The 112,916-nt window shown below is 68.9% G+C and carries 120 protein-coding genes, 1 tRNA gene and 1 pseudogene (1 of these 122 running past the window's edge); 91 read left to right on the top strand and 31 right to left on the bottom strand.

The features are described from left to right. The 27 genes from AB0K03_RS26305 to AB0K03_RS26175 form a co-directional block, all read left to right on the top strand. A protein-coding gene (locus AB0K03_RS26305) for a helicase HerA domain-containing protein (RefSeq protein WP_364689655.1) crosses the window boundary here: on the top strand, positions 1 to 504 show its end. 1,182 nt of this gene lie to the left of the window's left edge; 504 of the gene's 1,686 nt are visible here — the last part of the coding sequence; the start codon falls outside the window, past its left edge; the stop codon is at positions 502 to 504. 104 nt (positions 505 to 608) lie between these two features. Next, positions 609 to 3,164 (top strand): helicase HerA domain-containing protein, encoded by a 2,556-nt coding sequence (locus AB0K03_RS26300; protein ID WP_364689557.1) that lies wholly within the window; start codon positions 609 to 611, stop codon positions 3,162 to 3,164. A gap of 54 nt (positions 3,165 to 3,218) precedes the next feature. Then, complete coding sequence (locus tag AB0K03_RS26295; RefSeq protein ID WP_364689554.1) at positions 3,219 to 3,695, top strand: hypothetical protein; 477 nt, start codon at positions 3,219 to 3,221, stop codon at positions 3,693 to 3,695. Positions 3,696 to 3,783: 88 nt separating this feature from the next. Then, complete coding sequence (locus tag AB0K03_RS26290; protein ID WP_364689551.1) at positions 3,784 to 4,575, top strand: GP88 family protein; 792 nt, start codon at positions 3,784 to 3,786, stop codon at positions 4,573 to 4,575. 238 nt (positions 4,576 to 4,813) lie between these two features. After that, positions 4,814 to 5,719, top strand: a complete 906-nt coding sequence (locus AB0K03_RS26285; RefSeq protein WP_364689549.1) for a replication-relaxation family protein — start codon at positions 4,814 to 4,816, stop codon at positions 5,717 to 5,719. 509 nt (positions 5,720 to 6,228) lie between these two features. After that, the gene (locus AB0K03_RS26280) at positions 6,229 to 6,891 is read left to right on the top strand and encodes a hypothetical protein (protein ID WP_364689546.1); all 663 of its coding nucleotides are present in this window, start codon (positions 6,229 to 6,231) and stop codon (positions 6,889 to 6,891) included. 92 nt (positions 6,892 to 6,983) lie between these two features. Beyond that, positions 6,984 to 7,922 (top strand): GGDEF domain-containing protein, encoded by a 939-nt coding sequence (locus tag AB0K03_RS26275; protein ID WP_364689543.1) that lies wholly within the window; start codon positions 6,984 to 6,986, stop codon positions 7,920 to 7,922. Beyond that, on the top strand, positions 7,919 to 8,386 hold the full coding sequence (locus AB0K03_RS26270; RefSeq protein WP_364689540.1) for a recombinase family protein: 468 nt from the start codon (positions 7,919 to 7,921) through the stop codon (positions 8,384 to 8,386). Before AB0K03_RS26275 ends, AB0K03_RS26270 begins: the two co-directional genes overlap by 4 nt. Then, positions 8,386 to 9,186: a hypothetical protein gene (locus AB0K03_RS26265; protein ID WP_364689537.1), complete on the top strand. Its 801-nt coding sequence runs from the start codon at positions 8,386 to 8,388 to the stop codon at positions 9,184 to 9,186. Before AB0K03_RS26270 ends, AB0K03_RS26265 begins: the two co-directional genes overlap by 1 nt. Further along, positions 9,176 to 9,724 (top strand): hypothetical protein, encoded by a 549-nt coding sequence (locus AB0K03_RS26260; protein ID WP_203706113.1) that lies wholly within the window; start codon positions 9,176 to 9,178, stop codon positions 9,722 to 9,724. The genes AB0K03_RS26265 and AB0K03_RS26260 overlap by 11 nt, the downstream gene beginning before the upstream one ends. A gap of 129 nt (positions 9,725 to 9,853) precedes the next feature. Beyond that, the gene (locus AB0K03_RS26255) at positions 9,854 to 10,246 is read left to right on the top strand and encodes a hypothetical protein (protein ID WP_203706114.1); all 393 of its coding nucleotides are present in this window, start codon (positions 9,854 to 9,856) and stop codon (positions 10,244 to 10,246) included. A gap of 87 nt (positions 10,247 to 10,333) precedes the next feature. Then, on the top strand, positions 10,334 to 10,981 hold the full coding sequence (locus tag AB0K03_RS26250; protein WP_364689533.1) for a hypothetical protein: 648 nt from the start codon (positions 10,334 to 10,336) through the stop codon (positions 10,979 to 10,981). Further along, positions 10,981 to 11,421 (top strand): DUF3085 domain-containing protein, encoded by a 441-nt coding sequence (locus AB0K03_RS26245; protein ID WP_364689530.1) that lies wholly within the window; start codon positions 10,981 to 10,983, stop codon positions 11,419 to 11,421. Before AB0K03_RS26250 ends, AB0K03_RS26245 begins: the two co-directional genes overlap by 1 nt. An 11-nt stretch (positions 11,422 to 11,432) precedes the next feature. Beyond that, positions 11,433 to 12,206: a hypothetical protein gene (locus AB0K03_RS26240; protein ID WP_364689527.1), complete on the top strand. Its 774-nt coding sequence runs from the start codon at positions 11,433 to 11,435 to the stop codon at positions 12,204 to 12,206. Positions 12,207 to 12,355: 149 nt separating this feature from the next. Further along, on the top strand, positions 12,356 to 12,793 hold the full coding sequence (locus AB0K03_RS26235; protein ID WP_203706118.1) for a hypothetical protein: 438 nt from the start codon (positions 12,356 to 12,358) through the stop codon (positions 12,791 to 12,793). Continuing rightward, positions 12,786 to 13,316 (top strand): hypothetical protein, encoded by a 531-nt coding sequence (locus AB0K03_RS26230; RefSeq protein ID WP_364689524.1) that lies wholly within the window; start codon positions 12,786 to 12,788, stop codon positions 13,314 to 13,316. Before AB0K03_RS26235 ends, AB0K03_RS26230 begins: the two co-directional genes overlap by 8 nt. Positions 13,317 to 13,397: 81 nt before the next feature. After that, the gene (locus tag AB0K03_RS26225; RefSeq protein WP_364689522.1) at positions 13,398 to 14,126 is read left to right on the top strand and encodes a hypothetical protein; all 729 of its coding nucleotides are present in this window, start codon (positions 13,398 to 13,400) and stop codon (positions 14,124 to 14,126) included. Positions 14,127 to 14,265: 139 nt separating this feature from the next. Continuing rightward, entirely contained in the window at positions 14,266 to 15,198 is a 933-nt protein-coding gene (locus AB0K03_RS26220) for a hypothetical protein (protein WP_364689519.1), read from the top strand. Between the two features lie 141 nt (positions 15,199 to 15,339). Beyond that, on the top strand, positions 15,340 to 16,041 hold the full coding sequence (locus tag AB0K03_RS26215; protein WP_364689516.1) for a GGDEF domain-containing protein: 702 nt from the start codon (positions 15,340 to 15,342) through the stop codon (positions 16,039 to 16,041). Continuing rightward, positions 16,038 to 16,328, top strand: a complete 291-nt coding sequence (locus AB0K03_RS26210; RefSeq protein ID WP_364689514.1) for a hypothetical protein — start codon at positions 16,038 to 16,040, stop codon at positions 16,326 to 16,328. The genes AB0K03_RS26215 and AB0K03_RS26210 overlap by 4 nt, the downstream gene beginning before the upstream one ends. Then, entirely contained in the window at positions 16,325 to 16,783 is a 459-nt protein-coding gene (locus AB0K03_RS26205; protein ID WP_203708516.1) for a hypothetical protein, read from the top strand. The genes AB0K03_RS26210 and AB0K03_RS26205 overlap by 4 nt, the downstream gene beginning before the upstream one ends. Next, positions 16,780 to 17,631 carry a hypothetical protein gene (locus AB0K03_RS26200; protein WP_364689511.1) on the top strand — a complete coding sequence of 284 codons (852 nt, stop codon included), beginning with the start codon at positions 16,780 to 16,782 and terminating at the stop codon, positions 17,629 to 17,631. The genes AB0K03_RS26205 and AB0K03_RS26200 overlap by 4 nt, the downstream gene beginning before the upstream one ends. Before the next feature lie 34 nt (positions 17,632 to 17,665). Further along, positions 17,666 to 18,424 (top strand): hypothetical protein, encoded by a 759-nt coding sequence (locus AB0K03_RS26195; RefSeq protein WP_364689508.1) that lies wholly within the window; start codon positions 17,666 to 17,668, stop codon positions 18,422 to 18,424. A 122-nt stretch (positions 18,425 to 18,546) separates the two neighbouring features. Next, positions 18,547 to 19,146 (top strand): hypothetical protein, encoded by a 600-nt coding sequence (locus tag AB0K03_RS26190; RefSeq protein WP_364689505.1) that lies wholly within the window; start codon positions 18,547 to 18,549, stop codon positions 19,144 to 19,146. Between the two features lie 185 nt (positions 19,147 to 19,331). Further along, positions 19,332 to 19,550, top strand: a complete 219-nt coding sequence (locus AB0K03_RS26185; protein WP_364689503.1) for a hypothetical protein — start codon at positions 19,332 to 19,334, stop codon at positions 19,548 to 19,550. 140 nt (positions 19,551 to 19,690) lie between these two features. Further along, complete coding sequence (locus AB0K03_RS26180; protein ID WP_364689501.1) at positions 19,691 to 20,809, top strand: hypothetical protein; 1,119 nt, start codon at positions 19,691 to 19,693, stop codon at positions 20,807 to 20,809. 141 nt (positions 20,810 to 20,950) lie between these two features. Further along, positions 20,951 to 21,994, top strand: coding sequence for a M23 family metallopeptidase (locus tag AB0K03_RS26175; protein ID WP_364689498.1), 1,044 nt, complete (start codon positions 20,951 to 20,953; stop codon positions 21,992 to 21,994). A 37-nt stretch (positions 21,995 to 22,031) separates the two neighbouring features. Here the strand turns inward: AB0K03_RS26175 and AB0K03_RS26170 are convergent, their stop codons facing one another. Then, positions 22,032 to 22,379: a hypothetical protein gene (locus AB0K03_RS26170; RefSeq protein ID WP_364689495.1), complete on the bottom strand. Its 348-nt coding sequence runs from the start codon at positions 22,377 to 22,379 to the stop codon at positions 22,032 to 22,034. A gap of 219 nt (positions 22,380 to 22,598) precedes the next feature. On the opposite strand from AB0K03_RS26170, the gene AB0K03_RS26165 reads away from it, so the two are divergent. From AB0K03_RS26165 to AB0K03_RS26130, 8 genes are all read left to right on the top strand, one after another. Further along, positions 22,599 to 23,654, top strand: a complete 1,056-nt coding sequence (locus tag AB0K03_RS26165; RefSeq protein ID WP_364689492.1) for an ArdC-like ssDNA-binding domain-containing protein — start codon at positions 22,599 to 22,601, stop codon at positions 23,652 to 23,654. 96 nt (positions 23,655 to 23,750) lie between these two features. Then, positions 23,751 to 24,224, top strand: a complete 474-nt coding sequence (locus tag AB0K03_RS26160) for a hypothetical protein (RefSeq protein ID WP_364689489.1) — start codon at positions 23,751 to 23,753, stop codon at positions 24,222 to 24,224. A gap of 94 nt (positions 24,225 to 24,318) precedes the next feature. Beyond that, the gene (locus AB0K03_RS26155) at positions 24,319 to 25,404 is read left to right on the top strand and encodes a hypothetical protein (protein WP_364689486.1); all 1,086 of its coding nucleotides are present in this window, start codon (positions 24,319 to 24,321) and stop codon (positions 25,402 to 25,404) included. 53 nt (positions 25,405 to 25,457) lie between these two features. Then, positions 25,458 to 25,958 carry a hypothetical protein gene (locus tag AB0K03_RS26150; RefSeq protein WP_364689483.1) on the top strand — a complete coding sequence of 167 codons (501 nt, stop codon included), beginning with the start codon at positions 25,458 to 25,460 and terminating at the stop codon, positions 25,956 to 25,958. Then, positions 25,955 to 26,428, top strand: a complete 474-nt coding sequence (locus tag AB0K03_RS26145; protein ID WP_364689480.1) for a hypothetical protein — start codon at positions 25,955 to 25,957, stop codon at positions 26,426 to 26,428. The genes AB0K03_RS26150 and AB0K03_RS26145 overlap by 4 nt, the downstream gene beginning before the upstream one ends. Next, entirely contained in the window at positions 26,425 to 26,787 is a 363-nt protein-coding gene (locus tag AB0K03_RS26140) for a hypothetical protein (protein WP_364689477.1), read from the top strand. Before AB0K03_RS26145 ends, AB0K03_RS26140 begins: the two co-directional genes overlap by 4 nt. 16 nt (positions 26,788 to 26,803) lie before the next feature. Continuing rightward, positions 26,804 to 27,316: a hypothetical protein gene (locus tag AB0K03_RS26135; protein WP_364689474.1), complete on the top strand. Its 513-nt coding sequence runs from the start codon at positions 26,804 to 26,806 to the stop codon at positions 27,314 to 27,316. Positions 27,317 to 27,394: 78 nt separating this feature from the next. Beyond that, positions 27,395 to 28,336, top strand: coding sequence for a hypothetical protein (locus AB0K03_RS26130; RefSeq protein WP_364689472.1), 942 nt, complete (start codon positions 27,395 to 27,397; stop codon positions 28,334 to 28,336). A gap of 146 nt (positions 28,337 to 28,482) precedes the next feature. Here AB0K03_RS26130 and AB0K03_RS26125 read toward each other — a convergent pair whose 3' ends face one another. The 14 genes from AB0K03_RS26125 to AB0K03_RS26060 all read right to left on the bottom strand — a co-directional run bounded on the left by AB0K03_RS26125 (position 28,483) and on the right by AB0K03_RS26060 (position 41,428). After that, a complete protein-coding gene (locus tag AB0K03_RS26125; protein WP_364689469.1) occupies positions 28,483 to 29,247 on the bottom strand; it encodes a prepilin peptidase in 765 nt (254 codons plus the stop codon). A gap of 58 nt (positions 29,248 to 29,305) precedes the next feature. Continuing rightward, positions 29,306 to 32,233 (bottom strand): LysM peptidoglycan-binding domain-containing protein, encoded by a 2,928-nt coding sequence (locus AB0K03_RS26120; RefSeq protein WP_364689467.1) that lies wholly within the window; start codon positions 32,231 to 32,233, stop codon positions 29,306 to 29,308. Positions 32,234 to 32,250: 17 nt separating this feature from the next. Then, positions 32,251 to 32,682: a pilus assembly protein TadG-related protein gene (locus tag AB0K03_RS26115; protein ID WP_364689465.1), complete on the bottom strand. Its 432-nt coding sequence runs from the start codon at positions 32,680 to 32,682 to the stop codon at positions 32,251 to 32,253. Then, the gene (locus AB0K03_RS26110; protein WP_364689463.1) at positions 32,679 to 34,472 is read right to left on the bottom strand and encodes a hypothetical protein; all 1,794 of its coding nucleotides are present in this window, start codon (positions 34,470 to 34,472) and stop codon (positions 32,679 to 32,681) included. Before AB0K03_RS26110 ends, AB0K03_RS26115 begins: the two co-directional genes overlap by 4 nt. Further along, a complete protein-coding gene (locus AB0K03_RS26105) occupies positions 34,469 to 34,972 on the bottom strand; it encodes a hypothetical protein (protein WP_364689460.1) in 504 nt (167 codons plus the stop codon). Before AB0K03_RS26105 ends, AB0K03_RS26110 begins: the two co-directional genes overlap by 4 nt. A gap of 2 nt (positions 34,973 to 34,974) precedes the next feature. Then, on the bottom strand, positions 34,975 to 35,376 hold the full coding sequence (locus AB0K03_RS26100) for a TadE family protein (RefSeq protein ID WP_364689457.1): 402 nt from the start codon (positions 35,374 to 35,376) through the stop codon (positions 34,975 to 34,977). After that, complete coding sequence (locus AB0K03_RS26095; RefSeq protein ID WP_364689454.1) at positions 35,373 to 35,576, bottom strand: hypothetical protein; 204 nt, start codon at positions 35,574 to 35,576, stop codon at positions 35,373 to 35,375. Before AB0K03_RS26095 ends, AB0K03_RS26100 begins: the two co-directional genes overlap by 4 nt. Positions 35,577 to 35,590: 14 nt before the next feature. Next, positions 35,591 to 36,463 (bottom strand): type II secretion protein F, encoded by an 873-nt coding sequence (locus AB0K03_RS26090; protein ID WP_364689451.1) that lies wholly within the window; start codon positions 36,461 to 36,463, stop codon positions 35,591 to 35,593. Positions 36,464 to 36,471: 8 nt separating this feature from the next. Further along, a complete protein-coding gene (locus tag AB0K03_RS26085) occupies positions 36,472 to 37,329 on the bottom strand; it encodes a type II secretion system F family protein (RefSeq protein WP_364689448.1) in 858 nt (285 codons plus the stop codon). A gap of 3 nt (positions 37,330 to 37,332) precedes the next feature. After that, positions 37,333 to 38,625 carry an ATPase, T2SS/T4P/T4SS family gene (locus tag AB0K03_RS26080; protein WP_364689445.1) on the bottom strand — a complete coding sequence of 431 codons (1,293 nt, stop codon included), beginning with the start codon at positions 38,623 to 38,625 and terminating at the stop codon, positions 37,333 to 37,335. Continuing rightward, a complete protein-coding gene (locus tag AB0K03_RS26075; RefSeq protein ID WP_364689443.1) occupies positions 38,622 to 39,458 on the bottom strand; it encodes a hypothetical protein in 837 nt (278 codons plus the stop codon). Before AB0K03_RS26075 ends, AB0K03_RS26080 begins: the two co-directional genes overlap by 4 nt. Further along, positions 39,455 to 40,015, bottom strand: coding sequence for an SAF domain-containing protein (locus AB0K03_RS26070; protein WP_364689440.1), 561 nt, complete (start codon positions 40,013 to 40,015; stop codon positions 39,455 to 39,457). The genes AB0K03_RS26075 and AB0K03_RS26070 overlap by 4 nt, the downstream gene beginning before the upstream one ends. Positions 40,016 to 40,124: 109 nt before the next feature. After that, on the bottom strand, positions 40,125 to 41,003 hold the full coding sequence (locus tag AB0K03_RS26065) for a hypothetical protein (protein WP_364689437.1): 879 nt from the start codon (positions 41,001 to 41,003) through the stop codon (positions 40,125 to 40,127). 35 nt (positions 41,004 to 41,038) lie between these two features. Continuing rightward, positions 41,039 to 41,428: a hypothetical protein gene (locus AB0K03_RS26060; protein ID WP_364689434.1), complete on the bottom strand. Its 390-nt coding sequence runs from the start codon at positions 41,426 to 41,428 to the stop codon at positions 41,039 to 41,041. A 410-nt stretch (positions 41,429 to 41,838) separates the two neighbouring features. On the opposite strand from AB0K03_RS26060, the gene AB0K03_RS26055 reads away from it, so the two are divergent. The 3 genes from AB0K03_RS26055 to AB0K03_RS26045 all read left to right on the top strand — a co-directional run bounded on the left by AB0K03_RS26055 (position 41,839) and on the right by AB0K03_RS26045 (position 43,925). Continuing rightward, on the top strand, positions 41,839 to 42,168 hold the full coding sequence (locus AB0K03_RS26055) for a hypothetical protein (RefSeq protein ID WP_364689432.1): 330 nt from the start codon (positions 41,839 to 41,841) through the stop codon (positions 42,166 to 42,168). 219 nt (positions 42,169 to 42,387) lie between these two features. Continuing rightward, on the top strand, positions 42,388 to 42,777 hold the full coding sequence (locus AB0K03_RS26050; protein WP_364689429.1) for a winged helix-turn-helix transcriptional regulator: 390 nt from the start codon (positions 42,388 to 42,390) through the stop codon (positions 42,775 to 42,777). Positions 42,778 to 43,208: 431 nt separating this feature from the next. Next, on the top strand, positions 43,209 to 43,925 hold the full coding sequence (locus tag AB0K03_RS26045; RefSeq protein ID WP_364689426.1) for an HAD family hydrolase: 717 nt from the start codon (positions 43,209 to 43,211) through the stop codon (positions 43,923 to 43,925). 24 nt (positions 43,926 to 43,949) lie between these two features. Here the strand turns inward: AB0K03_RS26045 and AB0K03_RS26040 are convergent, their stop codons facing one another. From AB0K03_RS26040 to AB0K03_RS26030, 3 genes are all read right to left on the bottom strand, one after another. Next, positions 43,950 to 45,161, bottom strand: coding sequence for an XRE family transcriptional regulator (locus tag AB0K03_RS26040; protein WP_364689423.1), 1,212 nt, complete (start codon positions 45,159 to 45,161; stop codon positions 43,950 to 43,952). Positions 45,162 to 45,535: 374 nt separating this feature from the next. Next, positions 45,536 to 46,453 (bottom strand): aminoglycoside phosphotransferase family protein, encoded by a 918-nt coding sequence (locus AB0K03_RS26035; RefSeq protein WP_364689421.1) that lies wholly within the window; start codon positions 46,451 to 46,453, stop codon positions 45,536 to 45,538. After that, complete coding sequence (locus AB0K03_RS26030) at positions 46,450 to 47,238, bottom strand: hypothetical protein (RefSeq protein ID WP_364689418.1); 789 nt, start codon at positions 47,236 to 47,238, stop codon at positions 46,450 to 46,452. The genes AB0K03_RS26035 and AB0K03_RS26030 overlap by 4 nt, the downstream gene beginning before the upstream one ends. A gap of 297 nt (positions 47,239 to 47,535) precedes the next feature. Between AB0K03_RS26030 and AB0K03_RS26025 the strand changes: the two genes are divergently transcribed. Next, positions 47,536 to 47,799, top strand: a complete 264-nt coding sequence (locus AB0K03_RS26025) for a hypothetical protein (RefSeq protein ID WP_364689415.1) — start codon at positions 47,536 to 47,538, stop codon at positions 47,797 to 47,799. A 104-nt stretch (positions 47,800 to 47,903) separates the two neighbouring features. Here AB0K03_RS26025 and AB0K03_RS26020 read toward each other — a convergent pair whose 3' ends face one another. From AB0K03_RS26020 to AB0K03_RS26005, 4 genes are all read right to left on the bottom strand, one after another. Continuing rightward, positions 47,904 to 48,827, bottom strand: a complete 924-nt coding sequence (locus tag AB0K03_RS26020; RefSeq protein WP_364689412.1) for a bifunctional diaminohydroxyphosphoribosylaminopyrimidine deaminase/5-amino-6-(5-phosphoribosylamino)uracil reductase RibD — start codon at positions 48,825 to 48,827, stop codon at positions 47,904 to 47,906. Continuing rightward, entirely contained in the window at positions 48,827 to 50,104 is a 1,278-nt protein-coding gene (locus AB0K03_RS26015) for a hypothetical protein (RefSeq protein WP_364689409.1), read from the bottom strand. The genes AB0K03_RS26020 and AB0K03_RS26015 overlap by 1 nt, the downstream gene beginning before the upstream one ends. Before the next feature lie 183 nt (positions 50,105 to 50,287). Next, entirely contained in the window at positions 50,288 to 50,488 is a 201-nt protein-coding gene (locus AB0K03_RS26010; RefSeq protein WP_364689407.1) for a DUF397 domain-containing protein, read from the bottom strand. Further along, on the bottom strand, positions 50,485 to 51,366 hold the full coding sequence (locus AB0K03_RS26005) for a helix-turn-helix transcriptional regulator (RefSeq protein WP_364689404.1): 882 nt from the start codon (positions 51,364 to 51,366) through the stop codon (positions 50,485 to 50,487). Before AB0K03_RS26005 ends, AB0K03_RS26010 begins: the two co-directional genes overlap by 4 nt. Positions 51,367 to 52,192: 826 nt before the next feature. On the opposite strand from AB0K03_RS26005, the gene AB0K03_RS26000 reads away from it, so the two are divergent. The 35 genes from AB0K03_RS26000 to AB0K03_RS25830 all read left to right on the top strand — a co-directional run bounded on the left by AB0K03_RS26000 (position 52,193) and on the right by AB0K03_RS25830 (position 83,376). Beyond that, the gene (locus AB0K03_RS26000; RefSeq protein WP_364689402.1) at positions 52,193 to 52,483 is read left to right on the top strand and encodes a hypothetical protein; all 291 of its coding nucleotides are present in this window, start codon (positions 52,193 to 52,195) and stop codon (positions 52,481 to 52,483) included. A gap of 168 nt (positions 52,484 to 52,651) precedes the next feature. Further along, the gene (locus tag AB0K03_RS25995; RefSeq protein WP_364689399.1) at positions 52,652 to 54,064 is read left to right on the top strand and encodes an APC family permease; all 1,413 of its coding nucleotides are present in this window, start codon (positions 52,652 to 52,654) and stop codon (positions 54,062 to 54,064) included. A gap of 4 nt (positions 54,065 to 54,068) precedes the next feature. After that, positions 54,069 to 55,079 (top strand): acetamidase/formamidase family protein, encoded by a 1,011-nt coding sequence (locus AB0K03_RS25990; protein WP_364689396.1) that lies wholly within the window; start codon positions 54,069 to 54,071, stop codon positions 55,077 to 55,079. After that, positions 55,076 to 55,858: a GPP34 family phosphoprotein gene (locus tag AB0K03_RS25985; RefSeq protein ID WP_364689393.1), complete on the top strand. Its 783-nt coding sequence runs from the start codon at positions 55,076 to 55,078 to the stop codon at positions 55,856 to 55,858. Before AB0K03_RS25990 ends, AB0K03_RS25985 begins: the two co-directional genes overlap by 4 nt. Then, positions 55,858 to 56,862 (top strand): hypothetical protein, encoded by a 1,005-nt coding sequence (locus tag AB0K03_RS25980; RefSeq protein WP_364689390.1) that lies wholly within the window; start codon positions 55,858 to 55,860, stop codon positions 56,860 to 56,862. The genes AB0K03_RS25985 and AB0K03_RS25980 overlap by 1 nt, the downstream gene beginning before the upstream one ends. 208 nt (positions 56,863 to 57,070) lie before the next feature. Beyond that, a complete protein-coding gene (locus AB0K03_RS25975) occupies positions 57,071 to 58,066 on the top strand; it encodes an SAM-dependent methyltransferase (protein WP_364689387.1) in 996 nt (331 codons plus the stop codon). A 13-nt stretch (positions 58,067 to 58,079) separates the two neighbouring features. Further along, positions 58,080 to 58,943, top strand: coding sequence for an SAM-dependent methyltransferase (locus AB0K03_RS25970; RefSeq protein ID WP_364689385.1), 864 nt, complete (start codon positions 58,080 to 58,082; stop codon positions 58,941 to 58,943). 111 nt (positions 58,944 to 59,054) lie between these two features. After that, on the top strand, positions 59,055 to 59,966 hold the full coding sequence (locus AB0K03_RS25965; protein WP_364689382.1) for a trypsin-like serine protease: 912 nt from the start codon (positions 59,055 to 59,057) through the stop codon (positions 59,964 to 59,966). A gap of 137 nt (positions 59,967 to 60,103) precedes the next feature. Further along, the gene (locus AB0K03_RS25960; protein ID WP_364689379.1) at positions 60,104 to 61,060 is read left to right on the top strand and encodes a hypothetical protein; all 957 of its coding nucleotides are present in this window, start codon (positions 60,104 to 60,106) and stop codon (positions 61,058 to 61,060) included. 428 nt (positions 61,061 to 61,488) lie between these two features. After that, on the top strand, positions 61,489 to 62,346 hold the full coding sequence (locus AB0K03_RS25955) for a hypothetical protein (protein WP_364689377.1): 858 nt from the start codon (positions 61,489 to 61,491) through the stop codon (positions 62,344 to 62,346). A gap of 130 nt (positions 62,347 to 62,476) precedes the next feature. Next, on the top strand, positions 62,477 to 62,941 hold the full coding sequence (locus AB0K03_RS25950; protein ID WP_364689375.1) for a hypothetical protein: 465 nt from the start codon (positions 62,477 to 62,479) through the stop codon (positions 62,939 to 62,941). Continuing rightward, complete coding sequence (locus tag AB0K03_RS25945; protein ID WP_364689373.1) at positions 62,938 to 63,273, top strand: hypothetical protein; 336 nt, start codon at positions 62,938 to 62,940, stop codon at positions 63,271 to 63,273. Before AB0K03_RS25950 ends, AB0K03_RS25945 begins: the two co-directional genes overlap by 4 nt. Before the next feature lie 423 nt (positions 63,274 to 63,696). After that, a complete protein-coding gene (folE, locus tag AB0K03_RS25940; RefSeq protein ID WP_364689371.1) occupies positions 63,697 to 64,320 on the top strand; it encodes a GTP cyclohydrolase I in 624 nt (207 codons plus the stop codon). Next, on the top strand, positions 64,317 to 64,754 hold the full coding sequence (gene queD / locus AB0K03_RS25935) for a 6-carboxytetrahydropterin synthase QueD (protein ID WP_364689368.1): 438 nt from the start codon (positions 64,317 to 64,319) through the stop codon (positions 64,752 to 64,754). The genes folE and queD overlap by 4 nt, the downstream gene beginning before the upstream one ends. After that, positions 64,751 to 65,557: a 7-carboxy-7-deazaguanine synthase QueE gene (locus tag AB0K03_RS25930; RefSeq protein ID WP_364689366.1), complete on the top strand. Its 807-nt coding sequence runs from the start codon at positions 64,751 to 64,753 to the stop codon at positions 65,555 to 65,557. The genes queD and AB0K03_RS25930 overlap by 4 nt, the downstream gene beginning before the upstream one ends. Beyond that, positions 65,547 to 66,041 carry a phosphoribosyltransferase family protein gene (locus AB0K03_RS25925; protein WP_364689363.1) on the top strand — a complete coding sequence of 165 codons (495 nt, stop codon included), beginning with the start codon at positions 65,547 to 65,549 and terminating at the stop codon, positions 66,039 to 66,041. Before AB0K03_RS25930 ends, AB0K03_RS25925 begins: the two co-directional genes overlap by 11 nt. Beyond that, complete coding sequence (locus AB0K03_RS25920) at positions 66,038 to 67,072, top strand: radical SAM protein (RefSeq protein ID WP_364689360.1); 1,035 nt, start codon at positions 66,038 to 66,040, stop codon at positions 67,070 to 67,072. Before AB0K03_RS25925 ends, AB0K03_RS25920 begins: the two co-directional genes overlap by 4 nt. Beyond that, on the top strand, positions 67,021 to 68,169 hold the full coding sequence (locus AB0K03_RS25915) for an aminotransferase class I/II-fold pyridoxal phosphate-dependent enzyme (RefSeq protein ID WP_364689357.1): 1,149 nt from the start codon (positions 67,021 to 67,023) through the stop codon (positions 68,167 to 68,169). Before AB0K03_RS25920 ends, AB0K03_RS25915 begins: the two co-directional genes overlap by 52 nt. Continuing rightward, entirely contained in the window at positions 68,154 to 69,095 is a 942-nt protein-coding gene (locus tag AB0K03_RS25910; protein ID WP_364689354.1) for a hypothetical protein, read from the top strand. Before AB0K03_RS25915 ends, AB0K03_RS25910 begins: the two co-directional genes overlap by 16 nt. After that, entirely contained in the window at positions 69,088 to 69,849 is a 762-nt protein-coding gene (locus tag AB0K03_RS25905; RefSeq protein ID WP_364689351.1) for a 7-cyano-7-deazaguanine synthase, read from the top strand. Before AB0K03_RS25910 ends, AB0K03_RS25905 begins: the two co-directional genes overlap by 8 nt. After that, positions 69,846 to 70,673, top strand: a complete 828-nt coding sequence (locus AB0K03_RS25900) for a TIM barrel protein (RefSeq protein WP_364689349.1) — start codon at positions 69,846 to 69,848, stop codon at positions 70,671 to 70,673. Before AB0K03_RS25905 ends, AB0K03_RS25900 begins: the two co-directional genes overlap by 4 nt. A 22-nt stretch (positions 70,674 to 70,695) precedes the next feature. Further along, positions 70,696 to 71,529, top strand: coding sequence for a hypothetical protein (locus AB0K03_RS25895; RefSeq protein WP_364689346.1), 834 nt, complete (start codon positions 70,696 to 70,698; stop codon positions 71,527 to 71,529). A gap of 6 nt (positions 71,530 to 71,535) precedes the next feature. Beyond that, positions 71,536 to 72,231: a copper homeostasis protein CutC gene (locus AB0K03_RS25890; RefSeq protein ID WP_364689343.1), complete on the top strand. Its 696-nt coding sequence runs from the start codon at positions 71,536 to 71,538 to the stop codon at positions 72,229 to 72,231. Further along, positions 72,228 to 72,995 (top strand): HAD family hydrolase, encoded by a 768-nt coding sequence (locus AB0K03_RS25885; RefSeq protein WP_364689340.1) that lies wholly within the window; start codon positions 72,228 to 72,230, stop codon positions 72,993 to 72,995. The genes AB0K03_RS25890 and AB0K03_RS25885 overlap by 4 nt, the downstream gene beginning before the upstream one ends. Next, a complete protein-coding gene (locus AB0K03_RS25880) occupies positions 72,992 to 73,810 on the top strand; it encodes a hypothetical protein (RefSeq protein WP_364689338.1) in 819 nt (272 codons plus the stop codon). Before AB0K03_RS25885 ends, AB0K03_RS25880 begins: the two co-directional genes overlap by 4 nt. After that, positions 73,807 to 74,913 (top strand): hypothetical protein, encoded by a 1,107-nt coding sequence (locus tag AB0K03_RS25875; protein ID WP_364689335.1) that lies wholly within the window; start codon positions 73,807 to 73,809, stop codon positions 74,911 to 74,913. The genes AB0K03_RS25880 and AB0K03_RS25875 overlap by 4 nt, the downstream gene beginning before the upstream one ends. After that, positions 74,910 to 75,791, top strand: coding sequence for a nucleotidyltransferase family protein (locus AB0K03_RS25870; RefSeq protein WP_364689332.1), 882 nt, complete (start codon positions 74,910 to 74,912; stop codon positions 75,789 to 75,791). The genes AB0K03_RS25875 and AB0K03_RS25870 overlap by 4 nt, the downstream gene beginning before the upstream one ends. Beyond that, on the top strand, positions 75,788 to 76,345 hold the full coding sequence (locus tag AB0K03_RS25865; protein ID WP_364689329.1) for an AAA family ATPase: 558 nt from the start codon (positions 75,788 to 75,790) through the stop codon (positions 76,343 to 76,345). The genes AB0K03_RS25870 and AB0K03_RS25865 overlap by 4 nt, the downstream gene beginning before the upstream one ends. Beyond that, the gene (locus AB0K03_RS25860) at positions 76,342 to 77,151 is read left to right on the top strand and encodes an inositol monophosphatase family protein (RefSeq protein ID WP_364689326.1); all 810 of its coding nucleotides are present in this window, start codon (positions 76,342 to 76,344) and stop codon (positions 77,149 to 77,151) included. Before AB0K03_RS25865 ends, AB0K03_RS25860 begins: the two co-directional genes overlap by 4 nt. A gap of 14 nt (positions 77,152 to 77,165) precedes the next feature. Next, the gene (locus tag AB0K03_RS25855; RefSeq protein WP_364689323.1) at positions 77,166 to 77,834 is read left to right on the top strand and encodes a thymidylate kinase; all 669 of its coding nucleotides are present in this window, start codon (positions 77,166 to 77,168) and stop codon (positions 77,832 to 77,834) included. Positions 77,835 to 77,927: 93 nt separating this feature from the next. After that, entirely contained in the window at positions 77,928 to 78,875 is a 948-nt protein-coding gene (locus AB0K03_RS25850; RefSeq protein ID WP_364689320.1) for an aminoglycoside phosphotransferase family protein, read from the top strand. A gap of 91 nt (positions 78,876 to 78,966) precedes the next feature. Beyond that, positions 78,967 to 80,046, top strand: coding sequence for a glycosyltransferase family 4 protein (locus AB0K03_RS25845; RefSeq protein WP_364689317.1), 1,080 nt, complete (start codon positions 78,967 to 78,969; stop codon positions 80,044 to 80,046). Between the two features lie 52 nt (positions 80,047 to 80,098). After that, positions 80,099 to 80,887, top strand: a complete 789-nt coding sequence (locus AB0K03_RS25840) for an HAD family hydrolase (protein WP_364689314.1) — start codon at positions 80,099 to 80,101, stop codon at positions 80,885 to 80,887. Positions 80,888 to 81,202: 315 nt separating this feature from the next. Beyond that, positions 81,203 to 81,979, top strand: coding sequence for a hypothetical protein (locus tag AB0K03_RS25835; protein ID WP_364689311.1), 777 nt, complete (start codon positions 81,203 to 81,205; stop codon positions 81,977 to 81,979). 128 nt (positions 81,980 to 82,107) lie between these two features. After that, positions 82,108 to 83,376, top strand: coding sequence for a hypothetical protein (locus AB0K03_RS25830; RefSeq protein WP_364689308.1), 1,269 nt, complete (start codon positions 82,108 to 82,110; stop codon positions 83,374 to 83,376). A gap of 18 nt (positions 83,377 to 83,394) precedes the next feature. Here the strand turns inward: AB0K03_RS25830 and AB0K03_RS25825 are convergent, their stop codons facing one another. Beyond that, positions 83,395 to 83,877 carry a hypothetical protein gene (locus AB0K03_RS25825; RefSeq protein WP_364689305.1) on the bottom strand — a complete coding sequence of 161 codons (483 nt, stop codon included), beginning with the start codon at positions 83,875 to 83,877 and terminating at the stop codon, positions 83,395 to 83,397. 29 nt (positions 83,878 to 83,906) lie between these two features. Between AB0K03_RS25825 and AB0K03_RS25820 the strand changes: the two genes are divergently transcribed. The 7 genes from AB0K03_RS25820 to AB0K03_RS25790 all read left to right on the top strand — a co-directional run bounded on the left by AB0K03_RS25820 (position 83,907) and on the right by AB0K03_RS25790 (position 94,587). Then, entirely contained in the window at positions 83,907 to 84,515 is a 609-nt protein-coding gene (locus tag AB0K03_RS25820; protein ID WP_364689302.1) for a hypothetical protein, read from the top strand. Next, positions 84,515 to 87,655: a hypothetical protein gene (locus AB0K03_RS25815; protein ID WP_364689299.1), complete on the top strand. Its 3,141-nt coding sequence runs from the start codon at positions 84,515 to 84,517 to the stop codon at positions 87,653 to 87,655. The genes AB0K03_RS25820 and AB0K03_RS25815 overlap by 1 nt, the downstream gene beginning before the upstream one ends. A 12-nt stretch (positions 87,656 to 87,667) precedes the next feature. After that, a complete protein-coding gene (locus tag AB0K03_RS25810; protein WP_364689296.1) occupies positions 87,668 to 89,062 on the top strand; it encodes a serine/threonine-protein kinase in 1,395 nt (464 codons plus the stop codon). Further along, positions 89,059 to 90,066, top strand: a complete 1,008-nt coding sequence (locus AB0K03_RS25805) for a hypothetical protein (protein ID WP_364689293.1) — start codon at positions 89,059 to 89,061, stop codon at positions 90,064 to 90,066. Before AB0K03_RS25810 ends, AB0K03_RS25805 begins: the two co-directional genes overlap by 4 nt. A gap of 154 nt (positions 90,067 to 90,220) precedes the next feature. After that, entirely contained in the window at positions 90,221 to 90,349 is a 129-nt protein-coding gene (locus AB0K03_RS25800) for a hypothetical protein (RefSeq protein ID WP_364689290.1), read from the top strand. 283 nt (positions 90,350 to 90,632) lie between these two features. Next, complete coding sequence (locus tag AB0K03_RS25795) at positions 90,633 to 92,675, top strand: AAA family ATPase (protein WP_364689288.1); 2,043 nt, start codon at positions 90,633 to 90,635, stop codon at positions 92,673 to 92,675. A gap of 61 nt (positions 92,676 to 92,736) precedes the next feature. Next, positions 92,737 to 94,587 (top strand): ATP-dependent helicase, encoded by a 1,851-nt coding sequence (locus AB0K03_RS25790; RefSeq protein WP_364689285.1) that lies wholly within the window; start codon positions 92,737 to 92,739, stop codon positions 94,585 to 94,587. A 206-nt stretch (positions 94,588 to 94,793) separates the two neighbouring features. On the opposite strand, the gene AB0K03_RS25785 is transcribed toward AB0K03_RS25790, so the two are convergent. Next, positions 94,794 to 95,417, bottom strand: coding sequence for a hypothetical protein (locus AB0K03_RS25785; RefSeq protein ID WP_364689282.1), 624 nt, complete (start codon positions 95,415 to 95,417; stop codon positions 94,794 to 94,796). 750 nt (positions 95,418 to 96,167) lie between these two features. After that, complete coding sequence (locus AB0K03_RS25780) at positions 96,168 to 96,587, bottom strand: hypothetical protein (RefSeq protein ID WP_364689280.1); 420 nt, start codon at positions 96,585 to 96,587, stop codon at positions 96,168 to 96,170. A gap of 188 nt (positions 96,588 to 96,775) precedes the next feature. Between AB0K03_RS25780 and AB0K03_RS25775 the strand changes: the two genes are divergently transcribed. The 9 genes from AB0K03_RS25775 (at position 96,776) to AB0K03_RS25735 (ending at position 106,120) form a co-directional block, all read left to right on the top strand. Beyond that, on the top strand, positions 96,776 to 97,258 hold the full coding sequence (locus AB0K03_RS25775; RefSeq protein ID WP_364689277.1) for a MarR family transcriptional regulator: 483 nt from the start codon (positions 96,776 to 96,778) through the stop codon (positions 97,256 to 97,258). A 506-nt stretch (positions 97,259 to 97,764) separates the two neighbouring features. After that, on the top strand, positions 97,765 to 98,913 hold the full coding sequence (locus AB0K03_RS25770; RefSeq protein WP_364689274.1) for a TauD/TfdA family dioxygenase: 1,149 nt from the start codon (positions 97,765 to 97,767) through the stop codon (positions 98,911 to 98,913). Positions 98,914 to 98,931: 18 nt separating this feature from the next. After that, a complete protein-coding gene (locus AB0K03_RS25765; RefSeq protein ID WP_364689271.1) occupies positions 98,932 to 100,482 on the top strand; it encodes an MFS transporter in 1,551 nt (516 codons plus the stop codon). Then, a complete protein-coding gene (locus AB0K03_RS25760; protein ID WP_364689268.1) occupies positions 100,479 to 101,411 on the top strand; it encodes a ThiF family adenylyltransferase in 933 nt (310 codons plus the stop codon). The genes AB0K03_RS25765 and AB0K03_RS25760 overlap by 4 nt, the downstream gene beginning before the upstream one ends. Before the next feature lie 55 nt (positions 101,412 to 101,466). Further along, positions 101,467 to 101,871: an SCP2 sterol-binding domain-containing protein gene (locus AB0K03_RS25755; protein ID WP_364689265.1), complete on the top strand. Its 405-nt coding sequence runs from the start codon at positions 101,467 to 101,469 to the stop codon at positions 101,869 to 101,871. After that, positions 101,868 to 103,106 carry an acyl-CoA dehydrogenase family protein gene (locus AB0K03_RS25750; RefSeq protein ID WP_364689262.1) on the top strand — a complete coding sequence of 413 codons (1,239 nt, stop codon included), beginning with the start codon at positions 101,868 to 101,870 and terminating at the stop codon, positions 103,104 to 103,106. Before AB0K03_RS25755 ends, AB0K03_RS25750 begins: the two co-directional genes overlap by 4 nt. Beyond that, a complete protein-coding gene (locus AB0K03_RS25745) occupies positions 103,093 to 104,028 on the top strand; it encodes a hypothetical protein (RefSeq protein ID WP_364689259.1) in 936 nt (311 codons plus the stop codon). Before AB0K03_RS25750 ends, AB0K03_RS25745 begins: the two co-directional genes overlap by 14 nt. Further along, positions 104,025 to 105,413 carry an amidase gene (locus AB0K03_RS25740; protein WP_364689256.1) on the top strand — a complete coding sequence of 463 codons (1,389 nt, stop codon included), beginning with the start codon at positions 104,025 to 104,027 and terminating at the stop codon, positions 105,411 to 105,413. The genes AB0K03_RS25745 and AB0K03_RS25740 overlap by 4 nt, the downstream gene beginning before the upstream one ends. Continuing rightward, a complete protein-coding gene (locus AB0K03_RS25735; RefSeq protein ID WP_364689253.1) occupies positions 105,410 to 106,120 on the top strand; it encodes an alpha/beta fold hydrolase in 711 nt (236 codons plus the stop codon). Before AB0K03_RS25740 ends, AB0K03_RS25735 begins: the two co-directional genes overlap by 4 nt. A gap of 9 nt (positions 106,121 to 106,129) precedes the next feature. Here AB0K03_RS25735 and AB0K03_RS25730 read toward each other — a convergent pair whose 3' ends face one another. The 4 genes from AB0K03_RS25730 to AB0K03_RS25715 form a co-directional block, all read right to left on the bottom strand. After that, a complete protein-coding gene (locus tag AB0K03_RS25730; RefSeq protein ID WP_364689251.1) occupies positions 106,130 to 107,302 on the bottom strand; it encodes an MFS transporter in 1,173 nt (390 codons plus the stop codon). Next, positions 107,299 to 108,933: a GNAT family N-acetyltransferase gene (locus AB0K03_RS25725; protein ID WP_364689248.1), complete on the bottom strand. Its 1,635-nt coding sequence runs from the start codon at positions 108,931 to 108,933 to the stop codon at positions 107,299 to 107,301. Before AB0K03_RS25725 ends, AB0K03_RS25730 begins: the two co-directional genes overlap by 4 nt. After that, entirely contained in the window at positions 108,926 to 110,158 is a 1,233-nt protein-coding gene (locus AB0K03_RS25720; protein WP_364689245.1) for a DUF6271 family protein, read from the bottom strand. Before AB0K03_RS25720 ends, AB0K03_RS25725 begins: the two co-directional genes overlap by 8 nt. A gap of 148 nt (positions 110,159 to 110,306) precedes the next feature. Beyond that, positions 110,307 to 110,379: transfer RNA gene (locus AB0K03_RS25715), tRNA-Gly, on the bottom strand. A 119-nt stretch (positions 110,380 to 110,498) separates the two neighbouring features. Between AB0K03_RS25715 and AB0K03_RS25710 the strand changes: the two genes are divergently transcribed. Continuing rightward, a complete protein-coding gene (locus AB0K03_RS25710) occupies positions 110,499 to 111,038 on the top strand; it encodes a TIGR03086 family metal-binding protein (RefSeq protein WP_364689242.1) in 540 nt (179 codons plus the stop codon). Here the strand turns inward: AB0K03_RS25710 and AB0K03_RS25705 are convergent. Continuing rightward, positions 111,035 to 111,370: a phospholipase domain-containing protein gene (locus AB0K03_RS25705; RefSeq protein ID WP_364689653.1), complete on the bottom strand. Its 336-nt coding sequence runs from the start codon at positions 111,368 to 111,370 to the stop codon at positions 111,035 to 111,037. The genes AB0K03_RS25710 and AB0K03_RS25705 overlap by 4 nt on opposite strands. Further along, a pseudogene (locus AB0K03_RS25700) lies at positions 111,350 to 112,807 on the bottom strand (alkaline phosphatase family protein); the annotation flags it as partial. The gene AB0K03_RS25705 and the pseudogene AB0K03_RS25700, both read right to left, overlap by 21 nt. Positions 112,808 to 112,916 lie beyond the last annotated feature (109 nt).

The raw sequence follows: 112,916 nt of genomic DNA, 5'->3' as shown, positions 1-112,916 counted from the left end.
GTGTGGTCGACCCGGCAGCTCGCCGACGAGCTGCGGGCCCCGGGGATGCTGCTGGCTCTCGACGCGATCTGGCGCGAGGTCGACGTGCCGCCGGCCACGACCGGGCAACCGCCCCGCCGGCTGGTCATCGTCGACGAGGCGTGGGTGCTGCTCAAAGACGGCGAGGGCGCCAAGTTCCTCTACCGGCTGAGCAAGAGCGCCCGCAAACGTCGGGCCGGCGTCGCCGTCATCACCCAGGACGTCGGCGATCTGCTCGGCTCCGACCTCGGGCAGGCGGTCATCGCCAACGCCGCCACCCAGATCCTGTTGCGCCAGGCGGCCCAGTCGGTCGACGCCGTCGCCGACAGCTTCGGCCTGACCGCCGGCGAGGCCCGGCTGCTTCTGGCGGCCCGACGCGGCGAAGGCCTGCTGATCTCGGGCACCCACCGGGTCGGCTTCCAGGCGGTCGCCTCCAAGAAGGAGCACCGGCTGTGTATCGGAGACCTCGAAGTCGACGACGAGTAGAGCCACCACCCACCTGATCTCACCATCCCCCAGGGCTGGCCCCGGGCACCTCCGCGCGAGGTGCCCGGGGTCAGCCCTTTTCGCGTTTCAGAAGGGCTCACGCCATGACCTGGCCTGCTGCACTCCTCGCCCCGTCACCATCCACACCTGCCACCCCGGGCCCGGCGCCGACACCGGAGTTCGCCACGCCCGGCCCGTCGCGGTGGGTCCTGCACACCGCGTCGAGCGTCGTCGACTGGTGCGCCGACCGGCCCTGGCTGCTCGCCGTCGTCGCGTTGCTGCTCGCGACCGGGTACGCCGCCCGGCTGTTCCTCATTGCCCGGCAGCAGACCCGCATGCGCCAGCACGCGCGGCTGATCCTGATTAGCCCGCCGCCGGAGGTCGAACCCTCCGGCACCGCCGTGCTGTGGGCCACGCTCGCGGAGATCCTGCGGCCCAGCTGGCGGCGCCGGTTGCGCGACGGCCGCCCGCATCTGGCCGTGGAGTACCGGTGGTCGGGCCGGCAGCTGCAGATCGGCGTTTGGCTGCCCGGCACCGTCGCCTACGGACCGGTCCTGGCGGCGATCCGCGGTGCCTGGCCCGGCGTGGCGGCCGAGGTCACCGACCCCACCGCCCCACTGCCGAGCGACGCGATCAGTGTCGGCGGCGCTCTGGCCCCGGTCCTGCCGGCGTGGTTCCCGCTGGAGACCGACCACGACGCCGACCCGTTGCGCACCCTGATCCAGGCTGCCGCCGGCCTGAACAACCACGAGACCGCGTGCGTGCAAGTCCTGGCCCGGCCCGCCACCAACCGCCAGATCGGCCGGCTTCGCCGCGGCGCGCAGGCGCTGCGCACAGGCAAGCCGCCTCGCACGCTGCTCGACCCGGCCGCCTGGCTCAGCGGCGCGCTCGATCTCGTGGTGGAACTGCTCGGCCCGGCCCGCCGCCCCTCCCGCACCGCCGCGGGCCGCTACCAGGCGAACCTGCCCGGCGCCGATCCCCAGCGTGAACGCGATGCCCGCGCGGCCGTCGACAAACTCGCCGGCGCTCCACTGTGGGAAGTCGCCGTGCGCTATGCCGTCGCGCACACCGGCCGCGGCGGCACCCCGCAAACCCTCGCCCCGCGCCTGTCCAGCCTCGCGCACGGCATCGCCTCGGCCTACGGCGTCTACGCCGGCCGTAACCGGCTGCGCCGCCTGCGGCTCCAGCACCCCAACCCGGTGCTGGCATCGCGGGTCCTGCGCCGCGGATTCCTGCTCAACAGCGGCGAACTGTCCTGTCTCGCTGCATTGCCCACCGATGTCGCCGTCCCCGGACTGGACCGTGCGAGGGCCAAGCCGATGCCGGCGCCCATCGCCGTGGCCACCGGCGGACGCGCCGCCAAGGTCCTCGGCGTCTCCCAAGTCGGCGGGCACAAGGTCGCACTCAAGGCCGCCGATGCCCGCCAGCACGTCCACGTGCTCGGCTCCACCGGTTCCGGCAAGTCCACCCTCCTGCTCAACATGATCTTGGAGGATGTGCACGCTCGGCGCGGGGTCATCGTCATCGACCCCAAAGGCGACCTCGTCACCGACGTCCTGGACCGGCTTCCAGCGAAGCTCGCCGACAAACGGCTGTTCCTCATCGATCCGGACCAGCCGGCCGGCGCGACGCTCAACCCCCTCGCCGGAGCCGACCACGACCTCGTTGTCGACCACATCGTGTCGATCTTCGGGAAGATCTTCGCGAAGCACTGGGGACCGCGCATCGACGACACGCTGCGCATGGCGTGCCTGACCCTGCTGCGCAAGGCCAACGCCACGCTCACGCTGGTTCCCTCGCTGTTGCAGGACAAGCAGTTCCGCGCGGCGTTCACCGCCGACCTGGACGACCCCGAAGGGCTGCTCGGGTTCTGGCAGTGGTTCGAGAGCACCCCGCCGCCGGTGCGCTCACAGGTCATCGGCCCGGTCCTGGCGCGGCTGCGCAGCTTCCTCACCCGCCCGTTCGTCGGACAGACCATCGGCGCCCCCCGCTCCACCGTCGACATGCGCCGCGTGCTCGACGGCGGCATCCTGCTGGCCCGGCTGCCCAAGGGCCAGATCGGCGAAGAGACGTCGCGGCTGATGGGATCGTTCATCCTGGCCTCGGCGTGGCAGGCGGCCACCGCCCGCACCCGCATCGCCGAGCAGGACCGCCGCGACGCGGTGGCCTACATCGACGAGTCGCACAACTTTCTAAACCTGCCCGGCAGCGTCGGCGACATGCTCGCCGAAGCCCGCGGCTACCGCTTCGGGCTCGTCCTGGCGCACCAGAACCTCACCCAGATGCCGCGGGACACGCAGCTCGCCTTGAGCGCCAACGCCCGCAACAAGGTCTATTTCAGCTGCGCGCCGGAGGACGCACACCAGCTCGCCCGGCACACCATGCCCGAGCTGTCCGAGCACGACCTCAGCCATTTGGACGCGTTCCAGGCCGCCTGCCGGCTCGTCGTCGACGGCCGCGAGACGCCCGCGTTCACGCTGCTGACCCAGCCGGCCAAGCCCGTCGTCGATGAGACGACCGCGGTCCGGCAGGCCGCCCTGGCCAACGTCGCCGACCCGGACAACGGTCCCGCCGCCATCGCCCGCCTCGCCGGTGTCAAGGCGCCGGACGACACCGCCACCCAACCGGACCCAACACCAGCAGACGACAGCGCCGCGTGACCCAACAGCCACGCGGCACTGTCCCGTGCTGCCCAACACCCTTCGGGAGAACCTGTGAGCACGCCCAGCACCACTGATCAGCCCGACCCGCAGCACCGTCGGCGGCTCGCCGACCAGATCGCCAACCAGCTCTACACCGCGAGGCTGCTCGGCGGAGCGGTCCGCATCGTCCAGCGCCATCCCGCCTACCTCAACCTGCGACCGCAGCTGCACGACATCCTCACCGCTGCGCCGCAGATCGCCGCAGGCGGCGACCCCGAGCTCGTGCGGGTCGCCCGGACCCCCAGCGGCGCCCTCGCCGTCATTCGGCTGCACGCGCCGGAGTGGAGCCTGATCCTGTCGTCCGGCCAGCCGATGCCCGACTGGCTGCTGGCCCTCCACGACGCCTACCCGCTACACCTGCTGCCGCCGCGACGCGCCCGGCCAGGCCATCTGCAGGCCCTCGACCTTCGCGCCGACGTCCTCGCCCAGGCCGAGTTGACCCGCATGTGCGAGCGCATCCACGCCGCCCTGTCGCCCGGCCCGGGTTGACGCCGTCCGGCGCTGCGCCGGCGCGCTCGAACTGACGCAACGGCCGCGGCGCCTTCCTCCCTTGCCCCTTCTCACCCGGGGGACACCCATGCCTGCAACCGTTGACACACAACCCGTCTCGCGGCCGAATCGGCTGCTCACCCAGAACCGCGAACTCAAAGCCATCGGCGTGTGGAACTGGACGTTGCCCGCCTGGGCCGGCCGGTTGCCCGACGGACGCACCTACAACACGTGCCCGGCCGCCGGGATCTGCCGGCAGGTCTGCTACGCACGCAACGGCACCTACCTGTGGCCCGCCGTGCGCCGTCGGCACCACGCCAACCTCGCCTTCGTGCTCGACGACCTGGCCGGGTGGGAGGTCGCCATGACCGCCGAGCTCGGCGCCCGCCGACACCGCGGAGCGTGGATCCGCATCCACGACTCCGGCGACTTCTTCAGCGACGACTACCTGCTGGCGTGGCTGCGCATCTGCCGCGCCCGGCCCGACCAGACCTTCTACGCCTACACCAAGGAAGTCTCGCGCTTCCGGCGGCTGGTCGAACCCGAGCCGCCGGCCAACTTCCTCTGGGTCTACTCCTACGGTGGCACCGAGGATCACCTGCTCGACCCGGCGGTCGACCGGGTGGCCGACGTGTTCCCCGCCGAGGAGGCGATCGCCGCGGCCGGCTTCTCCTCCCAGGAGGCCTCCGATCTGCTGGCGGTGATCGGCCCGCGGCTGGTCGGCATCCCCGCCAACCGCATCCCACGATTCGTCCGCACCCTCAAGGGGCGCCGCTTCAGCCAATGGCAGGCCGACGAAGACATCCGCCGGCGACGGCGGACAGCCGACACAGCAAGGCGCCCTCGAATCGCCACGGGGGAAGCGGTTCGAGAGCGCTGAACCTGAACGTACGCCGACACGCTGCCCGGCTCAAGACCGGGCTGATCGATCTTGTCCTGCCCGGCCTGGACCCGGTCACCGGGTCGGCCCACGGCCCGGCCGGGACCTCACTTCATCAGGCCGACCCCAGGCCGACCCACGCCACCCAACACCGCAGCTAGGAGCCCACATGCCCGGCACCGGCCCAACCCGACACTTCCCTACAGGGGAAGTCTCCCGACCGGGGACGCAGCCCATCGTGCTGCTACCTACCCCCGACTCCGTCACCACCTCACCGGGTTCCACCCTCATCGACATCTCCCATCGCCTTCGCCCCCGCGACTACACCATCGCCTCCCTCCTGCATGAACACACCATGCTCACCACCGACCAACTCGCCACCATCCTGTTCACCAACCCCATCACCTGCCGACACCGCCTCGGCGTTCTTCGCTCGATCGGCTATCTCGACCGGTTCATCCGCCGCAACCAGCCCGGCACACCCAACGTCGTCTGCTGGGTCGCCGGTGCCCTCTCCGCGCGCCTGACCGCCCTGTCGACCGGGGACACACCACCCACCCCGAAAGCACTCCGGGAACGGCAGGACCGCGTCTACGCCAACCCCGCACTCGACCACCTCATCGACACCAACTGGTTCGGCACCCGCCTGCTGGCCCACAGCCGCGCCAACACCAGCACCGCACTGCTGCGCTGGTGGTCCGAACGCACCACCGCCAACATGTTCGGCCAGCGCATCCACCCCGACGGGCACGGCGTCTGGACCGACGGCACACGCCAGGTCGGCTACTTCCTCGAACTGGACCGGGGCACCGAACCCATCGGCAAACTCGCCGACAAGCTCAGCTCCCACCGGCGGCTGCGCGCCGAAGGCGGCCCGAGCTACCCGATCCTGTTCGCCCTGCCCAACCGCACCCGCGAGCAGAACCTGCACCGGCGGCTGGCCGAGCGCCCCGAACCGAGCCTCGTCGTCGCCACCACCTCACCCGAGTCCGGCATCGACCCCGCCGACGCGGTCTGGCGACTGGTCGGCAACGGGCGACACCGCCTCGCACTGGCCGACCTGCCGGCCAGCCACGGCCAGCCCGGCCCGCTCAACCCCGGACCGCCGGCAGCCGGTCAACATCCCCTGCACCACATGCGCTGAGCCCGCCCGCCGCAGCCCCAACCGCCGTGCGGCCACGCAGCGCCTGCCAGCGGGGCACCCAACACGGCCCCGCTCGACCCAACACGGTTCGCCGCTCATCGAGCGGCCAACCCAACAGCGCAGCTCAACCCCCTTCCAGTCCTGATCATTGGCTGGCCCGACTGTTGGGTGCAGCCGGTACGGTGAAGTCTTCTCATAGAGAACCCCCACCACGCACCACCCCTCGGGCCCGGCGCCCACGACCGCGGTAGCAACCGCCCACCCGCCCTCCGGCCGGTCGGCCTGCACCGCCCGTGACCCGCCAAACCCCACCGCACCGCGCACCACCACGCACCACCTCCGCGCCGTCACGGCGCACCTACGCCCGGCGCCTCTCGCGCGCCCTCGGCGTCCTCGCACCGCCATTCATCACGGCCGTGCTTCACCGCGCGCCTCACCCAACACCGGCTTCCGCAGCCGGTGATGCCGCGCACCCACACCCGTTCTCTATCCACAATGGAGGCTTCACCGTGCCCGACTTCGCGGTCATGACCGTCTGCCTGCCCAAGGCAACGCCCAGCGACCAAATCGCCACCGCAGCCTCGGCGTTGCTCGCCGCTCACGGCATCACCGACGCCGGCCCCGCCGGCCACTTCCTCACCGCCACCCGACTGCGTACCGCCCAGCTTTTGCAGCCCTGGAAAGGCACCGCCGCCGGCGGCCCGATCCGACTGCTGGACCTCGCGCGGATGCGTAACGACCTGTCCCAGTCGTACTGGCGCCGCTGGCAGCTGTGGCACCAGATCGTCGCCGGATCTCCGGTCGCTCGCCCCTGGTGGCACTTCTACGACCGCCACACGGCCGATCCCAAGGCATACACCTGGGACCACGCCAGGCACGGCTTCGCCAGCCAGCCCCGCATCGCACGGATGCTCACCTACAACAGCCACCCCGGTCGGGTCACCGACCTTGCCCTGGAACACCTCGACGCCTTCGAAGCCGGCCCCCAGGCCTACGCCACCTACGGCTGGCTGCGGGCCGTCCCGTGTCACAGCATGCTGACCCTCGACGGGCAGCTCCTGCGTCCCACCAGCGCTCGCTACACCGACCAGCTGGACTACCTGCGCCAGGCCAACGAGCACATCGCTCGCCTCGCCGCCGCCGACCTGCTGGCCGCCATCGCGACCAAGTAAGCCACCGCACCGACGCAGCAGCCGGTCATCCCGCGGATGACCGGCTATCGGTCGTGCCCTTGCACACCCGCTCCCATGAAAGGGGAACCTCCATGCCCGACGAACGGCAACCTCACCCGGGCCGCCGGACCATCGTCGCCAGCATGCTGCTGGCCGTCACCGCCCAACTGCTGCTGCTCATCGCCGTGGTCGCGATCTCGCGACACTTCACCCCGGCTATCGCCGCCATCGCGCTCGCCGCCCTTGTCATCGGCGCCGCCGTCTGGACCTGCGCGCTCGGACTGGCTCGCATCGGCCGGCATCTCGACAACGAGCAGCGGCGTCTGGTGCGTGCCCTCACCGACCCCGTCACCGGTCTACCGGTACGCCGCGTCGCCGAAGACGCCATCGCCGACACTGACCCGGACATCACCCTCACCGTCGCCCTCGCCGACGTCGACCTGCTCCATGACATCAACCACGGCCCGGGCGGTCACGCCGCCGGCGACCGCTACCTCGCCGAAACCGGCCGACGGCTGCAACAAGCCGCCGTCGACGGTGACGTCGTCGCCCGCCTCGGCGGCGACGAGTTCGTCCTCATCACCCGCCGCACCCCGCAGCAGGTCACCGACAGCCTCGTCGCCGCCTTCGCCGCCCCGACCGCCGTGGCCGGTTTCGTCCGGCCGGTCGAGGTCAGCGTCGGTATCAGCCAGCTACCCGGCAGCGATCCGCACCAACTGCTGGGCTGCGCCAGCCTGGCCATGTTCACCGCCAAGGACCGCGGCACCCGCATCGAGGTCTACGACCCCGACCGCGACGGCCTGCCGCTGCCGCGCGGTGTTCGCCCGACCGTCCGGCGCCGTGATCGGCGCCCGGTCACGGTCCGCTCCGGGAGCCACCCGCGATCCGGGCGGCTGTTGTCGTTCGACGAAGCCGAGGCGGCCGGGTTCGACGGCACCGGCCGCGACGGCGATCCCCGCTTCCCGTACACGACCGACGATCTGCCCCCACAGACCACATCAACCCTGGACAAGGACGGTGACCTGGCATGACGCTGCCCGAACGTCTCCTGCGCGTCGCGCTGTACGCCCGGGCCGACACCATGGCCCTCGCCGCCGAGCAGGCCGAACGGCTGCTGCAGATCGCCGACAGCGCGCCCAACTGGCGCGTCGTCGCCGCGTTCTACGACATCACCGCGGACGCCGCCCGGCCCGGCCGCACCGGCGTGCTGAGCGCCGCCTCGGCCAGCGGCTTCGATCTGCTGCTCGTCGGGTCGCTGGACCGGCTCACCCGTAGCACCGACGAACTGCACGACCTGATCAGCCACCTCACTGCCGCCAACGTACTGCTGTGCACTGTCGGCCAACGGTCGACCGGGCAGACCCGCGGCGACGGCGACCGGCCGGACCTGTTCGTCGTCGCCGGCGGCCGGACCGGACCCGCTGCGCCGATCCGGCGCCCGCTGGCCGGACGCCCGCTGACCGCGCTGCCCGGGCGACCGGACGGGGAGCGGTGATGGGATACCGGCTCACGCGACCGCTGTTCTTCGGCGATGACCGGCTGCCATCGGTGCGCATCGGCACGGGCATCACCGGCGGGATCGTGTCCTGCGACCTGACCTTCTCCGGCCGCGACCACACGCTGTGGCGGCTGCGGATCACCGTGCCCGGCCGGACGGTCTACGACGAGCGGGAGGCGGTCCGCCAACCGGTCCGCGACTACGGCCGGGGCCGGCAGGCCGCCGAAGTGCTGTCGAGCAGCATCTCGTTCCTGCTCGCCGACGCCGAGGCGTACCGGGCCACCATGGGTCGCCGGACGCCATGCGACGGCTGGGTGTTCACCGCGGCCGTGGCCGAGTGGGCCTACCTGAACGACACCGAACTGCAGGCCATGGCCGACCAACTGGCAGACGACACAACAGCCGGCGGCCGAGCCGACGAGATCGTCGACTACTTCCGTGTGTACCGGACCGACCCCGAAGCTGTCTTCACGGTCGACCCGCTCGACGCCGATCAGCCGCCGCTGACGATCGGCATCGCCACACTCGGCGGCGGCACCGTCGGGCAAGCCTACGCCGACAACGACTGGATCTACGCCGTGCACCTCGACGGCAGGCTCGTCACGTCCGGCACCGACCTGCACAGCGGTGGCGTCGCGCAGACCCACCGGCAGATGGCCGCCGCTTTGGCCGCCGCCCTCGGCGACGGCGTCGCCGCGCCGGCCGCCCTGGCCGACCAGGCCGAGCGGCTGTCGGTGTGGGCCAGCGACATCGAGGACCAGGACGCCGACGAGGAGGACCACATCGATGTGCGATGACCAAACCGTCACCGACGAGCGGTATCCGAACTGGCGAGCCCGGATCGTCCTCGACGAGGAGGCAGGTCAGCCCTGGGGCGACGCCCTCGCGCCCGCCCTACTCGTCGAACGGCGCCGCGCCAGCTGGGCCACCGAGGTCTACCAGCCCGAGCACGCCGAGCGCATCCTGGCCGCCTGGCACCACCTCGACGGTGACGCGTTCGAGCGGTTCCTGCGCCTGGCGCACGGCACCACCGCCATCCAACACGTCACCGGCCAGGACCTGACCGTGATCATCTTCGACACGGCCGACTACCGCGCATGCACCGGGATCACCGACCGATGTGACCTCACCGGCGAGCACGACGAGTGGCGGGCCTGGCTCGACGGGGACGTCTACGGCGTCATCGTCGAACGACACACGGCCACCGACTGCTGGACCGGCGAGGACGCGCTGTTCGGCCTCTACGGCCGGCAGTACGCCCTTGACCAGGCCACCGCGATGCTCGCCGAGGTGATCGCCACGGCCACCGCGGACACCGAGGCCACTGCGGCCTGATCGGACCACCGGGCCGGCGCCCGGTTGTACCACCAGCTCCACCAGTTCCGGCCGATGCCCGGCCAAGCACCACCCACCGCGGGCACGGCCGATGCGCCGTGCCCGCTCGATTCCTTTGGAGGAGAGCGCATGGCACCCCAGACGTTCGATGAGTACCTGGCCGCCTACGGCCGCGCCGACGGCGACTACCCGGTGATCGACCTCGACGCCGCAGACATGCAGCGCCACACCGTGGTCGTCACCTTCGCCGGCGGCGCCAAGAAGGCGATCGTGCAGTTCTTCGGCCTGGCCGCGCACGCCGACGGCGAGCACCTGTGCATCGACGTGCACGCGTTCGTCGACGAGCAGGCGGCCCGCTCCAGCGTGTTCGGCATGGAGAACGGCCGCCGCTTCGCCGGCTTCGCCGAGACCGCGCCCGGCCGCTCCCACGGCTGGCCCGCCGTCCGCGGCGTCAGCGTGCTCATCGGCACCCAGGCCGACCCACAGCCGCAGCTCGAACAGCGATCCGAGCCGCAGTCCTGACCCTTCCCCATCCGGGCGTGGGCAGGCAGGCACCGGCTGCGGCCGACCGGCCCACGCCCCCTTTTCCGCCAAGGAGGCGCATCCCTCATGACCGAACCGGTCACCCTGCACAACCTCTACTACCTGATCGACACGAGCGCGTGGCTCGACCAGCGCACCGGCGCACACCAGGTCGAGCGCAGCTCACAGCTGCAGGACTTCGTCCGCTGCGACGTGTTCGACGACTACCACCCGGGCCTGGACATGGACGCCCGGATGCGGCTGTGGTGCGCCGCGCACGGCTACCCGGTCGGCGACGGTGGCGTGATCGAGCACGACGACGCCTGCCTGACCAAGCCGGTCACGATCGTGCTGGCCGCCACCACCGGCATGCCCCGGGAAGCGCTGGCGCTGGTCAGCATCGACGGCGCCAGCCCCGACGTGTACGCCGACCGCACTACCGACGACGGCTACTGGCTGGACGCCACCTCCGTCGCACTGTCCTGCTCCGGCGGGCACGCCTGGAGCTGGGATGGTGACCACTACCTGCGCACCGCCGACGGCGCCGAAGCGCACGTCAGCACCCTGTTCGGCCGCGACGCCAGCGTGATCAGCCGCTGCCGCGACTGCGAGGCATTCGACGAAAGCACCACCGACCAGATGTGTCCGTGCCCGGGCTTCGCCGTCTACTGCCCGGCCTGCGGCGAACGCTGCCAGGTCACCCTGCCCGACGTCCCTCTCTTCGAGGAGCGCTGATGATCCAGCTGCGATTCGCACTGCGCGACGTCCTGGCCGTGGCCGAACACGCCATCGCCGCGGCCGATCACAAGCCGTCGTTCGTCAACACACTAGACGGCACGACGCCGACCCCGGCGCTGTGGTTCGTCGGCGACGACGGTCTCTACGTGATGTCCAACGGCCTGCCGGGCCAGCGCCACCCGGACGGCGGCGACCGGCTGCACGTGGTCTACGCCGACGGCTACCGCACCGCGATGTCCAAGCACGCCATCGCCAACGAGATCGGCGGCGACGACTTCTGCGAACCGCTGTCCCTGCTCGACCCCCAGCCCAACGGTGACACCCTGCACGCCCGGCTCACCGCTGGCGTCGCCGACGGCTTGGACCTGCTCATCATCGCCCTCGACACCACCTCGATGCAGCTCTACCTCGCCGACGACCAGGGGGCCACCCGATGAACCTGCCCACCATGGACCCAGTCCGCCGTGCGCTCACCGAGGCCGAGCTGACCGCCATCATCGGCCGCATCGACGCCGCCGACTCCACCGGTGATTTGCTCGCCGCCGTCATCAGCTCCGTGTACGACACGCTGCTGGCCGACATCGGCCTGACCCTCAAGACCCTGCCCGACGGCCACCAGCTCGACCCGCGCCAGTTCCAGATCCCCACCAGCCAGTGGCAGGCCATCACCGGCGCGGTCACCGACCGGGCCGCCGCCTGGGGCACCGGCCCCGAACTGGCCATGGAACTCATCAACGTCCTGCCAAGCAGCTACGACGACCCGGCCGCCCCGATACCGGACACGCCCCGCACCGACCGGCGCCCCGACCTGCTGCAGCTTGCCGTGAGCCGGGACGCAGTCGACGTCATCGCCACCGCCACCCGACACGTGCAGGCGCTCGCTACCCACTACGGCCCGGCATCGCCGGAGCACCTGACGGCCAGCAGCAGCTGGCTGGCCGCCCTGTCGCGGCTGCTGTCCATGGACTTCGGCGCCGACACCCGCGTGCACCACGACGGGCACCTCAGCCTCCTGGTCAACACCGGCAGCGGTTTCACCTTCGGGCTGATCTTCCACGGCGCCACCCGCCGCTGCACCGCCGGCGACGACTGCACCGCCACGATCGCCGATGACGGCACCGCCCACGCCCTGTGGTCCACGGCGGTCCTCGCCGATCACGTCCACGAGCCCAGCTTCCCGCTGGATGCACCACGACCCGGGTCCTGGTCCTTCCACTCCTGACTCGCATCGGCGCGCCGCGACCTGATCGGCCGCCGCCGCCCCAAGAGTTCTGACCCGTTTTCCCGGCCGTCGCCCGGCCACGCACCCAGTTTTCCGGGCACGGCCGCTGCGCCGTGCCCGGAAACCCTTATTGCACAGGGAGTTCCGTCATGACCAGCACACTGCAACCGCATCAGATGCTGCGCATCGGCCAGCCGGTCCACGTCAACCTCAACGCCAGCTGGCTGCCAGCTACCGTCGCGTTCGTGGCCACCCGCCACGTCGGCGTCACCTACCACAACGGCGTCCCGGCCCAGCTCACCGACACCGTCGTGCCCTGGGCCGTGCGCCCCGCCGACGGCGCCCAGCTGCGCGCCGCCCGCCGCATCGCCACCGGCGATCAGGTCATCTTCGGCAGCACCGTGCGCACCGTCGCCGCTCCGCCGTGGAAGGGCCGCGACGGCTGGCTCGTGCTGCATTTCACCGACGGCGGCCAGCCCGCCCTCGTCCACCCCGGCGCCGTGCTGCGCCTGGTCGACGACACCCCGCAGGTCACCGTCAACGGCCGACCGCTGACCACGAGTCAGGGGAGGCGCATCGATGCTTGACCTCATTGCTATTCCCGATGTCCTGCAGGTGCTCACCGGCGCACCGCTGGCCGTGCCGGGCCTGCCCCCGACCGACGCCACGAACTCGGGCCGGCCGAGCGGCAAACGCGTGTTCACCGGCGAATGGCTCATGGACGGCTGTGACTGCCACACCTACACCGACGGTTACGCCGGGGAACTCGTCCGCGACTGGAACGGCTGGTGTGTGTTCCGCACCAGCCGGGCCGTTGCCGAGGTGATCGTTGCTCAGCACCAGAACACTTTCATCGGGCTGATAGCCGAACACGCCGGCCGCGGCGAGCACCCGACCGATGCGTGGCTGGCCACCCTGAGCGAGTCGGCGCTCATCACGTGGCTCGGGCCGCTGATCGTCATCGACAGCCGCCTTCACACCGACGATCCCACGCAGGCGGAGATCACCACACCCGATGCGGAAGGCCTCTACACGATCGGCTGGGGCTGGTGCTGGGACGCCGTCGACATCGCCGACGTGCACACCGTCCACGGCGCTATCCGTCCCTGAACCTGCCCTCCAGGCATCACCAGCCTGGCCGGCAGGTGTCCCGGACAGCGTTTCCCCGCACGACCCGGCAAGGAGTCTCACATGCCCAGCGCCCTGTTCTGCGTCCACGACCTCGACGGACGACACCGAGGACCCATCAGCCGGCTGCTCACCGATTGGGGCAGCCCCGACTATCAGATCCCGCACCTGGCCGAGTTCTACCTGTGGGCCAACGCCGAGCGCCAGCCCCTGACCGCCGGCAGCTTCCTGTCCTTCACGGCCAGCCAGCGGGGCGGCCTGCCGTTCCAGCCTGTCCCGCACGGGCACAGCATCATCCCGGCGACCGATCACACGTACCGGCTCACACTCAGCGACACCCACCGCGCCCTGCGGCTGGCCGTCACCTCCCGGCGCCAGCCACCGGTGCTGCCCGGGCACGTCACCCAGGCCAACCTGTTCACCGTCGCCGCCGGTATGTGCGAACGGCTGGCCGAGCGCAACCAGCGGTACGCCGACGCCCACGAAGGGTTCGTCGTGCCCGGCGGTGAACCCCATCGCTGGCTGGCCCGCGCCGCTGGCTACCTCGACAGCCACCGTCGGCTCGGGGCCGTGGACGAGGCCACCCTGGCCGCCAGGTACCTGCCGCCGACCTTCGACACCCCGTACCCGGCCGTGCAGGTCGCCGGGGCCTACGTGTTCGCCTACGTCCACCGCGACGGGCACCTGCAGGTCTCCGTCGACCTCGACGAGACGACGCCATGGCTGCTGCGCGGCGACGGCACCGTGCCCACGCGCATCTCGATCCAGGGCGAGGACGTCTTCACCGGCTGACCCGCCCGCAGCACCGCTCGATCCGGCCTCGCGCGTCCGCGCGTACCGCCGGGCCGGCGCACCTCAACCCACGGGGGTGACCGCGCCGGCGCAACCCGGCGCGGTCCCTTCCGCCCAACCAGCCGAAAGGGACCTCCACGTGAACCAGAACCGCCCCACCGCGCCAAGCGACACCACGACCGGTCCGGACACAGCGACCATCAGCCGCTACCTGCTGCCGCTGGACGGACCGACCCGTGAGGATCTGCTGGCCGCACTGCGCTCGGCCGCCGACACCAGCCTGGCAGCGCTCACCTGCCAGGCCTGTGCGGCCGGCGTCTGCCCCGACGCGCAGCACCAGCCGCGCCTGCAGCAGATCCGCGCTTGGCGGAACCTGGCCACCGACATCGCCCGGCTGCCCGCCACCGACTGCAGCGACGAGCCGCTGATCCACTTCGACGCCGACGCCTGCCGCGCCTGGCTGCTGGCCGGCGCCGCCGACACTGCCGGCATTGACGATGGCTTCAGCACCGAGGACCTGACCATTGCGGCCGGCCTCGACGAGCTGCTGTCACTGCTGAACACCGACGCCACCCAGCACGCCTGGCGTCCGGCACCGCACGTGCAGGACGTGCTGATCTGGCGCACCGCCGACGGTGACGGCGTCGACGGCGGCGGCGTGCTGACCGTCGACCTCAACTACCTCGGCGAACGGGTCCGCCTCGCCAGCCTGCACCAGGGCTTCGACGACTTCACCGCCGACGCCGCAACCAGCGGCATCGACGCCGCCGTCGAAGCACTCGCCCACGTCGCCGCCATCCTCAACCGCGAACACGCCAACCTGCTGCGCGCGACCGCATACCCGCCCTCGGATGCCACCGACGAAACCGACAACGACGGCGCGTTCACCGTGGTCGGGGTGTGGGTCGACGACGAACCGATCCCGGTCGGCGTTATCGCTGGACGCCACGACGTCAGCGGCGGCGACGGCGAGCGGTTCGGCCAGGGTGTCTGGGCGGCCACCGTCGACGCCGACGACGAGCGCGACGCCGAGCAGGCCGCCGTCGCCGTCGTGCGCGAACACGACCAGTAACCCAACGGCCCGCGCAGCGGGCAGGCCCAGCCGGGCCCTCTCCGCAGGGATCACCCTGCACACCTTCGCGAGGTGAGGGCAGCCGGCTGCTACCGGCTGCCCTCGGTACCTCCTCGTCCTCGTCACCAGGAGGCATCACCAGTGTTCACCATCCTGACCGTCGCAGCCGTTGCGGCCGTCGTCGCCATGTTGGGCGGCTGGGCCGGTTACCGACTCGGCACCCGCCGTATGGCCACCCTGCAAACGGCCCTCGACGTCGCGGTGCGCACCGCCACCACCGACCCGCTCACCGGGCTGGCCAACCGCAGCGCGCTGACCCGGCGGCTCGCCCAGCTCGACCGGGAACGGCGGCCGTTCGTGCTGGCCATCGTGAACCTCGACCGGTTCTCCACCACCAACCAGTGGGGCTACCGCATCGGCGACCAGCTGCTGGTCCTGCAGGCCGCACAGCTGCGCCACGCCGCCACCCAGCGCGGCGGCACCGTCTACCGGCTCGTCGCCGACGAGTTCGCGGTCGTCTGGCCGGCCACTGCCGGGGTCACCGTTGACGCCGCCGCCGAGCTGTCCGCCGGCGTCCTCGCCGCGCTGCGCGGATCGGTCGAGCTGCGCATCGACAGCCGGGCGGTGTATGTCCACACGAGCGCTACCGCCGGCGTCACCGTCTCCGAGCATCTCGGCACCGGTGATCCCACCTCGCGGATGCTCCGCAACGCCGACACCGCCCTGCAGCACGGCAAGCGCACCGCGCCCGGAACCGCGGTGCGGTGGCGACCCGGGCTGCCCGCGCTGCCCCGCCCCCGCCGCGACAGCCGCCCCGGCACCCCGACGGCAGGTGTGCGATGAGCGCCACGGTCACGGCCCTGGACCATCTGCTGTCCGTCTTCGGTACCCGCACGCGGGTCGAGCAGCTCGAAGAGTTCCTCCGCACGGTCTCCGGACACCACACCGAGCTCGCCGAGCATCTGCGCGGCCAGCTCGACGCGGGCGGCTTCACGCACGCGCACAGCCTGATCACCCCGGCCGGCGCCCGGCAGCTGGCCACTATCCACGACGCCAGTGCCGCCGACGCCATTGCCATGGCCGACTCCATCGCGCAAGCCCTGAACCCCGACACCGAGGAGGACCAGTGACCACCCGGACGACCCTGACCAATCCGTGGACCGTCGCTGTCGCCGACAGCGGCAGTCCGAGTCATCCGTCCATCGCCTACGTCATCGCCGCGCACGACCGCGCCGACGCGATCGCCCGCGTCCACGCCCACCACAGCACCGTGACCGGGTGCCGCGCCGAGCAGATCCTGACCGTCGCCGCCGACCCGGGAGTGCCGCCGGCCGACGCCTGGTACGGATGGACCGACCTGCGCGGTATCAAGGCCCTGCGGCTGGTGATCGAGCCCGCCGAGGTCCGCGAACTGGCCCGGCTGCGGCTTCGTCTGCGGCGCTGGAACGCCATGATGGCGCCCTACTACGCCGCGGAAGACGCCGACGCCGCGGAGATCCCGCCGTCGGCGTGGCACGCCTACGACGATGAAGCCGAGGCCATCTGCGACGCCGTCGACTCGCTGCTCGGGGCGGTGCGCGCATGACCGGGACAGCGATGGCCACCGAACCCGTGTACGGGCTCATCGAGTGGGACGGGTCCTACCGGCCGACGGTGATCGTCGGTTGCTGCTTCGACGCCGTCGTCCGCGACATCATCGCCATCTTCACCGCCGTGGTGGCCACCGGCGGCGCGGTCGGCAGCCCGGGGTTCCAGCAGCAGCATCCGCTGCCGGACCCGCACGCGTCGGGCGAGATCATCGCCGACTGGCTCGACGCGCTGCGCGAAGACACCACCGTGCCGTACGTGACCCTGCTGGACGCGACGGACCTCGTGCACACCGGCCACAACCTGCTCGTCGTGGACCGGTACGCCGCCAACCCGTACGTGAGCCGCCGCATCGAGCGGCTGCCCGCCGCCGTCGCGCACGAGCCGGGACGTGTGCCCACGGTGGTGGGTGCGCCGCCGACCGTCGTCAACGGATACCCGGTGGTGGCCGCGGTCGCCGAGCGCGAGGACGCCGGCAGTTGGATTGTCATCTGCCGCCGCACTGAGCGGATGCCGGACTGGGCCGCCGACACCGCCTGGTACGTCACCTGGCGAGCGTGGCACGCCGGCGGACGCTGGCACGCCGAGCGCGGCGACTACGGCCCGCACCACGGGCTGACCTGGGTCCAGGCCCAGCAGTCGCTGCTGCGCCGGCTCGACCTGCCGACGCCCCCGCAACGACCGGCGGTCGACCCCGACGTGTACCTGCGCGCCGACGACGACGGCGACTGGCTGACCTGCCCGTCCTGCCACGAACCGATCACCATGCTGACCGGCGGCGACCGTCTGGGCTCCCTGCTCGCCGAGGTCACGGCCCACCGCTGCGACCCCGCCACCACGCCCTGACAACCCCGTCGCCGCGAGCAGGAAGGACACTCACGTGACAACACTGAAGACCCGGCTGCGGGTCTACAGCCACACCCTGCTGCACCAGCCGCAGGACCGCCCCGGCCGCTGGCGCATCGGCTACCTCGCCGACCCGGCCGACCAACCCGGCCAGATTCGGGTCAGCCGGGCCATCGCCGAGCAGATCTGCCGCGACCTCGCGCAGCTGCGCACCGAAGCGATCGACGACGCCATGGCCAGCGCCGAGTGCTACGAGGACGCCCTCGCCCAAGCCGACGCCACCCTGCCCCGGCTACACCTGGACGGCGAACACCTGGTCGCCGACTGGCGACACGTCGAAGGCGACAGCGACGCCCTGCGCAGCACCGATCCCGACCCCGACGGCCGCTACACCATCGGCCTCGGGCTGGACTGGCGCCAGGTCACGGCGAACCGCTGCGACGCCGTCCGCGACGACAGCACCGGGCTGTCGCCGATTACGGCCGCGTACCAGGCCTACATCGGCTGCTTCAGCGACCCCACGATGGCGCTGCTCGACCTCGCCGGCCGGGCCGGGATCGCGGTCGCCTACCTCGACCGCGGCGCCATCGAAGCCGACAGCCGGCCCCTCACCGACGACGAATGGGACCGCCTCACCTACCAGCTCGACAGCTACGACCAGCACGTGTCCAACAGCGGCGACCTCAATGCGTCCTTCCTCGACCACATCTTCGCCGCCGTCGGTGTCGAACGCTTCCTCGACGAGGACACCGACAACACCGGTGCCATCGATGCACACCGCACCGGCCGGTAACACCCGCGGCGTGGGCCGCACCCGCTAGCAGCCAAGACCCCTCAAGGGCATCGCCGACTCCGGTCGCCCTTGACGGGCGACCGGTCGGCGATGCCCTCCACAGTGGATGGAGAGCGCAGCGCATGACTACGACAACACCTGGCAGCCGCCGATCCGACACCGCCGATCCAGCTGGCCTGTTCGCCGCGATCGAGGCGGAAACCGGCTCACTGTTCGCGGCCATGGACTGGGCCGACGACGAGATCGCCGCAGCCGTCCGCCGCCACCCCGCCCAGGCCGACCTGCTCTACCACGCGTTCGGCGTGCTGATGCCGCGAGACATCGGCCCGGGCATGAACACCGAGTTCGTCTACCGCGGCCACGTCCGGGAGCTGCTGAACCGCGTCGCCGCCGGCACCGACCTGTGCCCGGCGACCGCCGCCGAGATCTGCCTGACCCTGGCGCAGGTCAGCCAGCAGGCCCCGATGCACGCAGCGGGCGCCGGCCTGTACTTCCGGATGTGGCTGGCCGCGTTCCCCGAGCATCTCGTCACCGCTGACCAGGCCGACAACCAGAGCCACTACGAGCATCTGTACGGGTCGCAGATTGACGAGCTGGAAGCCACGATGCGACGCAAGGCCGCCGACCTCGATCGGCAGCTCGGCGACATCGAGTGCGAGGGACGTCACCACGGCCGATCCGTCAGTTGCCGGTTCACCAGCAGCCAACGCCCCATGCCGTGACCGCGCGACACGAGTTGCGTGACGCGACAGGGCCAGCGTCACATGATCGCCCCGGTCCGCCTGTCGCGACCGTGCACCGCCTGACGCCGGATCACATCGACAGCTGCCTGCCTGACGCGGCGACAGCACGTGCGCGGTGTCTCCGGTCGGACGACACGACCGCGTCCGACACGAAGCCGGCCACCATGTCCACCACCCGGCCGCGCCTGCCTTACGGGCAGCTGAAGCCGCTGATCCTGACGCACCTGCGCACCTATCCGCACCTGGCATTCACGCCGTGGGAACTGGCCAAGGTTCTGGGCCGCTCGCACGGCACGATCCGGCGCATTCTGCTGCGCCTGGCCGAGACCGGCGAGGTCGACCAGACCACCCAACGCCCGGCCCGCTTCCAGCACCACAGCTGATCCCGCACCACTCGCGGGACGCACAGCCGAACCCGATTCGGCCCAGCGTCCCGTACGGGGCGCTGGGCCCTGCACATCTGCAGGAGGAAACCCGTGTCCCACAACGCCATCGCCCGCCGCACCCCGACCGGAGGTGCCGCATGGGCCCGTTGACCGCCAGCCGCAACGACCACATGCTCGGCCGCGCCGCCGAGCACGCCGCCTGGGCGTTCTACACCATTGCTGCGCTGGGCTCGTCGATCGGACAGATCTGGGTCGGTGTCGAGACCCCGCCGTGGCCGGACGGCATGCCGCTGTGGCTGCGCGCGATCCTGGCGCTGCCGTTCGCGGTCGTGATCGACCTCGGCGGCGTCGTCTGCTCCGGCTTCGCCGACACCCGCCAGCGCCTCGGTGAGAACGCGTACGGCTGGAGGATTCTGTCGGCTGGCTCGGTCACTCTCGCCGTCGGCATCAATATCGTCGGCCACGCCGGATCTCCCTACCTGGCAACGGTGTTCGGCGGTCTCGGTGTCTTCGCCTACTCGGTGTGGCTGCTGCACTCCTCGGCCCGACGCCGCGACGCGCTGCGCGCCGCCGGGAAGCTCGCCACCACTCCGCCGTCCTACGGCCTGCTGCAGTGGTGGCGCGAACCGGCCATCACCCGGCGCGCGAAGAACCTCGCGCTCGAATGCGGCTACACCCTGCACGAGTCCCTCGCTGAGGCACGCATCCAACTGCGCACCGAAGCCCGCAGGGCCGCGCTGGCCAGCCACATCGAGGCCAGGATCCGGTCCCGGCACGACACCGACCCGATCCTCGCGGCGATCGCGGCGACCACCACACCCGTCGACGACGTCGCCGACGCCCTCATGGCCATGATCGACACGAAGGGTTGGGCGCGGGCGATCGCCAACGAGATCCAGCCACCCGACAGCGGTCAGCCCATCGCCGAGCAGGCCGCTGCGAGCGAACTGGCGGATCGGGCCGCCGCCGGCCACCACGCCCAGCAGCCGGCCCTGAACGCCTCGCTGCTGCGCTACATCCCCACCCAGCAGGCGGACTACGACCGCTGGCGCGAGATCTGGCAGGCCATGCTCGACGACCCTGACGCCTCCAACTCCGACATCGCCAACCGGTTCGACGTGTCCACGCGCACCGCGCAGCGCATCCGCCTGACCGGCCAGGCCAACCTGCTCAACTCCCCGGCCACACCGGTGGCCCGCATCGCCGCACTCGCCTCCAGCAACGGCCACTTGCCGCTGCTACCGGCAACCTCCTGAGCTCCGCCGTGGCGCGGATGGGTCGGCTGACCGCCGCCCGTCCGCGCCACGGCTGCGCCCCAGGAGTGGTTGCCGGCTCCCGTCCGGCAACCACTTCAGAAAGGGCACGGCCATGCACGCCCACGAACCCCGGAGCCGGTCATGACCGGCCGCCTGCTTGCCATCATCACCGCCTGTGTCCTGGGCGTCGCCTTCATCTGCGTAGCCGGCATCGCCGGAATCGGCGGTGCCGCGTCGGCGTGCACGCTGCTACCGGCGCTGCCGGGATCGACCAACCGTTACGACGCCGACCAGATGCGCAACGCCGCGATCATCGTCGGCGTCGGCGCCCGCCGGGGCATCCCACCCCGAGGACAGGTCATCGCCGTGGCCACCGCGATGCAGGAGTCGAACCTGCACAACCTCGGCAACCTCGGCGAGGACAACGACCACGACAGCCTCGGCCTGTTCCAGCAGCGTCCCAGCCAGGGATGGGGCACCCCGGCCCAGATCATGAACCCCGAGTACGCCGCCGGGAAGTTCTACGACAAGCTGCTCACCATTGCCGGCTGGCAGACCATGCCGCTGACCGAAGCCGCCCAGGCCGTACAGCGCAGCGCCTACCCCGACGCGTACGCCAAGCACGAACCCGACGCAACCGCGATCGTCGCCGCGGTGTCCGGTCTCGCGCCCGGCGGAGTGCCGGCCGGAGCAGCCGAGGACTGCGCCAGCGTCGCCGGCTGGATGAAACCCGTCCCCGGGCCGATCGTGTCGCCGTTCGGGCAGCGCGACGGGCGGCTGCACGCCGGCGTCGACATCGGCGCCGCGAAAGGCGCCCCGATCCACGCCGCCGCGAGCGGAGTGGTCGTCAGGGTCCGCTGCAACGCCCACCTGGTTGACGGCGGCCCATACTCGTGCGACATCGACGGTGACCCTGTCAAGGTGCAGGGCTGCGGCTGGTACGCGGAGATCCAGCACGCCGACAAGACCGTTACCCGGTACTGCCACATGGTCTCCCGGCCGGTGGTCGACGTCGGTCAGACCGTGGCCGTCGGGCAGGTCATCGGCATGGTCGGATCCAGCGGCCACTCCAGCGGCCCGCACCTGCATCTGGAAACGCACCTCGGCGCCCCGGCCAGCAACATCAACGCCGTCGATCCAGTTGGATTCTTCCGCGAGCGGATGGTCGACCTCACCCAGCCGTGAGCAACCCGGCCGATGTCGGCACAAGGGCCGTCGTGGCTTACCGGTCCTGGTCGTCGAGGTCGTCGATCTCGTCGTATCTCCGGAGCTCGGCGACCAGGTCGACCTCGTCCGGCGCCCACGTATCCATGTACCCCGGCGCGGTCGAACGGGCGTAGGCGAGCCAGGCGATGACCTGCCCGAACCGGGGATCGCCACCCTCGGCCAACGCCTGCTCGGCAAGGTCGACCACCTTCAACGCCGAGGCGATGCCCGACACCTGATCCATCGCCAGCCTGGTCACGACCGATCCGCCCGGTGTCCCGGCTGCGTCGCGGGCGGTGCCCAGCAGCCTCGTGCGGTCACGTTCGAAGCACTGGCGCAGCCAGCCTGTCATCTCGTGCGTCACCGGCCGATCGTCGCATCCACCCTATGCCGCAGCAATCGCCATCGCTCGATGGTGGGCGGCTTGCATTCTGCGCCGGTCGGCTCCTGACGACCGGTCACCGCATCGCTGCCGACCCGGACCGTCCGGGTCTCGGCCCCATCCGTGTGCCTACGGGCAGGCTTGGGGCCGACGGTCCCCGCCTGTCCGCCGCCACATGGCGGGGAAAGGACGGACCGAATCATGGCACGTCGCCAGGCCCGTAGCGAACAGTCCGAGCAGGAGCGCGCGGAGCTCCTCGACAAGATCAAGGCCGACTTCGACGCCCGGCTGGCCCGGCTGGCCGCCGACCCGGCCGAGTGGGTCACGTTCATCGAGACGGTCGCCAGCTTCGGCGCCCAGTACACCCTCAACAACCAGTTCCTGCTGCTGATGCAGGCCGAGGAACGGCAGATGACCCCGACCTTCTTCCTGCCGTTCGGCAACAAGGCCGGCACCAGCGGCTGGAAGAAGCACAAGCGCAGCGTGCGCAAGGGCGAGAAGGCGTTCAAGGTGTGGGCGCCGATCCGGCGCCAGCCCACCGAGGAGGAGGCCCAGCGGTGGGAGGCCGAGGGCCGCAAGGTCCAGCGTGACGAGCATGGCCGCCCGGTCAAGCAGGTGGTCGGGTTCCGGCTGTCGTCGACGTTCGACCTGTCGCAGACCGACGGGGAACCGTTCGAGGTGCCCACCGTGCAGCGGGCTCGCCGGATCAAGACCGTCGGCGGGCAGGTGCCGCAGCTGCTCGACGGGGACGGCCCGACCGGCGTCTACGACGACATCGTCAAGCTCATCAAAGACGCCGGCTACGCGTTCGACCTGGCGGCGCCCGGCAGCCAGTACCTGGGCAAGGCGAACGGGGTAACCGTCACCGGCCTCGGTGTGCGGCAGGTCCTGGTCCGCGATGACGTGTCGCCGGCCCAGCGCACGAAGACCTCGATGCACGAGCTGGCGCACATTCGCTGCGACCACACCACCGGGGTACGCCTCGGCGAAGATCTGCACCGCGGCCGGAAGGAAACCGAGGCCGAAAGCGTCGCCCACCTGTGCTGCCAGGCGCTCGGCCTGGACACGCAGATCTACAGCGACGCCTACGTGCTCGGCTGGGCCAACGGCGACATGGACCTGGTCAAGGAATGCGCGCAGACCGTGCTGCGCGTCGCCAAGGCCATCCTCGCCGACCTGACCCCTGCCGACACCACGTCGTCCGCCACCGACGACGCCGAGGACGGCGACGCTGAGGACGGCGACACCGCCCAGTAGTCCCACCTGTTCGGTCGGCCCGGCCGCGAACGTGCGCACGTGGCCGAGGCCACAACCGTGCGCAGTAACGGCCGGGCCTCACCTCCTGGAGGCCTGATGACACCACGGTTCGAGCCCACCTTCGACATGCACGGCGCCGCCCCACCCGACGGGGACTGGGAGTACGTCGTCGATGACTACGGCATCACCTACGGGCCTGGCTGGTGGCCCTACCACCGCGACGGAAAGCCGGGCGCCATCCGCGTCGCACCGGACATCGAGTTCCGGTCCTGGCGCAACGAATACGTCCTGATCAGCCCCAGCCGCACGGAGCCAGCTGCGGCCGTCGCCCGGCTCCATCTGTTCGTCCGGCCACAAGGCATGGGCGCGATGACCGTCGCGGCGCAGCTCGGCATCGACATCCGGCAGCGCACCGTCGCAGTGCCCGACGGGCTGCCCGAACAGCTGCGCGAGCAGGCAGGCGTCAAAGGCCGCCGGCTCCTGGACCTGATCTTGGCTGGTCGCACCGACCGGCGTCGCGGCGCCGCCCGGCCGCGCACCGCAGCCGACCTCGCCCAAGCGCAGCGCTAACAGCACCTCCGACCGGCCTGCCACGGCCGGACACGCACGCAGGCCACCACCCCGGCAGGGGCCGTGGCCTGCCTCCATTTCGAGGAGGACCTTCATGAACAACGAACCCGCGGCCCGCCCCCAGAATCCCGCGAGCCGGCCACCCGCCGACCTCAGCCACCTGCACCCCGACAACGTGCGGATCGGCAGCATCGCCGTGTTCGCCGGTGACTGGGCCTGGACCGGGCAGCCGCCCCGTATCCCTGTCGGTTTCGTCGGCACCCTCATCGACTACTGGAACGGCTGGGCGGTATGGCGATGCACCCGCGAGGTCGCCGAAGCCGTGGTCGCCGACCAGCAGCGACTGCGCGACGCCGAACGTGACCGCCTGGCCGAGATGGGCACGACGGGCACCGATCTCGACCACGCCGTGGACGAAAGCGCCCCGCCGTTGCGATTCGACGGCGACGACCTCGTCCTCGACGAGACGGTGCTGTACGGCGAATCTGCCATAGACCGGCACAGCCCCGGCCCGGACGGGCGGTACTGCCCGATGGGCTTCCACTGGACCTGGACCATCGTCGACCCGGCCGACTGCGACCGCATCGCCGGCGTCCTTCCCGCCCGCGGCGAGCACCTCGAATACGTGCTGGCCACCCACCAGCCGCTGCGGATGCCGCACGACCGGCTCACCATCACCGCCGTCCACCGGCCCGGCGACGGCACCGCCTCTACCGCGGCGCTGTCCCTCGACGGGCAGCCGGCCGGCACGATCACGCACACGCACGACGGGACCACCGTCTTCCAGCCGGCCGGGCCGGAGTTCGGCAGCCCGGATCTGGAGCGCTTCGTCAGTGCCTGCCGGTGGCGGGGCCGCCTGGTCACCATGCCGGAGGTTCTGAAGGCGTTGACCGCCGAGTACGAGATCACCACCCGGATTGGCGCCGCCGCCGCTGAGGGCAACATGCCGGTCCTGCTGCGCGACGGCGATGAGCACCCGGTCTCCACCGCCTACCGGGCGGACCCCGCCCGGCTGTCCGGCCGACCCGCGCTGGACCTGGCCGCGGAACTGACCGCCGCCGCAGCCGACCAGCACCCCGACCTGACCCAGTTCGTCTGGCAGGTCTGGACCGGTCGCCGGTGGCGGCTCATCGGCATCGTCGACGTGCCCCGTGACAGCACCCCGGCCGGTGCCCGATGACCGACACCCGCATGCCGCCGATTCCCAGCCGTGTGACCGTCGATGAGCTCCCAGTGATCTCCGCAGTCCGGTACGGCACCGGCACGGACCCCGTCGAGTACATCGTCATCGTCGACTGTGGCGAGGGCACCCCGACCCACCGGTACGCCACGCTGCACCTGTACGTGCGACCGGGCGAGGTCAAAGCCCGCGACGGCGAATACGACCTGACCTGGCAGCAGGCCCGCCGCAGCCTGGCCGACCGCGCCGGCCTGATCCCGGTCCCGCACGTCGAGGTCGTGGTGCTGTCCCGCGAGCCCGGCGTCTGCGACGAGATGGCCGCCTTCGTCGACGGCGAGCCGGCCTCGCCGACCGGTCCACCGGCACGGGTCACCGGGCACGTGCTCCTCCTCGACACCGACGACGAGGAGCACTGGTGGATGGTGGCCGCCCGGCGCGGCATCAGCCATCTCTCGCCTGCTGCCCAGCAGCGGATCACCGACGAGATCACCCGCATCGCTGCCGAGCGCGGCATCGATCTCGACCAGCTCAGTGAGGAGTACGACCAGCTATGAGCGGACGCACCAGCGATGCGGCCCCCGCCATCGAGCGGTGGATCTACGGCGGGCTGCGCCTCAACGACACCAAGCAGGTCCACGCCTGGATTCCCGAGCCCGCGGCGAACGAGCCGCTCGGCGAGGAGCTCTGGTACGGGCACAAGGGCAGCTGGGTCGTCGGCGGCATCTACCACGCCAATGTCGCGCGGCACGACCGGGGCGTGAGCCTGTACGGCAAGCCCAGCCTGTGGTTACAGCGATACGAGGACCGGGCGGTGGTCGGCCGGTGGGAGGTCCTCGACCGGCAGGCCAGAGACACGGTCGCCCTGCTCGCGCTGGAACGTCGGGCCGCCAAGGACACCGCCCTGGCCGAAGCGTTGGAGCCGCTGCTGGACATCGCGGCCACGCTGCGGACCGGCGGCCAACGGCGGGCGCTGCTGGCCTACGTCACCGAACAGGTCTACGCCGCGCGGACGCGCCGCCGATGACGGTCACGATCCGGCTGCGCGTCGAGACCGACCTCAACAGCGTGGCCAAGGTCCTGACCATGGCTGAGCTGCCGGAACGGCCGAGACCGTCGCAGGTCCGGGCCGCCGTCCGGACCGTCCTGGCCAGCGACGGCCTGCGCGGCGCCCTGCGCCGCTACCACCGGCTGCTGCACGAGCTCATCGATGCCGACGACGTCCGCGACCACGAAGCCCGCCTCGCATGGTGCCGAACCCTGGCCGCGCAGGCGTTTCCGCCGCCCCGGCCGCGCCGCCGACCGATACGGCCGGCACCGATCGGCCGACCCCTCATCGACGTCCTCAACCGCGAACCTCCCCAGGACCGCGACCCCACCACCTAACCGGAAGGAGCGCTTGATGCGCGCGGTGTACTACAGCGCCTCAGTGACCACCCAGACCGGCGGCGACACCACCGCCGACGGCGAACCCTGCGAGCCGGGCCGCGGCTATACCGAACAGTCCGGGCACTGGAGCCCCGACCGCGACTACTGGACCGTTCATCCGTCCCGCGCCGACGTCGATCCCGACGCCTACCCCGACGACAGCCCGCTGCCCCCAGCCCGGTGGCTGGCCGACCAGATCACCGAGCGGCTGGGCAACCTCGATCACATCGACGGGCACACCTTTACCAGCGCTCGCACCGCCATCGAGCCGGGCCGGCTCACCGGACCCGCCGCCGACAAGCCCGGCGCGGTCGCCGGTACGCACACCTTTCTCGGTGATGCGTTCGCCGCCCAACGGCTGCGCACCGCTCCAGTCGGCATCCGCACCCTCACCGCCGCCGCCCACGCCTACGGCTTCACCGCCGCTGAGCTGGCCGAGACGGCCACGCTGCTCGGCCACGGCGATCCGGCGACCGGACGCAGCTGACCACAGCCCACCCCTGCGAACGGCCCTGGACCAACGGTCCGGGGCCGTTGCCGTTTCTGCGAAAGGACACCCGACCCGATGTGGAAAGTCACGATCCCCAGCCCTTACGGCGGTGAGCCATCGATCTACTGGGTCGCCGCCGACTCGGCAGCCGAGGCGGAAACCACCGCCCGGCACCAGGCCGGCGACGGGATCACCGCGCAGAGCCCGGTCCGCGTCGAGCACGCCGACACCGTCGACCCGGTCGACGAGGTGTGGCCTCGGCCCCGGCTGGTCGACGGCATCCGTGTGTTCACCTTCGACGACAGCCGCACCGCTTACGACCAGACGCAGGTCCGCGACGACCTGCACGACGGCGATGTCCTGCACATCCCCAGCGAGAACGTCGCCGGCTTCCTCATGCGGGCCTGGCCGATCGCCGTCTCCCCGAACCGGGGCGCCCTGCATGGGCTGGCCGACCCGGACGACCTCGTCATCGACGGCATCGACTACCGCCCGAGCGCCCGGGTCGCCCAGGCCCTGCTCGACCCGCCCGAGGCGCCGTCGCCACCGCCGGCACGACCCCCACTCACCCGAGGCCTCCGGCAAGCCGCCGGCACCTGGACGGTGACCATCGCCGGCAGCGAGCGCCACGACGGCGAAGGCCCCTACATCTGGGTGGTCGACGCACCCGACGCCACCACCGCCGCCGCAGTCGCCGAAAGCCACCACCAGACCAGCCAGGAAGACGCCGACACCGTCGTGCGCTCCGTCGAGCCCGGAGCCCCGACCGCCGATTACCCGTGGGCGTACAACGACCTACGCGGCATCCCCTCCAGGACGGTCGTACTGGCCCCAGAGCACATCCGCCAGCTCGCCCGCATCCGCCTGGCCTGCAAGCGCCGCGACCGCTTCCTCGACAGCATCGACATCCCCGGCTACATCTTCACCGACGCCGAAGCCGATGACCTCACCGACATGAACGAACACATCGTCACCCTCGTCCGCCAGCTCATCGACGAGTTCAGTACCGACGCCTGACCTCTAGCCGCATCCACCGAGCCCGCCGGTCTCGGCCCGCAAGCAGGGCCGGCCGGCGGGCCTAGGCCGGCCAATTACCCCACCCACGTCGCGCCCATAGGGCGCGACAGTCCTTTTTCTGTATCCGCCTCGACTACTTAGAGTGTTTACATGGTTACGTTGATGTGCGGTGCGAAGGGCGCGATTGCTACTACGAGGAGGACACCGGCCAACATCGACGGACCGTGCGCGAGATCGTCACCCGGCTTGCGCCGTCCAGCGGCTCGCAGGGTCGCGCCGAGCACGGCGGTGATGAGCACGCTCACGAACCCGCCGACGATGAGGGCGGCCCAGCTGTGTGCGCCGAGCAAGAGGCCGGTGGTGAGGCCAAGCTTGGCGTCGGCGTATCCGCCGTTCGCCATGAGGGTGAGCAGTAGATAGAACCCGCCGGTCAGCGCCGCTGCGATGGCGGCCCGAAGCCCAAGGGCCCAGTCGCCGCCGGCAGCCGTCTGCACCACGACCACGACCACCGCGGTAAGGAACGCCGCCGCGGTGAACCGGTCGGGGAGGCGGCACACGGCAAGGTCGACGAAGGCGAGCGTGACGCCGAGCACGGTCAGACACACCAGCAGCGGCGCGGTGAGCGGCACGGTGGCGGCGTGTACGAGGGCGCCGGCCGTGACGGCGAGAACAGCTTCGACGGTCCACGGCGGCGGCCCGATCCGGACCCGGCAGGCCCGACATCGGCCGTGTGGTGACAGCCAGCCGAGCGCACCGCCGCCGCGTGCGGGGATGATCGTGCTCTGGCAGGTGGCGCAGGCCGTTGCCGGTGGCTGTCCCTCCGGCACGCTGAACGCGACGATCCACGCGCGTACCGGGCCGGCGAAGGCGACGGCGGCGACCATGGCGGCGATGGTCCAGCCGGTGTTCATCGTTGCCGTTCCGCCCGGTCGGCGTCGTGGTCCGGGGATGGCGTTTGCTGCGGCGCGGTCACGGGTTCGCCAAGTCGCGGAGCAAGGTGGTGGCCAGTTCCTCGGTCTCGGGGTCGATGTCGATGCCGGCGTCGTCGAGCTCGCGACGCAGGGTGGCGAGTCGTTGACGCACACCGACGTCGTCGCCGAGCCGGGCCGCGGTCAGCATGGACCGGCGGGCCAGTTCGTCGGAGAGCGGGTCGAGGGCGGCGGCGGTGTCGTAGAGGGCGAGCGCGGCCGTGAGGTCATCGTCGGCCTGCAGCGCGGCGGCTTCGGCGTAGATCTTGATGAGGCGGCGCCGGGCGTGCTCGCGGTCGGTGTCGATCCATTCGTAGCCGGTGTCCTCGGCGAGGCCACCGCTGACGGCGTCGATCGCGGCCCGCAGATGGGTCAGGCGCAGTTCGTCGTCGGCTGCGGCAGCGACTTCGGCGTAGGCGTCCTGGACGGTCCACCAGTCGACCCGCAGCAAGTTCGGGTCGAGGTGGTAGCGGCCCCCGGTGTTGATCACGGGCTCGATCTTGGGGGCGTCGTCGGCTGGTTCGGCTCCGGCTTGAGCAACCGAGCGGATGGTGGTGCGTAGGTTGGCGACGCAGGTGGACAGGCGGTCCCCGGCGCGGGAGACGGTCACGTCGGGCCAGAGTGCCTCCATGATGTCGTCCAGATCGGCGCCGGCGCGGTGCACGACCAGGTAGACGAACAGTTCGAGGCTCTTCGTGCGAAGGCCGCGTACCGGGTTGCCGTCGCGGTCGAGAATGGCGGGCGCGCCGAGCACCCGAGCGTGCACTGGCGGTGTGGTGGTATCGGCGTGCGTGGCCGCTGAGCTACCGGGCCGGGCAGGTGCCTCGGCGCTCGGCGTCGCCAGTTGCTGGCCTCGGATTGCGGAGCTGTCCGGCCGGGCCGGTTTCTGGTCCTCGGCCGGGCCGGGCTCGGAGGGTGCGGCGGCTGTCGACGCGGTGTCGGGTAGCGGCGCGGCGGTCGGCGGGTCGGCGTCGCCGTGCGCTTCGGCGAGCATCGTCAGGATGTTGGCGGTGGCGGTTGTGTCCAGCACGGCGATCCGCTCGCCGTCGCCGCCCTGGGTGGTGCCGTCGGCGGCGACGGTCAGGGTGGTGCCGTGCGGCCATGCGCCGATCAGCACGGTGCCGATGTCGACGTTCTTGCCGAGGCTGATGGCAGTGGACAGCCGGGCCTGCCAGTTGTCGTCGGGGACGTCGGCGATGAGCAGCATCTGCGGCAGCGGCTCGCCGAACGTCCATTCCTCACGCAGGGCGGAGACGCTGGTCGCCTCCTGGTCGGCGATGATGCGACTGCGGCGGATGATCTCCTCTTCGAGCATGGCCAGCGCCGCTGCGAAGGTCGGGGCGACGGTGAGGCGTCGCATCGGTTCCAGGTCGACGGCGGACACACCGAGCAGGGTGGCCAGCGTCGCGGCCGGGATGACGACGCAGCCTTGCGCGTCGGGGTCGTCGGGGTCGCCGGCGGTCAGAGTGGCCACCAGCAGCGCCCGGGCGGCGTCCAGCGCGGCGGGCCCTTGCAGGCCGAGCCCGGCCGAGACGGGCAACGTGCCGACGCCGGCCAGGTCCGGGCCGCTGGGCCCGGTGGGTGGCAGCGCGGGTTTGACGGCTGCGGCGACGTACTCGCGTACGGTCGGGCCTCGGTCCGGCTGACGGTCCAGCAGCTGCGGCGCGGAGCGGCGGACGCCTTGCCGCAGTCGGGTCGACGCGGCCAACGGTGGGGTCAGATCGGCGTCGTGCAGGTCCGGGCTGGTGATGCGGGTGGGCCGGTACCGGTGACGGCGGCGCTTCCAGACCATCGCCACGGCGTACACCAGACTGGCGGCCAGGCCGACGCCCATCGCGCCGCCGGCGATGACGATCCATTCCGGCGACGCGGCCGATGTCCGGTCGTCGCCGGGGCGGGTGGGGGCAGGGCTTGATGCGGCGGGCGGTGTCGTCGATCCGGCTGCACTGGTCGTTGGTGAGGTGGGCACCGTCGTCGAGGGCGGCACGAACACGCCGTCGTCGGCGCCGGCCGACGATGGTGCGGACGCGGTTGGGCTTACGGTGGCGGAGGCGCTTGGACTCGCGGGTGGGCTGGTGCTCGGCGCGGTCGTGGGCCCGGTGGTCGGTGGCGCCGTGGTCGCGCCGGGCGGATCTTGGGCGGGTGGGTTGTCCGCCGAAGAGCCGGCGGGCGGCGTGGTGCTGGGCATGGTGAGCACCCAGCCGGGGAAGATGCGATCGGGGTCGCTGAAGGTGGTGCGTCCGGAGATGTGGGGCCAGTAGTGGCCCTTGTTCAGCTCCCAGATCTCGGGCCATCGGTTGCCGTCGCCGAGGTATTCGTCGGCGATGCGCCACAGCGATTCCCCGCGGGTCACGGTGTGCTCGACGGGCTTGCCGTCGATGAGCAGGGTCACCATGCCCACCGGCTTGAGCGCGGGTATGGATGCGCCCGGGCGTTGCTGCGATCCAGCGGCCGGGAACGCGGTCGTGGCGCGGTGTTGGTTGTCTACCTGCACGACGACGGCTGCGGTCGGCGAGGCGTGCGCGGACGGCCCGGTGAGCGAAGCGGTCAACGACGCGGCGGGCGCGGCGACGATGATGCTGGCGGTGATGCCGGCGATGAGCGTGGCGGCCAAGCCCTGCACGGGCGACAGGAGCCGGTAGCGAGGGGCGCGCACGCCGCGGACGGCGGCCTGGATCTCGATGACGACGGACATGGCGAAGAGCAGCCACAGCAGCCACAACAGGCCGGAGAGCCCGTGCAGGTAGGTAGCATCGGTGAGCCAGTCCCGACTGGTCAGCGCCGCCCGGATTTCGTCGACGGTCGGTACGTGATGGGGTAGGGGTGAGCCGATGTAGCGCAGCTGTGCCGCGGGAATGCCGAGCAGCAGGGCGAGCAGGCCGACGGCGTTGATCAGGCGCTGGCCGGCACGGGCGCCCGCTGTCCACATCGCGTGTCTCCTCGGCGTTAGGCGGTGATCGGGGTGGCACTGGCAGTGGCCTCGACGGTCAAGGTGTCGACGCCGAGGATCGGCACGAGAATCCCGGGCCGGGTGACCGTCACGGTGACCCGGACTTCCTGCGCGGTGGCGGTGACGGTCCCGTGCTCGCCCATCTGGTTGAGGAAGTTGGTGGCGGCGGCCTGGGCGGCGGCAGGGTCGATCTGGACCACACCGCTCTGCCGCAGGGCGGCGAGGTTGAGCTTGTTGGCGCCGGCACGGGCGGCCTGCTGAGCGATGTCGGTGGCGTGACCGCGGGCACTCATCGCGTTGCCTCCCTCCAGGACTGCGCCGGCGAGGACGAGCACGACCAGGATGAGGAAGAGGCCGAAGGCGGTGGCCGAACCACGATCGCCGCGGGCCGCGCGAGAGACGGCGCCGTGCAGCCGGCGGAGACTCATTTGTGCTCCCACGAGGTGTCTGGCGGATCGGCCGACGGGCCGTCCGCATCGGTGTCGAGCCATGGGTAGTCATAGCCGTCGGCGATGCGAGCGCGGGCCGCGGCGACCGCGGCGTCGGTTGCCTCCGCCGCGCCGGCGCGGTGTTCGTCGAGCAGGTGCCACCAATCGACGGCCACGATGGCCGGGTCGAGGTGGTAGTGCCCTCCGGTGTTGACGATGGGCTCGGGTCGCGGATTCTCGGCTGTCTCGCCGTGTTCAGCGGGTTCGCTGGTTTCCCGGACGGTGCGGATGATGCTGCGCAGGTTGCTCAGGCAGGTCGACAGCCGCTGGTTCGCCTTCTGCGCGGTGACGTCCGGCCACACCGTGGCGATGATCTCGGACAGCGACGCGCCGTCGCGACGGACGATGAGGAACACGAGCAGTTCCATGCTCTTCGCGCGTAGGCCACGGATGGGCTGTCCGGCCGTGTCCAGGATCGCCGGTTCGCCGATGACGGTGATGCGGACCCGGCTGTCCGACGGCTGGCCGGGTTCGGGCGCTGCGAAGGCGGTACCGATCGGTGGCCTGGGTGGCGGGCTGTCCAGTCGGCCGGCGTGGCCGTCGGCACCGGAGCTGCGATCGGACTCGGAGTCGGCGAGGGTTACTGTGACGCCCTCCGCCGCCGATGGCCGGGCCAGCAGGGCACCCGGCCGGGCGGCGGGTGACATGAGCAGTGCGCGGCCGTTGGTGGTGGCCGGAGACGGGTCACCGGTGGTGGACGGCACCGGCCATGGTGTGGACGGCGCAGCTGCGCCGTTGTGATCAGCTGCAGTGGACGACTGCGCGGGATTGCCGCGACCGGCGATCGCCCCTCGTTCGTCGTCTTCCGCGGGTTCTTGCGGGTGGGTCGTGGAGTCGCCGAGCGGCAACGGTGCCGACGTTTGCTTCGCCAGGAACGCGCGGGCGGCAACCGCTGCCTGGTCGTCGCGGCCGTGCAGGACGTGCTCGGCGGTCAGCTCAGCGCCGAGCAGGGCGGTGAGGCCGTCGTAGTCGGCGCTGGCGCGAAGCCGGCGCGCGACCTCGTCCATGTCGTAGGTGAGGACCGCGATGTCGGCCATCTGCTTGCCGGCGGCCGTCCGGATGCGACTGCGGAGAGCGTCGGCGAGCGCGGTGTCGCGTCGGTTCCTGCGGCGCACGATGAGCGCCGCCTCCATCGAGCCGTAGAGGCCCAGCTGCGGGTACGCCTTGGCCAGTGCGCGAGCCTGGGCGGTAAGGAGCGGGTGGCGGGTCCAGTGGGCCAGCAGCTCGTACTTCGGTGTGGGTGCGGGCAGCAGCCCGCGGGCGCGCAGCCGGTCACGGCGCTTGGCCTCCACATCGAGCCACCAGGACACGAATCCGAGCACGCTCATCAGGGCGTAGAAGCCGCCGAGCAGCCGATTGTCGTGGGTGATGACGTTGAAGGTGGCCGCGGCGGCGGCGATGGTGGCGCCGAGCAGCCGGGACGCGGTGGCGTGCTCGCCGAGGCGCCGGCGGACGTCGGCGTTGGACAGGAACGTCACGCCGCCGAGCTCCAGTGCGAAGATGCCGCCGATGGCGATCCACCACGGCAGGTCGAACGCGGCGACCGCGCCGGTGGCCGTGCCGTATAGCGCGACGACCAGGACCGCCGCGTAGAACAGGCGGCGCATCATCGCGGTGCGCCGTACCGCCGCAGCGAGGTTGCTGTCCAGCTGTTCGGCGACGGCAGTGTTGCGGGGACTGTCGAGCCGGGTGAGCTGTTCGAGCAGTTCTAGTTCAAGCGTCACGATCATGCCGGTACTCCGGCCGGTGGCCGGTCGACGTCGCCTCCGAGCGCTACCGAACGGTAGGTGTCGATGGGGGCGGTGGAGGTTGATGAGGCGGTCATCCGGCCGGGGATGGCGCGCATCATGGCCAGCGTCGACAGGTTCACGGTGCAGGTCACGGTGACGGTGACGGTGCCGCCGCGCTGCCACCGGCTGGTGTCCACGTCGACCACCAACGGGGCGCAGGTGATGGACCGGCCGGAGAGGTCGTCTTCGGCGGCCTGCCGGGCCGCTGCGGTCGCGGCGGCGCCGCTGCGCTGCAAGGATGCGGCCCGGGCTGCCGACGCCGAGGCTGATTCTAGGTCCAGGCGGGAGACGGCGAGCTGGAAGGCCGCCGCGACGATGACGATCGCCAGCAGCATGCAGGGCAGGAAAAATCCGGCCACCTCCACCGACCATGCACCGCGGTCGCCGCGCGCCCGCGCGAGCGTGCGGCGGAACCGGGCGGAGGTCGACCGGATGGACATGGTTAGTTGATCCTCTCCACGGGCGCGTGGACGGTGACGGTGACCGGGGGATGGAACCCCGGGATGATCGACGTGGCGGTGCCGCGGACCGTAACGGTGACCTCGGTCGCGCTGCGGTTGACATCGACGTGGGGATCGTTGAGGGCGGTGCCGACCGTCGAGGCCAGGATGGTGTTGGCGTCCGCCTTGCCGTCGGCGGCGGTGCCGCCGTGCACGCGTGCCTGCTGGGCGGCGTGGTTGGCGGTGTACCGGGCGCCGAGGGCGGCCAGACCCCAGGTCACCGCCTGGACGCCGATCAGCAGCGCGAGCAGCATCAGCAGCGTGTAGCCGGCGACCTCGACGGTGACGGCCCCGCGGTCACCGCTGAGCCGTCGCCGTCGCCGGGTGCTGCGTCCGGTGTTCATTCGCCGCCGGTGAACCCGATGGTGTACGACAGGTTGTTGAAGAAAGCCTTGAGGTCGTCGCGCAGGATCAGACCGACGGCGCCGACGATGACGATCACCGCCGCGATCCACAGCATGACCTCGACGGTCTGCGCGCCGCGCTCGGGTCGGCTGTGCATGGCCGCCGAGCCTCTGGCCAGTAGCTGGTTGATGGCGTCCATCAGGTGGTGCCTCCTTATTGAGTCAGGCTGGCGCTGATCGCGCCCATTGCCGCGTAGAGGAGAAAGATCAGGTAGCCGAGGCCGAACAGCATGATCGGGATCGCCATCTGCGCGCTGGCAGCGTGTGCCCGGCGTTCCATGTCGGCGGTCATCCGCGTGCGCATCGTCTGGGCGACCACGGCCATGGTCTCGGCTACCGGTGCGCCGGCGGCGGCCTGTTCCATCGCCGTCGCCAGCTCGGCCAGTTCGTCGACGCCGATCTGCGCGCCGAGGTCGCGCATCGCGGTCCAGGCGTGGATGCGCTGCCGGCCTCGGGTCTGGGCCGCCGCATCGAGTTCGCGGCGGATGCGGACGGCAGCCCAGCCGGACAGCTCGTCCATGGTCTCGCCAAGAGCTTGCTCGACGCCGGCCCCGCCGGACAGACCGCCGCCGACGAGATCCAACAGGGTCGACAGCGTTTCACGCATTTCGGCCCGGCGGACTTCGGCTGCGGCGTGCAGTCGGCTGTGCGTCAGCCGGACCGCGATCGCCGCGCCGAGCAGTGCCAGCCACAGCGGCAACTGCCCGCCGAGCCCCCACAGCACCGGCAGCGCGCCGAGGATGAGCATGCCGGCGATGGCGATGACGATCTGCTGGGCCAGATATTCGGCAGGGTCGCGGTCGAGGATGGCGAGGTCGCGGATCGTGCGGTCGCGGGGAAGGCCGACGCGGCGCAGTGGCGCGGCGAGTGCGACATCGAGGCGGCGACGCCGCCCGAGCGGCGCGATCGGCGGGCGGGACAACCGGTCGAGGGCGTCGGCGAGCGCCGGGCGGGGCGGGTTGAAGCCGGAGGCGAACACGGCCAGGCCCGCGCCGGCCACTCCACCCGCGGTGACCATGACGGTCAATGCGTCGCTCATGGTGTCCTCGCCTCCGGTTCGTCGCGCAGCACCCGGTTCGGCTCCGGCATGCGGGTCAGCCGTTGCAGCCACACGGCCGCCAGCGTCCAGAGGGCGCCGACGATCAGCAGCACCAGCTGCCCGGTCGTGCTGTCGAACGGCTGCAGGAGCGGGCGGTTGAACAGGTAGAGGCCGACCCCCACGATGACCACGATGATGATGACGAGCCGGGCGCTTGCCTTGGCTTCGGTGCGGGCGGTCTCCACCCGCTGCACCGCGGCCACCCGTTCCCGCACGGCGTGGGCGAGCCAGCCGAGCTGAGCCGCGAGGTTACCGGTGTGGCTCCCGGACGCCTTGCGCAAGGCGGTAGCGACCAGGTCGGCCGCGTGGTGGTCGACGTCGTGTTTGAACCCGGTCATCGCCACGGGCAGCCGCACCCCCGCGTCGAGGGCAGCGGCCAGACCGGTCGACTGGGCATGGATCGGCGGCTTGGCCAGGTCGGCCGTGTCCCGAATGGCCTGTTCAATGCCGGCGTAGGAGCGCAGACTGCCGCGCAGCGCCTCGGTCCAGGACGCGATGGCGTCCAGCTTGGCCAGCGAGGCCGCCTCGGCACGGCCGCCGCCGAGCATCGACGGGGCCGCGTAGACGAACATCGCCGCGAGCAACGCGGCCACCGGCCAGCGGGTGACCCCGGCGATCAGCGCGCCGACGGCGACGGCCGCGGCGAGCCGGTAGCCGTTGCGGCCGGTGACGAGGTTGCGCAACCGAGTCGATGCGCCGGGCCGCTGTGGGCGCTCGGTACGGCGGATACCGGTGGCGATGAGCCACAGACCCAGACCAACCCCCAACCCGCACAGGATGTTGATGCCGTTCATACGTCACCGTCCTCCGCCCAGCAGCGTGGCATCGAACCCGACATCGAGGAGTTTGTCGATGGTGATGTCGCTGAACCGGCTGGCCGGCACCGCCCGGCGGTCCGGGCCGGGCTTGTAGACCTCGTTGCTGCGCACTTGAATGCCGTCGGCGTCGACGACCTCCCGAACTCCGGTGACGACGCGGGCGCCGTCGGCAGTCTTGCCCAGCTGCACCACACCGTGGACGCCGCCGCCGATGAGCTGGTAGGTGACGTCGAACGGCAGCTGCTCCTTGGACTGCCGGGCGTAGTTGGCGATCTTCTTGAACGCCTCGCGAGTCGACGAGGCGTGGATGGTGGTCATCGACCCGTCCGTGCCTTGGTTCAGCGCGTTGAGCAACGGGATGACCTCCGGCCCGCGGACCTCACCGACGATGACCCGGCTGGGGTTCATGCGGGTCGCCCAGCGGACCAGCTGCACCATGTCGATCCCGCCCGACCCTTCGATGTTGGGGTCGCGCGGCTGCATCGGTACCACGTCCGGATGGGCGGGATCGGTGTTCAGGCTCAGCTCATACGGGTCCTCGACGGTGATGATCCGCTCGTGGGGTTTGATCGCCGAGCACAGCGCCCGCACCATCGTGGTCTTTCCAGTGTCCATACCGCCCGAGACAACGATGTTGAGCCGGGCGGCGACCATCGCCTCGAACAGCTCCGCCATCTCGCGGGTCATGGTGCCGAGGTCGGCCAGTTCCGTGAGGGTCAACTGCATGAACCGGTGCCGGCGAATCGACACATGCACCCGCTCGGTCACCGACATCACCGCGAACAGCCGGGAGCCGCCGGGCAGGCGCAGGTTCAGCCGGGGCAGGCCAGGATCGAATCGCCGCTCCTGCACGCCCAGCGAGGCGGCGACCTTGCGCAGCATGTCGGTGAGTTCCTCGTCCGACGAGGCGACCGGACCGACCCGTTCGCGTTTGCCGCCGGCGTAGGTGATGAACACATTCTCGGCCCCGTTGACGTCAATGTTCTCGATGTCGGGGTCGTCGATCAGCGGTTGCAGGTCACCCAGTCCGGTGAAGGCGTCCAGCAATGAGCGGCGTAGGTGCTCGCGGACGTCGTCGGGGACTGCCTGCTGACCGCTGCGCAGCGCGTTCACCGTGTATTCGCGGACAACATTGGCGACCAGGGCCTCGACGAATGCGGCTCGGTCGTCGACTTCTCCCCGGCGCACGGCGGCGGCCAGCCGGTCGGACACCTCGGCGTGCAGGTCGTCGCGCAGCGCAGCCACCTGAGCCGGCATCCCACTTGTGGTCATGACGTGACCTCCACCGTTTGCCGGGCGCGTTCCGTCGAGGTTCCGGAACCGGCCTCGGCGGTCTCGGACTCCGGGTCGCCGTTCGGCTGGTAGGTGAGTGCGAAGGTGCGGGCAGCGGCCAGCAGGGGGCGTCGGGTCCATCCCGCTTCCCGCCGGGCGCCGGACTGGCCCCAGCGGCGGGGCCGCTTGCGGCCGGCCACGATGTCGGCCGCCACCGGGTCGTACGGAATGGTGGTTGCGACCTCGATCTGCAGGTAGTCGGCGATCTCCTCTGGCTCGTGCGGGCCGTCGCCGACGAGCACGAGCCGCACCGCGGGACACCGGCGGCGCAGGACCGGCAGCCGCATCCGCAGGTGGCGCAGCTGGGCCGGTTCGGGCCGCGCGACCAGGAGCAGCTCGTCGGCCTTGTCCAGGTAGCCCAGCACGGTTGCTTGCGTATCGAGGCGACCGAGATCGGCGAAGACCGGACGGACCGCGGCGAGCTCGCGCAGGATGCCGGGCCCTTTGAGCCGCAGCTCCTCGACCGTCGCGGCAGCGGCAGCGCTGGGCGGGGCGACGATTACGTCTGCGCCCACCCGCAGGTGTTGCACGAAGGCGGAGCCGTCGCCGACCGGGCCGTCGGAGGCGCCGGAGGCGCCGGAGGCAAGACTTGCCAGTCCAGGCTCGTCGTAGGTGGCCCAACGGCTGCCGAGATCGCCGCCAGCTGCGTCGAGTTCCACAACGACGGGCGGAGACCCCGGGTGCGGCCAGCGGGCCGCCATGGCGACTGCCAGGGTCGTCGTGCCGGGTGAGCTCTTCGCGGAGCCGAAGCACAGCAGCATGCCGCGGATCACCGTCCCGGGTTCTGCAGGATCAGGGCGACGTCGCCGGTAGCAGCGGCAATGCGTACTGCGGACTCGGCCGACATCTGCAGCGAGACCACCGTGATTCCTGAGCTGTCGGTCAGGTCGACCGCACGCACCACCGCACGCGCCTGTGGCGGAGTGTCGGCAGCGCCACTCTGCGGGACCACGACGACCAGCACCGATGCTCCTGGTGCAAGACCGGATGGGGCCCGGCCGGTCTTGACGCCGACGGCGATGACCGACTGCCCAGGCGGCGGGTCGGTCACCGTGCCGAGCTGGTCGGTGGTCAGCAGCGCGCCGGCCGCGAGCGGGACCGCGGCGGTACGCCCCACGATCGTGCTGCGTTCGCTCGCGCGCACTACACGCAGGTCCTCGTCGGGCACGATGTGCACGACTCGGAGATCGGCGTCGCCGAGCTGGGCGCCCGCGATGACGGGACGGGCGACGGCGAGCACGTCGATGCCGGGGTCGGCGCGCAGCCCGATCACTCCAAATGCGACGGCACCCAGCACGACCAGCAACGCACCGCTGAGGAGGCGAGGCACCGACCGTCGGCGGCGGGTACCGGGCGGATCGACCACCGCGCGTCTGTCGAGCGATGTCCTGCGGCTCGCAGGGTGGGTGGGCGTAGCGGTGCTCATCGCCAGCTGCTCCTTACGACTTGGTGTTGACGGCCGACGCTTCGACCACCTGGACCGGGACATCCGCGGTCGAGGTGAGATCTGGTTCTGTTCCGGTCGCGCCGCCGCCAGACCAGGTGATTCGCCACGTGATCGTGGCCGTGACCGTGTACTTGCCGCTCGGGCTGCTTCGCGACGGCGACGTGTAGGTGTGGCCGCAGTCGGGCGAAGCGCTGGCCGGATCCGTTCCTGCGGTCCACGCGGTGCCCTTGCCGCACTGTCGGGATCCGCCGTCGCCGGTCGACCAGTTCACTTTGGTCGGTGTGCCGACCGCGGTCACCGACAGCCCGGCCAGGCTTGCCGTGGCGGTGCGCGGCGACCACACCGAACCGTCGACCCACATCCACGTCGGCACGAAGACGACCTGGGGTACGTCGATGGCCGGACTGTCGCTGGCCGGATTGAGGCGGATCTTCGGGGCGGGCAGCTTGAGATGTTTCACTGCTTCCTGTGCCAGCAGCTCGATGCCCGGGTTGGCGCCGAAGATCGTGTAGCGGACGTAGCCCGCAGGCCAGAAGTTGGTGAGCGGGTCGCCGCAGGCGCCGACGTACCAGGCGTACGGCGGGGGGACCGTGCCACCTAGCGCCTCGGCGGCGCCCAGGTCGGTTCCCTCGGCGCGCTGGTACCAACAGCCGTCCCCGCCGTACCAGCCCTTGCCGGGGATGTTGCAGGGGATGGCCTGGCCCTCCCAGTTGCGGCAGCCCGAACTGGACTTTCCACCGCCGCCGTCCGAATCGCCGGGGGTCGAAATGTCGATGACGCAGGCTGGGTTGGTGGGGTTGGTGACGCAGTTGACCGGGTCGTTGATATCGGCGCGGGCCGGCCCTGCAACAGCCAAGGCCAGCAGCAGCACAGTGGCACTGGTGACGCCGAGCAGCCTCGTTGGCTTCAGCATGTTCCTACCCCGTAAATCGCAATCTTGGTCACCTTCCACACCCCCTCGCTGATCCGGGCCACGGTCGCCGTCGTCGAGCGCTTGCCGCCGGGGGTGTCCTGGTACGGCGACCCGTCCTGCTTCTTGAGGTGCGTCTTGGAACTGTCGACGCAGTCCCGGATCTCCACCGTCGGTGGGGTGGTATTCGGGTTGGCTGACCTGACTGCCGGGCTCAACGTCACGTCGCCCTGGCCGACCAGTCCTTGATCCTTGACGGAGGTCAGGCCCTTGACCCACACGTCCAGTGCATCTCCCTGCGAGTAGCGGGCAAGATCCGGATAATCGGGATCGGGGATGTGGATCGCTTCGACGTACGCCTTCCACATGCCCCGGTAGGCATCCATCGCTGTCGGCGCTCCGTCGTTCGCCGTCGCCGAGGGTCTCGCGGACGCGGCCGGGGACGCCGTGGCCGAACTGGCCGCGTGAGATGGCGCGGGTGACGGCTTGTCGTCACTGCAGCCAGTCCCGAGCAGCCCGACCACGAGGCAAGCGATGAGCAGCCTGCTGAGGCCTGACGCGCGCACGGTGTACCCTCCATCGATCCGATGCCCACGTGAAAGATTCATGGATTCATTCACTCCTGCGCTACTGGAACTTGACAAGTACGCCGTGTACGTGCTCGCCGCACTTGCAGCCTGCAAGTGCATAGTGGACGCGGGCGGTCGCCCGTTTGGGCTCTTGTGGTCTGCGGCAGCGCGGCCCACACTGTCGGCAACCGTCTCCACAGGCGCCACATAGGGCATCTGGATGCGATATGGCCATTGATCTGTATGAACGCATCTGCCGGGCACTGGATCTCGTTAGCACACCGATGGCATTAGAGGTTCTGGATAAACTCGTCAACAACCTTCCCTACGGTCACTTAGCCGACAGTGCGACGATTCGTCACGCCATAGAATGTCTCCGCTCCGTTGGAGCGGTGCAGGCCAGAGCGCACCTGAGCAGCATCGGAGTCCCCGCCATTGCGCTCACGCCGCACGGACGCCGGCTCTTCTGGCGGCTCGCCTCGATACAGGAGGCCGCAGGCCGGCAAGCCATGATCGATTCGACGGTGATCAACCCGTTCCGCTCAACGGCGGATTGACCGACCGCCGAGTAGCTCGGCCTTTCGGGCATACATGGATGAATCGGTCAAGCGGTTCACGTTGTTACCTAAACCTCCTTGACATCAGCGGTAACGCTCGGTCAAGTTGACGGTTGCACTCGCGTGACTGCTTCTCGGTAACTGCACTCTCGACCCTTCATCGGGGCATGGAGAACCCTCCGGTCGAGTGTGGCCACGTGCGCCTGACGGGGGGAAAACGTGGACTTCGACACACTTCGCGACATCGACAAAATGTTCGCTCGGCGGTGGGACGTATTTGTCGTCGCCTGCCTCAGCGAGCAGGAATCCCTTCGATTCAATCAGCTCGCGCACGTCGTGAGTGAACACTCCCGAACCCGCATCGCCGATTCAACCCTCAACCGGGTCAAAGACCGGCTCATGCGCTCCGGGCTCGTCGCGCAAGACACGCAAGACGATGGCCACCCCGCATATTCGCTAACAGAAGCGGGAAAAGCCCAAGCGCGATTCATCCGCGCATTGACCGAAGCAGTAAACGATTCCGATGAAGTCGCCAATGGCGAAGACCCCGACCGCGACGAAACGAATCCCAAGTCACCCAACGACGACAGCCCGCCCCAAGCGGCATAGGCGGTCCTCCAAGTGGCAGAAGGTCGATCCGGCTCGAAACGATTGTGAGACGGCGGCTTCGAGCTTGGCCGCCTTGCCGCTACCCGTGTCGGACGTGCCACAGCTGGAGTTGCACGCCGGCGTCCGGCGTCCGGCGACGGACTCGGCGTCCTTGCGGGAGGGTTCTTCGTTTACGATCTCGGCTGAGTTGCAGCTGTCCTGACGGCAGGGTCACGGTGTCGAGCGCGGACTAGCAGGGAGAATGCCTGGCCACGGCGTCGCAAGATAGCGTAGGACTTGCCGCCAGGCGTACCGATCCTCAAGCCACCTCGGCCTGCCGCTCGCTCGTCGCACGCTGCGGAGGCCAACGGTCTGCGAGGCCGACGGACTAAGCCCATGCATCTGGCGAGGGCAGCCCGAGGTCGTCGTGAATCCTGTGCGACGATGGGCCGATGGAGCATCAGGACGCTGGCCTAGTGGTTTGGGACGTGGACGGCACGCTGATGCCTGCGGACCTTCGCTGGTTACGCCGTTCGATCGCGCGAACGTACGGAATCGATGAGGCGCACGTGACCTTCCCGGAGAAGAAGGTGCACGGCTATACCGACGAATCTATCGTGATCGACACAGCGATTGCCTCCGGCGTCCCGGCATCTGATGCGGAAGCCGGCGTTCCGCGCTTCCGTCAGCTCTTGGCGGAGGTCATGGAGGCGGGCCGCGACGAACTTGCACGCGTTCAGCCGCCGTATCCCGGCGTTGCGCACAGCATCGGCGAGTTGCACCGTATCGGCTTCGTGCAGACGGTTCTTACCGGAAATTTGCGGGTAGCGGCCGAGATCAAGATTCAATCGCTAAATCTCGGGGGCGAGCTCGACCTGGAGATAGGCGGATACGGCTCCGACGAACGTGACCGATTCCAACTTCCTGGGATCGTCGCGCGCCGGTATCGGAGCAAGTACGGAGCAGTGCTTTCGCCGCACCGGGCTGTGGTGGTCGGAGACGCGCCAAACGACATCGCGTGTGCGAAAAGCGCCGGTTTCCGAGCTGTTGTGGTCGCGCATCGGGCGAGCCGGGAAGAATTGTTGAGCTACGGTCCGGACGCTATCTTGGACTCTCTCGATCCTGCACTGGTCGTCGCAACCATCGCCTCTCTCGTTCAGCAGGTGTGACCTTACTACCTTACTGGCCCTTCTTCAGGCCGCGGCCATCCTCTCGTCCAGTTCCTTGACGGCGCGCTCGGCATTCCATCGGCTCAGTTCCTCCCGGGCTCGCAGCGCACGGGAGATGCCGCGAAGGTTACCTATCCGCTTGAGCTGCTCATAGGCGGAGCCAAGAGTGGTACAACCCTTATCCAGGTGACCGTTATGCGCGTAGGCGATGGCGAGATCCACGTGAGCGGCAAGCGCTACGTTCGTGTTGTCCTGATCTTGGTCCATGGCCGTCGACGCTCGCTCAAGGTGGACGATCGCAGCTGCCGGCTCTTTGAGCAGGATGCGGCACGTGCCTTCGTACACATCGAGGCGGGATAGGTTCCAGTCACTGAAGAGACCGGTGCGGTCGGATACCGTAATCCTGGCAGCTGCCTGCCGCGCCCGGTCCAGCGCGGCTTCGGTTTCTGCCCGCATGTTAAGTGCGGCATAGGCTTGGGCTTGCTCCGCGGCAATCCTGGCTTGTGCGGGCCAACTGAGGTGGTCGGCTGCGGAAGCGGCCTCGGCCAGCAGCCGAAGCCCAGTCAAGATATCGCCGTCGGCATGAATGAGCGTGGAGGCTCCGGAGTGCAAGTTGCTCTCGAAAATCCGGGCGGTTGCACCGAGCCTGATGTTGCCAAGCCGCTCGGCAAGATTCCGCGCGAAGGCACAGTGGGCAAGAGCCATGGATCGGTTTCCCTGCGCACTCCAAAGTCGGCTCGCCACGATGGATGCCTCACCGAGCATCGCGCCGATGTCGGCGCCTACCTGGTCGCCTTCCGCTTTCCGGAACAAGGTCAGTAGACAATCACGATGCGCCTCAACAAGGCTCAACAGAGCCGCAGGGGCAACCGCTTGTCGCTGCTGGGCAAGCATGCTCGTAACTACGGCGAAGCTGTTCCAGTCGTCATACTCTCCGCTATCAACATGAGTGATCTCACCGGTGAGCAACTCAGACATCGCTGGATCACCGCTGGAAATATCGCCGAATGTACTCAGATACGTGCCGCCTGAGACCGAGAACCCGTCGTCGGCTCTGCTTCGCCGTTCCCGGTGGAATCCAATTTCGGCATCGTCGCGGACGCGCAGGACCGCTCGCATGGCCGATCGTCGGCGCTCGTCGCGCGGCCAATGATGCTTACCAGCTTCCAGCTTTACGACGTAGTCATAGTCGATATCGGCATCGAGGATTCCATCGGCATGTAGATTATTGTTCACGGCCGTAACGAATTCAGACCGTGACATACACTTCCCAGGTCGTAGCGGCGAGGGCAGGCGACGCCGAGCGGCCTGGAGTCGAAGGTTGGGCGCGGCGGCTGTGTCCGGATGACGGGCCATTGTCGATAAGCCTCAATTTCCGTTGCTGGAGGCCGACAGTCCACAATCCAGCCGGCACTCTCCCCAAAGTGCCGCAAGGTTGGGACCCGAAAAACGGTGAACGACTCCGGCAATGTCAGCGAACGTCCGGCCGCACTGCGCCCGCATGGGGAGCCGCCGACGCACCAGTAAATCTCCGATGCCTATCGTCGTGAGCCTGTTCGCTTTCGCAGGTGGGACCGCTACGGAGACGCTTCCGAGGATCTTGACCATTACTATGACCGCCGGGAGAGGTCGCCGAACGCCGTCCACCGCGTCGCGGTGTCGCCGTTGCGAACGGTGTCTAGACGAAGCCGGAACTCGTCAGCCACGCCGGGAGCACTAGCCAACAGCGGCACGGCTGCGGCGATCATCTTCAACTCACGCGCCTCCCGTAGAAGATCCCAAGAAGGATCTTGGGTGATGTCGTAGCCGTAGGCAGCAGCCAACTTGTCGTGCCCACCCGTCGCGCCGAACCGACCTTCGTTTGCCGGTGCTGGAACGAGGTCGACTTGCCAGGGACCGATGCAGGTCGCGTCGAAGTCACACATCAGCACTCTGCCGAACTCATCCCGAAGAAGGTTTCCCTCATGAGCGTCACCGTGAACAAGACCCGGATTCACTTGTGACGCAAAGTCCTGTAGGCGTGGTTCGATCCGATCACACCATGCGAGCAGATAGTCTCGGTCGCTGCCGGCGAGCCCTTCCGCATCGTCAAGACGACTCCGAGCGTCACCAATTGGGTCCCATGCGGGCAATTCGAACGGAGGCAGGCCGAGATCGTGGAATGTGCGCAACGCGACGCCCAGATCACCGGCGTCGGGCGACGGTTCGTGGGGTTCAACGTATCGCCACACTGTCGCGAGCAAATCGCCATCGGCGAGGGGCTGCTCGATGTCCCCCGCCAATCGGATCGTTGGTGCGTCAACCTGTTCAAACCAGGCGCCCAGCGCAGCGACCTTGCGCACCCTCGCGTGCAATCGGTGGGTGCGGGTGATGCGCACGACGAGGTCTGCGGCCGGCAGCGCGAAGACGGCATTGTTCGTCAGCCGCAGCAACCGTGCGTCCGCGTCGCTGACGTGGAGCTCCTGGGCGAGGTTCGCCAAGGTTCGTCGCATCGCCGCCTCGCTGAACCGGCCCTCTGTACCAGTCATGCGAGTGAGACCGGTCGCGGCAACGACTGCACGAAGTCGGCGACTTCTGGTAAATGCATGTGTTGAGCGGCGTCGCGGTGGATGTTGGCGATCCGCTCAATTACCCGCGGCGAGGTCAGCGTTCCCGCCTGGCGTTTGGCCGTGTTTCCTGCTTCCAGTGCCAAATCGGGTGCATCTGCCAGGAAATACGCGCTGGCAAGGCCCACCTGGTTGAGCACGGTGCTGCGCGCATTCTGCGGACCGAATGCCCGGATCGCATCGTTAACCCAGCGCACGGCCTCGGCGCCGCGCCGGCGATCTGCACGCGCCCAGTCTCGGTATACTCGACCGTATTGTGCGAGTAGCTCACCTTTGTCGAAGAAGCTCAGCCATTCGGGTTCGTTGAGTTGGTCGACGTCAGCAAATGCGTCGCTGGAGCAGTCTAGAGCCCGTTGTGCACCCTCCCAGTCGCCGAGTGCAGCTCGGGATGCCGCCTCGGCTCCGCGGAGGATGGTGGTGAGGGCTGGCGTCGCATCGAGCTGGTGGTGCGCGGCGCGGAGGATCTCCAACGCGTCGCGGTTGTGGCGCAGGTGCTGCATCTGTTTAGCCTGCCCGTAACGAACGTGTGCGAGCAGTTGGCTGTCTCCTGCTTCGATCGCGAAGCGTTCGGCAGCGGCGAAGTGTCGCTGCGCTTCGCTGTGCCGTGTGGCGTCGAAAGCGGTCCAGCCAGCCAGGTCCCTTGCGTTGGCGATCGCGCTCAGGAGGTGTGGACGTACCGAATCGCTGATGACGTGATCAAGCAACACGGACGCGGACTCAGCGAACCGGCCGACGTCATCGACTAGACTGCCGCCTCCAAATTCCTGGTCCGCCGACCGATACAGGCTGATGAGGGCGGTAAGACGCGAGACGTCGGAAGAACCGATCCGACGACGCGGCCCGTGGCCAGCACTAAGAATCCCAGCTGCGGCAGTTACGGCCGCCAGACCCCTCAGCAGCGATCGGCGGCGCACATGAGGTGCCGCTAGACCCGCTTCGTCTTCGCCTAGGTCTTCACCTAGTCCCATCGGCCAGTCGGCGCTGGACTCAGCACCATTTGGAAGATGGCTGGTTTTGACACTTGCTGTTGTGTTCAGGCCGCCAAGAATCGGGGTTTCTTCGTCAGCCCGGCTCCGCCGCTGTCGATGGAATCCAATCTCGGCGTCATCGCGAACGCGAAGGACTACTCGAATGGCTGCCCGGCGACGATCGTCGCGAGGCCAACGATGCTTACCGGTCTCCAGCTTCACAACGAAGTCATAGTCGATATCCGCATTCAGAACTCCGTCAGCGTGCAGGCGGGCGTTGACGGCCGTGACAAACTCTGACCGTGACATGCATTTGCCGGGCCGAAGCGGCGAGGCTAGGCGGCGCCGAGCATCCTGAAGCCGACGATTCGGCGTAATGTCTGTACTCGCGTGACGGGGCACTGTCATCCCCCTTCAACACTGTTGTCCGAGTCGGAACCACTGCGGGGGGTGTCCAGTCGAGCGGCTATTCGGATCGAATCTGGTGTGGTGGTGACTGCCTCGATACGAAAGCCTAAAAATGGAAGCCCTCGGATATGGTTGGTGACGTGCGCGTCCGAATTGGCGCGCGGGAGATCAATCGAGAGACGGTCGATGGCTCCACGTGCAAGAAGTTCCCTTGCAAACGCCGTTTCGCCGACGATCAGCGCCGTTCGCGCGCCGCCGGCGAAGAGTTGATTTAGGGACGCGATCGGATCCGTGAAGTCAATCTTCGCGGGGTGGTGGAACCTGCCCTCCCCGTGTCCGCCAGGAATGCCTTCAACGATCCGTCCGTCTGGACAGACCACGATGTCGGTCTGTTGACGTAGGTCTCGCATGGCCGGTAGGTCAACCGGATCGTCGATGTCGGCGAGCGGCGAGGAAAGCCAGACCACCCATGGTCGTTTCCTTACGGTGGCGGTTAGCCACGGGTCAAGGACCGCCTGAGCCTCGTTGGCGAGAACGCCGACCTCGACGTCCACGCCGGCAGCCTTCAGAACCGCGGCACCTCCGTCGCCACGCGACGTTGGGTCGATGATTGCGATAACGACACGTACGACGTCCGCATCGAGGAGAAGTTGCCGGCAGGCTGGTGTGACGCCCACGTGATTGCAAGGTTCCAGTGTGACGACGGCTGTGCCTCCAGCAGCCCGCGAACCGGCCGACGCGAGGGCGTTCGCTTCGGCGTGGGGTTCACCCTTCCGTCGATGGAAGCCGGCACCAACCTGGTCACCGTGACGATCGAGGATCACGCAGCCAACCGGCGGGTTTGGGCTGGTAGTGCCTAGTCCAAGGGCGGAGAGGGCTACAGCTTGACGCATCGCGGTGATCTCGTGCGGCGTTGGCATCAGCTCGCGACCTCGTTCAGCTCGTGCAATAGCCCGGCAACCGCTTCGAGGTTCCGGTGGGGGTAGAGCGTCGCCCCGACGGCGGTGAGGCGGCGGACGATCCGCTGGGAGCCAGCGCGTCGAGCCATCGGCAACGCCATGCGAGCTGTGGCGGCGGCCTCTTCTGGCTGGTCGGCGGCGGCGTGGGCAGTTGCCTTGCCTGCCAGCGCTGCGGCTCGGTCGCGGCGATACACGGGTGCGAGGGCCGGCAGCGCCTGCTCGTAATGCTCGATCGCGCGCTGCGGGGAGTCCAGGAGCACTAGGCATTGAGCGCGGTGAGCTTCGATGTAGCCGCTGGTACAGAACGAGCCGTGTCCGCCCTGCGCGTCGCCGTTGCGGTCGTCGCCTGCCAAGCTCAGCGCTTCATCGAGCAGCCGTTGGCTTGCGCTCTCGTCCTGCCGCAGCGCGAAGCCGATGGCCTCCTGAACCCGGATGGCCGCACGCATGGGACCGGGGAGTTGGTCTTCGTCACGGCGTGCGGCTTGTGCCAACCCGATGGCCTGGGTTGCGAACCCGTCTGCCGTCAATTGCTGACTGCGCCGGTAAGCGGTCCACGACACCATCGTGTGGTCACCGGCCGCGTAAGCCCACTCCATCGCTTGGCTGGTCCAGTGCCGTGCCCGTTCCATGTCGTCAGCGTCTTCATGCAGCCACGCCGCCGACTCGGCGTACTGAGCTGCAAGACGGACGGTGGGGACGCGAAACTCGTCAACGTCGGCGTTCATCAGCTCTTGCAGCACCGCCAGTTGGGCCTCAACGCCGGTGAGGGCGTGGCGCGGACCGAAGAGGTTGTCCGCCCGGACGAGGATGTGCCACTGCTGCTGTAGGTGCGCCAGCATCTCGGCAGCTTCATCTGGCGAGATCACGAGCATGCGCGATCCGCCTTCCGACCCGCCTGAGCCAACGACCTTCAGCTCGTGCGGACCGGAGACCGTCGACGCCCGCCGACGACGTGTGGGATAGAACCCAAGCTCAGCGTCGGTCTCGACTCCGAGGACCGCACGGAACGCCTGCCGGTATTGCTCGTTTGGCCAGCGATGTTCGCCGTTCTCCAGCTTGCCAACGTAGCTGCCGTCCAGGCTGGCCCGCCGGTGAAAGGTAGCCCACAGATAGGTGTTGACGGCCTCTGCCAGTTCCTGGCGCGACATCGGTTCCCGGGAGCCGGACGGCGACAGCGCCCGGCCGCGCGCCCTGGTCAGCTTCGTGTTGCGTGCCACTGTGCGGCCGTCGCGCGCCATACAGTTTCCCCCTTTCGCGGCGCCGTTGCTGTCACGTGCCCGATGGTTGCCGGGACCAATGCGCTGATGGGATGCCGATACGCCCAGCATCGCAGCGTGGCCACCGCCGCTCAAGCAGCGGTCGTCCTGGCGGACAGCGGCCGGCCCGCGCGACGGGTCCGCTGCGACGCTGGACGCCTTCGGCTAGGCGTCGAACTCGCCGTCTCGGACGCCACCGGTGAACGCAGCCCATTCACCTGGCGTGAACTCAAGGAGCGCGCCGTTGCGGTTCTTGGAGTGGCGGACACCGACGGTTCCGTCGGCGGCGAAGGCCACCTCAACGCAGTTGTCTCCACCGCCGCTGCGACGGGACTTGCGCCAGTTGGTGAACTTGTCGGGGTTCATCGATGACTCCCTGGGTATCTGGGCAGTTCCTCGGCCACGTCGGCGAGGAAGTTGAGGCTGTCGGTGGGGCTAAGAGCGGCCTGCTGAATGCGCTTGAACAGGTCGATATAGGGACTGACCATAGCCGGGTCCGTGAGGACATCGTCGGCGAGGAGCGTGTCGACGGCGACCACGATGGGGTCACCCGGATCGGGATACCGATAGGTGAAGAACGAGGATCGTGGCACGACGTGCCCGGGGACGGACGAGGACAGCGGCAAGATTCGGATGGTGATCTTCTTACGATGGCGTCCGAGCTCCACGAGGTGGTCGAGCTGTGCGCGAACCACCTCGGGCGGGGCGGCATGCCGGCGGACAGCGAGCTCGTCGATGATGACCTCGTAGGTGGGGCCACCGGCGCGTTCGAGGACCCGCTGGCGCATCGCGCGAGCTTCCAGAGCGCGGCTCGGGTCGAAGTGCTCGGGGTACGCGCCGCGGTCGGCCCGTGCGCGGACTTCGGTGAACGCCGGGGTTTGAAGGAGGCCGGGTAGCAAGGTCATCTGGTACTCGACAATCGAGCGGGCGCCGGCTTCGAGGTCCGCGATCAACGCCTGTCGTGGGCCCATCTCCTCGCGGTACTTCTCCCACCAGCCTCGTCCCTGGGCATCCCGGGCGATGGCCATGATCTGTTCCCAGCGACGCTCGCCGACGTTGAACACGTCGAGGATTCGGATGATGTCGTCGAGGTCCGGGCTGAGGTGGCCGTTCTGGAGCTGGCTGATGCGCTGCCGAGGTATGCCGACTTTCATCGCTAGCCGCTGGGTGGAGTAGCCGTGCTCCTCGCGAAGCTTGATCAGTTCACTCGCGAGGCGTTGGCGGCGCACGTGTGGGCTGATCATCAACGAACCTCCGGCGCACGAGATTGGCGATGCATCGCGACTGTCCGGCCCTCGTGGACTGTCTGGTGCGGCCAGAGCGTAACCCCGGTTTTCGGCGGGGAGCGCATACCGGTTCGTGATTGACGCTGAAAAGGCGCAGGTCAGAGGCACGTCTCCGGCTAAGTCCCCTGATAAGTCTCCTAATAAGTCGGTCTTCCGCCCGTGTGGGCTGTCGGTGATCGTAGGCACACGACACGCGACGCATCGATGTCGCGGTTTCCGGATCGCACGACAGTCGGACCCGCTGGCCAGCACATCTGACCAGCGCCAAGGAGGCGTGATGACGGCCTACGGGACACAGCGACCGACCGTACGCCGGTACTGGCTCACGCTGTCCGGTGAGTCTTTCATCGCGGTCGGTCTCGTCAATCCGACTCCGCCTCGGGCTAGCGATGTCGTCGCCGGTCTTCGGGCCTCGCCGAGGTATGCGCTGGCCCTGCACGTCTACCGGCTGCACCAGCGGGACAGCGCCGGCCGTTGCCAGTCTTGTGCGAGCAAGGACTGCCGATCTCGGCGTCATGCCGCCGCAATCATCGCGGCGGCAGGTGTGAATCCTGCCGATGTTGATGCAGCACGGTGTGGCGCACGACTGCGCCGCCATCGTCCAGCATTCCCCGTTCCAGGAAGTTCACCCCAACGGGTGAAGACCGCCCGAGTCCGGTCGCGACTGTCTCGACGCCGGTGCGGAAAACCGCGGCCCCTGGGTGCGATGGCGGCTCCCGGTCGCCGTCCATCCGTTGGGACGGCCGCGTTCGCGAGGGTCGGCCGCGCAGGGAGCGCCGGCTCCATGGGCCGGTACCCGCTGTGCGGGCGGCTGTTCTGCGGCTGCGGTCAGCGCTTCGTTCCGGGCTGTTCAACGGCGTCTGGCCGCGAGTATGTGAGCCTGTGCGGCTGCCGGCTGTGGCCGCTTGACGCAGCGGCTATCGAGCAGCGGGTGTACGCATACGCAACCTGTGGCGCTTCGGCGTCCGGATTCAGCGCGTCGCCTGCACTCGTTGCGGCAGTCCTCGGCCAATTCGACGAGCGGATCGAGGTCGGCGGCACTCTCGACGACATCCGGTTCATGCCCCCCACGTGAAGCTGCGCCCGCCGTCGCTGCCACAGGGCGCGGCGGCGGGTTGCACACGCAGCCCCTGCCGCGCCGTCCGTCGCGAGCCGCCAAACGGAATTCGACCAACCCTCGCCCGTCGTCGGGCGCCCCGACTTCAGCATCCCCCCAATGAAGCCAACTGCGGAAGGATTCCCGGTGTCGTATCCGGTCAATGAGTTGCAGCAGTTCGGATATCAGCAGGAGCTGCGACGGGTTCTGCGGTTCCGGGACCTGCTCGCGTACGGGCTGATCTTCATGGTGCCCATCGCGCCGATGGCCATCTTCGGCGCCGTGTTCTCCGCCTCCGGCGGCATGGTCGTGATGGCATACGCCATCGGCATGGTCGCGCTGATCTTCACGGCCTACTCGTACTCGCGGATGGTCAACGCGTTCCCGCTGTCCGGATCGGTCTACAACTATGTCGGCCGAGGGATCGGCGCCCCGTTCGGGTTCGTGGCCGGGTGGGCGATCATGCTCGACTACATCCTCGTCCCGTCGCTGCTGTACCTGGTGGCCTCGGTCGCCATGCATGCCACCGTCCCGGCGGTGCCGGTGTGGCTGTGGCTGGTCGCCTTCGTGGCGGCCAACACGATCATCAACACCCTCGGCATCAAGATGACCGCCCGGTTCACCTGGTTCATGCTCCTAGGCGAACTGGCCGTACTGGGCATCTTCATCGGCGTCGGCGTCTGGGCCGTGCTCACCGGCAAGGGCCACTGGACGTGGGAGCCGCTCTACAACCCGCACACCTTCACCCCGTCGATCGTGCTCGCAGCGACCGCCGTCGCGGTCCTCAGCTTCCTGGGCTTCGACGGCATCTCCATGCTCGCCGAGGAAAGCCGCGGCGGCGCCAAGCTCGTCGGCCGGGCCATGGCCGGAGCGCTTCTGCTCGCAGGAGTGCTGTTCATCGCCCAGACCTGGCTGGCCGCCATCCTCACCCCCGACCCGCAGGCACTCATCGCCAACGGCGACCCGAACGGCACCGCGTTCTACGACGCCGCTCAGGCGGCCGGCGGCCACTGGCTGGCGACGCTGTGCGCAGTCGCCACCGCCATCGCGTGGGGCCTGCCGGACTCGATGGTCGCCCAGGTCGCGATCTCCCGGCTGCTGTACGCGATGGCCCGCGACCGCCAGCTGCCGAGCTTCCTGGGGAAGGTGTCCCGCAAGCACAACGTCCCGCGCAACGCCATCCTGCTCGTCGCCGCCGTGAGTCTCGCGCTCGGGCTCTACATGAACAGCCGCGCCGACGGGATCAGCCTGCTCTCCAGCATGATCAATTTCGGGGCGTTGACCGCGTTCCTGCTGCTGCACCTCGCGGTGATCATCTACTTCGTGTTCCGCCGCCGCAGCCGGAACCTGTTCGCGCACCTGGTGATGCCGGTCATCGGCGCGACCATCCTCGGCTTCGTCATCTGGAACGCCAACGTCGCCGCGCAGAAGCTCGGCTTCGTCTGGATCGGCCTGGGCATCGTGGTCCTCGCCGTCATGTACGCGACCGGCCGCCGGCCGAGGCTGTCCGGCATGGAGCCGGTGCAGCCGCAGCCGGGCCCGGTCCGTGAGGCGGTGTGAGGCGATGAGCGACCTGTATGTACCGAAGCCCGCCGAGCTGGGCTACACGTTCGGCGGCCGGGAACCGATTCGCGATCTGCGCCCCGGTGAGGTCCTGAGCGTCTACACCGAGGACTGCTTCGGAGGCGCCGTCACGACGGTCGACGACCTGCCGACCCGGGTGTGTCAGCTGCCGTACCTGAATCCGGTTACCGGCCCGTTCTACATCGAGGGCGCCGAGCCCGGCGACACCCTCGCCGTGCACTTCCTCGACATTACCCCGGCCCGGGACTGGGGAGTGTCGTCGACCTTTCCGCACTTCGGGGCGCTCACCTCGACGCACGCGACCGCGACCTTGCAGCCGCCGCTGGAGGAGCGGGTGTGGATGTACCCGATCGACGTCGTCGCCGGCACGGTGACGTTCCAGGCCAGCGAGAGTGACTTTGCGCTGGATCTGCCGCTGGCGCCGATGCATGGCACCGTCGGCGTCGCCCCCGGCGGATTCCAGGCCATCTCCACGCTCACCAGCGACGTACACGGCGGGAATCTCGACACCCCCGAGCTTCGGGCCGGCACCACCCTGTACCTGCCGGTGTTCGTCCACGGCGCGCTGCTCGCGCTCGGCGACGGACACGCCCGGCAGGGCCAGGGCGAGGCGTCCGGGGTCGCGGTCGAGACGGCCATGCGCACCACCATCACCGTCGAGGTGCTCAAAGGGGTGCCCACGCCGACGCCCCGCCTGGAGACCAGCGACGCGCTGTTGTCGATCGGCTGCGCCCGGCCCCTGGAAGACGCGTTCCGGATCAGCCAGCACGACCTCGTGCACTGGGTGGCCGAACTGACCGATCTCGGCGTGCTGGACGCGTACCAGTTCGTGGCGCAGGCCGGCACCGCTCCGGTGGGCAACGTGTGCGACCCGAACTACACGATGCTCGCCCGCATCCCCAAGGCCCTGCTCGCGGAAGCCGCCTACGACGGCGTCCACGAGCGGCTACGCGCGATGCCATGGAAGACGCCCGAGGCCGGCGTCCGATGACCACCTACGCGACCACCACCGGCGAGGCACGCCCCGTGCATCCGACCCGAACCGACCAGGCAGCGGTGTTACCGCTGCACGCCGAGCTGTACCTGCTGGCGCACGACGACGACACCGGCAAACAGCTCATCAACGAGCAGTCCCTGGCGATCGGGCTGGCCGGGGCGCTGCTGCTGGAGCTGTGGTTCACCGGCCGTATCTACATCGGCTGGGCCTTCGACTACAAGCGGCAGCAGTGGCGCGAAGCGCCCGGCCAGCTCGTCGTGGCCAAGCCGGGCCCGACCGCGAACCCACTGACCGACGCGGCGCTCGCCGCGGTCGAGCGCGTCGCGCGTATCCACGCCGGCGGGGACCAGCTCCGGACGTGGCTGCGCGGGTTCGCCGCGAGCGACCTCCGCGAACGGGTCCAAGCCAACATGATCATGATCGGGTTGCTGCGCCGGACCCAGGTCCGCCGGTACGCCGGTCTGGTCAGAACCGAGACCTACCTGCCCGTGCACGAGCGCTACGCCGTGCGCGCTCGCGCCCACGTGAAGGACGCGGTCGCCTACCACGAACGGCAAGGCCGGCACCGCACCGCACCTGACGATCAGACCGTCGCGCTGTGCGGGCTGACCGCTGCGCTGGAGCTGTCCGAGTTCCTGTACGACGGCAGGTCCAACCGCGAGCTGACCCAGTGGCTGCGCTACGTCGTCGACCGACACGACGAAGCCACGATCCGGGCCGTGGTCACGGCAGTCGACGCCGGTCGCGGAGACCTTGCTGTGGCGGCGATGTGATGGCCCTCCACCACGACGCCGGACAGCCGCCGACCCCTGACGACGACGCTGCTGCGGTCGTCACCCTCCAGCCGGTCGACCGGACGACGCCGGCCGTGCGGCCGTGGCGACGTCGCCTCGTTCCGCTGTTGATTGTGCTGGCCGTCGGTCTGTCAGCGGCGATTCCGGCACTGGTCACCTTCCGCAATCGAGCGGACCACGCGGACCCGGTGGCGAGCTCCCAGCCTGTGGCGCCGAGCCTCACCTCCGGTTCGCCGCCGGCATCCACACACGACGCCCTGACCCGGCTCGCCGGGAGCATCGTCGCCACGCCCGACGACTCCGCGACCGGGTACACGTACCACCATCAGCGGCTCTGGAGCATCACCACCACTGGCTCGCCCGCACCAGCCGGGATGCGGGAGAACACCCCGGCGGTGTTCGCCGACGATTTTCGCCGGTGGGAAGCCGCGGACGGCTCCGGCCTGGGAATCGACGTCGAGAACCCGCCGGACTACACGTTCAAGGCCGCGGACCCGAACTATCGGACCACGGACGACGAGTTCGCGCACGGACATACCACGCGCACCACGTACGCCGCTGGCAACGCCCGCAGCCCCATATCCGGGCCGATCGCCACCGAGCCGGCCGCGTTGGCTCGCCAGCTGGCCGCCTTCGATCCGATGCCAGACGGACCGCAGGCGACCCTGCGCGCCGTGGACGAGCTCTACACCTCGCACTACGTCCCGCTGCCCGCGCGGCAAGCCGTCCTGCGGGTCCTGGCCGACCTCGACGGACTCAGCTATCACCCTGTGGCGGCCGATCGGCTCGGCCGCGCCGGTGTCGCGGTGAGCCTCGTCGGCCGGGGCGTGCAATACACCCTGATGTTCGATCCCACCGACGGCCGGCTGCTGGCCTCCGAACAACGCTCGCTCGGTGCCCACGAGTACTTTCCCGTGCCGGATGGCCTGGTCCGCTACTACCGCCTGTGCGTCGAGCAGGCCCACCGTCCCGGACTCGGCTGAGGAACCGTCGTGACAGCCCGCCGAACCCGTCCCCGCCCTGGCCACACCCTGCTGCTCGCCGTATCGGCTCGGCCGGCGAGCGGCCGACGCCGCCCGATCACCGCGACAGGCCCGGTGCGCCTGCGGTCGTGGCGGCGCATCTGGGGGTGTGCCGCTGCCGCAAACCCCCGTAGCGCGGCGGCACACCCCCACCCGGACGGGAGGCGTGATGGCGGGCGCTGAACACGCGAAATGGGTGCCGCCGGGCGTCGACATGTCCCGGCCGAACGCCGCACGGATGTATGACTTCTTCCTCGGCGGCGCCCACAACTTCGACGCCGACCGCCGCGCCGCGCTCGCCGTACTGGCGGTGGCTCCGCAGGTCCGAGACGCGGCCTGGGCCAATCGGCAGTTCCTGCGCCGCGCTGTCCGGTACGCCCTGGACCAGGGCATCCGCCAGTTCCTGGACCTCGGCTCCGGCATCCCGACCGTCGGCAATGTCCACGACATCGTCCAAGCCGCACACCCGGACGGCCGCGTGCTCTACGTCGACGCCGACCCCGTCGTCGTCAAGCACGCCCAGGCCCTCCTCGACGACGTCCACGATGCCAGGGCGATCAAGGCCGACCTGCGCAACCCGGCCGGCATCCTCGGCCATGACCAGACACGTCGGCTGATCGACTTCCGGGAGCCGGTCGCCGTCCTGCTCGTCTCGGTCCTGCACTTCGTTCCCGGCACGGCCGATGAGCTCGCGGCCGTCGTCGACGAGCTGGTGCGCCCGGCCGCCCCCGGGAGCCTGCTCGTCATCTCGCACGCCAGCCAGACCAATACCACCGGCGCGACCGAGACCGTGACCCAGTTGTACGCGGATACACCGACTCCGCTGCACCTGCGCAGTGCACAGGAGATCCGGGCTATGTTCGGCCGTCTCGACCTGGTCAACCCTGACCCGCGCATGGCGGAGCCTGCCGGGCTGGTGCCGGTCGCCGCATGGCGACCCGATCCGACCGGGAACGAGCGGCCGTCGGAGCGGACGGAGAGCCCGTTCCTGACCGGGTTCCTCGCGGGCGTCGGCCGGAATTCCCGACCCGCGGCAGCCGAGGCGGCGAGCACCGCCGGGTCCGCCGCTGGCACGCCCGGCACACCGCTCCGCCGGCGCAACGATGCCCGTTTTTCCGACCGCCCGTCCGCCCACCGTGGCGTACCCGTAGCAGCCCGACGCTAGGACCGGACCCCTGATGACGACACCGCCCGGCGTTCCCGCCGACGACGGCCCTCCGGCCGCTCCGATTGACACCAGCGTTCCGCATCCCGCGCGACGCTACGACTACTGGCTCGGCGGCAAGGACAACTTCGCCGCCGACCGGGAATCCGGCGACCGCATCGCGCAGGCGTACCCCGACACCGTCACCTCCGTCCGGGAAAACCGCCGGTACATGCAACGGGTCGTCCGGTACTTGGCCGCCGAGGCCGGCGTCACCCAGTTCCTCGACATCGGCACCGGCATCCCCACCCCGCCCAACGTGCACCAGATCGCACAGGACATCACGCCGGCCGCCCGAGTCGTCTATGTCGACAACGATCCGCTCGTCATGGTTCACAACCGCGCGCTGCTGGTCGGTACGCCGGAAGGTGTCACCGAATACGTCGAGCGCGACCTCCGCAACCCCGCGATGATCCTTGACGACCCGACGGTCCGGAAAACGTTCGACTTCGACCAGCCGATCGCTGTTCTCCTCATCGCCGTCCTGCACTTCCTCGACGACGACGAGCAGGCGTACCGCATCGTGTCGGCGCTGGTCGAGCGGCTACCACCGGGCAGCTTCGTGGCCGCCTCGCAGGCCACCAACGACCCGCTCCCGCACCAAACACTCGAACGGCTGCGCGTCCTCGCCCAACGCGGCAAGGACGGCCCGTTCCGGCCCAGAACCCGCGGCGAGTTCGAGCAGTTCTTCACCGGACTGACCTTGGTCGACCCGGGAGTGTGCTCGCTCGTCGACTGGCGGCCCGACCTCACCCCAAACCCGGAAGCCAAGGCAGAAGCCGTCGCTGCCTACGGCGCGGTCGCCCGGATCGACGCCATGCAGCACACCGAAACCTGATGCCGCCGACGCTCGCCCGCACCGGCCGACAGACCACATTCCCGTTCGCCCTCGAACCACCCGGCGTACCTCCGTGTCGGGTCGTCCACACCCAGCAAGAGAAAGGTTTCGATGACACTCCTCAACCGGTCGATGATCGCAGCGGCAACCGTCGTTGGCGTGCTCGCCATCGGCGCGTCTCCGGCCGCCGCGATCGTCGGCGGACAGGACGCCACGCAGCCCTACCCCGGCATGGCGGCCGTGTCCGTGCTCTTCCCCGGCGTCGGCACCGCCAAATGCGGCGGCAGCCTGATCACCCCTCGGTTCCTGCTGACCGCCGCGCATTGCGTGAGCGACGACGCGGCGGCACCGACACCGGTCGCCGTCCCCGCCGCCAACATCACCATCAGGGTCGGCTCCACCGACCGGACCACCGGCGGGCAGGTCGCCACCGGCCTGCGCGTCTACCTGCACCCGGACTGGATGTGGGGGATGCCCACCGGTACCCCCGTCTCCGATCTGGCGCTGGTGGAACTGACCAGGCCCGTGTGGACATCGGTGATGCGCCTCGACACCCGGCAGCCCGCCGGCACGGACACCGTCCGCAGGCTCATCGGCTGGGGACTCACCGCGTTCCCACCGCCGCCCGATGCGACGTTGCCGACCACGCTCCAGCAACGCGACACCACCCGGTTGCCGGCCGCGGCCTGCGCGGGCGGCTTCATCGGGGCCGGCGAGGTCTGCATCAGCCCCGGAGCCTGCTACGGCGACTCGGGCAGCCCGGCACTGCACGAACTGCCCGGCCACCACAACGCACCTCGCTCGTGGGCGTCGGCGGGCATCGCCAGCCGCGAGACCAATGAGGCCACTCCCTGCGGGTCGCCGACCATCTTCACCGATCCTGCGTACCCGCCATTCCGGGCATGGATCGCGACCACGATCGTCACATCCCGGGTCCAACCCTGCACCTGTCCACCAGTGCACACCCTCACCGCGGCGGCGCAGGTCCACTTCGGCCTGATGAAGCCCACGCTCACCCGATAACCACCCGAACCATGTGACCCCGGTCCGGCCGCAAGACGGTCCGCACGCCATCCCGGGCGGAACCTTCGGCCGGACCGGGCGCAACCCGCCGACCTGTCCGCATCGCCTACGACTCGCCGACGTACGACGGAGGAACGATGACCCGCGTTGTGGTGGCGCTGTTCAACATCCAGTCCGGTTGCCTGCTCCCGGCCGGCGGGTACGACTTCCGCCGTCTCCAGCGGGCCGCCGCTGACCTCGACGCGCCTGCATCACTCTGGTTGATCAATGAGGCGAAAATGTGGCGGGCAGACGCCAACGTCGGCCTGCACGGAGCCGCGGAGGCACTGTCCGACGCGCTCGGGCTGCCCTACGTCGGTGTCCTCGGCACCTGCCCGCGCGGTCCGATCCCGCCCGCGATCATCTACGACCCGACCGTGCTCGTGCTGCGCTCCTGGTGGAACCCCGACGACCCGTACACCTATGCGGACAAGCTGAACGTGGCCCGGTTCGCGGTCCGCGACACCGCACCGGACGGCAGCAGCCGCGCCGAGTTTCTGGCCTGGGTCGACCATTGGCATCCGGACTCCGGCACGATCCGCCGGCAGGAAGCGGCACGGCTGGCCCGATACGGCCGCGACACCCACCTGCCGGTCATCGGCGGCGGCGACCTCAACGCTAACGCGTCCGGACCCCACCTGCCCCAGCGAGACTGGAGCCTCGCCAGCCACCAGCGCCGCAGCGCCGAGGCCCGCCGCCTGCCCGACGGAACCTGGGTCGCGGACACCGACGCGGTGGACCACCTCCTCGGCTCCTGGGGCGGCGACAGCCGGGTCGGCGGATGCGGCCACCACGCCATCGCGGAACTCGCCTGGCGGGCCGGCTCGGCGACCGCCCTCGTGCCCACGGTCAACAACAACGTCGACTCCGGCGGCGCGATCATCAAGGACTGGCTGGTCGCCAACCCAGCGATGGTCCCGCACGTCGACCCGCACAGCTACTGCGTCCACATTCCGTCCGGCGACCCGGTCGACTGGCCATCCGATCACCGGCTCGTCACCGCAGCGTTCGACCTTGCCGAGATTTTTGCACCGCTGGTGGGCGAGCAGCGATGACGATCCATCTGACCCCGTTGCGGCCCGGCTTGGAGCTGATCGTCGATCCGGCCGGAGGCACCAACGCGCGGCCCGGACGATCGTCGACGGCGCCGCGGCGCTCACCGCCGCGACCGCGGTCTCGGTCCACGGATAGCCCGGCGATGACGCCACCCGCACACCAGCGGTACCGGCACCGGATTCGTCCTGCGAGCCACGCGCAGCACGGGTCCGGCGCGGAACGCCCGGCGACGCCGCCCACGCGGCTGGGGGCCGGGCGCCTACGGACGGCGGTGCATCTCTACCGCCGAGGGTTCGCCCGCCGTCCGCGCGGGCTGGCCCGGACTGCCTGCCTCGCGCAGCCCGGGCCGCCCCGCACCGCCGGGCCAAGCCCCAGCCGGCACGTCCAGCCCAACCTCGACAGCTGTATCGCGCCGTACGGAGCTGACATGCCCCTCGACCGTCCACCGCTACCATCCCGGCCCCGGGTGCTGCCCGGGATGCCGGCGGGCAGCCGCGTGGTGACGGTGCCGTTCGCCGGCCGGTTCGCGGCCATGCTCGCGACCGGCACGGTCCAGCGCGCCAAACGCGAGCACGGCCTCCGAGTGGTCTTCGGGGTCTGCGGCGCGTGCGCGCCGTGCGCCGCCTACGGCAACGCCGTGAGCGCGGTCGCCCGGCTCAACGAAATCGAGCCAACCGTTCTGCAGCCCGCCGTGACGGCCATCGATGACGAACCCCGGGAGTCGCTGCCCGGGATTCCGGGCGGCGTCGAACTCGTCGAGGGCAGCTACGCCGACGCGGTCCGGGCCAGCAAGCAACGCGCTGCCCAGACCGACACCGTCGACGGCAATGTGCCCGGCCCGTGGGGCAATCACGGCCTGTACGCCCTGGCCGCGTACCTGGTCGACGTGTTCAGCGGACTGGCCGAACCGCCGCCGGTGATCTGGATGCCGTACGACGCAGGCACGTGCGTCGCCGTCGACGGCGCGTTGCGGCTGCTGGGCTGGCCCACCGACCTCGTCGCGGTCGTCCCAGCCGACGACCGGGGGCATCGGTGGCCAGCATCAGCGCTCGCACCGTATCTCGGTCCGCGAGCTGCCGTGAACCGGATCGAGCCGGTCACACCCGGCCGCGCGTCGGCGGCGCAACAGCTGCTGACTCGGGCCGGGATCATCGGCGGTCGCCCGCACGACGCCCACGGCCTGGCCGGCCTGCTCGCTGCGGACCGTGGCACGCCCACCGACCGCGATCTGGTACTCCTGCCGCACGTCGCAGCCGGCGGCAGCACTGCGACAGGCAGTCGCTAATGCCGTCCATTTCACCGAGCGTCACCGCCCGGATCGGCCGGCCGCCGCGACCGGGGTGCCTCAGTCCGCGCGGCACCGGACGCGCGGCACGACACATCCAGCGGAACCGCGAGAACGGAGCGACCCGGCCATGAACGCCCACGCCACCGCCGCCGCCATCTCCGACAGAGTCGCGGCGATCTCCGTGACGATGCAGTGCGCCGTCCCGATCGGCGTGCCGCCGGCAACGCCCGGTGCGATCCCCGCCGTACGGAACCTTGCCCGCGAGCTCGGGGACGCGATCGGTGACGGACGGGTCGCCGCAGCGCTTCGCGCGGCGCTGCCGGGCACCGTCCAGACCAGCCCGCTGTCCCTTACGTGCTGGCCCTCGCTGAACATCGAAGGCAAACCCATCTGCGGCACGCCGCGGATGGCGATGGACTGTCTCAACAACAACATCAACTCCGGCGGCGCGATCATCAAGGACTGGCTGCTCGCCAACCCCGCGATGACCAAGCACGTCGACCCAGCCGACTGGCCCTCCGATCACCGGCTCGTCACCGCCACCTTCGACTTCGCTGAGACATTGCCATCGCTCGCAGGCGCGCGGCCATGACGGTCAACCTGACCTTGCTGCGGCCCTGCCTGGAGCTGATCGTCGACCCGGCCTGGTGGTACAACCGGCTGATCGACAACTACGCCGAAGCGTTCTGGCTCGCCGGCGGCGACGACCTGATGATCCACACCATCGAGACCGTCAGCCTCGACTGCGGCGTAACGCCACTCAGCGACAGCCTGAGTCGTCGGCTGGCCGCGGTGTACGCGTCCCCGCACGACCAGTACCGGCTCACCGTCAGCCTCGGCACGTCGGCCCTGTGGTATCACGACTCCGGGCCGCGACTGCTGGACGCCTTGCGCACGCTCACCGGGAACGACGGTGCCGGGTGAGCCAGCCGACGCTCGTACGAACCGCCGCCGAGGGTGTGCGGGAGACTCCACCCGATGCCGCGACGCTGGCGGCGTGGAGTTCAGTGCCTTCGTCTCCGGCCGCGATGGTGCACCGGCGGCCATGGCGCTCGTTCGGCAGATCCGGACATGGGACCGCCACGGCCGCCACACCGAGACGGTGCCCAGGACCTGGCCCGCCGGCAGCGAGGAGAACCCCAGGTTCCCGGGCCGACACCGCTGTCATGGACAGACACGCGGCGTCGTCACGACCTCCTGGCCGTACGGGTGAAGTAGCACGCGGTTGCCCTAACGCCGGCCAGATCGCCCACAGCCCCTCGCATCCCGATCCGCGCTTGGTTCGCGCCGAGGCGAACACAACACACGCGTTACCGGGAGTTCGACCCCACCCCCGAAGGAGACCTGGTGGTTACCACTCTTTCCGAACTGGAGATTGGTCACACGCTCCTACCCCCGAAGGCACCCTCGATCGATCGGAACGCCGCTGAGCTGGCCGTCGGGCAGCTACTGGCCGCGCTCGGCGTCGATACGAGCACCGAGATCGGCGCCAACACTCCGCGCAGGGTCGCTGACGCCTATGCGCAGATGCTCACGCAGAAGCCCTGGGAGTTCACCAAGTTCCCGAACGAGGACGACCAGCATGACTTGGTGGTGACCGGTGGGATTGAGTTCACGTCGGTGTGCGGCCACCACCTTCTCCCGTTCTTCGGGACTGCGGCCGTCGGCTACCGGCCCGCGGCGTTCATTCCCGGTCTGTCGAAGGTCGCGCGGTCCGTACGAATGTTCGCCGCGCGACTGCAGACGCAGGAGGGCCTGGGCCGGCAGGTCGCCCGGTTCCTGCAGCAGCAGCTGGAGTGCGCTGATGTTGGGGTTTTGCTGCGGGCTGAGCACACGTGCATGACGTGCCGCGGTGTCCGGGCGCAAGGCTCATTGACGATTACGGTCGCGACGACCGGAGCCCTCCAGACGGACGCCACTGCCCGCGCCGAGTTCGTCCAGCTGGCGTCGATGGCGGGACGCGCCGCATGAGCCCCGCCGTGGCAGAAGCGACGCAGGCTGCCGCCGAGGGCGGGGCATACCGGATCGGGAAGTCCTTCACGTTTGAGGCCGCGCACCGGCTTGGGGAGCTGCCGGAGCACCACAAGTGCGCGCGACTCCACGGCCACTCGTACGCCGTCGAGGTGACCCTCGTCGCACAGGCTCTGAGCGGTCCCGGCTTCATCGTCGACTTCGCGGAACTCGAACCCGTGAAGCAGTACCTGACCGACACGTTCGACCACCGGCTGATCAATGACGTCGTCACAGTCGAGCCGACCAGCGAGAACCTTGCCCGGCTGATCTTCGACTGGTGCGCCGAGAAACTGCCGCTTCCTGACGGTGCATGCGTCGAGGCCGTGAAGGTCAGCGAAACGGCGACCAGCTGGGCGGAGTACCGGATACCGGTCCCGGCCGAAAGGAGATGATCCCGTTGACTACCGTGGCCAGCCCTGCGGTCCGACGCAAGGCCGGGACCGCGCAGGTCGCCGACCTCTTCTACTCATTCCAAGGCGAAGGGCCCAGCTTCGGCCGCCGGGCGCTGTTCGCGCGCCTCATGGCCTGCAACCTCACGTGTGGCTACGCGACGCTCCCGCGCAGCGGTGACACGCCGGCTGACGGCACGATGATCTGCGACACCGAGTACACCTGGAACGCGGCGCGACACGACCTGAGCGCGGCGCGAACGCTGACGTCGGCGGAAATCTGGGATCAGCTGCTGCGGCTCGACCCGGCCACCGCCGACCCGTCGCTGATGCCGGTCGACCTGGTCGTCGTGACCGGCGGCGAGCCGTTACTGCACCGGGATGTGGTCGCCCACATCGCGTGGTCCGCGCGAGCAGGCGGGCGCACGGTCGAAGTGGAGACGAACGCGACGGTCGCCCCGGGCAGTGACCTGATCGCCGCCGGTGTGGACTTCAACGCGGGTCTCAAGCTGGAGAGTTCCGCGGTACCGCGTGGAAAGCGGATCAAGCCGGAGGTCATCAGGCAGCTGCAGGACACTGGACGAGCCCGGTGGAAGTTCGTGGTGACCTGCCCGGCCGACATTCAGGAGATCGTCGCCCTGCAGCACGAGTTCGGGCTCACGCACGTATGGCTGTCTCCGGAAGGCACCACCGCGGACGTGGTCGTCGAGCGGATGCGGTGGATGGCGGAAGCCGCGCTGACGCACGGATGGAACTTGACCAGCCGTGCCCACGTCCTCATCTGGGGTGACGAACGTGGCCGGTGACCAGACACCGATCGTCCTGAGCTGGCCCGATGTCGCCAAGACGGTCGACACGATCGCCGGCCAGGTCCGCGACTATGGGCTGCCCGACGTGCTGGTGGGCGTGCTCCGCGGCGGCCTGGTCCCGGCTGTCCTGCTTTCGCACCAGCTCGGCGTCCGTGAGCTGCGCGCGGTGGAGGTGGTCCATACCCTGGACGACTCCGTGAACGCCGACAAGTCCGGCACACCCCAGGTCGTGAACCCCGCCACTCTCGGCGATCTCACGGGCATGGACGTGCTACTGGTCGACGACATCGCAGGCAGCGGCGACACCCTCGTCTGCACCGTTGGCCTGCTGCACGCGGCGGGGGCCAAGCGTGTGCGTAGCGCCGTGCTGACCGTCAACCGTGCGAACTGGCACCGACGGCAACGCCCTGCCGACGTCGTGACGTACCTCGGTCACCAGGTCGACAGCTGGGTGATCTTCCCGTGGGAGGCGTCAGCATGACGGCCGACCTGAATGCGGTCACCCTGCTGTGGGCGCTGCGGTCGCCATGCAACCTCGGCTGCCGGTACTGCTACTTCGGCACGATCGAAGAGCACCGCGGAGCCATACCGCAGCACTCCGGAGCCCTGTCCCACCTGGCCCGCACCGACCTGGACCTCGCTGCAATCACCGCGTTCGTGCGGACGTTGCCCGGATCCCGGGTGCAGCGAATCTTCATCGCCGGCGGCGAGCCGCTCATCTGGCCGCCGGTGATGGAAGTGGTCGCTGCGATCAAAGCCGCCGGCGTGCAGGTGATCTTGTGCACCAACGGCATTCCGCTGAACCGGCCCGAACTGGTGGACATGATCATCAACTTGGGCGTCGACGCCGTGTCCGTGTCCCTCGACTCGCCGGACGCGGACTACAACGACACGTGGCGTCCCGCCCGCAACGGCATACACGGGCACCACGATGTGATCAGCGGCATCCAGGCATTGATCGCCGCCCGGGGCAGCAGCTCATCGCCGAGGGTCGGCCTGTACTCCGTGATCACCCGGCTCAACATCGACGTCGTCAGGACCGGCGCCGCGCTGGCATCCGAGCTCGGCTGCGACTACTTCGTGCCGCAACCGATCGCGCTCGACCGCGGCCACGCCCTGCACACACAGCTGTCCCTGACCGGCGGCGACGCAGCCGCTATGTCGGAGGCATTCACACAGCTCTACCGCTCCGGCGCGCCGGTGCGGCTGCCCGACCCGAGTTATCCCGCCAGAGTCGTCGACAGCATCACCCACCAGCAGGGCTTCGTGAGCGGCTGCTTCGGCGGCACGAACCTGTTCTTCATCGAGCCGGACGGCAGCGTGTATGACTGCCCGTCGAGTTTGAAGATCGCCGCCAGTGCCGCGGCACGGACCATCCGCGGCGCCGACGCACATGCGCTGTTCGCAGCGCCTGGGCCGTGCACCGACTGCGCGCTGTTCAGCCGCGACTGCGTCAACATGTGGCCGCTGATGGGCTTCGGCCGATTCCTGAACGAGGAGGTACCGACATGACCGCTGGGCCGCTCACCGCAGGCGGCAGCGCCGTCGAGGGCCTGTCACGGCTGCTCGCACAGATGCCCCGGCCGGCCGGCGCCGAGTATGTCGCAGCCCTGGAAGACGAGCTCGCCGCTAGGTTCGAGGTCCGGCACGCCGTCGCAGTGTCGTCGGGTACCGCGGCCTTGCATACCGCCCTACTGTGCCTCGGCGTCGGGCCCGGTGACGAAGTCCTGATGCCAGCGCTCTCGGTGGTGATGTCGGTTGCGCCCATCGTCTCTGCCGGCGCCCGGCCCGTTTTCGTCGACTGCGACCGGCACGGCCGCGGTCTCGATCTGGACGATCTCGCCGCCAAAGTGACCGGCACTACCAAGGCGATCATGCCTGTCCACCTGTGGGGCCGCCAAGGAGATCCCGCCAGGTTGGCGCACTTCGCCGCTGCGCACGGCCTGGTGGTGATCGAGGACGCGTGTCAGGCCCAGGGCAGCAACCCCGGAGGGCGAGCTGCCGGGACCAACGGCGACGTGGGTTGCTTCAGCCTCAAGGACGGCAAGATCGTCTGGTGCGGTGAAGGCGGCTACCTGCTCACCGACCGCGACGACATCGCCGGCCGCGCCCGCGCTCTGCGGGCACACCACCTGCCGCCGTACGGCGGCCAGCCCGAAACGGTCGGCTACAACTACCGCCTCGCCGAACCGCTCGCGGTCATCGCCCGCGCGAACCTGGCCCGGTTCGACGATCTCCTCGACCATCGCCGGCGCCAAGCCCGGCAGCTCGCCGACCTGCTCACCGCCACGCCGGGGATGACCGCGGCCACCACGGCGGCCGGTGACAACGGCTACAGCGCGCTGATCTGGCTGGATCTGGACCGTCCACGGGCGTTCTGCGAACACCTCGCCAGGCTCGGGGTGCCCAACAGCGTCGGCACCTTCGGGTTGATGGCCGCCGACCAGCGGCCCGCGTTCGCCCGCTACGCCGGCGCACCGTGCCAGCAGGCGGCGACGGTCATCGACCGTACCTTGGCCGTCGTCCTGACCGACCACGACACCGAGGAACGCATCAACGGCTACGCACAGACGATCTCGCGAGAGGCGAGCACGTGGGCCACACACTGATCTCCAGGGCCGGACACACCCGCGGCGACACAGCCGTACCACCGGAGCTGAGCTGCGCCGGTGTCCGCGCCGTATTCGACGAATACCGGACCGGCGTCCTCGACACCGATACACGAGACCTCGTGTGCACGCACCTCGACGGGTGCGCCGACTGCCGACCGCAATGGCGCCGGTTCCGGTGGGGCGCCGCCCAGACCTCCGTGCTCTACGGAGAACTGGCCGGCTACCTCGGTGATGGGTTCGTCGAGCACCGCGACACCACCCATGAACTCGTGACCGCATGGGACCAGGCGGCGCCACGCACCGACCTGGAGATCCGCCGGTTCTACCGCACTACCCAGGCGTACCTCTACGACCAGGTCCTCTGGCATGCCAGCGGCACCCGACCCGACTATGTCGCGGCAGCCCAGCCGATCCTGCAGGAGCAGCCCGGAACGATCCTCGACTGGGGCTGCGGCATCGGCGTTGATCTGCTGCGCATGCACCAGATCGGGCTGGACGTCTGGGGATGCGAGCTTCCCTCACCACCGCGCGACTTCCTGATCTGGCGTGCCCGCCACCACGGATATCACCGCCCGATCCTCGACCCCGGCAACGCCGGGCGCAGAGCCCAGCCGACCGTCCTGTGGCTCATCGACACACTGGATCACCTCCGCGACCCGCAGGCTTCCCTCGGTGCCCTGCTCGACACGGTCGATGTGCTGATCACCGAACGCTATGTGGACGATCCCCGCCGCGGCCGTCTGGGATTCCACTTCCGGCGTCCCCTGTCCGAGATCACCGAGCTGCTGGCCGGGCACGGCCTGCACCCCCGACCGCAGCAGGACCAGCCGGCCCTGCTGTCGGTCTGGTCCAGGACCCGCCGCGTCCCTTCGCAGCCCCGCGATGCCGCCCACGACGTCCGGCAAGGAGCACCCTGTGCGTGAAGTTCTGCTTTTCTCCGCCGGCTTGGACTCGTTCCCGGCTTGGCATTTCCTCGGTAAGCCATCAGCGCTGTACTTCGACAGCGGCCACTACGGCCGGCAGCAGGAGATCGATACCGTGCGGGCGCTGGCCGCGGCACACGGCATGGATCTGGAGATCAGCGCCGAGCTCGATCTGTCCGCCCGGGCCACGGTGCAGGGCGACCTGATCCCGTTCCGCAACGTGCTGTTCGCGATGCTCGCGGCGTTCCGCGCGGACGTCATCTGGTGTATCGGGGTCAAGGGCGATCACACCGCGGACAAGAGCCCGGAGGCGTTCGCGCGGATGAGCGACGTGGTGAGCGAGTTCGCCGATCGGCCGATCCGGGTCGACAGCCCGTTCTGGGACAAGACCAAGACCGAGATCGTCGCCTGGTATCTGGCTGCGGGACTGCCGGTCGATGCGCTGCTGCAGACGTTCTCGTGTGCGACCCCCGGTGACGCCTTCGTGCACTGCGGGCAGTGCCCGAGCTGCTTGCGGCGGTGGATCGCGCTGGCCAACAACGGCATCACCGGCACGTTCGCCCACGACCCATGGACGTGGGAGCGAGTCGGCAGCTACTACCTGCCCGCGATGGCGGAGGGGCGATACCCGTCGCACCGCGTCGCGGAATTCCAGCAGGCGCTGTCCACGGTCGCCCCCATGAACCACGCCGCCGCCCCATCTGCTCAGCGGACCTCGCTCCCGCCCACGGCCGACCTTTGTGAGGAACGATGAACACGGACGGACTGCGATTCGCCGCCAACATGTCCATGCTCTACGGGCACCTGCCGATGCTGCAGCGGCCGGCCGCTGCCGCCGCCGACGGGTTCGCCACCGTCGAAACTTGGTGGCCTTTCGCCGGCCCCGAGCCGGACGTCACCGAGGTCGACGCGTTCACGGCCGCGCTCGCCGGCGCCGGCGTCCAGCTGGTGGCGATGAACCTCATCGAGGGCGACATGCGCGCCGGCGATCGCGGGCTGCTGTCGAGTCCCGTCCGGCACCGCGAGTTCCTCGCCTGCCTGGACGTTGCAACCAGGTTGGCCGACCGGGTCGGCTGCCGCATCCTCATGGCGCTCTACGGCAACCGTGAACCGGGCGTCGACCCGCACCAGCAGGACCGGCTGGCCGTCGAGAACCTCGCCACGGCCGCAGCAGCCGCCGACCGGATCGGCGCCTGCGTCGCGTTGGAGGCGATCAGCCCGGCGGAGGCCCCGGACTACCCGATCAGCGACGCCGACACCGCCGCGGCGACCACCGACGCGGTCAACGACCTCAGCGGGCTGACCAACACCGGGCTGCTGGCCGACCTCTACCACCACGGACGCTCCGGCGAGGACGTGCCCGGCCTGCTGCGCCGGCACGCCCAGCGGCTGCTGCACGTGCAGATCGCCGACGATCCCGGCCGGGGGCGGCCCGGCTCCGGGGCACTGGACTATCCGGCGTACTTCGCCGCGCTGCGCGACATCGGCTACGCCGGCTGGGTCGGCCTGGAGTACGAACCGACCCGCGATCCCCGGGTCGACTTCGACTGGCTGCCCACGCTGCGGCCGGCCGGCTGAGAAAAAGCAAGGGAGACTACCGATGCACTCGTTGGCGCCATCGCCGCCCGCCTCAGCCACTCAGGGAAGCACCCTCACCGATCCGCTGCGCTGGCTTGCGCTGCGCCAGGGCCGCCTGGTCACGATGGAAGGCGTCTGGGGAGCGGGCAAGACCACCGCAGCCCGCCTGATCAACACCCGCCTGCAGGAAGCCGGCTTCACCACCGCCGTCATCCACTACGGCGGTGAGCCGGGCACCATCGGCCGCTTGTCGCATTTCCTCGAAACCGCCCCGCTACGCTCCCGCACCGGACTCGGCGGATACCAGAGTGCCCACCACAGCACCGTCGACGTCCTGCTGCGGCTGTGCCGCGAAGCCCACCATCACCTCACCTGCTTCGGGCCCGCGCTGGCCACCAACGATGTGGTGCTCGTCGACCACGGCATCTACTCCAAGATCGCCTGGGCGTTGACGGTGCTGACCGAGACCGACCCGCAGGCAGACCCGGCCCAGACCTTGACCCGCATACGGGCCCTGGCTGCGCCCTGGTTCAGCACGCCCGACGTCCCCGTCTTCCTCGACACCCCCTGGCCGCTGGCCCGGGAACGGGCGATCAGCAGGGGTCACGGCGGCGGCAATCCGGCGGCGATCGAACGGCTGCTGTTCCTGCCCCGGTATGTCGAGGCGTACCGCCAGGTCCTCGCCGACCGGGTATCCCCGGTGCTACGCGTACGGGTTGGGCTGCGCGACGCCGACGATGTCGCCGACGAGATCACCGCCGAGCTCCTCGGCGTACTCAGGGCCGCACCGCCGGCCACGGACCGGACCATGGCGGCGCAACCGCACATGTCGGTGCCCGCCGACGGGAGGAACTGACCGGCCATGACATCGTTCCTCGACGCGCTGCCGACCGACCGACTCCTGCTAGACGTGTCCCTGTGGTCCGCCGACCTGTCGGCCCTGGGCGAAGAGGCCACCCGGATCAGCCCCTACGCCGATCTGCTGCATATCGACGCCTCCGACACCGTATTCGTCCCGCAGCCGCTGTTCTTCCCCGACTTGGTGAGCGCCGTCCGGGCACACACCAGCCTGCCATTGCACGTCCATCTCATGGCGCATCACCCGGCCCGGCTCGCGCAGGCGTTCGCTGAGGCCGGCGCCGACCTGATCACCGTGCACGCCGAGGCCCGCGAGGCGACCGACGCCATCGAGGTCATCCGCGCCGCCGGCCGAGCGGCCGGGGTCGCCTTGACCCTCGACACTGCGCCGGACGACGTGGCCGACATGCTCACGGCGGCGGACGCCGTCGTGATGATCGGCACGCCGCTGGGCACCAAGGGCACCTCCATGGACCCGGTCGCCGTAAGCCGGATCGCCGACACGCGGCGCCTGCTGAACGCCGCGGGCCGACCCGTCCCGATCTTCGCCGACGGCGGGATCCGCCGGAACACCGTGGCCCCGCTGGCCGACGCCGGAGCGGCCGGCGTGGTCCCCGGATCCCTGCTGTGGAGCAGCGGTGACCTTGCCCAGACCGCCACCTGGATACGCGACCAACGCCCGGAACGGAGCCGACGATGACCGTCGAAGCCCTAGCAGGGTGGACCGTCAGCCTCGACCTGTGGGGAACACTGATCGACCACACCGACAAAGGCGCGGTCGCCGACTGGCGCGTGGCCGAGTTCGCGCGAGTCTTCGACGCGTTCGGGCACCGCCGCACACTCGACGAGGTTCGCATCGCCGTCAGCGCCACAGACCAGGAGGTCCTGCGCCAGCAGCGGCGGCACGGCGTGCAGCCGGTCCTGGACGACATGCTCGCAGCGATCCGCGGGCCGCTCGGCATCCCCGACACACCGCAGATGACCTCGGTGCTGCGCGTCGTGCACACCCATGCCGCCCTGCGTGGATGCCCGCAACCACTGGAGGGCGCTGTCGAGACACTGACCGCGCTGAGCATGACCGGTGCCCGGCTCGTGCTGACCTCCAACACGCTCGCAACCTCGGCCGAGGTGCACCGGCAGCTCCTCGACGACCTCGGCCTGTCCGTGTACTTCGCGGACATGCTCTTCTCCGGAGAACTCGGCATCGCGAAACCCCACGCCGACGTGTTCGCCGCGATCACCACTCGGGCGCAATGCCCACCGCAGCGGGTCTGGCATGTCGGCGACGACCGCCTCACCGACGTCAACGGGGCGCTCACGGCCGGGTGCCGAGCCGTGCATTACCGGCCCGACGGCGAGCCGGCCCAAGACGACGTTCCCGTCATCACCCATCTCGGCCAGCTCATCGACCTGCTGACGACCGCCTGCCAGACGGCTGGCGCCGGCATCGCGGAGCCGTCATGACCCCAGCGATGTCCCGCACCGCTTCGCTGCCGACGCCGCCGCGTCCGGCCGGCCCTGGAACCGAGTACCGGCTGTCGGACTTGCTGCAACGACACCGTGCCGGCGACGCCGTGTTCGTCACCGACGATGTCGCCGGCTACCGCGGCGACCACGACCCGCTGCTGTATACCGCGCACCGCGACGTGCTCCAACCGCGGACCGCCTGCGAAACCGACTGGTTCACGGACCTGGTCGAGTACCAACCGGGCCAGCTGCCCGGAGGAGAGCTGATCCGCTCCACCGGGCACTGGAACACCCCGACGCAGCTCGAAATCTTTCAGACGCTGACCGGGCGAGTCCTGATGCTGGCCGCATGGCGCACCCGCTCGGGTGAACCGGTCCTGACCTGTCAGACGTGTGATGCCGGGGACCTGGCAGTCATTCCCTTCGGCGGCTGGCACCTCACCCTCGTCCTCGACGGCCCCGCCGCGGTGTTCAACTTCTACACCGACCTGCCAGCTGAGACCGCCCCACCACATCAGGCAGCACTGCATCAGGCACCGGCGGCCGGAGATCGAGGCAAGTACCGGCGAGCGGCGCCGGTCGAGATCACCGCGGTCCGTGCCGGGGACGGATTCGCGATCACTGGGTCCGCCGACAGTCTGGCCGTCTGGGGTGCCGCACAACCGGTCTCGGAGCCCGACTGGCTGCGTGACATCGTCGCCGGCACAAGTCTTCCGGACTTCTACCGCAACGCCGACAGCACGACGCTCGCAGCCTTGGTCGCGAACGCGCGCCGCCACGTACCTGTCTGCCACCGAACGGATCCGCGATGATCACACCGCATCCCACTGCGACGGCCGGCGCGGTGACGTTCCGGTGCGCCACCGCGTCGGTCACGCTCACCACCGACATCGCGGGCGTCCTGGACGAGGCCCGGAAGATCCTCTACTCCTACGACGAACTCCCGGGCAGCGACGGCACCTGGCAGGTCCACCTGAACCACGACCCGGACGTCGTCAAGAACCCGGACGCGCACACCGACGGCGACGAGTTCGACATCGGGCCGCGGACGTACGCCTACCGGCACGACGGCGTCCTGCAGAACGTGTTCTGGGTTCCGGCCCGACGCACCCTCTTGCACGCTGACCCGGCCGCGAAGGTGATCTGCGCCTGGTGTGCCGACGTTCCCGCTGCTCTTGACTGGGCGCCGCGTCTGGTTCGGCAAGCCATGACCGCGCAACTGCTGGCAGCCGGAATGGTCTACGCCCACGCTGCCGCATTCACCCACGGCGAGCGTGGCGTTCTGATCGCGGGCAACCGCGGCCGGGGCAAGACGACGACACTGCTGGCGAGCCTGCACCATCTCGGCGGCAACTACTGCACCAACGACCGGCTCATGCTCCACGCCACCAGCGAAGGGCTGTACGGCTATCCATGGCCGATGCCGCTGCGGGCCGGGATCGGCACCCTCACCGCCCTGCCGCACCTGCGGCACCTGGTCCCGACGCAGCAGCAGACGCTACCGGCCGAGCAACGGTGGACGTTCCCCACCAAGATCGTCGTGGAACCGCCCGCCTTCCCGACATTGATGCGCCCCGGGGCGACCGTCGCCCGCGACCTGCGCGTCTCGATGATGCTCTGGCCGCAGCTCGACCCAGCCCGAACCGAGGTCCAGGTCGAGCGGGTCGACCCGGACGAGGTCACGGACACCTTGAACGAAACCCGCATGTTCATGCACGACCTGCATCGCGGCGCCAGCGCCCACACCAATCAGTGGCTGGCCGCGGCTCCCGACGACGACGTCGTCTACCGGAACGTGGAGCAGGCAGCCAAGGTTCTGGCCGAGCAGCCCTGCTTCCGCATCCGTGCCGGCGCCGACCCGGTCGCGCTGGCCATCGCCGTCGGCCAGCTGCTCGACAACGAGGTGGCCGGATGAACGCCACCGGACCCGTCCAGACCTTCTTTCCCGACACGACCGACCGCCCGCGCGTGTACCGGCTGTTGCGGGCGGCGAGCGAACCGGCTCACCGGGAACTCGGCGAGATGCCCGGCCCGGACGACATCGATCCCTTGGGTGAGGTGCTGGAGTACGTCATCAACGCCAAGATGACCTGCCTGTTCGCAGACTGGCTCAGCCGACACGACCACACCCAGGGCTTTCCCCGGCCGATGCAGCAGTTCCTGCGCGGGCAACTGCGCCTCAACGCCTACCGATCGCTCAAGCATCACCAAGAAGCCGCAGCGATCATCACCGCGCTGCACGACCACGACGTGCCTGCCGCGGCGATCAACGGCATCGCCCACGCCACCCTGCTCTACCCCGGCGCCGGCGTCCGGCAGTCCAGCGACGTCGACATCCTCATCCCCGCATCCGCAGCGTCCACCGCCGCGGACCTGCTCACCCGCCGCGGCTACTACAGCACCGGCCGCAGCCCCACGACCTTGCACCGCGACTTCGACGACCCGATCGTGCCCGGCCTCACCCTCGACCTGACCACCCGGCTGGCGCACACCGGCGACGACACCACCATTCAGACCATTCTCCAGCGGCGCGCACCCGCACCCGGCAGCGGCGAACACCAGGCGCCGCTGCCGATCCTGCACCGGGACGACGGATTCCGGCACACCCTGGCCCGCGTCGCCTCCCAGCGCCGCTGGCCCGCAGTGGCCGACGCGCTGCACTACGCCCTCGACGACACCGGACCACAACCGGCCACCGCCCTCGACGAACCGTCTCGGGCGGGCTGGGATCTCGTCCGATCCTGCTGGCCCCAACTCCCGCAGGACGTGCCTCTGGGCAGGGACCACTCGTGATCGTGCAACTGATCGGTCTCCCCGGCACGGGCAAGACCACGCTGGCCACCCGCCTCGGCCGGCATCTCGGTGATCGCTGCCTCCTGCTGGACAAGGATCGCGTACGCGCTGCCCTGTACGGCCCGTCCGGTCAGGTGACCTACCAGCGGGACCAGGACGACTTCGTCGTCTCCCTGCTGCACCTGGCCGCCCGGGAGCGGCTCACCCGCGATCCGGACGCCGTGGTTGTCCTCGAACGCACCGGCACTCGCACGTACCAGCTCGCTGACGTCGCCCAGCTGGCCACCACGCTCGGACAAACCTTGGCCGTCATCCACTGCTGGTGCCCCGACGACGTGGCCCGCGACCGGCTCGACACCGACCACCGGGGCCGCACCCATCCCGCCGGCAACCGCACCTTCAGCCTGTACCAGCAGTTGCAGCAGTCCGCAGACCCGATCGCCGTCCCCGCACTGCGGCTGCGGACCGACACCGCCGCCGACGAACTGCTCGACGCCGCGCTCGGCTACCTCGACCAGCTGGACACCAACCGATCGGAGGCAGCCGCCCGATGACACACCAGCTCGCCGACCTGCTCGACATCGCCCGCACCGCCGTCCAACTCGGCACACGAGTCCTGGAGACGGCCGCCGTCCGGCAGGTCACCGCCAAAGGGCCCAAGGACGTGGTCACCGACCTCGACCTGAGCATCGAGCAGCAGATCCTCGCCTTCTTGAAAGAGCGAACCCCCGACATCGACCGGTACAGCGAAGAGGCGGGCGGCGACCCGGCCCGACCGCGCCGACGATGGGTCCTCGACCCGATCGACGGCACCGTCAACCTCGTCCACGGCCTGCCGCTCTATGGTGTCTCCCTCGCCCTCACCGATGGCGTCCAGCCGCTGCTCGGCGTCATCAGCTTGCCCACACTCCGCCGTACCTACTGGGGAGCCGCCAAACTCGGCGCCTGGTGCAACAACCAAGCCGTCGCACCGTCCACAGCGACGAACCTCGCCGACGCCGTGATCGCCGTCGGCGACTACGGCACCGGCGACGACGCCGACGAACGCAACGCCGTCGCCGTCGCCCTGCACGCCGCCCTGGCCCCCGCCGCCGGCAAGGTCCGCATGCTGGGTTCCGCCGCCGTGGACCTCGCCTTCGTGGCCGACGGAACCCTCGACGCCAGCATCACCCTCGGCAACCGGGACTGGGACATGGCCGCCGGCGTCGCGATCGCCCGAGCAGCCGGCGCGAGCGTCACCGACACCGACGGCACGCCCCACGACCTCGCCTCCCGCACCACGATCGTCACCGCACCCGGACTGACCGTCGCGGTACTCGACACACTGCGCCAGGCGACCACCGGCACCACGTACGCCTGAACGAGGAGATACCGATGCTCATCGGATTAGAAGGGCTTCCCGGCGCCGGGAAAAGCACCCAGTCCAGCCTGCTCGCCGACTTCCTGACCGGAGAGGGCCTGACCGTCAACTACCTGCCCGACAACCTGACCCGCGACGCCGACCCGCTCGGCCGGGCGCTGCTGGCGCTGTTCGACTCCGGTGATCCGTTCTCCCGACACGAACACGTCGTCACCGACACCCTGCTCGGCGCGGCGATCCGGGCGGACACCTTCGCCACCGACATCGCTGGACACCTCGCCGAGGGCAGCACCGTCATCGAGGACCGCGGAATCCACACCCTCTACTCCTACAGCCTCGCCCGGCTCCTGCAGCACCACCACGTCGTCCCCACCGACGCGATCACGTGGCTGCACACCGTCGGGTCCTTCGCCGGCCCCGCCGCCGTCCGGTCGGTGTGGCTCTACCTGCCTGCCGACGATGCCATCGCCCGCGCGGAGCTCCGGCAAGGCCATCCGTACACCGCCGAGCAGCGCGCCTTCCTCCGGTTCGTCCACGACGCCTACGCCGAACTCGCGCAATCCGATCCCAACCTGCACCGAGTCGACGTCACCGGACTCGACGCGCAACAGGCACATCACGCGGTGCTCGCCGACCTGGCCACCGTGCCGACCTTCGCCGCGAAACTTGCCACCGCGGCGTGACACGACCGGCGGCGTCGCGAGACCCGCCGCGTAACCAGCTACTACGGTCGGTGCCGTCCATCAATCCCCGATCACCTTGGAGTGGAAGACAGCATGACTACCCGATCCCACGAGGCCCCTCAGGACTTGCTCGCTGCACTCCGGCAGGCACGTGCGCGCGGAGGCGAAGCCCTCAGCAACTCCCTGGCCAGGCTCGGCGTACGCCCGCTTACCGGAGGCATGCAGAACGATCTTTACCGCTGGACGTCGCCGGATGGCGACGACACCGTGATCAAGTTCTACACCAAGACGGACCGGCGCCGCGCCGACCGCGAATGGGCCGCACTGAACCTCCTCAAACCGCAGGCCCTCCGGACGGTGCCGAGCCCGCTGTGGCTCGACCCGACCGAACCCGAACCCGCCCTCGGAATGACCCTCCTGCACGGAACACCGCTGATCGAAGCCGACGACCAGCTGAACGCGCTTCGCGACCTCGCAGCAACGACGACCCAACTGCAAGCCGTCCCGCTGTCCGGGCTCATGGCCGAGCTACCCCGCATCGACAGCGGCGAACATTACCTCGTCCGGCTGACCCAGGCATGGCCCGAACTGCTCGACAAGCAGGCCGACGACCCCTTGGCCCCGGCCATGCAGAAATTGCTTGCCATCTGGCACAGCAACGGCGACGCCGAAACAGTCATCGAGCACGACGAGCCGGTCCTGTCCCGCGGCGACGCGAACCTGCTCAATTGGCTCCAGACCCACGACGGGGCCGCCTGCGTCGACTTCGAATACGCCGGATTCAGCAACCGAGCGTTCGACGCCGCCGACCACATCGAGCACATCAGCGCCCGCGACGTCCCTGATTCAGTGTGGGTAGAAGTGCTGCCCGAACTCGGCGTCACCGACGCCAATCGCAAGCGCTTCGCGGCAAACCAACGTACCTGCGCCCTGCGGTGGCTCGCCGTCCTATGGAAGCAGCGCGACCGCCGCCACGACGAGTTTACCCGGCAACACGAGCGCGTCGAAATGCTCTTCGGTTCCTCCAGCCCATACGCCTAAGTGACCTACTTATGTAACATCCATCGCATTTCAATTGGCGGGAAGGGCGAGTCTCCGAAGCCCGCCGTCGGTGTTCCAGCCCAGGAGCCTCATGAAGATCGACATCGTGCATCCGGGGTACCTCTCCGTACAGCCGTCCGACCTAACCACGAAGGGCCTGGGCGGAAACGAGACAGGTATGGTCTTATCCGCTCGCGGCCTCGCCGCCCGAGGCCATGAGGTGCGGGTATACGCCGACTGTCCACGCGTAGACGATCTCGGCGTACAGTGGCTGCCCCTCAATGAGCTGGCCGAGGCCGCATATCGAGACGTCATTATTTTCTGGGTGCGGACCAAGAGAATGGAACCCGGTCGATTTAATGCACCCGTGCGAGCAGTGAAACTAGGGCTGAAGACACCCAACGGCAGTCTTATCGACCAAGTCGGCGCCGGAGACATCAACCTCCTCATCGCCTTCTCTGATTTTCAACGCAACCTCTATATCAACGACTTCGGTTACCCAGCGGACGCCGAATGGGTTGTCACCGCAGACGGTCTCGACACGTCGGACTACGCCGAACAGCCGCCCAAGACGGCGGGCCGGTTTCTGCACGCCGCGAACCCGAAGCGTGGTCTGGAACTGCTGCTGGACATGTGGCCCGCAATCCACGATGTGCATCCGGACGCAGAGTTGTTCATCGCATCGAGCCACCTACTGCGAGGCATAACAGTCGAGGAAGATCTGCGCCGGGCTGGCCGGCTGTACGAGCGCGCAAAAGCGATGGCATCCGACGGCGTGCACTACCTGGGTCGCCTGGCCAAACCCGACCTCATCAAGCTCCAGCTGACGGCCCAGTTCTACCTGTACCCCACGACGTACCCGGAGACCTGCTGCATCGCGGCCATGGAGGCCGCTGCCGCTGGCTCAGTAATCGTATGTTCCCCGGCCGGCGCTCTACCGGACCGGGTCATCGACGGCGTCACCGGTTGCCTGATCGAGGGAGACCCAGCAGACGCCGTCGTAGTCCGGACTTTCGTAGAGCGAATCACCGCGTTGCGATCGGACCCGACCCGGCTGATACACATGGGGCAGGCGGCAAGAGAACTCGCAGCCACCAGCGATTACACAACGGTGCTCCCCGTCTGGGAGGACGCTTTCGGCCGGGTCCTCGCGTCCATGCCTCCCGGCTGAAGCTCAACAGTTCAGGACGTGTCGAGGGGCCCGGGGGTATGTCATGAACGTCATGATCATCGATCTCGATGATACCTTGATCGAGGACGTGCAGGCCGTGCGAGCGTCCATCGTCCAAACGCTTTCGACGGTCGCCTTACCCACCGACGGCGAGACGATCGAACTGGCTCTGCAGCTGATCAGAAGCATGTGGAAGGCACACCCTCACCGGCACAATGGCCCGCTCTCCCACGTCAGCGGATGGGAGGCCCTCTGGCTACCGCGCGAGAACGCCGAACTTCCCGGGCCCGTCATCGAGTCGCTGCGCCAACATGAGATCCAGGTTTGGGCCGCAATACTCGCCTCACGCGAGGCCGACCCGGCTAGGGCGACCACCGCAGCGCAAACTTACCGGTCGTTTCGAAACGACCTCATCCGCCCGCTGCCGGACACTCAGGCGACACTGGCCCTACTCCATCGAAACCACCGACTCTGGCTGGCCACCAACGGGTTGCCGACGCACCAACAGCGGAAGCTCGCGAAGGCTGGGCTCACAGGCTCTTTCGATCGGATTCTGGTCTCTGGCGACGTAGGCGCCGCCAAGTCGAACCCGGCTTTTGCATCCGCCATCATGCGCGAGTTGGCCCGAGAGGGGCTTCGTGTCTGCCTTGTGGTCGGGGACAGCATCACCCAGGACCTACAGCTAGCCAGCAACGGTGGTTGGGCCGCCGCCCACATCTGCCCAGCCGGAGCCTGCGACGGCACCGTCACGAACCCCGAAACGACCGTCACGCATATTCGTTCTCTGAGCCAAGTCACATGTAAATGCCCGCCTCCAGCGCTACGCAGATCTTCTCTGTGAAGAGGTCAGCCAAACGGAGCTGCAGCTGGGGCGGGTAGCCTTTGCCTGGAAAGTTCGCTGCCGGTACTCGGGGTGATCGGACCGGCGACGCTCACGATTGTCGGCGGGCCGCATGAGGTACCGCTGGCCGCCGAGGTGACCGTCGTCGAGACGGCGGATCTATCTGGGCTAACGTCAGGCGACGGAAGCCAATCGGGGAGGGGCGACGTGGCTACACCGGCAATCGCGGCACTTAACCGACGAAGCCAACGCTGCCTCGATGCACAGGACCCGACTGCCGCCATGACAACAGTTGCCCTAGCTGAGGCGTCCGCGGTGCTCGACGAAAGCATCAGCGTTGCGGCGCTTACGAGCGGGACGGTCAACGGCGAAGGTCTGTTCGAAGTCGCGAAGCTTCATATGATTCGCGAGATGGGCTTAGTCGGAGATCTCGACCAACCGCGGGAATCCGCCGCGCAGGTCGCGCTATGGGTTCTGATCGCAGTCATCACCCCTGATTATCTGCCGCCACACGTCGACCAGACGGTGCAGGCAGCCATTCAGGGCGGCGCCGCGATTGACCCACCCACCGCGGCGACCATGGCGATGTGGTGTCACGCGACTGCCGTACGCGCTGCTTGGTGGCGCAAGCAGCGCAAAACCATCGTCCTCGCTGACGTTCTGGTGCGCGCCTTCGAGCGCGCTGCTGAGGTCGGCGGGCCTGATGTCGCCGAGCACTCCACCCGTCTGATCACCCTGGCCGGCTGCCGCGACATGCGCATGCGCTACCGACCGGATGACGATCCCGGCATCGCCAACGACCTGCAGGCCACGCTCGAACTCGTCGAGCGTGGCCTGGCCGCCGAGCCCGTCAAGCCGGATATACGGCTGCGCGGCCTGCGTCTCAAGGGACGGTCCGCACTCACCTACGGGCGCCTACATGCCGATTTCTCATCCCTTGACAGCGCAGCCTCTGCCCTGCAAGCGGCTGTAGATCTCGCCGACATCAGTGACCCTGCACGATCCGAAGACACAGAGCTGCTCCATGCCGCCGTGGCCGAAAGCCAGGATTTCCGACATCGCCGGCCGGATGGAGGTCGGCGATTCGGCTGAGCGCATCATCAGCGGTTCGGTTCGAGCCGTCACCTGAGCACGGCACGGGCGGTAGCAGATGCCCACGACGGGGGGCTGGGCAGAACACGCGACGTGACGAATAGTTTGGGCTTCGGTACCTTCGGTAGGTGACCCAGCCGGAGATGGACCAAGATCCAAGCCTTGGCTCGTCGGATCGGGGAACTGCGGCTCCACTTCCTCGATCCGCGCACCAGTTTCGCAGCAAGCGGGCTAGACATGCCGCGGCAGCCCTGGGGCCGCTGCTTCGCGAGGTCGGCGCGTTCGACTCCTCCGATGAAGACATTGACGCCGCCGTCGAGTTGTGCCGGGCCCTCATCGACCTGGATCCGGACGGACGTGGCGTTCCGACTCGACGCCTGTTCGAGCACCTTGCCGATCGGTTCCCGCGTGACCTCCTGGCTCGTCGCCTCAACGCCTTAATGCTGGGCGGAGCGGTCGCGAAGAAGAGCGACCGGCTCCATGAGCAGGATGTGCGTCTCGGTCTGTCAGGCTGGCTGGCCATCGCTTTGATCCCCTGGATCTCGACGATGTCTAGGCACAGGGCGCTGTTGGAGATGATGAGCCGGACGGAGACCCGGGCTCTGGCGCCCGGCGCAACCGCTGCAGATGTTCGGGCTGATCTGAACGACCTGAGCCGCATGCTCTCGGCCTATGCAAACGGGCTGCGGCAGATCGTTGAGGAGCGGGACGTTAAGGCGATGATGGAGCATGCCATTGACGTCGACGACGAACAAGTCCGGGCGCGCGTCAGGCAGACCAGCAGGGCCGTCAACCGAGGATTCGAGACGCAACTCAATGATGCGCTCAAGGACCTTCAGGCGGCAGCCAGCCGTTATGTGCGGCAGCAGGTCCGGCTGTTGCAGGCGTTGAAGGTGGTTCGGGGCTCTGTCCGGCTCTGGATCCGCAGCGACGAAGTACATGAGGTGCTCAAGAAAGCCTCGTTGGGCGACCTCGCAGCGCTTTGGGATGGCATCGCCTTCGACGAGTCTCCGTACTGGATCGATCCCGGCAAGGTCATGAAGGCGGTGAGCGACCTGACGTTCGTCGAAGATGACGAACGCGTGCCGGAGGCATCGGATGATGCCGTTGAAGTAGGCGAGCAGTCCTTCGAGGACAGTCTTCGTGGTCTCGCTGAACAGCTACTCAACGGGCGTGACGAGACCGATCTGACGGAGTTCCTCCTGAGCCGCCCTTGGCCGGTTCCAGCCGTGGCCATCACGCAGCTGTCCGCGTTGGCCGGCCTGGAGCTGGGGTACGACCTTGAATACGATCATATGATCGCCACTCGTGACGACGGCTCGACAACGCGCCTGGCAACCAAGATAGTCCTACGCCGTGTGGACGTGATATCGCCGGCGCCGGGTAGCGGAGCGTGAGCAGTGAACAAGACGTTGTCAGCGCAACTTCAACTGGCGCTGCTGCGACAGTGCGGCGCACGTGACGCTGACGGTCAACCCGTTGCCGAGATGGAGCGAGCCGCAGAAGCCGCAGGTCGTCGGGTTCATGCCGTAGAGGGCCCCCACAGTGGTGCGCTCTTGGTCCTTGGGTGGGATGGCCATGATCCGGGCGTCGGAAGCCAACCCCGGATCGCGCGACGACAGCTCACCATGGGAAACATCAAAGTTCTTCTCGTCGGCGTCGCACTGCTGTCCGACGGCCGCCGTAAGAGGGCCACCGCCTCCCTCGCCGAGATTGCTTCCGTACTGGAATGGCTGACGGGAAAGTCGTCGATGGGGGTCGTGGGCACAGCGGTAGAGATCCTGACGCGTGCTGGCCTGCTGCGCCAGGCTGGTGACGAGCTGGCCTTGGGGCCGGTCGCTCTTACCTGGGATGCCCAGACCCGCGACAGCATGGGCGCGGCCGTCCAAAGACTGCATGAGTACCCGGGCTGGGAGGAACGGACCGCATGACGGTGGAGGCATCGGTGGACGACCCGGTCGTCGTGGAAACGGTCCGAGCACTGGAAGCAGCCAGCGCGCCCCTTCGGCCGCAGGATTGGTACGCGCTCGCCGACAGCCACTTGCGGACGATGGTTGAGCATCGCCTACGGGCAATCGGACGTGAGCTCGTTGATGTGGGCGAGCACGACGGCAAGCCCGGCGGGTACCTCAGCGGCTGGTCGGACGAGGTGGCCCCGACCGTTGCCGCGCAACGCGGGGGACTGCAGGTGAAGGATCTCGCAGTCCTCAGCATGATCTACTTGCACAGCCACGTACTAGGCATACTCCTCGGTGAACAGACCATCCCATTGAGCGCCCAACTGGACGCCCACGAGGGGCCAGATGGCCGGGACATCGTCACAGCGGCGGAACTCGCCGACTGCCTACGCACACTTCAATCACATGAACTCATCGACTACGCCAAGCGGCCTGGGCTCGCCTTGCGGCGGCTGTCGGCCTCGCAACGACGTCGACTGGATGAAAACCTGGTACTCCTGTGCCGCCCCAACAGTCTTTGGGCACGGCAGATACGGCAGGACAGAGCACAGCAGCCGCAATCGGAGGCTGACGACTAGTGTTCACTCCCAAGCTGCCCATCGAGACCGCAGATCACGGCCTTATCGGGAACCGCAGCCTGCGTGCCTTTCAGATGGTCCGAGTCGGCCGCCATCCGAGTTCTGTGTTCTTACTTCCTTACGGTGGCATTTGGCTGATTTCAGGCCGAGGCCCTGGGTCCGGGTCCAACGGCGTCGGCAAGACCGTGCTGCTGGCAGCGTTGACGCTGCTTAACGGAGATCCACAATGGCGAGGCGAGGCGGGTGTTGGGCCATACGCGGCACGCCTACTATTCGATCGCAAACGCGCGAAGGTCAGCGACACCAGTTATCCCGATGCCCTCCGCGGATATCTGATCGGTGTTTACATGCACAGCCAGCGCCCATCAGAGGCGATCACCGTGATGATGCGTATCCAGCGTCACGACTCACGATACGTGCAGGTGCGATGGAGCGACGGCGTGGTCTTGGCCGAAGGACAGACCGAATCCGACCGAGTGCTGGCCGCCGACGCGATCTGGGAGAACATGCGCGGTGGCGAACAACTGGGCCCAAAGAACTATGCCGACGTCCTGTTCGGGTCGTCGCCGCGATGCCTCGCCTACATTCGAGCACGCGGTAGTGAAGACAACCAGGACACCGGGATCCTCGCACTCGGTCAGCAGCAGTTCCGTCCGGCCGATTTAGCCAACCACATCATCGCCTTGTCCGGCCATCAACAAGCGGTCATCGACGAGCGGGAGTCCCGCCAAGAAGTCGCCGCCGAAGAGCTGTTTCTGACGAGGATGAAGCGTGACGACGCCGATCTCAGAATCAAGGAGCGCCAGCAGCTGGCAGATATCAAGGCGCGTAAGCAGTCGCGTACTCAGATCGCCGCAGCGGCAACGCAATGGCAAGAATTTCTCAGCATCGGCAGCGTCCTGGAATATCGGCGAGAAGTCGACCTGCGCACGACCGTCGGCCAGCTTGAAGCGGCGATTCTCCAGATGGAGGCCGACGTCGAAGCCAAGGAGCGTGACCTACGGGAACTGCCATCCATCGACCAGCTTGCCCGACAACACGACCACGACCGTCGTCTCCGCGAGCAAGCCCACGGTCAGCTGGAGAAACTCACGAGGGAGCAGGGCGAGAAGGAACTGCGGCAGCGACAACTGGCAACTGAGCATGCCGAGCTGGAACCGAAGGCGGCGCTTGCTTTGGGACTCACGATCGTCGACGCCGGCCAGCAGTTGCAAGACGCCAAGGAGCTTGAAGCCAAGGCCGTAGCCGGCGCAGTCCTGCAGGAGCAACGGCTTGAAGCTGCCCGACGGGAGCTGGATCAGATCCGGGCAGGCAGACACGGTGAGTCAGGCAAGGTTCTGGCCGCTCTCGAAAACGAAGGCATTGACGCCCTGCGCCTAGTTGAGCTCATCACATTGGAAGACGGTGCGCGGGCCGTGTGGGAGGCACGACTGAGTCCGTTCGCACACGCGATCGTCATCTCCGCCGGCCGTCCGGAAAGCGCGGACCTAGCTCGCCAGGTACTTGAACAGCACCCAGGTATCCCTGCGCTCATGCTGGAGCAGGATCTCGATAGTTTCCAGTTGGCGTCGCCGGGAGACGGTGGCCCGCTCGACGCACTGCTGGCCACGCTTGCAGCACGGATGCAGGAGAACACGTCGGCTGCGGTGTTCGACGAGCGGCTTGGCTTGCATATCTGGGGCGGGTTCGATGTTCCCCTGACAGATCGCCGTGCTGCAATCCGAGCTGCGGAGGACCGTGTTGACGAACGCCAGAAGGAGTGGGAGGCCGCGAAGAAGGAGGGCGAGGCGACCACCAAACGCAGGGAGACGGCAGAACGCGTTGTTGAGGGCGCCCGTGCAGCGGTGCGGCTCACCGCAGTCGTGGAGGAAAAGAAGCAAGTCGACGAAAGGCTGTTGGTACTCGCCGAAGCCGTCCCGGTGGCGGAGAAGGCTGAGGACGACGCACGTGGAGTGGAAGCGGAGTCGAAACGGGCTCATGAGGAACATGCCGAACGTAGGGCCGGCCTTGTAACCGCCATTAAGAACCTGAAGACTGACGGCGACGACAATCTCGCGACAAGGAGGCTGAGCGCGGCCCAGGCGCGTGACCGGGCCAGCAAGCAAGCCGAGGCTGCCCGCCTTTGGCGGCGGCATGCCGGAATCGTCGACGCCGCAGCGGCAGGGGAAGGCTTGGAGGTCACGGGCGTCGAAGCAGACGAGCGCACTCGCGACGCCAAGCTGCATGACGCATGCTCCTCGTTGCGGCAGGCTATCGAATGCGTTGTGACGGATTCGGCCGCCAGCGGACAGCAAGAACCGACGGCGGAGGAGGTGCCGGACCTCGGCTCATACGACGGACATGTCGCAGAGCTGACCGCGGAAGTCAACCACATGCACGAGTGGTGCGTGAAGCACAAGACTGCCGCAGAAGCCAATATGCCGTTCGACGCCGCAACGAAGCCGTTGACGGAGTGGCTGGACTGGTACGGAGAAAGCGATGCCGCCGACGAAAAAGATATCCGGGCCCGGCAGAGTGACCGTGAGAAGAACATCCAGGCTCGCGAGAAGCAGACTGAACAGACCCGCCTGTGGCTGGTCAGCCAACGAGAGCTTCAGATCCAATTGATCACGGACGCATTCAAGAGCGCGGAAGAGCAGCTCAACCAGCTACTCAGCGTCGCTGGGCGTGACCGTGTGGCACTCCGCTTCACGCACGTCGATCTTGGAAATCCGGACCTGCCGCTCAGGTGGGAAGTTCGCCCGGAATGGATCCTGCCAGCTGGCGAGACGGTCGACTACAGCGCCTCACCGAACACGGCGGAACTCATCATCCTGCACACCCTGCTCGCCGTCTCGTCCATGGTCTCCGCGACCCAACCCCAAGGCCGGATGGTCGTCGTCGACGAATCAGGCAACAATCTGGACGGCAGCAACCTCCGCCGCTTGGCCGGAATCCTCGAACACGTTGCCGCCCGATACGGCCTCACCGTCGTCTTGGCCTGCCAAGACGTCTATGCCCACCTCGTCGCCCCGCATACGGCCAGCCTCGTCAAGCTCCTGCGCTTAGGTAGCAACGACGTGCTCAACGCCCGTCCCGCCGTCGTGCACGGGCCCGACGAGCCAGAACTGGTCAAGCATTTCGCCCCTTATCTGAACTGAGCGATGCGGAGCATGAGTCAGACAACGGTTATCGCGACGCAGCCACAAGAGATCGCCGGCCTACCCCGACAGCTTGCAGCGTTCCCGGTCTACCGAGTGACCGAACGCGCCGGCGGTGCTACAAAGCATACGCTCGTCCGCGTCCATATTCGCCCAGCCGTCGAGCCGACCGCCGAACAGTGGCAGGCAGCACTCAATCAGATTCCCGACTCGACGCGCGCCTGGCTGCTCAGAGAGCGGTCTCGCAAGGCCACCAGCATCGTAAACCGTCTTAAGGACCACACGATGCAACTGACCTACCAGTGGTGTTTGGACGGCTTGATCTCGTTCGAGGCCGAACCGCCGGCTCGCCTCGGCGCGGAACACGGACGCCTTGTCCAATGGAAACTGGCCGACGACGTCTCCGCCTACGTCGAACGTGACAAACAAGACAGAATCATGCAACGGGAAACCATGCACGATGAGGCGCGTCAACTGATAGCGGCGTTGGCAGACCACCCGATCACCGATCTGCTGGCAGACCCGGACGGTCACGACCTATCCACCCTTGGACACATCCTTACTGTTAGTCGCTCGCTCCTGACCCCCGACAGCACGATCCACCAAGTGACCAACAGCGGGCTGCTGCATCGGCTTACCAGAGGGCACCAGCTGGTTCACCTGCTCGCACGCGGCGAACACCGGGACTACCGCCCCGACAATGAGCTTGCACGCGGCGGCCAGGCGGTCGTGTTCAGGGCGACCCACAAAGTCACGAGGGTCCCCGTCGCCATTAAGAGACTCAAGGCCCGAAACGACGACTCCGTTGCCCGCATGCGCCTAGAAATCGAAGCCACCACACGATTTGGTGCCCATCGCAACATCGTCCCGGTGCTGGACGTAAGTCCCGACGGTGACTGGTTCGCCATGCCGATCGCGGAGGCAACAGCCAAGGACCAGGCGACACAGTTGAGGGATCCAGACCAATTACGCCTGCTTGTTGAGGCGATCATCGACGGACTTCGCGAGCCCCATAGGGCGGGGTGGATCCATCGAGATCTCAAGCCCGAGAATCTTCTTATGGTCAACGGCCACTGGGCGATCGCAGACTGGGGAATCGGCAGGCGCCCGCGCGGCCTGACAACCACACCGGGACGCACACATACGGGCAGCCTTTACGGCACGGAAGGCTACGCGGCCCCGGAGTCTTCGCGGAATGCCCACGATGTGGGGCCCCAAGCGGACATTTACAGCATCGGCCAGATCATCGGAGCAGTCTTCACAGGACGACAGCCGCTGCCGAACATCCCACTACTTCCCGACGGCACACGATGGATAGAAATCGTGAAGGCAGCCACCCATTTCGATCCCGCTTATAGACCTGCAACAGTCGATGAACTCCTGGACCTGCTGGAGCGTGTTTGGTGAGCGATGAAGGCACGCAGTCGTCCTTTACCCGAGTTGCGCTGGAGCCATTCTTCCTGCACCGTGAGCAAGTTATGGGGATTCTGGGGTTACAGCGAATGTCCGATCACCGTCAACGATCAACCGGTGACTGGTCAACACCTTATGCCCTGGCGACAGCACTAGGCGAGGCTCTGCCACAGCTCCGAATCGGCGAACTGCAAAATGCCGTTCAGACGGAAGGCGCGCAGCCGGGGCAGGTCGTGGGTATTGAGCAAGACTTCGACTTCCGCCGAGCTAAGGAGCGAGACTGCCCGGGCGACATGCCTATCGATTTCAACGCAAATCTCAACACCGATGACGAGGTCACGGTCCGTGGAACATTCAACGCGACCCGGTTGGCGGCCGATTCATCGGCGGGAAACGTAACCGGTCGTAAGCACGCGTACATCATCGGAACCGTAACCGCGTGCGACAGGACCACGGTGCAGCTGAGGCCGGCATTCGTCGGCGTCCGCTCCTACGTCGAAGACGACGAGTCCGCTCTATTCGGAATCAGCCTTCCGCGCCGTGTCTACCCAAGTGAAGTGGACCAGTTTCGGCACATCAACTTCGTGGAGTCTTGTACGTCATCCGATCTGCAGAGACTTGAACAAACGCCAGAAGAAGTCGTCAAGAATGCCATAGCGACACTTCTTGGTGAACCGTACGTTCCAAAAGATTGGGGTGGCGAGAGATCTGACCTCTACACCAGCAGAATGTTCGTTCGAGGCGTCCAGGTATCTACGGCATGGCTGTTCAAGGGGCCAGGGTCACGAGGCCCGATGACCGTAAGAACTTTAGGTAGCCGCGGAGACCAGATTGTTCGACTATTCAGTGAACCGGCCGACATACTTGTGCTCCAACACTACCGAGAGATAACCACGGCGGTGATTAGCATGATGGAATCTCATGCTCACGATTCGCGCCGTCCGCGCCGGTTCATGATTCTCGACGGTGAAGACACCGCAAGAATCCTGCGAGGCTGAGACGGCCCTTGACCCAATGCAGGAGCATCGACATCACGGGATCCCGGAACCGGCGAAGACTTCGACCAGGACTGGCCTTTACGGTCGCCGAGGCGATCCGCGACGGCGTCACGCAGCTGTCCGACCGGGCGGCCGAGCCCGACAGCCCGCGGCGATGGAGGCCGAGTGGGCCGCGTGGCGGACCGCCAACGACGACGCCACGCTGGTCCAGTTGCTGGCCACGCCGAAGTCAGAAGACAAGGAGCCGATTTGGTTCGCTGTGATCGCGCCAAACGCATTCTGATCGCCTACGGCCGGAGACGGTTCACGCAGCTGAGCAGGCAGGACGTCCAAGATCTCGTGGAAAGCGCGCTGGCTCGCTGGCGCAATCGCGGCCTGGATCGCGCTCACCACGTCGGCTCAGGCGGTCGCGCCGGCGACGGCTAGCAAGCGGCGGCTAGACAGGAGGCGCGGGCAACTCGGCTTCTGCCACTGCTTCATCGGAGGTGGATGACCTCGCTCTCGGCGATCGCTACGCTAGGCCGTCCGGGTCAACGGCGTAGATCTTGAGTTGAGCAGGAGGGCCTGTGCAGCTAAGCAAGGTGCACATTCGGAACTTCCGGAACTTCGCCGACCTGGAGATCGACCCGTTCCCGAATCCAGCGGTGGTCGTTGGCGAAAACGGGGTCGGGAAGAGCAATCTGTTGTCCGCGTTGAGGCTGGTCCTCGATCCAGACTTGCCTGATCGGCGTCGGTGGCTGCAACCCGACGACATCCACGACGGCGGCCCGCCGATGGCGGACGGCGTTGAGGTTTCGGTCGAGGTCGAGCTGACCGACTTCGACGAAGACGACGACGCCCGAAGCGAACTCGATGGCGCGATCGTCGACACGGAACCCTTGGTGGCGCGGTTGACCTATCTCTTTAGGCCGAAGACCTCATTGGCCGAGGTTCTGGGCACTGCGGCGACGCCGCAGCTGACGCCCGATGACTATGAGTGGACGATCTACGGCGCCGATGATCCGTCCAACGCGATGCTGGCCGCCAAGCGCTACGCGGCCTTGTCGGTGTTGCCGCCACTACGCGATGCCGAGGGTGATCTCGACAGATCTGATCGCAGCCCGCTCACCAGGCTGCTTCGTGAGCTGCCCCCATCCGACGCGAACCTCGACGATGCGTTGAGCGCGATGCAGGCGGCCCGCGACAAACTCGGCCGAGACACGAACGTACGAAAAGTTCGACGCATGATCCACGACCGCATTACCGAGATGGCCGGTCCGCAGCTTGTTCTCTCTCCGTCGCTGGCGTTCGCTGGCCGCCAGGAAGACTTGATACGCAGTGTCCGCCTGTTCATCGACGCCGCGAGCACGCGAGGCATGGATCGCACGTCGACCGGGACCGCGAACGTCATCTATCTGGCGCTTCTGCTGGAGCGTCTGCGCCTGCGTCGGGAGTCGGGTGACGGGGAGGACACTCTGCTCGCGGTGGAGGAGCCCGAAGCGCACCTCCATCCGACCTTGCAGCGCCACGTCTTTGCTCATCTGCTGGGCCAACCGGATCGGCTCATTCTGACGACCCACAGCCCGCACATTGCCGCGGTCACGCCTCTGGCAGGTCTCGTACTCCTGTCAGGCTCCGGCGGGCACACGGTGGCGAGCGTGGTGCCGCCCGGCCTGTTGACGGCGCATGAGACGGCCGACATCGAGCGGTACCTGAACGTGACTCGTGCCGAGCTGCTGTTCGCGCGCAGGGTCATCTTGGTCGAGGGCGCCGCGGACGGCTACCTTCTGCCTGCTCTGGCAGCGGCGGTCGATTTCGACCTCGACGGGCATGGCATCGTCGTCGCTTCGGTCGAGGGGACAGACTTCGCTCCGTATGTTCGCCTGCTGAGCAGCGCAGCACTTAACCGGCCGTTCGCGATCCTCACTGACGGTGACGTGACCGAGTCCGGCCAGGTTCATGAGGTCGAACCTGGTCTGGTGCGCGCCCGCAAACTCCTCGATATTCATCAGCCGAGCGCCAATCCCGGCTTCAAGCAGCGGGTCGGCACAGTTGCCGCTGCCGCGATGCTAAACGGTGCCTTGCGTGCCGGACGAGCGGATCTCGTCAGCGATGCCTCGTCCTACGGAATCTACGTCGGCGACCACACCCTTGAGGTCGACGTTGTGCCGCTACTGGCGCAGGAGATGGTCTTGGCGTTCAACGAGTTAACGAGCGGCGCCGTCCGGCAACGGAACTTCGCCGACGCCGTGGAGGAGATCCGTGCCGCCGCCGGCAGCCCCACTAAGGAACAGCGTGAGGCGCTGTTGTCGCGCATCGAGAAGATCGGTAAGGGTCGCTTCGCGCAACGCCTCGCTGCTCATGTGAGCACGATAAACCTGCGCGAGCGGGTAGTTGATCTACTCGGAGCGGGTGTGGACGACGAACTTGCGCCGGAGAATCTGCTCGCCGTTGCCGGCTGCGGATCGTTGCTGACTCTTCTGGATGATTTGCGGCGGGAGGTGGAGGAGCTGCCGCTCCTACCCACGGAGGAGGAGTATTTGGCGTGGTTGGAGTCGGACGGCGACCACGATGACGAGTCCGGCGGCGAGCTTCCCGAAGTGGCTGAAGAGATCGAGGACGACTGGTGACCGGACTACGCGGCCGGTGGGAGTGAAAGTGGCCGGGCCCCCCAGGACGTCGGGAGAGGCCATGCTTTCCCCGGCGCTGGCCGCCGAGATCAGCACGCTGCACCCCCGCCAGCGAGATGCCGCCCTCCGCGACGGCGATGTCGTGATACTCGCAGGCCCGGGAGCAGGCAAGACTCGGACAGTAGCGGCCCGGGTGGGATATCTGCTCGCCACTACCAGCGAGCACCGCGGCGTTGCCGCCATGACCTATACCGATGCTGCGGCCCGAGAACTCAGCGCTCGTCTGCGCAAACTAGGTCTGGTGCCGGGACGGAGGCTGGCCAGCCGGACGGTGCACGCGTTCTGCCTTCATCACGTCCTACTGCCCTACGGCAAGATCGCAGATCATCCGCTGCCGGCCGACTTCCAAGTGCTGGACCAGACCAGCAGCGACCGCATGTGGTCCGACGCGCTCTCGGGAGCTGGGGTCTTTTTCAACAATCTTCGCCGAGAGATGCCTACGGTCACTACGCTGCGGCGCCGCGCCGCCGCAGGTGAAGACGTCCGCGATTTCACACGTCAGCATCAGCTCGCTGTGCAGCTCTATGAACAGCGGCTCGTGACCGACGGGCTGCTGGACTTCGATGAGATGACCCACCGGGCGCTGCACATTCTCCGAGACAGCAAGGCCGCTCGCGACCTCTTGACGTCGCGGTTCCCGAACCTGGTCGTTGACGAGTACCAGGACCTCGGTCCGGTCCTCGACGCCCTCGTCACGACCATGCACGGTGCGGGCATGACGATAACTGCCGTGGGTGATCCCGATCAGACGATGTTCGAGTTCCAGGGGGCCGATCCGCGTTACCTGCGTGAACTCGGGCCCCGGATCGGCTGCGAACCTGTGCAGTTGACGTTGAACTATCGCAGCGGCAGCGCCCTCGTGGCCGCCGGCCGCGCAGCGCTCGGCGAAGACCGCGGCTACTCCCATGACCCCGACAGGACCGATCCGGGTGTGATCGACATCAGGCCGGTCTCCGGTGATCTCGACACGCACGCGGTTCGCACCGTCGAAGTCGTGGCGGAACTCCTGGAGAACGGTGTTCCCGCTGAGGACATCGCCGTGCTGTATCCCGGCCCAACCGATCTTCACGACCTGGTGGAGGCTGCGCTCGCGCATGCTGGCATCGCGTTCGACAACGAGCGCGGCCGTCGCGTGCCCGACGGCCCGCTGGCCAACATGATCATGGCGTGCGCCGCTCGGCGGCTATCCGGCCCGCTACCCGGACGCACCGAGCCAGTGAGCCCCGGCCAACACCTCCCCAGGCGGGCCACCGGCGGGGGCAAAACCCCGCCGACCGTGCGAGAGATCGCGGCGATGTGGAACCGGCTGCTGCGGGAGACGGGCACGGCCGGCCCCGACGACACCCCTCGGACACTGGCCAGACGGCTGCTCGGGCTGCTCGATTCCTCCCGACGCGAGCAACTTGATGATGACAGCCGGCCGTTCTGGTCAAAGCTGAGCGAACTGCTCACCATCGACAAGCTGGCAATGGATAGCCGTGATCGGCGCGACCAGCAGGCCCCAGCGAAAGTTACTGCTGAGGTTGCAGCAGGACTCACGATGGCGGAACTTGCGGGCGGCAGCGCACCTGGCCGAGTAGTGATGACGACGTATCACAGTGCAAAGGGACGCGAATTCTCGGCTGTCATCCTGCCAGGGCTTATTGACGGGCTAGTGCCGTTCTGGTTTGAGAACCGGCCACTAACCAAACTCGCACTGGAGGACGCACGCCGAAAGTTCTACGTCGCCGTGACCCGCGCCGTCGATGCCGTGACCCTCATCCCCGGAAATCATTTCACCGCCTGGGGCCAAACGCGAAACTCAACGTGGTCACGTTTCGTGTTCGACATCAAACGCGAAATTGACAGGTGATCTCAGCAGCGCGTTGTCTGGGCGAAGGCATGCAACGTAGCGTGCGTGAGCGCCACCAGCAGTTACCTCCACCCCAGCACGTCTTGCCCCACAGCATGAGAGTTACTGTTAGTTTCAGTGAATCTTGCAGCGCGTCCGCGCCGAGTGCGTAGGCCCGCGGGAGGCTGACTGGGTAGACGAGACACCCAGTGCCATAGGGTAGATGATCACGCCGCCCGCATGGCAAAGATCTTTCTCTGAGCCTCAAGGTAGCGGCGCAGATCGACAACACTATCGTTCTCGGAATCGGCCGCATCTCCTAGAACCTCATCCGGCTCAATGGAGTTCGCCTCGGCAAGCGTTTGCGTGTAGTCACCAACGAGGTTGATCAGCGCTTCCCACTGCTCGATCGGAAGATCAACGGTGATAACGCCGTCGACGGAATAGGCTTGCACCGCATCCCGGTCGGAAATGAGCTGGCTGACGACGCCTACGTCAAGGTGTCCTTGGCGAGCTGCTTCCAGGTAAGCGCGCAATGAGGCGTTGAAGTTCTTGAGGCAGTCGGGGATCGCACGCTTACGCTTCCTCGCGGCGATCAGCGCAGCACCTCCAACGACCACCACCCCTGCGGCGGTGACCCCGACGATGACCCACGGGTTTCGTAGCCTGCCTCCGAGACTCGCTACTGCCCGCTCTGCTTGGTTCTTTGCCGGGCCCGTGACCTCATCCAGGTGCTTGAAGACTTGTCCCGTGGCGACATCTCGAACCACGCTGCCGATGCGGAACAATTCTTTCGTGTCTATTCGAGCCTGGATCTCCGGCGGTATGTAAAGGTTGACCTGCTCGATCACTGCTCGTCCTCCGCCGCCGACGCTTGGTTCTGGGGCATCCAGGCCGGCTTGATTGTAGGGTGACGACCCACGGACGACACGCGCTCCCAGCGCCCCGGCAAAGTCGTTCGCACGCCGTTCAAACGCCACCGTCGCCGGCCGAAGCCGTCGCGTTGACAGAAGGCGCTCTTCGAGCGGGCACCGAGATGGCGAACGAGCCAGCGCGGCAGTAGTCGGATCGCACGAGATCGCCACGAACCGCCTACCGCCAAGTGGAGCGATCGATAGAGCATGCGTGACCAAGGCGATCCGCACCGCCATCGGTACGGTCGACCCGACTGCCGGTACTGACGCTGGCTGAGCCCAGGTTGCGACCTTCGGCCCGGACGAGCGAGCCGAGGTCGTCTTGATCCTGGCCTACACGATCGTCAACTATCTCCGGGAGCACCGGGCGAAGCAGACCCGTTTCGCGGCCGAGTCAACGCATGCTCGCCCGCCAGAGGAAGGTCCAGGTCGGCACCCTGCGCCATGATCCTTTGGTTCGCATGCCGTAACCTCGGCTCCACCAACACCCAGGTCGGCAGCCGTACCGGCGCCGGTTCGAGAACGTGGGTGCCGCGAAGATCGACGACGAAACGGTCGCCGACTGACCCCGCTCCGGACCGCGGACCCGCCACGCTGACACCCGGGTTTCCCGGCACCGACAGGACAGGCTGAGCTGGGATACCCCTCCCCGGGCAGCCTGTCCTGATCTTCTCCTCGGAAGTGCCGCTACGGAGCGGGGCGAATGACGATTCCGCCGAAGCGGGCCTCGTTGGCCACGCATCGCACTCCATCGACGAAGACCACGTGGTCTCGGGTCACCGCTTCGGCCGGGGTGTTGTCGTCCGCGTAGATCGCCTCGAAGCCGCCTGTCGCGGAGGTGTTGAAGAACTTGAGCGGCCGGCCGTCGGCGGCGATTGCTCTGGTGGCGCAGTCCTGGCACAGGTGATCGGGGTAGCGCGGGTTGGTGCGGACTTCGGTCCGGCAGATGGGGCAGCGCTGGATCGCCATGGAGCGGATCTTATCGGGCGCCGCCGGGTGGCCCGTTGCGCACTCCATCGGGCTCCGGGCGGGTTCGGGGCTGCCGGATGTGCCCTCGGCGCCCTTCATGCTTGCGAGCGTCGCCGCGGTGTTGGTGGCCGTCGGCATGGGGTGGCTCGGCTGGTTGTGGCGCTGGGAGTGAGACGGCGGCAGAGGTCCGTCGAAGTGCGGTGAGGCGGAAGCTGGGCCGGGTTGTGATCGCGTGGGTCACTCGACCGGGCAGGTTGGTGTGTCCGTGGGGTGTCCTGGGAGACTGGGTGCTGTCGGCTGAGGGGACGCGGCGAGGAGGCGGGGACGTGGCTACCGGCAAAGCGGACGTCGCGCGGCAGCGGGAGATCAATGAGCGGGTCAGTACGCTGCTGCAGCACGCGTCGTCCGAGATGGTTGCTCGGAAGGCCGAGTCGCTCGCGCCGTTCGATCTGACCGTTACCCAGTACACGGCCCTATTGATGTTGCGGTGCAATCCTGGCGTCTCCAGTGCCCAGTTGGCGCGGCTGTGTCGAGTTACGCCGCAATCGATGAGCGTGGTGACCGCTGCATTGGAGCGGCGCGGCCTTACCGAGCGGATGCCTGTTCCTATTTATGCCCGGATCATGGCGCTCACCCTGACCCGCAAGGGGAATGCGTTGCTCGCGAAGGCGGATGCGGCGGCGCGCCGGGTGGATGAGCGGTACGAGGCTGAGTTCAGCGCCGAGGAGCTCGCCACGTTGCGCGAGCTGTTGCGTCGTGCCCGGGCTGCCGTCGACGACTCGGCCGCCGTGGACCGCGCCGCGTCCTGACTCGGCCCGCCCTGCTGCCCGACGCGGAGCCGTCCTCCGGCCCGCTGTGTCCTGGCTGCGTGAGCTGCGGGTCTGCGTAACCGCCTTGCGTCCGAGCCGGCTCAGTGTTGTTTCCGGTTCATTTCCTTGCTGCGCGCATCACCATAACCGTCAGGCCGGAGTCGGGCTTATCGGTCGCCTTCCGGCCCGAGGCGACATTTGCGAAAGGCCGCTGAAGCGTTGTATCCGAATTCCGGATATGCGCTTCGTCGAAGCGTTTCCACTTCCCCTTGGTGGCGGATGTCACAAGGTCCCATCGCCGTGCGTGAGTGCCTCTCCGCTCTCGGGCCCACCTGCTCATCTCGATGCTCGTCGAAGGCATGCCTCGGCCCCGGTCCGAATACCGCGTGACCGCATCCCGACAGAGCGTCACTGCGGGTCGTTCGAGCGCCCAGGATTGAGTAGAGTTCGGATCCGAGACAGGCAACTGTCACGGATCAACTAACTGTCAATCGGGGGAAACAGTCGTGACTGTGGAACAGGTTGCGGTGACCGACACCGAAGGCCGGTCCTGGCCGATCCGGGCGGCCGCCGACACGGCTCTGGTGCTCAGCGACGAGGAGCGGGAGTGCCTGCGTGACGTAGCGCTCGAGCTGGCCGTGCGGCATGCCGGCCGGCCCACGGCGCTGCATCTGGACGACGGCGAGCTGATGGTCGACTGCAAGCTGCGCCTGCTGCGTGGCGGCCCGGACCGCCTCCTGCACGCGCTCACGGACTTCCGCTACCGGAGCAACTCCGACGGCGCGCTGCTGCTGCGGAATCTGCCGATCGACGATCCGCTGCCGCTCACGCCCGACGAGGGCAACTTCGACGACTGGCAGCGGCTGCGGGTGGCCTCGATGACGCAGCTCGCGGTCATGAACATCGTCGGCGACGTCATCTCGTACGCGGATGAGAAGGCCGGGCGCATCATCCAGGACGTGGCCCCGGTGCCGGGCGCCGAGAAACGTCAGGAGAATTCGGGCAGCTGCTTCCTGGAGCTGCACACGGAGGACGGCTTCCACCCGCAACGTCCGCGGTTCATCAGCCTGCTCGGGTTGCGGCCCGACCACGACCGGGTCGCTCTGACGCTGGCCAGCGGGATCATGCGGGCGCTCGTGGCGCTGGACGGTGGCACGCGGGCGGTGCTCGCCCGGCCGCTGTACCGGATCCGGCTGGCGAGCTCGTTCGTCGGGGACCGCGAGGACGTCTACACGGGTCCGGTTCCCGTGCTCACCGGTTCGCTGACCGATCCGGATCTCTGCGTCGACTTCCACGCGATGGTCTCGGACGACGCGGAGGGCCGGCGTGCGCTCGACACGCTGCGCCGGGCGATGTTGAGCAACCTGGTGGGACACGTGATGGAGGCCGGCGACCTGCTCATCGTCGACAACGACAAGGCCGTGCACGGACGCACCGGTTTCGCGGCCCACTACGACGGTGAGGACCGCTGGCTGCGGCGCGCCTTCGCCGTACCCGATCTGCGTCGATCGAGCGCGGGCCGGCTGCCGAGCTCACACGTGCACCGGCCGATCTTCACGCAGGACGACGACCGTCTGCGCCGACCGGTCGTCAGGCCCGACAACGACACCAACCTCGCCATGGCCGAGCGGCGTCCGTCGTTCAGCCTCGACTAGAGAAGGACTGCATCGACAATGACGACGAGGCCGAAACGGCAGGGTCTCCTGCTCGTGGTCGTCGGAGCCTGCTTCCTGATGGTGATGATGGACAACACCATCCTCAACGTCGCGTTGCAGGCGATCCAGCGGGACCTGCGGGCCGACAACTCCGAGCTGCAGTGGGCGGTGGACTCGTACATCCTGGTGTACGCCTCGCTCATGTTCACCGCCGGCGTGATCGCCGACCGGTGGGGCCGGCGCCGCACGCTGGCGGTGGGCCTGGTGATCTTCGCGGTGGCGTCCGCTCTCTCCGCGTTCGCCGACACGCCCGACTCGCTGATCCTGTGGCGCGCGGTCATGGGCATCGGCGGCGCGGTCGTGCCGCCGACCACCCTGGCGATCATCAAGAACGCCGTACCCGAGAACGAGCAGGGCAAGGCGATGGGCATCTGGGCCGCGCTCGGCGGTCTCTCGGTGGCCTTCGGCCCGATCCTCGGCGGCGCGCTGCTAGAGCGCTTCTGGTGGGGTTCGGTCTTCCTGATCAACGTGCCGGTCGCGGCAGTCTGTGTGGCGCTGCTCTTCGTCACCGCGGAGGAGTCGCGGTCCGCCGCGCAGTTCCACCTCGACCTGCCGGGCCTGCTGTTGTCGACCGCGGCGATCGGCGCCGTCGTGTACGGCGTGATCCGCGCCGGCGAGGACAACGACTGGTTCGCCCCGGCGTCGGCCGGCATGATCCTGCTCGGTGTCCTGCTGGCGGTCGCCCTGGTGATGGTCGAACGCCGCACGGCGCATCCCGTGCTCGACGTCAGCCTGTTCCGCAGTGCGCCGTTCGCCGGCGGCACGACCGCGGTGTCGCTCGCCTTCTTCGCGCTCACCGGTGGCACCTTCCTGCTCGTCTTCTACGTGCAGCTGGTGCTCGGGCACTCGCCGTTGGAGCTGGGCCTCATCCTGCTCCCGGTCGCCGTGGGCAGCGTGCTGTCGGCGATCAGCAGTGCCGGCGCTGTACGCCGATGGGGGTTCCGACCCACCGTGACCGTCGGGTTGCTGCTGCTGGCGCTCTCCTTCGCCGGTCTGCTGCTGGCCACTGCGACCTCGCCGCTCTGGGAGCTGGAGGTGAGCCTCTTCGTGGCCGGCCTCGGCATGGGCTTCGTCATGGGCGCCACCACGACCCTGGCCATGACCGCCGTACCGGCCGACAAGGCGGGTGTGGGTGGCGCGGTCAACAACACGCTCCGCCAGGTGGGCGCCGCTCTGGGCGTTGCCGTCATGGGATCGGTGCTGTCCATGTCGTACCGGAGTCACGCGTCGGCCGTGTTGGACGCGCTGCCGGGGCAGTGGCGTGACCAGGCCGGCGACTCGCTCGGGGCGACCCTGCTCGTGCTGAGGGAAGGCCGGCAGGCTCCGGCGCTGGCCTTGCAGGCGCAGGACGCGTTCGTCGACGCCATGCACGTCACGCTCTGGGCGGGCATCGGTGTGCTGCTGCTCGGCGCGGTCACCACGCTCGCCTGGGTGCCGAACCGGGTCGCGGGCCGGCCGCGCGCCCTGGACCAGGCGGCCGACGCCGCCCTGACCGGGGAGGCTCGATGACTGAAGCGGTGCTCAGCGAAAGTGGTGAGGTGGCGACGCCCGCAAAGGCGCGGGCGCTGTCCGCCGACGAGTTCCAGCGGATCTTCGTGGCCCGCAACCACGGTGTCGTCAGCGCCGAGGATCAAGAGCGGATCGGCGCGGCGAAGGTGCTCGTCGCCGGCTGCGGCTCCATCGGTGGCTCGGCTGTGGAGCCATTGGTACGGCTGGGCTTCCGGCGCTTGGTCCTGGCCGATCCGGGCAGCTACGAGCTGACCAACCTCAACCGCCAGAACGCAACAGTGGACGACCTCGGCCGTAACAAGGCAGCTGTGGCCGCGGAGCGCGCCCGGGCCATCAATCCCCACGTCGAGGTGGAGGTGGTCGAGGAGGGCGTCGCCGAGCACACGGTCGACCGGCTGCTCGACGGCGTCCAGGTGGTCATCGACGGGGTGGACGTCACGATGCCGTCGGGCCTGCGGGCCAAGGGGCTGCTGCACGAGCGGGTCCGTGAGCGGCGGCTGCCCCTGATGACCGGCTGGGACATGTCGGCCACTCAGTACGTCCGCGTCTACGACTACCGCACCGACCGACCGATCTTCGACGGCGCGGTGACCCGCCGTCAGCTCGACGAGATGCCGATGTGGGGCCTGCTGGCCCGGCTGATCCCGGCCACGAAGGTGCCCCGCGACCTGATCGCCCTGATCCGGCGCGGGCTCGGCGAGAAGGACTTCACCTTCCCGCAGCTCGTGCAGGCCGCCGACCTGTTCGGGCTCATCGCCGCCACGCTGACCGCGCGGCTGGTGACGGGCCGTCCCGTGCCGTCCTCGGCCGGCGTCGACGTGCACGCCCTCACGATGCCGCTGAGCCACCGCCTGCGCGACCGGCTGCGGCAGCCGCTCGAGGTGGCCGCGCTGCTGGCCGCCGTGCAACGCAACCGCTTCCGGCGCTGACCGTCCGGTCCCGCCGTCTCAGCTCACGTTTCACTGAACAACGGGGAGGTTCATCGTGTCCACGTACCCTGACTCGGGTACCGCGTACGCGGTCTTCGGAGAACTGTTCAAGATCCTGGCCGCCGACGAGCAGTTCACCGAACGGCTGCGCGCCGCGGATCTGACCGTCCGGCTCGTCCACGTCAAGCCCGACTGCGTCATCCACGTCGCGCCGGGCGAGGTGCGCTTCGGTGACGACGCGCCCGAGGACGCCACCGTCACGATCAAGATGAGCTGCGACACGGCACACCGGCTGTGGCTCGGCACGCTGCTCATGCCCGCCGCCGTGGCCATGGGCAAGGTACGGATCAAGGGCAAGGTCGCCAAGGTGCTCGAGCTCGTGCCGATCCTCCAGCCGGCCTTCGACCGGTACCCGCAGATCGTCGCCGAGCACGGCCTGGTGGACGGGGCCGCCAAGTGACCGCCACCGTGGAGACGTTCGAGACCGAAGCCGATCTCAACTTCGACCGCGTTCCCCGTACGGTGCAGCGCTTCGTCGACGAGGTACGGGCCTTCGCCCAGGAGGTCCTCGCCCCGCGCGCGGTCGAGCTCGACCAGCAGGCGGCCGAGGACTTCGACTGGGACGTCATCCAGGCGGGCCATGACATCGGGCTGACCCGGGCGCTGCTGCCCCGGGAGCTCGGCGGCCTCGGGGTCGGCGTGCTCGGCGTGGCCATGGCCATGGAGGAGCTGGCTGCGGCCGACCCGGGGATCGCACTGGCGTTCGGCGCCACGATGCTCGGTCAGACGCCGGTCCTGCTCACCGGCGACCCGGGCCTGCAGGAGCGGTACCTGTCCGCGTTCACCGGCCCGAAGGTGGTGCTCGCCAGCAACGCGGTCGCCGAGGAGGAGGCCGGCACCGACCTGGTCATCCCGCAGCACTTCGCGGACGCCCGGATGCGCACGACGCTGCGCCGCGACGGTGACGGCTACCTGCTCAACGGGCACAAACGCTTCATCACCAACGGCGCCGTCGCGTCCTTCGCCTCCGTGTACGCCAACCTCGAACCCCACCCCGGCGCCACCGGCCTGACCTGTGTCGTCGTCCCGCTCGACGCTCCCGGCGTACGCCGTGGCGACGTGCTGGACAAGATGGGCTACCGCAACTGCCTCGGCAGCGAGCTGTGGTTCGACGACGTCCGCATCCCGGCGCACGACCTGGTCGGCGGCGAGGGCCAGGGCACCTCGATCAACGTGGCGCAGGGCAACATGGCGCGCTCGTCGGTGGCGGCCGTCTCGACCGGCATCGCGCGGCACGCCCTCGAGGTCGCCGTCGAGTGGGCCGGCGAGCGGGTGCAGGGCGGCAAGTTGCTGCGCGAGCACCAGATGACCGCGCGCCGGCTGGCCGACATGGCGGTCGGCGTCGACGCCGCCCGGCTGCTCTACCAGCGTGCGGCCATGCTGGTCGACAACCGGCTGCCCGCGCCCGAGCGGGAGCCGGCGATGGCCAAGCTCTTCGCCGACCGGGTGGCCATCGACACGGCGACGACGGCCGTGGCGCTGATGGGCTCGCGCGGCTACATGAAGTCGTACGGCTTGGAGAAGGTGCTGCGCGACTCGTTCGGCACAAGGATCTTCGAGGGCACGCCGGAGGCGCTCGCCCTGTCGATCACCGACACCCTGTACCGGAATGACGACGACGATGACGACCTCTGAGCTCATCGCCCCGGCCGCCGACGAACGCCGGAGCGGGGATCTGGACACCACATACGCCCGGGCGCTCGTCGCCCTGCACCGCTCGCTGCGCTATCCGGACCTCGCGTCCACTGTGGGTGGCCGAGCGCTCAGCCGCGTCGAAGGGCTGGGCGACGGGCTGACCACGATCGCGTTCAGCTCGGACACCGTCGACGACCGCCACCTGCAGGGCGTCTTCGGGTTCCGGCTGGCCGAGTTCGTCGACCTGTCCCTGATGAGCTCGCAGCTCGCGCGGGAGACCGCCCTGCTGGCCGAGCCGCCGGACGCCACCGTCGCGCACACCGTCGTGCTCGATGGCGAGGGCCGGATCCTCGGGTACGTCGGCCTGCTCCGCTCGCGCGACGTGCTGCCGCGCCGGCTCGACGACCCGGGCCGCAGCCGCTATCCGGTGGAGGTGGCGCACGACGTCGACCTGCTGACCCCGTTCGCCGGCAACGGGCTCACCACGCAGGAGGTCTTCGAGATCAAGCGGTTCGTCCGTGCCGGCGACGTGCCGTCAGGCCGGACGCGCGAACGGGTGCCGTGGCACCTGATCCTCGCGCTGGGGAGGTCGGTGCAGCCGATGGGCCGTCCCCTCATGATCGGCGACAGCCGGGAGAACGGGGCGCTGCGGCACCTGCGGCTCATCGGGTTCGATCCGCTGGTCGTACCCGACACCAAGCCGGTGCTGCCCCGCACCTCGCTGATGTGGTGCAGCTACCTCCTGCCCTCGCCGGCCATTCCGTTCGCCGCCGTCGTCCCCGCCGATCTCGGCGCCTACCTCGACGCCATCGAGGATGGACTGGCGGGCGAGCACGACGAGAACTGGCAGCGCCGCATGATCGCCCGGCTGTCCGCTCTGCGGAGGGAGCGGGCCGCCGACCGGGAGAGGGAGGCCGCGTGACCGTCCTGCACGAGCTGCCGGCCACCGAGCTGGCCGGCCTGATCCGAGCCGGCTCGGTGACCTCGGTCGAGGCCACCCGGCACCACCTCGACCGCATCGAACGGCTCGACCGCCGGCTCGGCGCCTTCGCCACGGTCACCGCGGAGCTCGCCCTGGACCAAGCGCATCGTGCCGACGAGGTGCTGGCGGCGGCCGGGCCGGACGGGGTCGGCGCGCTGCACGGCGTACCGGTCGCGGTCAAGGACAACCTCGACGTCGAGGACGTGCCGACCGGCTGGGGCAGCGCGGATCGCGGCGACGAGGCGGTCGGGGACGACAACGTGGTGGTCCGGCTGCGCCGGGCGCACCTGCCGATCCTGGGCAAGACGCACCTGCCCGAGTTCGCGCTGCCCTGCTACACGGAGAACCTGGTCGGCGGGGACACGGCGAACCCATGGGCGCCGGAGCTCTCGCCCGGGGGCTCCAGCGGAGGATCGGCCGCCGCGGTGAGTGCGGGCCTCGCGCCGCTCGCGCTCGGCACGGACGCCGGTGGGTCGGTCCGGATCCCGGCGTCCTGCTGCGGGCTGATCGGCGTACGGCCGAGCAACGGCACGGTCAGCAACGGCCCGTCGGACCCGGCGCCCACCGCGCTGTCCGTACCGGGTGTGCTGGCCCGGACCGCGCTCGACGCCACGGCCCTGCTGCGGACGATCGCCGGGACCATGACCGGCGACCTGGTCGCCGCGCGTCCGTACGCGGAACCCGACGCCCCGCTGCGGATCGGGCTGGCGACCGAACCGATGGTGCCCGACCTGGAGGTGGCCGGGGAGTGCCGGGCCGCCGCCGAGGATCTCGCGTCGAGCCTGGCCGCGTCGGGGCACGAGGTGGTCCCGGTCGACCTCGGCAAGGACGTGGCGGTCGCGGACGCCTTCCGCGACGCCTGGTCGGTGGTCGCGGCCTCGTTCGAGGTCGACGACGAGGAGGCGCTCGCGCCGTTCACCCGGTGGATGCGCGATCGCGGCCGCGGCGTCGGCGGCGTACGCCTCCACGAGTGCTTGACCATGTTCCGCGGTGTGGCCCGGATGCTCGACGAGATGGTGTTCGGCATGGTGGATCTCCTCGTCACGCCGACCCTCGCCACGCCGCCACAGCGTCGCGGCGTCTTCCGTACGCATGCCGACGAGGAGGCGAACTTCGCTGCCATGACCCGCTTCATGCCCTTCACACCGATGTACAACATCGCCGGAATGCCGGCCGTCAGCGTGCCGGTGCGCCGGGCCGGCGGCCTGCCGATCGGCGCCATGCTCGGCGGCCCGTACGGCAGCGAATGGCGCATCCTGCGCGAGGTCGCACTGCTCGAGGCCCGCTCCGGCGGACGGCCCGGCCTCGCGCCGGGGTGGCGATGACGGCCCCCGCGGCGGGTGCGGCGGTGCTGCTGCACGGGTTCGCCGGTTCACCGTCGAGTATGGAACCGTTCGCCGAGGCGCTGAAACCGCAGCTGGGCCGGGTGGAGGTGCCGGTGCTGCGCGGTCACGGCGGCACCTGGCCGGACCTGCGGTCGGTCACCTGGAAGAACTGGTACGAGGACGCGTCGGAGGCCGTCACCGCGGCCTCCGGCGCGGGCCCGGTGGCCGTCGTCGGCCTCTCCATGGGCGGCGCGCTGGCGCTGCGATTGGCGGCCCTGCAGCCCGAGATCAGCCACGTCGTGCTGGTGAACCCGGCCCTGACCATGGCCAACCCGCTGCTGCCGCTGCTGCCGATCCTGAAGTACGTGGTGCCGAGCATCGCGAACGAACAGCGCCAGGTGAACGACCCGTCGGTCGGCTACCAGGGCTACCGCCGGATCCCGCTGAGGGCGGTCCACGAGCTGACCCGGCTGTGGGCGGACGTACGGGGACGGCTGCCGGCTGTGACGCAGCCGATCCTGGTGTTCCGGTCGCTGGCCGACGGCGAGGCGGGGCTGCGGTCGGTGACCGTCATGCGGGACGGGGTGCGGTCGGCGGAGGTGGTCGAGGTGCCGCTGAAACGCAGCGGTCACGTGGCCACGTTGGACTGGGACGCGCCGGAGATCTTCGAGCGGACGGCGGCCTTCCTGACCGGCGAAGGGGGCTGACGGGCCGGATCAGCGGGTGGCGGCCTCCGGCTCGTCGGCCGGCGCCGGAACGGGTGCGGGCCAGCGGATCGGTACGACCGACAGCACCGCCAGCCAGGCCGCCACCACGACCGCTCCCATCGCCCACACCAGGCTGCTGCCCTCGGCGATGAAACCGAGCACCGGCGGTCCCGCGAGGAGCCCGGTCGTGCTCATGGCCGCGGCCATCGTCAGCGTGGTGGAGCCTTCGCGGGCGGCTGCCACGTACAGGCAGGGGCTGACCGCTGCCATGCCGAGGCCCACGCACGCGAAGCCCGCCAATGCCGGGATGACGCCGCCGATGAGCAGCGCCGTCGCGAGGCCCGCGCCGGCCAGGGTGCCGCCGGCCAGGACGATGCGTTTGTCGCCCCAGCGGGCGCGCCAGCCGTCGGCGAACAGCCGGGTCGTCACCATCATGGCCGAGGTGACCGCGATCCCGAGTGGCAGCAGGTGGTCGGCGGCGTGGGCCACCTTCTCGAGGTAGAGGGCCGACCAGTCGGTCATGGCGCCCTCGGTGATGGTGGTGAAGAGCATGGCGAGGCCGAGCCAGACCGTGATGCGGGACGGGCGGATCCAGCGGCGGCCGGCGGTCTTCGCCGGGGTGGGCAGGTCGTCGTGCAGCAGGGCCGGCCGGGCCACGAGGATCAGCGTCAGCAGGAGGGCGCCCGAGATCGCGAAGTGCACGGGTACGGCGTCCGTTACCGTCGTGATTCCCGAGGCGAGCAGCGCCGCGCCGAAGATGCCGCCGCTGAACAGGGCGTGGAGCTTCGCCATCGTGTTGCGTTCGTACCGGGCTTCGAGGGCGGCCCCCTGCGCGTTCATGGCCACGTTGAGGCAGCCGACCGCGACGCCGTCGACGAGCAGGATGCCCAGCGCCACCGGGTACGTGGGTACGACCGCCAGCCCGGCCAGCGCCGCGACCAGCACCAGCGCCGAGCCGAGGGCGAGCCGCCGGGAACCGAGCGACGCGATCAGCCGGGCGACGAGCGGGAACGACACCGTCGCGCCCACGCCGGCGGCGAGCAGGAACACGCCGACCTCGGCGGCGGTCAGGTCGAGGCGGTCGCTGAGCGCGGGTATCCGTGCCGCCCACGTCGAGTACTGAAAGCCGAGGAAGCAGAACAGTGCGGCGACGGACAGCTGGGCCCGGCGGAATTCGCTCATACGAGGCCCTCTTCGGTGATCGTGCGGGACATGTAGACGGCGTCGGGGCCGTAGCCGGAGGGCAGCGCGGCGTGCGGGTGCGGGTGGTAGCCCTGCGCGGACCAGAAGCCGGTGGACCCGCCGACGGCGACCAGCGAGATCCGCTCGTACCGAAGGGATCGGGCCGTGGTGGTCAGGTGCCGGACCATGCGTTTCGCCCAGCCGCGCCCACGGAATTCGTCGCTGACAACGATGTCGTGGAGGTGCAGGTTGGCGGAGCGGAAGGTGGTGTGCTCCGGGCGGTCCGGGTCGGGGCACCGGAACCGGGGATAGGGCAGCGCGAGCAGGTAGCCGCCGATGCGCTCGCCGGCGTCCAGCACGAACGACGTGGCCGGGGAGGCGGAGGCCCGCGACTTGAGCACCGCGGGGTCCTCGGAGAGACCTTTCGCCGTGTACGCGGCGGCCTCCAGCTCGGTGATGGCGGTCCAATCGCGGGCGTCGATCGGCCGGACGCGTTCCGCGCGGACGGTGACGCACGGCAGCGGGTCGAAGCCGTTGAAGTGCAGGGTGCTGTAGCTGGTGGCGTAGGCGCCGGCGGCCGAGATCCATACCGGGTCGCCGGAGGCGAGGTCGGCCGGTACGGGCACCGGCGTCCCGGCCAGCGTGTCGTCGCTGTCGCAGGTGGGACCCGCGACGACCGCCGGAATGCTGCGCCCGCCGGCACGGGTGGGGAACTCGAGGCGGTAGCGCAGCCGGTCCCCCTCGAAGAGCCCGTTGAACCGGCCGCAGCTGAGGTACAGCCAGGCCTGGCCGCGTACCGTCAAGCGGTTGACGTGGGCCCGGATCACGCTGTGGTCGGCGACGAGATACCGGCCCGGTTCGATGACGAACCGCAGGTCCTCGCCTGCCGCCTCGCGCAGGCGCCGCATGCCGGCCCGGATCGCGGCGAAGATGCCGGCGGTCGGCGGCGTCAGCGGGTGGCCGTCCGGGTCGAGGTAGCCGTGCGCGGGCAGACCGCCACCGAGGTTGACGTGGTCGAGGTGGATGCCGCGCGCCGCGAGGTTCCGTACGACGGCGGTCAGGTCGTCGAGGGCCTGCTGCCATCCGTGCACGGTCATCTGCTGCGATCCGACGTGGACGGACAGGCCGGACGGGACCAGGCCGTGCCGGCGGGCCTCCTCCAGCACGGCGACCGGGTCGCTGCTGCCGCATTTGCCGGTGAGACCCCAGACCGCGCCGGCGCCGGTGGTGGCCAGGCGGCAGAACACGCGCGCGCCGGGTGCGTGCTCGGCGATGGCGCGTACGTCCTCGACGCAGTCGGTGGCGAACGTGCTGATGCCCAGCCGGTGGGCGGTGGCGATCGCGCTGTCGGACTTGACGGTGTTGCCGTAGTGCACCAGGTCCGGCGCGATTCCCGCGCGCAGGGCCTGCCGGATCTCTCCAGGGCTGGCCGCGTCGAAGCCGGCGCCGCGGTCGGCGAGACAGGTCAGCACCTCGTCGACCGGGCACGCTTTCATGGCGAACCGCACCGCGACGCCCGGGAGCTCGGCGAGCAGGGTGTCGTACTGCCGCTCGATGCCGGTCAGGTCGTAGACGATCCGGTCCTCGCCGGCCGCCAGGAGCGCCGACCGTACGTGATCACGGTCAAGCATCGCGCACGCTCGTCGTGCGGGCCGCCGCGACCAGCGCCGCCCACGCGTCGATGAGCACAGCGAAGTCGTCGGTGTCCCGGCGGGCCTCGAAGAGCAACCGCTCCCGACGGTCCCGGACGACGTCCGCGACCGTGGTGAACCGGCCACCGAGGCGGCGGTAGGCGGCCTCCAGCGCGGCGGCCTTCGCCTCGTTCGGCTCGCGCGGCTGCCAGGTGCTGTCCCGGACGATCGCCGCGATCGCCGCGGGGTCGTCGCTGGTCATCCGCTGGTAGATGAAGTGCAGGTAGTGCATGGACAGAATGAACTTCGCGTACCGCAGCTGGTACGCCAGGAAACCGGCGTCGGTCTTGCGTTCCGCGGTGTGGAAATTGACGATGTGGCGATTGTGCAGAACCCCGGGCAGGCGGGCTTTGTCGGCGACGTGGATGAGGAAGTAGTCGCTGCCGATCGTGTCGGTGGCCGGTGGCAGCGGAATGCGCTCGTGCAGGCCGTGGAAGCTGATGTTGTGCATGTCCACCCGCATCGGGTCGACCACGGAGAGCACGAATTCGTCGCCGGCGAAAGGCGCACTGCCGGTGAAAGAATCCTCGACCAGCGCCCTTTTCTCCGCCTCCGAGCTGCCGTCGGCGGCCCAGAGGCTGACCAGGTCGTAGTAGGCCTCATGCCCGCGGATGCCGGCGATGTCGACCGACATCTCGCCGACGAACGATCCGCCGACCATGCTCACCGTGGCGTCCCGCAGCGCCGGGTCCAGCCGGTTCTCCACGGTCGTGGCCTGGTGCGCCGGCTTGCCCAGGAAGAGCAGCTCGGGGTGGATCGGGAAGACCTTATTGCCCTCGTACGTCTGGAAGAAGCTGTCCGAGTCCCGGCGGTGCACGGACTCGCAGCCCAGCGCCGCCGCGATCAGGAAGGCGCGGTTCGTGCAGGCCCCGTACGACAGGCCGCGCGGAAGCATGAGGTCGAGCAGCAGATCGGGCTTGTCCACGTCGGCGCGCTCGACCACCCGCCGCAGAAAGGCCCGTTGCGCCGGCTCGTCCAGGTGCCAGACGTTCGGGGTGCCTTCGAGCGCACGGGCATGAGCCGCGAAGTGGCCGGAAGAGTCGAGGACGAGCAGGTGCACTTCCGCGTCGAATTGCTCGGCGGCATAAGTCGCTTCCGCGACGACCTCCGCGAGCGTGGCGGTGCATTCCCTGTTCGTCGGTACGGTCAAGCAGACACGACGCACGCGCGCACCTCCCCCACGAATAGGCGGCGGTGAATCTAGCATGGTTGTTCACAGAAGCGCGGCGGCCGGGAACGAGGACCGTCTACACAGGCTGGTCATGGGTGCGATGTGACCTCGGGCACGCGACCGCGGCGAGGAGGGGGAGAAGAGCGGACGACGGGATTCGAACCCGCGACCCTCACCTTGGCAAGGTGATGCGCTACCAGCTGCGCTACGTCCGCGTGCCCGGCGGCTTCCGCAACCGGGCGTCGAATGAACTGTAACCAATCGTCGTCCGCGGATGCCAGGCGGCCCAGCGCGCTTCCCTGCCGGGGTTGGCGCGGCCCCATAAAGTGTCAGCGTGACCGCGGCGACCGTTGATCAGCTGACCGCGACGGCCGAACGCGTCGGGCGGCTGGTCGCCGGTGTGAAGCCCGACCAGTGGGGCGATCCGACGCCCTGCGCCGACTGGGACGTCCAGTCGCTGGTGAGCCACCTGGTGCTGGGCAACGCGATGGTGACCTCGGCGCTCACCTCACGGCCGATGACGTACCGCAGCCTGCAGGCGGATTTCGACGAGAGCGCCGCGACGCTGACGGCCGCCTTCCGCGCGCCGGGCGTCCTCGAGCGCTCGGTCGATGTGCCGTTCGGGCGGGTGACCGGCGTGATGGCCCTGCACCTGCGGCTCACCGAGCTGCTCGTGCACGGCTGGGACCTGGCGCGCGCGACGGGACAGCCGGTCGACTTCGCCGAGGACGTCATCGAGCAGGAGTTCACGGTGACCGCGCCCGTGCTGGCCGGGATGCCGGATCACGAACGGCCCTTCGCCGCCCCGATCCCCGTGGACGAGTCGGCGCCGCCGCTGGAGCGGCTGGTGGCCCGGCTGGGGCGGCGAAGCTAGATCAGGCCGCCCATCGCCGGGTCGGTGATGCTGTCCTTGCCGTTCTCCACGTGCCCCGCGCAGCGGTACTCGCTGTCCGCGCCGGCCGTCACCACGAGGTCGTACCAGCCGCGGGTGCGCACGACCGGCCAGGATTTCGCCGCGGTCTGGCCGGCGCGCAGCGACACCGTCGTCCGGGCCGACGTGTACGCGTCCCGCGCGGTCAGCTGCAGCCGGCTGCTCCCGGTGTTGGTGAACGTCAGCGTCACCTTCTCCGCGCGGATGTCGTAGCCGGTGCCGACGGCCAGCGGTCCACTGTGGAAGCGGCGGTAGAAGCCGTTGGGGCCGTGCACGTCGACGTCGTATCCGCCGTTCTCGGTGGGCCAGGCGCCGGTCAGGGACTTGCCCGGCTCGACGGTGTAGGTGCTCGGCTCGCCGCCAGCCGGACGGGCGTGGAAGACCGCCGTCGCCCGGCCGGTGTTGCGGAACGTGATGGTCAGGGTGGTGGCCGTGACGTGGCTGTCGGCGTGCAGGGCGTACGGGAGGGCGCGCGCCGGGCGTACGCCCCGCTCCTGGCGGGGGAGACGCTGGTCCGCCGGGGGCACGGGCACCTCGTCGGGGTGGCGTACCAGGGTGCCGGGTTTGAGGTCGGCGCTGCCGGGGAAGATCTCGTTCGTCGTCGGCACGGTCGACTCGCCCGGCGTCGGCGGCGCGAGGTGGTCGAAGAAGCCGCCCTCCTCGTCGTACGTGATGAAGAGGGCCATCTTGCTCCACACCTCGGGGTGCGCGGCGAGGATGTCGATGACCTGCGAGACGTACCAGGCGCCGTACCCGGGCTCCCAGTTCGGGTGTTCGGAATACGCCTCCGGCGCGACGATCCAGGACACCGCCGGCAGTCGGCCGTTGCTGACGTCCGCGCGGAAGTCGCTGAGCAGCGCCTCCGGATCGCGCCCGAGCGCGTTGACGTTCGTGCCGGTCTTGGCGCGGTCCGCGAGCGGGGAGCCGGGCTGCGCGTTCTGGTACTGGTGGAAGTAGAGCAGCGAGTTGTCCCCGTAGTTGCCGATGTACGGATCCTGGGTCCAGCCCCATGACCCGCCGGCGGTCAGGCCCAGGCCGACGTCCTGGTAGACCTTCCAGGAGATGCCGGCACGCTCCAGCCGCTCCGGGTACGTCGACCAGTCGTAGCCCGCCTCCGCGTTGCTGATGACCGGGCCGCCGCCTGCGCCGTCGTTGCCGACCCAGCCGGTCCACATGTGATAGCGGTTCGGGTCGGTCGGGCCCAGCAGCGAGCAGTGGTAGTTGTCGCAGACGGTGAACGCGTCGGCCAGCGCGAACTGGTACGGCAGGTCCGAGCGGGTGTGGTACGTCATCGTGGTGACGCCCTTGTCCGGTACCCACCGGTCGTAGCGGCCGCCGTTTCACGCGGCGTGGCCGTCGTTCCAGCCGTGCGGCGGGTCCGGCAGGAAGGTCCAGCCGAGGTCGGGCACGTCGGGCCGGAACGGCAGCAGGTCCGGGCCGCCGGTCTGCGGCTGGTACCACACCGGCTTGCCGTCGGGGCGCCGCATCGGGTGCGGGTCGGCGAATCCGCGTACGCCCCGCAGCGTGCCGAAGTAGTGGTCGAACGACCGGTTCTCCTGCATCAGGAAGATGACGTGCTCGACGTCGGCGATCGTCCCGGTGCGGTGATGCGCCGGGATGGCCAGCGCCCGGTTCAGGTCGAGCGGCAGTGCCGCGGCGGCGGCCGGGAGCCCGGCCAACTGCAGGAAGCGACGGCGGTCGACGGTACCCATGGCGGCAAGCTAGCTGTACTGACCCGTGAGGTTGGGGACGCGGCTTGAGGGTGGTTGGCCGCCGAGTGCGGTGTGCCCGCGGTGGTGATTGTAAGAGTGGATCCAGGCG

It is taken from the genome of Actinoplanes sp. NPDC049316, from assembly GCF_040677315.1.
GTDB lineage: Bacteria > Actinomycetota > Actinomycetes > Mycobacteriales > Micromonosporaceae > Actinoplanes.
This window is presented reverse-complemented; position numbering and strand designations above follow the sequence as displayed.

Excerpts from the sequence above, each read along its gene's own strand:
- AB0K03_RS25820 (WP_364689302.1), top strand. The coding sequence starts at position 83,907 with ATGACGGTGGAGGCATCGGTGGACGACCCGGTCGTCGTGGAAACGGTC.
- AB0K03_RS25825 (WP_364689305.1), bottom strand. The coding sequence starts at position 83,877 with ATGCAGTCTTTGGACGGCCGCGCCCATGCTGTCGCGGGTCTGGGCATC.
- AB0K03_RS25730 (WP_364689251.1), bottom strand. The coding sequence starts at position 107,302 with ATGAGCGAATTCCGCCGGGCCCAGCTGTCCGTCGCCGCACTGTTCTGC.
- AB0K03_RS26020 (WP_364689412.1), bottom strand. The coding sequence starts at position 48,827 with ATGCCAACGCCGCACGAGATCACCGCGATGCGTCAAGCTGTAGCCCTC.
- AB0K03_RS26160 (WP_364689489.1), top strand. The coding sequence starts at position 23,751 with ATGACACCACGGTTCGAGCCCACCTTCGACATGCACGGCGCCGCCCCA.
- AB0K03_RS26235 (WP_203706118.1), top strand. The coding sequence starts at position 12,356 with ATGACCAGCACACTGCAACCGCATCAGATGCTGCGCATCGGCCAGCCG.
- AB0K03_RS26025 (WP_364689415.1), top strand. The coding sequence starts at position 47,536 with ATGGCTGGTTTTGACACTTGCTGTTGTGTTCAGGCCGCCAAGAATCGG.
- AB0K03_RS26275 (WP_364689543.1), top strand. The coding sequence starts at position 6,984 with ATGCCCGACGAACGGCAACCTCACCCGGGCCGCCGGACCATCGTCGCC.
- AB0K03_RS25780 (WP_364689280.1), bottom strand. The coding sequence starts at position 96,587 with ATGCCGACGGCCACCAACACCGCGGCGACGCTCGCAAGCATGAAGGGC.
- AB0K03_RS25800 (WP_364689290.1), top strand. The coding sequence starts at position 90,221 with ATGGAGGCCGAGTGGGCCGCGTGGCGGACCGCCAACGACGACGCCACG.
- AB0K03_RS26240 (WP_364689527.1), top strand. The coding sequence starts at position 11,433 with ATGGACCCAGTCCGCCGTGCGCTCACCGAGGCCGAGCTGACCGCCATC.
- AB0K03_RS25945 (WP_364689373.1), top strand. The coding sequence starts at position 62,938 with ATGACGGTCAACCTGACCTTGCTGCGGCCCTGCCTGGAGCTGATCGTC.
- AB0K03_RS26290 (WP_364689551.1), top strand. The coding sequence starts at position 3,784 with ATGCCTGCAACCGTTGACACACAACCCGTCTCGCGGCCGAATCGGCTG.
- AB0K03_RS26260 (WP_203706113.1), top strand. The coding sequence starts at position 9,176 with ATGTGCGATGACCAAACCGTCACCGACGAGCGGTATCCGAACTGGCGA.
- AB0K03_RS26100 (WP_364689457.1), bottom strand. The coding sequence starts at position 35,376 with ATGAACACCGGACGCAGCACCCGGCGACGGCGACGGCTCAGCGGTGAC.
- AB0K03_RS26085 (WP_364689448.1), bottom strand. The coding sequence starts at position 37,329 with ATGAACGGCATCAACATCCTGTGCGGGTTGGGGGTTGGTCTGGGTCTG.
- AB0K03_RS26185 (WP_364689503.1), top strand. The coding sequence starts at position 19,332 with ATGTCCACCACCCGGCCGCGCCTGCCTTACGGGCAGCTGAAGCCGCTG.
- AB0K03_RS26190 (WP_364689505.1), top strand. The coding sequence starts at position 18,547 with ATGACTACGACAACACCTGGCAGCCGCCGATCCGACACCGCCGATCCA.
- AB0K03_RS25855 (WP_364689323.1), top strand. The coding sequence starts at position 77,166 with ATGCTCATCGGATTAGAAGGGCTTCCCGGCGCCGGGAAAAGCACCCAG.
- AB0K03_RS26265 (WP_364689537.1), top strand. The coding sequence starts at position 8,386 with ATGGGATACCGGCTCACGCGACCGCTGTTCTTCGGCGATGACCGGCTG.
- AB0K03_RS26245 (WP_364689530.1), top strand. The coding sequence starts at position 10,981 with ATGATCCAGCTGCGATTCGCACTGCGCGACGTCCTGGCCGTGGCCGAA.
- AB0K03_RS25765 (WP_364689271.1), top strand. The coding sequence starts at position 98,932 with ATGACGACGAGGCCGAAACGGCAGGGTCTCCTGCTCGTGGTCGTCGGA.
- AB0K03_RS26035 (WP_364689421.1), bottom strand. The coding sequence starts at position 46,453 with ATGACTGGTACAGAGGGCCGGTTCAGCGAGGCGGCGATGCGACGAACC.
- AB0K03_RS25970 (WP_364689385.1), top strand. The coding sequence starts at position 58,080 with ATGACGACACCGCCCGGCGTTCCCGCCGACGACGGCCCTCCGGCCGCT.
- AB0K03_RS25930 (WP_364689366.1), top strand. The coding sequence starts at position 64,751 with ATGATCCCGTTGACTACCGTGGCCAGCCCTGCGGTCCGACGCAAGGCC.
- AB0K03_RS26165 (WP_364689492.1), top strand. The coding sequence starts at position 22,599 with ATGGCACGTCGCCAGGCCCGTAGCGAACAGTCCGAGCAGGAGCGCGCG.
- AB0K03_RS26145 (WP_364689480.1), top strand. The coding sequence starts at position 25,955 with ATGAGCGGACGCACCAGCGATGCGGCCCCCGCCATCGAGCGGTGGATC.
- AB0K03_RS26180 (WP_364689501.1), top strand. The coding sequence starts at position 19,691 with ATGGGCCCGTTGACCGCCAGCCGCAACGACCACATGCTCGGCCGCGCC.
- AB0K03_RS25975 (WP_364689387.1), top strand. The coding sequence starts at position 57,071 with ATGGCGGGCGCTGAACACGCGAAATGGGTGCCGCCGGGCGTCGACATG.
- AB0K03_RS25840 (WP_364689314.1), top strand. The coding sequence starts at position 80,099 with ATGATCATCGATCTCGATGATACCTTGATCGAGGACGTGCAGGCCGTG.
- AB0K03_RS25895 (WP_364689346.1), top strand. The coding sequence starts at position 70,696 with ATGCACTCGTTGGCGCCATCGCCGCCCGCCTCAGCCACTCAGGGAAGC.
- AB0K03_RS26135 (WP_364689474.1), top strand. The coding sequence starts at position 26,804 with ATGCGCGCGGTGTACTACAGCGCCTCAGTGACCACCCAGACCGGCGGC.
- AB0K03_RS25955 (WP_364689377.1), top strand. The coding sequence starts at position 61,489 with ATGCCCCTCGACCGTCCACCGCTACCATCCCGGCCCCGGGTGCTGCCC.
- AB0K03_RS25880 (WP_364689338.1), top strand. The coding sequence starts at position 72,992 with ATGACCCCAGCGATGTCCCGCACCGCTTCGCTGCCGACGCCGCCGCGT.
- AB0K03_RS25950 (WP_364689375.1), top strand. The coding sequence starts at position 62,477 with ATGAACGCCCACGCCACCGCCGCCGCCATCTCCGACAGAGTCGCGGCG.
- AB0K03_RS26000 (WP_364689402.1), top strand. The coding sequence starts at position 52,193 with ATGGGCCGGTACCCGCTGTGCGGGCGGCTGTTCTGCGGCTGCGGTCAG.
- AB0K03_RS25790 (WP_364689285.1), top strand. The coding sequence starts at position 92,737 with ATGCTTTCCCCGGCGCTGGCCGCCGAGATCAGCACGCTGCACCCCCGC.
- AB0K03_RS25890 (WP_364689343.1), top strand. The coding sequence starts at position 71,536 with ATGACATCGTTCCTCGACGCGCTGCCGACCGACCGACTCCTGCTAGAC.
- AB0K03_RS25725 (WP_364689248.1), bottom strand. The coding sequence starts at position 108,933 with ATGCTTGACCGTGATCACGTACGGTCGGCGCTCCTGGCGGCCGGCGAG.
- AB0K03_RS26230 (WP_364689524.1), top strand. The coding sequence starts at position 12,786 with ATGCTTGACCTCATTGCTATTCCCGATGTCCTGCAGGTGCTCACCGGC.
- AB0K03_RS26250 (WP_364689533.1), top strand. The coding sequence starts at position 10,334 with ATGACCGAACCGGTCACCCTGCACAACCTCTACTACCTGATCGACACG.
- AB0K03_RS25900 (WP_364689349.1), top strand. The coding sequence starts at position 69,846 with ATGAACACGGACGGACTGCGATTCGCCGCCAACATGTCCATGCTCTAC.
- AB0K03_RS26270 (WP_364689540.1), top strand. The coding sequence starts at position 7,919 with ATGACGCTGCCCGAACGTCTCCTGCGCGTCGCGCTGTACGCCCGGGCC.
- AB0K03_RS26255 (WP_203706114.1), top strand. The coding sequence starts at position 9,854 with ATGGCACCCCAGACGTTCGATGAGTACCTGGCCGCCTACGGCCGCGCC.
- AB0K03_RS25920 (WP_364689360.1), top strand. The coding sequence starts at position 66,038 with ATGACGGCCGACCTGAATGCGGTCACCCTGCTGTGGGCGCTGCGGTCG.
- AB0K03_RS26140 (WP_364689477.1), top strand. The coding sequence starts at position 26,425 with ATGACGGTCACGATCCGGCTGCGCGTCGAGACCGACCTCAACAGCGTG.
- AB0K03_RS26095 (WP_364689454.1), bottom strand. The coding sequence starts at position 35,576 with ATGGACGCCATCAACCAGCTACTGGCCAGAGGCTCGGCGGCCATGCAC.
- AB0K03_RS26110 (WP_364689463.1), bottom strand. The coding sequence starts at position 34,472 with ATGATCGTGACGCTTGAACTAGAACTGCTCGAACAGCTCACCCGGCTC.
- AB0K03_RS26200 (WP_364689511.1), top strand. The coding sequence starts at position 16,780 with ATGACCGGGACAGCGATGGCCACCGAACCCGTGTACGGGCTCATCGAG.
- AB0K03_RS25985 (WP_364689393.1), top strand. The coding sequence starts at position 55,076 with ATGACCACCTACGCGACCACCACCGGCGAGGCACGCCCCGTGCATCCG.
- AB0K03_RS25875 (WP_364689335.1), top strand. The coding sequence starts at position 73,807 with ATGATCACACCGCATCCCACTGCGACGGCCGGCGCGGTGACGTTCCGG.
- AB0K03_RS26055 (WP_364689432.1), top strand. The coding sequence starts at position 41,839 with ATGGCCATTGATCTGTATGAACGCATCTGCCGGGCACTGGATCTCGTT.
- AB0K03_RS26300 (WP_364689557.1), top strand. The coding sequence starts at position 609 with ATGACCTGGCCTGCTGCACTCCTCGCCCCGTCACCATCCACACCTGCC.
- AB0K03_RS25860 (WP_364689326.1), top strand. The coding sequence starts at position 76,342 with ATGACACACCAGCTCGCCGACCTGCTCGACATCGCCCGCACCGCCGTC.
- AB0K03_RS26115 (WP_364689465.1), bottom strand. The coding sequence starts at position 32,682 with ATGAGTCTCCGCCGGCTGCACGGCGCCGTCTCTCGCGCGGCCCGCGGC.
- AB0K03_RS25980 (WP_364689390.1), top strand. The coding sequence starts at position 55,858 with ATGGCCCTCCACCACGACGCCGGACAGCCGCCGACCCCTGACGACGAC.
- AB0K03_RS26130 (WP_364689472.1), top strand. The coding sequence starts at position 27,395 with ATGTGGAAAGTCACGATCCCCAGCCCTTACGGCGGTGAGCCATCGATC.
- AB0K03_RS26010 (WP_364689407.1), bottom strand. The coding sequence starts at position 50,488 with ATGAACCCCGACAAGTTCACCAACTGGCGCAAGTCCCGTCGCAGCGGC.
- AB0K03_RS26105 (WP_364689460.1), bottom strand. The coding sequence starts at position 34,972 with ATGTCCATCCGGTCGACCTCCGCCCGGTTCCGCCGCACGCTCGCGCGG.
- AB0K03_RS26155 (WP_364689486.1), top strand. The coding sequence starts at position 24,319 with ATGAACAACGAACCCGCGGCCCGCCCCCAGAATCCCGCGAGCCGGCCA.
- AB0K03_RS26005 (WP_364689404.1), bottom strand. The coding sequence starts at position 51,366 with ATGATCAGCCCACACGTGCGCCGCCAACGCCTCGCGAGTGAACTGATC.
- AB0K03_RS25760 (WP_364689268.1), top strand. The coding sequence starts at position 100,479 with ATGACTGAAGCGGTGCTCAGCGAAAGTGGTGAGGTGGCGACGCCCGCA.
- AB0K03_RS25850 (WP_364689320.1), top strand. The coding sequence starts at position 77,928 with ATGACTACCCGATCCCACGAGGCCCCTCAGGACTTGCTCGCTGCACTC.
- AB0K03_RS26045 (WP_364689426.1), top strand. The coding sequence starts at position 43,209 with ATGGAGCATCAGGACGCTGGCCTAGTGGTTTGGGACGTGGACGGCACG.
- AB0K03_RS26175 (WP_364689498.1), top strand. The coding sequence starts at position 20,951 with ATGACCGGCCGCCTGCTTGCCATCATCACCGCCTGTGTCCTGGGCGTC.
- AB0K03_RS26125 (WP_364689469.1), bottom strand. The coding sequence starts at position 29,247 with ATGAACACCGGCTGGACCATCGCCGCCATGGTCGCCGCCGTCGCCTTC.
- AB0K03_RS26120 (WP_364689467.1), bottom strand. The coding sequence starts at position 32,233 with ATGTGGACAGCGGGCGCCCGTGCCGGCCAGCGCCTGATCAACGCCGTC.
- AB0K03_RS25965 (WP_364689382.1), top strand. The coding sequence starts at position 59,055 with ATGACACTCCTCAACCGGTCGATGATCGCAGCGGCAACCGTCGTTGGC.
- AB0K03_RS25735 (WP_364689253.1), top strand. The coding sequence starts at position 105,410 with ATGACGGCCCCCGCGGCGGGTGCGGCGGTGCTGCTGCACGGGTTCGCC.
- AB0K03_RS26225 (WP_364689522.1), top strand. The coding sequence starts at position 13,398 with ATGCCCAGCGCCCTGTTCTGCGTCCACGACCTCGACGGACGACACCGA.
- AB0K03_RS26080 (WP_364689445.1), bottom strand. The coding sequence starts at position 38,625 with ATGACCACAAGTGGGATGCCGGCTCAGGTGGCTGCGCTGCGCGACGAC.
- AB0K03_RS26060 (WP_364689434.1), bottom strand. The coding sequence starts at position 41,428 with ATGGATGCCTACCGGGGCATGTGGAAGGCGTACGTCGAAGCGATCCAC.
- AB0K03_RS25870 (WP_364689332.1), top strand. The coding sequence starts at position 74,910 with ATGAACGCCACCGGACCCGTCCAGACCTTCTTTCCCGACACGACCGAC.
- AB0K03_RS25810 (WP_364689296.1), top strand. The coding sequence starts at position 87,668 with ATGAGTCAGACAACGGTTATCGCGACGCAGCCACAAGAGATCGCCGGC.
- AB0K03_RS25990 (WP_364689396.1), top strand. The coding sequence starts at position 54,069 with ATGAGCGACCTGTATGTACCGAAGCCCGCCGAGCTGGGCTACACGTTC.
- AB0K03_RS25745 (WP_364689259.1), top strand. The coding sequence starts at position 103,093 with ATGACGACCTCTGAGCTCATCGCCCCGGCCGCCGACGAACGCCGGAGC.
- AB0K03_RS25885 (WP_364689340.1), top strand. The coding sequence starts at position 72,228 with ATGACCGTCGAAGCCCTAGCAGGGTGGACCGTCAGCCTCGACCTGTGG.
- AB0K03_RS25960 (WP_364689379.1), top strand. The coding sequence starts at position 60,104 with ATGACCCGCGTTGTGGTGGCGCTGTTCAACATCCAGTCCGGTTGCCTG.
- AB0K03_RS26210 (WP_364689514.1), top strand. The coding sequence starts at position 16,038 with ATGAGCGCCACGGTCACGGCCCTGGACCATCTGCTGTCCGTCTTCGGT.
- queD (WP_364689368.1), top strand. The coding sequence starts at position 64,317 with ATGAGCCCCGCCGTGGCAGAAGCGACGCAGGCTGCCGCCGAGGGCGGG.
- AB0K03_RS25845 (WP_364689317.1), top strand. The coding sequence starts at position 78,967 with ATGAAGATCGACATCGTGCATCCGGGGTACCTCTCCGTACAGCCGTCC.
- AB0K03_RS26015 (WP_364689409.1), bottom strand. The coding sequence starts at position 50,104 with ATGGCGCGCGACGGCCGCACAGTGGCACGCAACACGAAGCTGACCAGG.